At 64.2% G+C, this 115343-nt stretch carries 86 protein-coding genes and 2 pseudogenes (2 of these 88 running past the window's edge); 42 read left to right on the forward strand and 46 right to left on the reverse strand.

Annotation, left to right across the window (positions count from 1 at the left end; translation table 11 throughout):
* The 3 genes in view from E5K00_RS01195 to E5K00_RS01205 are tightly spaced (at most 5 nt apart) and all read right to left on the reverse strand, a layout consistent with a single transcriptional unit that may run on beyond the window.
* Nucleotides 1–1140 carry the 5' portion of a DEAD/DEAH box helicase gene (locus E5K00_RS01195; protein WP_135460862.1) on the reverse strand. 1014 nt of this gene lie to the left of the window's left edge, so only the first 1140 of its 2154 coding nucleotides appear in the window; the start codon lies at nt 1138–1140; its stop codon lies beyond the left edge, outside the window.
* A gap of 5 nt (nt 1141–1145) precedes the next feature.
* Nucleotides 1146–2471: an ATP-binding protein gene (locus E5K00_RS01200; protein WP_135460864.1), complete on the reverse strand. Its 1326-nt coding sequence runs from the start codon at nt 2469–2471 to the stop codon at nt 1146–1148.
* Nucleotides 2465–3952, reverse strand: coding sequence for a tellurite resistance TerB C-terminal domain-containing protein (locus tag E5K00_RS01205; RefSeq protein ID WP_167856698.1), 1488 nt, complete (start codon nt 3950–3952; stop codon nt 2465–2467). Before E5K00_RS01205 ends, E5K00_RS01200 begins: the two co-directional genes overlap by 7 nt.
* 402 nt (nt 3953–4354) lie before the next feature.
* On the opposite strand from E5K00_RS01205, the gene E5K00_RS01210 reads away from it, so the two are divergent.
* The 4 genes from E5K00_RS01210 to E5K00_RS01225 are packed head-to-tail and all read left to right on the forward strand — an operon-like array spanning nt 4355 to nt 10993.
* Nucleotides 4355–5824, forward strand: coding sequence for a DUF3375 family protein (locus E5K00_RS01210; RefSeq protein ID WP_135460868.1), 1470 nt, complete (start codon nt 4355–4357; stop codon nt 5822–5824).
* A 12-nt stretch (nt 5825–5836) separates the two neighbouring features.
* Nucleotides 5837–6421 (forward strand): DUF4194 domain-containing protein, encoded by a 585-nt coding sequence (locus E5K00_RS01215; protein ID WP_135460870.1) that lies wholly within the window; start codon nt 5837–5839, stop codon nt 6419–6421.
* Nucleotides 6405–9818: an ATP-binding protein gene (locus tag E5K00_RS01220; RefSeq protein ID WP_135460872.1), complete on the forward strand. Its 3414-nt coding sequence runs from the start codon at nt 6405–6407 to the stop codon at nt 9816–9818. Before E5K00_RS01215 ends, E5K00_RS01220 begins: the two co-directional genes overlap by 17 nt.
* Nucleotides 9815–10993: a Wadjet anti-phage system protein JetD domain-containing protein gene (locus E5K00_RS01225; protein ID WP_135460874.1), complete on the forward strand. Its 1179-nt coding sequence runs from the start codon at nt 9815–9817 to the stop codon at nt 10991–10993. The genes E5K00_RS01220 and E5K00_RS01225 overlap by 4 nt, the downstream gene beginning before the upstream one ends.
* Before the next feature lie 31 nt (nt 10994–11024).
* Here E5K00_RS01225 and E5K00_RS01230 read toward each other — a convergent pair whose 3' ends face one another.
* Complete coding sequence (locus tag E5K00_RS01230; RefSeq protein WP_135460876.1) at nt 11025–12386, reverse strand: McrC family protein; 1362 nt, start codon at nt 12384–12386, stop codon at nt 11025–11027.
* 10 nt (nt 12387–12396) lie between these two features.
* The gene (locus E5K00_RS01235) at nt 12397–14400 is read right to left on the reverse strand and encodes an AAA family ATPase (RefSeq protein WP_210114265.1); all 2004 of its coding nucleotides are present in this window, start codon (nt 14398–14400) and stop codon (nt 12397–12399) included.
* A gap of 689 nt (nt 14401–15089) precedes the next feature.
* Between E5K00_RS01235 and E5K00_RS01240 the strand changes: the two genes are divergently transcribed.
* The 7 genes from E5K00_RS01240 to E5K00_RS01270 all read left to right on the forward strand — a co-directional run bounded on the left by E5K00_RS01240 (nt 15090) and on the right by E5K00_RS01270 (nt 24169).
* Nucleotides 15090–16862 (forward strand): T9SS type A sorting domain-containing protein, encoded by a 1773-nt coding sequence (locus E5K00_RS01240; RefSeq protein WP_167856699.1) that lies wholly within the window; start codon nt 15090–15092, stop codon nt 16860–16862.
* 231 nt (nt 16863–17093) lie between these two features.
* Nucleotides 17094–19538, forward strand: a complete 2445-nt coding sequence (gene ppsA, locus E5K00_RS01245) for a phosphoenolpyruvate synthase (RefSeq protein WP_135460882.1) — start codon at nt 17094–17096, stop codon at nt 19536–19538.
* A gap of 40 nt (nt 19539–19578) precedes the next feature.
* Entirely contained in the window at nt 19579–20514 is a 936-nt protein-coding gene (locus E5K00_RS01250; RefSeq protein WP_135460884.1) for a universal stress protein, read from the forward strand.
* A 5-nt stretch (nt 20515–20519) separates the two neighbouring features.
* Nucleotides 20520–21287: an MlaE family ABC transporter permease gene (locus E5K00_RS01255; RefSeq protein ID WP_135460886.1), complete on the forward strand. Its 768-nt coding sequence runs from the start codon at nt 20520–20522 to the stop codon at nt 21285–21287.
* Nucleotides 21288–21299: 12 nt separating this feature from the next.
* Nucleotides 21300–22082 carry an ABC transporter ATP-binding protein gene (locus E5K00_RS01260; RefSeq protein ID WP_135460888.1) on the forward strand — a complete coding sequence of 261 codons (783 nt, stop codon included), beginning with the start codon at nt 21300–21302 and terminating at the stop codon, nt 22080–22082.
* 33 nt (nt 22083–22115) lie between these two features.
* Nucleotides 22116–23087, forward strand: coding sequence for an MlaD family protein (locus tag E5K00_RS01265; RefSeq protein ID WP_135460890.1), 972 nt, complete (start codon nt 22116–22118; stop codon nt 23085–23087).
* Nucleotides 23088–23113: 26 nt separating this feature from the next.
* On the forward strand, nt 23114–24169 hold the full coding sequence (locus E5K00_RS01270) for an AI-2E family transporter (RefSeq protein WP_135460892.1): 1056 nt from the start codon (nt 23114–23116) through the stop codon (nt 24167–24169).
* 183 nt (nt 24170–24352) lie between these two features.
* Here E5K00_RS01270 and E5K00_RS01275 read toward each other — a convergent pair whose 3' ends face one another.
* The 8 genes and pseudogenes from E5K00_RS01275 to E5K00_RS01305 all read right to left on the reverse strand — a co-directional run bounded on the left by E5K00_RS01275 (nt 24353) and on the right by E5K00_RS01305 (nt 31842).
* Nucleotides 24353–25177 carry a universal stress protein gene (locus E5K00_RS01275; protein ID WP_135460894.1) on the reverse strand — a complete coding sequence of 275 codons (825 nt, stop codon included), beginning with the start codon at nt 25175–25177 and terminating at the stop codon, nt 24353–24355.
* Nucleotides 25178–25243: 66 nt separating this feature from the next.
* Nucleotides 25244–25957 carry a porin family protein gene (locus E5K00_RS22710; protein ID WP_167856700.1) on the reverse strand — a complete coding sequence of 238 codons (714 nt, stop codon included), beginning with the start codon at nt 25955–25957 and terminating at the stop codon, nt 25244–25246.
* Nucleotides 25958–26123: 166 nt separating this feature from the next.
* A pseudogene (locus tag E5K00_RS23290) lies at nt 26124–26276 on the reverse strand (Hsp20/alpha crystallin family protein); the annotation flags it as partial.
* 170 nt (nt 26277–26446) lie between these two features.
* Nucleotides 26447–26722 (reverse strand): YtxH domain-containing protein, encoded by a 276-nt coding sequence (locus E5K00_RS01285; protein ID WP_135460896.1) that lies wholly within the window; start codon nt 26720–26722, stop codon nt 26447–26449.
* A 70-nt stretch (nt 26723–26792) separates the two neighbouring features.
* On the reverse strand, nt 26793–28229 hold the full coding sequence (locus tag E5K00_RS01290) for a BON domain-containing protein (protein ID WP_135460898.1): 1437 nt from the start codon (nt 28227–28229) through the stop codon (nt 26793–26795).
* A gap of 54 nt (nt 28230–28283) precedes the next feature.
* Nucleotides 28284–28484, reverse strand: coding sequence for a YgaP family membrane protein (locus E5K00_RS22715; protein WP_167856701.1), 201 nt, complete (start codon nt 28482–28484; stop codon nt 28284–28286).
* A gap of 197 nt (nt 28485–28681) precedes the next feature.
* Complete coding sequence (locus E5K00_RS01300; protein WP_135460902.1) at nt 28682–31333, reverse strand: cation-translocating P-type ATPase; 2652 nt, start codon at nt 31331–31333, stop codon at nt 28682–28684.
* Between the two features lie 83 nt (nt 31334–31416).
* Entirely contained in the window at nt 31417–31842 is a 426-nt protein-coding gene (locus tag E5K00_RS01305; RefSeq protein WP_135460904.1) for a globin family protein, read from the reverse strand.
* A gap of 257 nt (nt 31843–32099) precedes the next feature.
* Here E5K00_RS01305 and E5K00_RS01310 point away from each other — a divergent pair, with 257 nt between their 5' ends.
* The gene (locus E5K00_RS01310) at nt 32100–34661 is read left to right on the forward strand and encodes a cation-translocating P-type ATPase (RefSeq protein ID WP_135460906.1); all 2562 of its coding nucleotides are present in this window, start codon (nt 32100–32102) and stop codon (nt 34659–34661) included.
* A gap of 95 nt (nt 34662–34756) precedes the next feature.
* Here the strand turns inward: E5K00_RS01310 and E5K00_RS01315 are convergent, their stop codons facing one another.
* The 9 genes from E5K00_RS01315 to E5K00_RS01355 all read right to left on the reverse strand — a co-directional run bounded on the left by E5K00_RS01315 (nt 34757) and on the right by E5K00_RS01355 (nt 43885).
* On the reverse strand, nt 34757–35497 hold the full coding sequence (locus E5K00_RS01315; RefSeq protein ID WP_135460908.1) for a DUF1003 domain-containing protein: 741 nt from the start codon (nt 35495–35497) through the stop codon (nt 34757–34759).
* 9 nt (nt 35498–35506) lie between these two features.
* A complete protein-coding gene (locus E5K00_RS01320; RefSeq protein WP_245328182.1) occupies nt 35507–37042 on the reverse strand; it encodes an MBL fold metallo-hydrolase RNA specificity domain-containing protein in 1536 nt (511 codons plus the stop codon).
* Nucleotides 37043–37286: 244 nt separating this feature from the next.
* Complete coding sequence (locus tag E5K00_RS01325) at nt 37287–38168, reverse strand: universal stress protein (protein ID WP_135460910.1); 882 nt, start codon at nt 38166–38168, stop codon at nt 37287–37289.
* Nucleotides 38169–38215: 47 nt separating this feature from the next.
* A complete protein-coding gene (locus E5K00_RS01330) occupies nt 38216–39061 on the reverse strand; it encodes a universal stress protein (RefSeq protein ID WP_135460912.1) in 846 nt (281 codons plus the stop codon).
* A gap of 50 nt (nt 39062–39111) precedes the next feature.
* Nucleotides 39112–39978: a universal stress protein gene (locus tag E5K00_RS01335; protein ID WP_135460913.1), complete on the reverse strand. Its 867-nt coding sequence runs from the start codon at nt 39976–39978 to the stop codon at nt 39112–39114.
* Nucleotides 39979–39996: 18 nt separating this feature from the next.
* Entirely contained in the window at nt 39997–40818 is an 822-nt protein-coding gene (locus E5K00_RS01340) for a universal stress protein (protein WP_135460915.1), read from the reverse strand.
* 27 nt (nt 40819–40845) lie between these two features.
* Entirely contained in the window at nt 40846–41058 is a 213-nt protein-coding gene (locus tag E5K00_RS01345) for a hypothetical protein (protein WP_135460917.1), read from the reverse strand.
* Nucleotides 41059–41081: 23 nt separating this feature from the next.
* A complete protein-coding gene (locus E5K00_RS01350; protein WP_135460919.1) occupies nt 41082–42542 on the reverse strand; it encodes a BON domain-containing protein in 1461 nt (486 codons plus the stop codon).
* A gap of 356 nt (nt 42543–42898) precedes the next feature.
* On the reverse strand, nt 42899–43885 hold the full coding sequence (locus E5K00_RS01355) for a 2-hydroxyacid dehydrogenase (protein ID WP_135460921.1): 987 nt from the start codon (nt 43883–43885) through the stop codon (nt 42899–42901).
* 106 nt (nt 43886–43991) lie between these two features.
* On the opposite strand from E5K00_RS01355, the gene E5K00_RS01360 reads away from it, so the two are divergent.
* Nucleotides 43992–44747, forward strand: coding sequence for an LOG family protein (locus tag E5K00_RS01360; protein ID WP_135460923.1), 756 nt, complete (start codon nt 43992–43994; stop codon nt 44745–44747).
* Between the two features lie 10 nt (nt 44748–44757).
* Here the strand turns inward: E5K00_RS01360 and E5K00_RS01365 are convergent, their stop codons facing one another.
* A complete protein-coding gene (locus E5K00_RS01365) occupies nt 44758–45594 on the reverse strand; it encodes a DUF6544 family protein (protein WP_135460925.1) in 837 nt (278 codons plus the stop codon).
* A 36-nt stretch (nt 45595–45630) separates the two neighbouring features.
* A complete protein-coding gene (locus tag E5K00_RS01370) occupies nt 45631–47124 on the reverse strand; it encodes an amidohydrolase family protein (protein ID WP_135460927.1) in 1494 nt (497 codons plus the stop codon).
* Nucleotides 47125–47371: 247 nt separating this feature from the next.
* On the opposite strand from E5K00_RS01370, the gene E5K00_RS01375 reads away from it, so the two are divergent.
* The 3 genes from E5K00_RS01375 (at nt 47372) to asnA (ending at nt 50602) form a co-directional block, all read left to right on the forward strand.
* Complete coding sequence (locus E5K00_RS01375; RefSeq protein WP_135460929.1) at nt 47372–48196, forward strand: universal stress protein; 825 nt, start codon at nt 47372–47374, stop codon at nt 48194–48196.
* 246 nt (nt 48197–48442) lie between these two features.
* Nucleotides 48443–49144, forward strand: coding sequence for a PD-(D/E)XK nuclease-like domain-containing protein (locus E5K00_RS01380; RefSeq protein WP_167856702.1), 702 nt, complete (start codon nt 48443–48445; stop codon nt 49142–49144).
* Nucleotides 49145–49564: 420 nt separating this feature from the next.
* Nucleotides 49565–50602: an aspartate--ammonia ligase gene (gene asnA / locus E5K00_RS01385; protein WP_135460933.1), complete on the forward strand. Its 1038-nt coding sequence runs from the start codon at nt 49565–49567 to the stop codon at nt 50600–50602.
* A gap of 142 nt (nt 50603–50744) precedes the next feature.
* Here the strand turns inward: asnA and E5K00_RS01390 are convergent, their stop codons facing one another.
* The 5 genes and pseudogenes from E5K00_RS01390 to E5K00_RS01410 form a co-directional block, all read right to left on the reverse strand.
* Nucleotides 50745–52592 carry an endo-1,4-beta-xylanase gene (locus E5K00_RS01390; RefSeq protein WP_135460935.1) on the reverse strand — a complete coding sequence of 616 codons (1848 nt, stop codon included), beginning with the start codon at nt 52590–52592 and terminating at the stop codon, nt 50745–50747.
* A 390-nt stretch (nt 52593–52982) separates the two neighbouring features.
* Nucleotides 52983–53999: a zinc dependent phospholipase C family protein gene (locus tag E5K00_RS01395; protein ID WP_135460937.1), complete on the reverse strand. Its 1017-nt coding sequence runs from the start codon at nt 53997–53999 to the stop codon at nt 52983–52985.
* Between the two features lie 132 nt (nt 54000–54131).
* Nucleotides 54132–55013, reverse strand: a complete 882-nt coding sequence (locus E5K00_RS01400; RefSeq protein WP_135460939.1) for a flavin monoamine oxidase family protein — start codon at nt 55011–55013, stop codon at nt 54132–54134.
* A 214-nt stretch (nt 55014–55227) separates the two neighbouring features.
* A pseudogene (locus E5K00_RS23025) lies at nt 55228–55470 on the reverse strand (FAD-dependent oxidoreductase); the annotation flags it as partial.
* A gap of 24 nt (nt 55471–55494) precedes the next feature.
* A complete protein-coding gene (locus tag E5K00_RS01410; protein ID WP_135460943.1) occupies nt 55495–58737 on the reverse strand; it encodes an AsmA family protein in 3243 nt (1080 codons plus the stop codon).
* Nucleotides 58738–58973: 236 nt separating this feature from the next.
* Between E5K00_RS01410 and E5K00_RS01415 the strand changes: the two genes are divergently transcribed.
* The 4 genes from E5K00_RS01415 to E5K00_RS01430 all read left to right on the forward strand — a co-directional run bounded on the left by E5K00_RS01415 (nt 58974) and on the right by E5K00_RS01430 (nt 61254).
* Nucleotides 58974–59222, forward strand: coding sequence for a hypothetical protein (locus E5K00_RS01415; protein WP_135460945.1), 249 nt, complete (start codon nt 58974–58976; stop codon nt 59220–59222).
* Between the two features lie 85 nt (nt 59223–59307).
* Nucleotides 59308–59805 (forward strand): hypothetical protein, encoded by a 498-nt coding sequence (locus tag E5K00_RS01420; protein ID WP_135460947.1) that lies wholly within the window; start codon nt 59308–59310, stop codon nt 59803–59805.
* Nucleotides 59806–59909: 104 nt separating this feature from the next.
* A complete protein-coding gene (locus tag E5K00_RS01425; protein WP_135460949.1) occupies nt 59910–60497 on the forward strand; it encodes a hypothetical protein in 588 nt (195 codons plus the stop codon).
* A gap of 358 nt (nt 60498–60855) precedes the next feature.
* The gene (locus E5K00_RS01430) at nt 60856–61254 is read left to right on the forward strand and encodes a cupin domain-containing protein (RefSeq protein ID WP_167856704.1); all 399 of its coding nucleotides are present in this window, start codon (nt 60856–60858) and stop codon (nt 61252–61254) included.
* A gap of 80 nt (nt 61255–61334) precedes the next feature.
* On the opposite strand, the gene E5K00_RS01435 is transcribed toward E5K00_RS01430, so the two are convergent.
* Both E5K00_RS01435 and E5K00_RS01440 read right to left on the reverse strand, forming a co-directional pair.
* On the reverse strand, nt 61335–61859 hold the full coding sequence (locus E5K00_RS01435) for a DinB family protein (RefSeq protein ID WP_135460951.1): 525 nt from the start codon (nt 61857–61859) through the stop codon (nt 61335–61337).
* Between the two features lie 128 nt (nt 61860–61987).
* Nucleotides 61988–62941 (reverse strand): helix-turn-helix transcriptional regulator, encoded by a 954-nt coding sequence (locus tag E5K00_RS01440; protein WP_135460953.1) that lies wholly within the window; start codon nt 62939–62941, stop codon nt 61988–61990.
* Nucleotides 62942–63244: 303 nt separating this feature from the next.
* On the opposite strand from E5K00_RS01440, the gene E5K00_RS01445 reads away from it, so the two are divergent.
* Complete coding sequence (locus tag E5K00_RS01445) at nt 63245–64846, forward strand: protein adenylyltransferase SelO (RefSeq protein ID WP_135460955.1); 1602 nt, start codon at nt 63245–63247, stop codon at nt 64844–64846.
* 194 nt (nt 64847–65040) lie between these two features.
* On the opposite strand, the gene E5K00_RS01450 is transcribed toward E5K00_RS01445, so the two are convergent.
* Both E5K00_RS01450 and E5K00_RS01455 read right to left on the reverse strand, forming a co-directional pair.
* Nucleotides 65041–65559, reverse strand: a complete 519-nt coding sequence (locus E5K00_RS01450; RefSeq protein ID WP_135460957.1) for a hypothetical protein — start codon at nt 65557–65559, stop codon at nt 65041–65043.
* Between the two features lie 121 nt (nt 65560–65680).
* A complete protein-coding gene (locus E5K00_RS01455) occupies nt 65681–66163 on the reverse strand; it encodes a DinB family protein (protein WP_135460958.1) in 483 nt (160 codons plus the stop codon).
* Nucleotides 66164–66344: 181 nt separating this feature from the next.
* Here E5K00_RS01455 and E5K00_RS01460 point away from each other — a divergent pair, with 181 nt between their 5' ends.
* From E5K00_RS01460 to E5K00_RS01490, 7 genes are all read left to right on the forward strand, one after another.
* Entirely contained in the window at nt 66345–67082 is a 738-nt protein-coding gene (locus E5K00_RS01460) for a hypothetical protein (RefSeq protein WP_135460960.1), read from the forward strand.
* A gap of 134 nt (nt 67083–67216) precedes the next feature.
* Nucleotides 67217–69037 (forward strand): DUF885 domain-containing protein, encoded by a 1821-nt coding sequence (locus tag E5K00_RS01465; protein WP_135460962.1) that lies wholly within the window; start codon nt 67217–67219, stop codon nt 69035–69037.
* A gap of 783 nt (nt 69038–69820) precedes the next feature.
* Nucleotides 69821–70762 (forward strand): hypothetical protein, encoded by a 942-nt coding sequence (locus E5K00_RS01470; RefSeq protein WP_135460964.1) that lies wholly within the window; start codon nt 69821–69823, stop codon nt 70760–70762.
* Between the two features lie 414 nt (nt 70763–71176).
* Nucleotides 71177–72088: a hypothetical protein gene (locus E5K00_RS01475; RefSeq protein ID WP_135460966.1), complete on the forward strand. Its 912-nt coding sequence runs from the start codon at nt 71177–71179 to the stop codon at nt 72086–72088.
* Nucleotides 72075–72653 (forward strand): 3'-5' exonuclease, encoded by a 579-nt coding sequence (locus E5K00_RS01480; protein WP_135460967.1) that lies wholly within the window; start codon nt 72075–72077, stop codon nt 72651–72653. The genes E5K00_RS01475 and E5K00_RS01480 overlap by 14 nt, the downstream gene beginning before the upstream one ends.
* Before the next feature lie 708 nt (nt 72654–73361).
* Nucleotides 73362–74192, forward strand: a complete 831-nt coding sequence (locus E5K00_RS01485; protein WP_135460969.1) for a helix-turn-helix domain-containing protein — start codon at nt 73362–73364, stop codon at nt 74190–74192.
* A 414-nt stretch (nt 74193–74606) separates the two neighbouring features.
* Nucleotides 74607–75176 carry a cupin domain-containing protein gene (locus E5K00_RS01490; RefSeq protein ID WP_135460971.1) on the forward strand — a complete coding sequence of 190 codons (570 nt, stop codon included), beginning with the start codon at nt 74607–74609 and terminating at the stop codon, nt 75174–75176.
* Nucleotides 75177–75517: 341 nt separating this feature from the next.
* Here the strand turns inward: E5K00_RS01490 and E5K00_RS01495 are convergent, their stop codons facing one another.
* The 8 genes from E5K00_RS01495 to E5K00_RS01530 all read right to left on the reverse strand — a co-directional run bounded on the left by E5K00_RS01495 (nt 75518) and on the right by E5K00_RS01530 (nt 85926).
* Nucleotides 75518–75676: a pyridoxamine 5'-phosphate oxidase family protein gene (locus tag E5K00_RS01495; protein ID WP_135460973.1), complete on the reverse strand. Its 159-nt coding sequence runs from the start codon at nt 75674–75676 to the stop codon at nt 75518–75520.
* 84 nt (nt 75677–75760) lie between these two features.
* Nucleotides 75761–76183, reverse strand: coding sequence for a DUF3592 domain-containing protein (locus E5K00_RS01500; RefSeq protein WP_135460975.1), 423 nt, complete (start codon nt 76181–76183; stop codon nt 75761–75763).
* 8 nt (nt 76184–76191) lie between these two features.
* Entirely contained in the window at nt 76192–81216 is a 5025-nt protein-coding gene (locus E5K00_RS01505) for a DNA repair ATPase (protein ID WP_135460976.1), read from the reverse strand.
* Between the two features lie 104 nt (nt 81217–81320).
* Nucleotides 81321–81749, reverse strand: a complete 429-nt coding sequence (locus E5K00_RS01510) for an endonuclease domain-containing protein (RefSeq protein ID WP_245328183.1) — start codon at nt 81747–81749, stop codon at nt 81321–81323.
* Nucleotides 81750–81851: 102 nt separating this feature from the next.
* On the reverse strand, nt 81852–84011 hold the full coding sequence (locus E5K00_RS01515; protein WP_135460978.1) for a flotillin family protein: 2160 nt from the start codon (nt 84009–84011) through the stop codon (nt 81852–81854).
* A 72-nt stretch (nt 84012–84083) separates the two neighbouring features.
* Nucleotides 84084–84728, reverse strand: a complete 645-nt coding sequence (locus E5K00_RS01520; RefSeq protein WP_167856705.1) for an OB-fold-containig protein — start codon at nt 84726–84728, stop codon at nt 84084–84086.
* A 63-nt stretch (nt 84729–84791) separates the two neighbouring features.
* Entirely contained in the window at nt 84792–85508 is a 717-nt protein-coding gene (locus E5K00_RS01525) for a PspA/IM30 family protein (RefSeq protein ID WP_135460982.1), read from the reverse strand.
* A gap of 19 nt (nt 85509–85527) precedes the next feature.
* Nucleotides 85528–85926: a type III secretion system chaperone family protein gene (locus tag E5K00_RS01530; protein ID WP_135460984.1), complete on the reverse strand. Its 399-nt coding sequence runs from the start codon at nt 85924–85926 to the stop codon at nt 85528–85530.
* A 204-nt stretch (nt 85927–86130) separates the two neighbouring features.
* Between E5K00_RS01530 and E5K00_RS01535 the strand changes: the two genes are divergently transcribed.
* The 3 genes from E5K00_RS01535 (at nt 86131) to E5K00_RS01545 (ending at nt 88378) form a co-directional block, all read left to right on the forward strand.
* Nucleotides 86131–86922, forward strand: a complete 792-nt coding sequence (locus E5K00_RS01535; protein ID WP_135460986.1) for an XRE family transcriptional regulator — start codon at nt 86131–86133, stop codon at nt 86920–86922.
* A 48-nt stretch (nt 86923–86970) separates the two neighbouring features.
* Nucleotides 86971–87837 (forward strand): alpha/beta fold hydrolase, encoded by an 867-nt coding sequence (locus E5K00_RS01540; protein ID WP_135460988.1) that lies wholly within the window; start codon nt 86971–86973, stop codon nt 87835–87837.
* Nucleotides 87838–87922: 85 nt separating this feature from the next.
* Entirely contained in the window at nt 87923–88378 is a 456-nt protein-coding gene (locus tag E5K00_RS01545) for a hypothetical protein (protein WP_135460990.1), read from the forward strand.
* Nucleotides 88379–88591: 213 nt separating this feature from the next.
* Here E5K00_RS01545 and E5K00_RS01550 read toward each other — a convergent pair whose 3' ends face one another.
* The 3 genes from E5K00_RS01550 to E5K00_RS01560 form a co-directional block, all read right to left on the reverse strand.
* Nucleotides 88592–89575, reverse strand: a complete 984-nt coding sequence (locus tag E5K00_RS01550) for a J domain-containing protein (RefSeq protein ID WP_135460992.1) — start codon at nt 89573–89575, stop codon at nt 88592–88594.
* A gap of 124 nt (nt 89576–89699) precedes the next feature.
* On the reverse strand, nt 89700–90602 hold the full coding sequence (locus E5K00_RS01555; protein ID WP_135460994.1) for a histone deacetylase family protein: 903 nt from the start codon (nt 90600–90602) through the stop codon (nt 89700–89702).
* 214 nt (nt 90603–90816) lie between these two features.
* Complete coding sequence (locus E5K00_RS01560) at nt 90817–91506, reverse strand: hypothetical protein (RefSeq protein ID WP_135460996.1); 690 nt, start codon at nt 91504–91506, stop codon at nt 90817–90819.
* A 404-nt stretch (nt 91507–91910) separates the two neighbouring features.
* On the opposite strand from E5K00_RS01560, the gene E5K00_RS01565 reads away from it, so the two are divergent.
* The 11 genes from E5K00_RS01565 to E5K00_RS01615 all read left to right on the forward strand — a co-directional run bounded on the left by E5K00_RS01565 (nt 91911) and on the right by E5K00_RS01615 (nt 112851).
* The gene (locus E5K00_RS01565; RefSeq protein WP_135460998.1) at nt 91911–92174 is read left to right on the forward strand and encodes a hypothetical protein; all 264 of its coding nucleotides are present in this window, start codon (nt 91911–91913) and stop codon (nt 92172–92174) included.
* 917 nt (nt 92175–93091) lie between these two features.
* Nucleotides 93092–94330, forward strand: a complete 1239-nt coding sequence (locus E5K00_RS01570; RefSeq protein WP_167856706.1) for a PcfJ domain-containing protein — start codon at nt 93092–93094, stop codon at nt 94328–94330.
* Nucleotides 94331–94400: 70 nt separating this feature from the next.
* Nucleotides 94401–95930, forward strand: a complete 1530-nt coding sequence (locus E5K00_RS01575) for a TROVE domain-containing protein (protein ID WP_135461002.1) — start codon at nt 94401–94403, stop codon at nt 95928–95930.
* A gap of 1357 nt (nt 95931–97287) precedes the next feature.
* Nucleotides 97288–98688, forward strand: a complete 1401-nt coding sequence (locus E5K00_RS01580; RefSeq protein WP_135461004.1) for an RtcB family protein — start codon at nt 97288–97290, stop codon at nt 98686–98688.
* Nucleotides 98689–99555: 867 nt separating this feature from the next.
* Nucleotides 99556–102345 carry a substrate-binding domain-containing protein gene (locus tag E5K00_RS01585; RefSeq protein WP_135461006.1) on the forward strand — a complete coding sequence of 930 codons (2790 nt, stop codon included), beginning with the start codon at nt 99556–99558 and terminating at the stop codon, nt 102343–102345.
* A gap of 487 nt (nt 102346–102832) precedes the next feature.
* Nucleotides 102833–105994 (forward strand): SusC/RagA family TonB-linked outer membrane protein, encoded by a 3162-nt coding sequence (locus E5K00_RS01590; RefSeq protein ID WP_135461008.1) that lies wholly within the window; start codon nt 102833–102835, stop codon nt 105992–105994.
* 109 nt (nt 105995–106103) lie between these two features.
* A complete protein-coding gene (locus E5K00_RS01595) occupies nt 106104–107819 on the forward strand; it encodes a RagB/SusD family nutrient uptake outer membrane protein (RefSeq protein ID WP_135461010.1) in 1716 nt (571 codons plus the stop codon).
* 123 nt (nt 107820–107942) lie between these two features.
* A complete protein-coding gene (locus tag E5K00_RS01600) occupies nt 107943–109277 on the forward strand; it encodes a sugar porter family MFS transporter (RefSeq protein WP_135461012.1) in 1335 nt (444 codons plus the stop codon).
* Nucleotides 109278–109453: 176 nt separating this feature from the next.
* Nucleotides 109454–110365, forward strand: coding sequence for a carbohydrate kinase family protein (locus E5K00_RS01605; protein ID WP_167856707.1), 912 nt, complete (start codon nt 109454–109456; stop codon nt 110363–110365).
* A gap of 133 nt (nt 110366–110498) precedes the next feature.
* The gene (locus E5K00_RS01610; RefSeq protein ID WP_135461014.1) at nt 110499–112019 is read left to right on the forward strand and encodes a glycoside hydrolase family 32 protein; all 1521 of its coding nucleotides are present in this window, start codon (nt 110499–110501) and stop codon (nt 112017–112019) included.
* Nucleotides 112020–112197: 178 nt separating this feature from the next.
* On the forward strand, nt 112198–112851 hold the full coding sequence (locus E5K00_RS01615) for a zinc ribbon domain-containing protein (RefSeq protein ID WP_135461016.1): 654 nt from the start codon (nt 112198–112200) through the stop codon (nt 112849–112851).
* Between the two features lie 195 nt (nt 112852–113046).
* Here the strand turns inward: E5K00_RS01615 and E5K00_RS01620 are convergent, their stop codons facing one another.
* Both E5K00_RS01620 and E5K00_RS01625 read right to left on the reverse strand, forming a co-directional pair.
* Complete coding sequence (locus E5K00_RS01620; protein WP_245328184.1) at nt 113047–113265, reverse strand: PID-CTERM protein-sorting domain-containing protein; 219 nt, start codon at nt 113263–113265, stop codon at nt 113047–113049.
* Between the two features lie 82 nt (nt 113266–113347).
* A protein-coding gene (locus tag E5K00_RS01625; RefSeq protein WP_167856708.1) for a DUF4394 domain-containing protein crosses the window boundary here: on the reverse strand, nt 113348–115343 show its 3' portion. 2444 nt of this gene lie beyond the right edge of the window; only the last 1996 of its 4440 coding nucleotides appear in the window; the start codon falls outside the window, past its right edge — the gene reads right to left on this strand; its stop codon occupies nt 113348–113350.

Raw genomic sequence — 115343 nt, forward strand, 5'->3', positions numbered from 1 at the left:
TTCCTGGTACAGCTGCCAGCACGCCAGCGACTGGAGCAGGCTCCACGGCTCGGTGGCGTAGAGCAGCAGCTGGCTTTGTTCATCGTTGCGGCGGCCGCTACGACCCACTCGCTGAATTAGCGAGGCGATGGAGTGCGCCGCATCCACCTGGACTACTTTGTCGACCGAGCCGATGTCGATGCCCAACTCGAGGGTGGAGGTGCAGGCAATGCAGAAGGGCTGGCGCTGGTTGTTTTTGGCGAAGTGCTCGACGTACTCGCGTACTTCTTTATGCACCGATGAGTGGTGCGAGAAATAGTACGGGTGGCCTCCCACCCGGTCGGCTATCTGGCGCAGCTTTACGGCAATAACTTCGGCCAGGCCACGGCTGTTGGGGAAGATGAGGGCCTTGCTGGTACTGGTTTGCTTGTAAAGATCTTTGAGCAGCGGCAAGGGCACGTCGCCCCCAGTGTCATTGGCCGGGAAGTACCGGAACTGGGCTACTATGTCCTTGCCAGTGCGGTCGAGCAGCACCTTGGTGCGACTTTCGTCGCCGGTAAAGCGCTTGGCCTCCGAGTAATCACCGATGGTAGCTGATAGTCCCACGACGGCAAACGAACTGGTGGTGTTCACCGCCCGCAGGCGGGCCAATAAGGATTGTAGGTGAATGCCTCGGTCAGTACCCAGGAAGGAATGAATTTCATCGATGACCACGTAGCGCAGGCTGGCAAAGAGCGTCTTCACTTGGTACGGAGCGTTGACGAACATGGCTTCCAGCGACTCCGGCGTAATCAACACGATGCCGGCGGGTTGCTGTAAGAGCTTCTGCTTGGCTGTGCGGCTGGCCTCGCCGTGCCATTTGGTTACCGGCACGTCGAGGTAGCGGCAAAGCTGCTCCACGCGCTGAAACTGGTCGTTGATCAGCGCGATGAGCGGGGAGATGTAGAGCACCGGCACGCCGGCCACTCGAAAATCTACCTTCGAGAGAATCGGCAGAAAAGCCGCCTCTGTTTTGCCGGAAGCGGTGCGCGAGGCCAGCAGGTAGTTATCGTCGGTGGCTAGGATATGCTGAATGGCCGCCGCTTGGATAGGGCGCAACGATTCCCACCGCTGGTCGCGGATGTAGCGGCGGACGGGCTCCGCCAGCAGTTCATACGACATCGGAATCAGAGCACTTCGATGCTGTCGAGCAGGGCATCGACGGCAGTTTCGTCGGGGCGCTCGTCGCGGATCTGAATGTCGCCAAACAGCTTCCGCTTGTCCAACTCGGGGTTTTGCCGCAGCAAGCTCAGGATGTTCAGGAAGTCGCGGATGACTTCGCGGGGCGTGAGGAATTCGCTGGCGCCGGGCTTGTTGAATATCTCCTCCATGAAGGCCTGAATATCGGCGTCGGAAATGGCGAGCTGGGTTTTGTAGTTGAAATCGAAGATTTCCTTCAGCTTCTGCAGCAGCACGAACACCTCGTTGTGGGTGAGGGGCCGCAAGCGGATAACCGGCTGGGCAAAGTCGCGCACGGCCGCGGTTTCGAATTTGTTGGTTTCCAGCCGGGACTTTAGCGCCTGGTAGCTGAACAAGCCCCGCCGCTCGTTTTCCAGCACCTCGCGGGTGCCGGCGAAGTTGAGGAAGAAGTGGTTGATTTTGCCCTGAAAGCAGTCGTTGTAAATAGTCAGGATCTTCTCGTAGTTCTTCTCCCGCATCACCGCCGTCGAAATCTTATAGAGGTTGATGGCCTCGTCCAGATTGATAATAAAGCCACTATAACCCATGCTCACGAACAACCGGCAGAAATTCTTGAGCATGTCGTAGTAATTCAGGTCGTTGACGATTTCGCGCACGCCTAGATCCTGCCGCGCCTCGGTCTTGGTGCGGTATTCACCCTTCAGCCACTTCAGGGCATTGCGACGCAGCAGGTCGTTATCAGTGATGTAGCCCTCGTAGTATTTCAGCACCACAGTACCGAAATCGAAGCCCCCTACATCGGTCAGCTCCTGAATGGTTTGCATGATGGCCGCCTGCATGCGCGGCAGGTGCTGCGGCTCCCGGGCCTCGGTCAGCGGAATCTGGTGCTGCTGCGCCGTCTGGCTGACCACCTGCTCGATCCACTTCTCTAGCAGCGTGGCTAGTGCCCCACCCTCGGGCTTGGTTTGAATGGCTATGTTGTCCATGATGGCCGAGTAGAGCGCCACTGCCTTGCCGTCGTTGGCGTACAGCCGATTATCGGGCGTGAAGTCGGCGTTGGCCACCACGAACTTCTGCTTCAGCGCCACGGTGTTGAGCAGGTGCAGCATGAACGACTTGCCGGAGCCGAAGTCGCCGATCCAGAACTTGACCATACTATGGCCATTTTTTACGTCGTCGAGCGTGTGCAGAAACGCTTCGATTTCGGGCGAGCGGCCTACGGTGATGTGCTGTACGCCCAGCTTGGGCACGACGCCGCCCAGCAGCGAGTTGATGATGGCCGTGGCCTCTTTGGGTTTGAGGTTGTCTAGCATGGAGTGGTAAGCTGCTGGAAGTAGGGTTCGTAAATCGTGTAATCGTCGCCGCTTTCCTCGATGAGCACGTCATCGAGTAGCTCATAGCAGCCATCATTAATGCTGTCGATGAGCTGATTGCGCAGGGCACCCCGGTCGCGGGCAAATGCTTCTACCTGGGCCTGGGGCAGCGTCAGAGTCGAGTCGGCAAACAAGAGCAGCAACTCCTGCTGGGTAGCCGTCAGCGCGACGGCGCTGCCGAAGCGGCCGGTTGGGGCCGGGGCTGCCACGGTCAGCTGTATTTCGGCTACGTCGGCACTTGGGAGGCCAACGGGCACTGGGGTGGCCGCAGGTGGCGTAAGCACCTCCGGCTCGTCGCGTAGGTATTCGTTGAGCCGCTCAACGGTGCCGGAGTGTTGTTGCCGTACGGCCTGCACGGCGCCCATGTCCAACTGAATTTTCCGGCGCTGCCGGGCATATACCTGCGGTACCTGCTCCAGGGCGCGGGCGAGGTCCTTGTCCCGCGTGAATTGCTGTACGATGGTCTCGAACCGCTCCAGGTGCTCCGGTTGAGCAAACAGGCTTTTCTGGATGGTTTTGGCCAGCTGCTTATTGTTGACAGTGGCCGATTGGAAATCGTGGTGCAGGTAGTGCAGGTACAACCGAAGTGACTCTTCGGGGTCGTGCCGGGCCAGTGTCCGGGAGGCCTCAAAAAAGATATTCTCAACGGCCGGATTGTGGGCATTCAGCTCGCCCAGCCGGTATACGCCCGCCGCGAAACCCGCTGTGTCGTGCGGAAGCTGTGCCGCCAACTGGTCGAAAGCCGTTTTCCAGCGGGTGGTATTCTGGGCGTTCAGGGCCAGTTCGGTAGCGGCGTCGGGGCCAGGAATTCGGGGTGCCAACTCAGGCAGTAGAGCTTGTACCCGATTGCCAAAACGTTGTTGGTAGGCTTGGTCGAGCGACGTGAGCTGGGCGGAAAATTGGCTGCTGATCTTGCGTTTGTGGCCAAATTGCTCACGCACCGCGTTTTCACATTGCTTGAACATGGTCAGGTACACATCGGCGCCGGCCTGCTCACCGGCCGACGTGTACGACCCGCCGCTGTACCAGGAGTATGCCTGCCGATAGGCTTGCTGTGCTTGCGCGTCTAGGGCCTTCACTTCCTGGGCCAGCGTCGAGCCCTCGGCTTTGAACTGGCGTTCCAGCTCTTTGAGCACGGCCACGTAGAGTAGCACCGTAGCCTGCCGGGCGCTCTCGATGGCGAGAAATACGTTGTCTGGGCACCAGAATTTGTTGAGCCAGCTGATTTGCTGCGCCGTCAGCCCGAGCTGTTGGCCGTAAATCTTGCCCAGCTTGGGCGGCGCGTAATCGTAGACCGGGTACGCCGGCGGGGCAGCAGGCGCAGCTGCCGGGGTAGGAACTACCGGCGCTGCCGATACTTGAATTAGAACCGACGCCTGGCCGGTTATATCGACAATAGATGCATCGGCGGGGGCTGACATACTAACGGGCATAGGCGTAGTAGGGCGCGGAGCCTGGGAGGGCGAGGCTGCCGGCGAGGGAGCCATTGGCTTGGCGACGGCGGGCGTAGCCAGAGCCGGAGTTCGCGAAGTAGGTTTAGGCGCAGGCACCGGTTTGGAGCCGACAAACCAGGTAGCCAAAAAAGCCACCGGGGGCAGCAGCAAGGCGAAAATACCCCAGCCCCAGGCCGAGCGGCCACGTTTTTGGGCGCGGGCTGCGCACAGCCAAATCACGCCGATATAGAGTAGCCAATACATCATAGGCACTACATGAATTATCGAGAAATGACCTTTATGGAAGTTGGGCTAAAGTAACTACTTTGTAGCCAGTAGCAACTGATCAGCTAATTCATACTCGAATTATTATTACGTTCTGCACTGTTCATGCCGACCTATCCCGACTACCAGGCATTTTTTCACCCGGAACGGGGCGCCGCTTCGCTTCGCGTGCTGCGGGCCCGCAATGCCGCGCTGATTTTGTGCTTTTTGCAGCAAAGCTTCAAAGCCGAAACCTATAATCCTGTCATCAGCCACGCGGTGTTGCTGGCGCAGCTGACGGATTTTCTCCAGGACTGGAACATTACGGGCGAGGAAGGCGACGTAGCAGCGCTTAGTGCCGCGCCCGAAGAAAAAGCAGCGAAGTTCCTTCGGGACTGGGTGCAGCAGGGCTACCTGACGCTTTATACCGATGATCAGGGAGAAGACCAGCACTGCCTGACGCCCGCCCTGGAAAGCGTACTCGACTGGGTAACCTCCCAGCTCACCAAGCGTTCCTTCGTGGGCACTGAATCCCGGTTTCTGGATATCCTCCAAAAGCTGCGGGAGTTGGTGCGCGAGTCGCAAAACGACTGGGAAGCCCGCGTGGCCGAGCTGGAAACCCAGCGCGCTGACCTGGACCGGCAGATCCGGGAGCTGAAGCTCACCCGCACGGTGCAGCCCTTCGAGGACTATCAGGTCAAGGAGCGTTTCGAGGCGGTGAATGCACTGGCGCGTAGCCTGCTGAAGGACTTTCGGGAAGTGGAAGGCAACTTCCGGCACATCACGCAGCAGATTTACCAGGAACAGACCACCCGGCCCCACACCAAAGGCAGCCTGCTGACCCTGGCGCTGGATGCGCTGGATGAGCTGCGCCAGACCGACCAGGGGCGCAGCTTCGACGCCTTCTACCAGCACCTGAACGACCCGCGTCAGAAAGCCGAGCTGGACGAGCTGATCCGTCAGGTATTCGACCTGCTACAGGCCCGCGACATCGCGCCCGGCGACGCGCAGCTGCTGCGCAAAATAAAGTCGCACCTGCTGGGGGAGGGGCAGAAGGTCAATACGGCCTTTCAGCTGCTGGCGCGGAAGCTGGAGAAGATAGTGGCGGAGAAGAACCTGCAGGACCGGCGCCAGTCGCTGGCGCTCATGCGTGATATCCGTGGGCTGGCCTTTGAGGTGATGGACCGGCCACCCCCGCCAACCGAGGTGTTTCTGGAGCTGGATGGCCGGGCTGAGTATTGCGCCACCGCCGCGGAAGTGTCGCTGAAACCGCGGCAGGAGACCATTACGGCCCGCGAGCTACGTCTGGCCGCCCCGGAAGACGCGCCCGACCTGACAGCCCTGGTGAACCGGCGGGTTATAGATAAGTCCGTGCTCATCGGCCAGATTCAAGCCCTGCTGCTTCAGCAAAGCCAGGTAAGCTTGCAGCAGGTAGTGCAAACCTTCGGGCTGCGGTATGGGCTGACCGAACTGCTGGCCTACGGGAGCATCGCGGCGGCTTCGGCCAAGCACCTGATTCGGGATGAGCAGAAAGTGCTGTTCGACCTGGGTGAGGGCCGGGCCTGCGAGTTTCCAGAGCTAATCTTTTGTCGTTAATCAGATCATGGTATGGCTAAACCTTACGCCTCCGTTATCATTCGCTTGTTGCAGAGCCACGCACTCTACACCGATGATCATCCTTACTGGGACCTGTTGCAAAAGCACGAGCGGGCCGTACGGGCGCATTTTGAGGACATCGGCGTAGAAGTCGAGCTGAACGCCAACCAAGGGTATGCCCGGCTGGTGCAGCCTGAGCGCGGCCCCGACGATGAGGACGCGCCCCTGAAGCTGCTGCGCCGCATTCCGCTCAACTACGAACAAAGCCTGCTGTGCGTGGTGCTGCGCGAGTGGCTGGAGGAGCACGAAAGCAGCCCCACGGCCGGTAGCCTCCGCCTGTTCGTAACCCGGGCCGACGTGCGGGAGCGGGTGGAGCTGTTCTTTCAGCAGCAGCCCAATCAGAAGGCGCAGCTCAGCCGTCTCGATGAGCTGATCGGCAAGCTGGAAAGCCACGGGTTCCTGAAAACCACCCGGCGCGACGACCTGCAGCCCGACCAGACGCAATACGAAGTGAAGCCTCTGCTCAAGGCTAAAATCAGCCTATCGAAACTCGAAGAATTTCGCCTCCGCTTGCAAGCCTATGTTGAGTCTGTTTGATACCGGAAAAGAGCAGGCCGGCTACCGGCTCAAAACCCTGGAGCTGTTTAACTGGGGCACGTTTCACGAAGGCAGTTCCGGGCAGGACATCTGGAGCGTGGGGCCCGACGCGCAGAATTCCTTGCTGACGGGAGCCAACGGCTCGGGCAAAACCACCCTCGTCGATGGGCTGCTGGCCCTGTTGGTAAGCCCTAAAAAGCGGTTTTTCAATCAGTCGTCGGGGGCACAGAGTACAAAGGAGCGCACGGAAGAATCGTACGTGGAAGGCCATTACGGCCGCACGCAGGGGGAAGAGCAGGCGCACTCGCGGGTGGAAAAGCTGCGCCAGCGCGGCACTACTTACTCCGTCGTGCTGGGCGTGTTCGTCAATGAGCAGGCCAGCCCGGTGACGCTGGCGCAGGTGCGCTGGTTCAGCCAGGGGCAGCTGCAACGGCGGTTTCTGGTGGCCCGGCAGGAGCTGAGCATTGCCGAGCACATTCGCTTCGATTCCGGCGGGCAGTGGTTGCGGCAGCTCAAAAATCAGCCTGTGGGTAAGTCGCTCGAGGTATTCGACGGCTTCTCCCGCTACGCCGAACGGTTCCGGCAGCTGTTTGGCATGCGCAGCGAAAAGGCGCTGACTTTGTTCAACCAGACCGTCGGCATGAAGGTGCTGGGTAATTTGGACGAATTTATTCGGGCCAACATGCTGGAGGATAACACTGCCGAAGCCGCTTTCGACAAGCTGCTGACCAGCTATCAGACCCTGCTGGCGTCGTACCAGGCGCTGGAAAAAGCCCGCACGCAGCTGGACCTGCTGCAGCCCATCCACGACCTCAGTCGCAGCTACGACGACCTAGAGCAGCTGCTGGAGCACACACGATACCAGCAGCAGTGGCTGCCGGCTTGGTGGGCCCGTGAGCAGGTATCCATCTGGACTGCGGAGCTGGCTCGGCAGGACGAGGAGCTGGACCGGCTGCAACGTGAGCTGGCGCAGCACGAAAACGCCTGGGACACCACGGACGCGCAGCGCCTGGACCTGGAACGGCAGTGGGCCGCGAATGATATGCTCCGCCTGATTCAGGACCTGGCGCGTGATATTGATGCCGCTGAAAAAGAAAAGGCAGGCAAGGAGCGGAAGCTGCAAGACTACAATGCCCTGGCGCGGCAGCTGACATTGCCTACCGACCCCGACGACGCCATCTTCCGCCAGAGCCTGGCCCAGCTACGCACCCTAAGCGCCGCCACTGAGCAGCACCTGGAGGACATGAAGGAGCAGCAGATGCACGGGCGCATCCGGCAGCAACAGCTGCAAACGGAATATGACCATCTGCTGGCTGAAATCGAGCAGCTGCGCGGCAGTGCCGGCAAGATTACGGGCCGGGTGGCCGAAATTCGGCAGGAACTATTGCAGGCGGTGCGGGCCACCGAATCTCAGATTCCATTCGCGGCCGAGGTGATGCAGGTGCGCGCCGAAGATAAAGACCGGTGGAACGACGCGGTGGAGAAAAAGCTGCACAGCTTCGGGTTGAGCCTACTGGTGCCGCCCGCGCTGTATTCGGCCGTCAACGCCTACGTGCACGCCCAGCGCAACCTGCGCGGCAAGATCGTCTACCATCAGGTAGACTCCACGGCTTTCCGGCTGCCGCCCGCCGATGAGCGGATGCTGGTAGCCCGGCTGGAATTCAACCCCCAAAGTCCTTACGCCGACTGGGTGGAGCAGCACGTCGCCAGCCGCTTCGATTACGTGTGCGTGACGGAGCAGGCGGCTTTTGAGCGGCTCGGCAAGGCGCTGCTGCCCTCCGGCCTCAGCCGCAACAAGAACCGCCACGAACGGGACGATACCCAGCACCGCCACATTCTGGGCTGGGACAACCGGGAACTGCGGCGCGAGCTGGAAGGCCGCGCCCGCGCCGTCAGTGCCGAAATCGACCAGACCACCCAGCAGCTGGCCCAGCTTGGCAAGCAGCTGAAACAGCTGGAGCAGCGACGGCACCAACTGGAGCGGCTAACCGAATTTCGGGACTTCGCGGAGCTGGACTGGCAAGCCGTGGTATTGCGCGTGGAAAAGCTGCTGACCCGCAGGCGCGAGCTGGAATACGCCAACGCGCCCCTGCGCGTTATGGAGGAGCAGCTAGCCCAAGTGAAAGCCGAACTTAAAAAAATAGATGACCTGCGTACGGCTACCAACAAGAAAATCGGCGAAACCGAAGCCGGTTTGAAACTACTGCGTACGGAGCGCGAAAAGCAGCAGCAGAAGGTGGAACGCTACGACGAGCCGGCGCTGACGGCCGCGCTGGCAGCCTTGCAGGAGCTAACCGCGCCGCTGGCTGGGCAGGTGACTTATCTTACCTTCGACGACCAAAAAAACCAGCTGGAAATAGGCCTAGGTGCCCGCCTGACCGCCTTACAGCAGGAAAGCAGCCAGATGGCCAGGCAGCTGCAGCGGCGTATGGATGCGTTCCTGCGGCCCGGCAAGGCCGTGACGGAGAAGTTCGCGGACTGGAGCAGCGACCTGCACGAGTGGACCAACGAGCTAAACCGCCGGTCTGACTACCTCGCCCTGTACGAGCAACTGCGGGAAGAGCAGCTAGCCACGCTCGAGCTGCGCTTTCGCGAGGAGTTCAAGCGCGGCGTCACCAACGCACTGACCGATTACTGCGGCTCCTTGGAGCAGCAGCACGAACACATCTGCGAAACCATCGAGCAGATCAATCGGTCCTTGCGCGACATCACCTTTAACCTCGCCCCCGATACGTACATCCAGCTGGAGCGCACCAATACCCGCCGGCCCCGCGTCCACGAGTTTCGCTTTATCGATATGCCCAGCTGGCAGCCCGACCGCACGCAGCTGGCCCTGGCTTCCGACCCCAAGCAGGCCGAAATCGACCATTTCGTGCAGCACATCCAGCCCTTCATTCGGCAGCTGCAGGAAAATGAGAAGTGGCGGCAGGAAGTAACCGACGTGCGCAACTGGTCCGACTTCAAAGCCCGTGAGTACTACAAGGCGGAGAACAAGCCGTTTCGGGTGTACGAAAACTCCGGCAGCCTCTCCGGCGGCGAAGCAGCCCAACTGGCCTACACGGTGCTGGGTGCGGCCATTGCCTACCAGTTCGGCATGAATCAGGCCACCAACCCGTGGAAATCGTTCCGCTTTATCGTCGTCGACGAAGCCTTCAGCAAGCTCGACGAAGACAAGTCGAAGTACCTGCTGCAGCTCTGCCGTAGCCTGGGTCTGCAACTGATGGTCGTCACGCCGCTGACCTCTATTCATCTGGTGGAAAAAGATGTATCGGTTATCCACTGGGTTACCAAGGCCAAGCACCACAAAGACTGCTCCGTGGTGCGCGACATTCCCATCCTGGAGTACCACCAGAAAAAAGAAGTACTGCTGGCCGCCGAAGCTGAACTGGAGTCATGATAACTTTGCCCGAGCTGCGGCGCAAAGCTGCGCGCCATTACCCCGCGCTGCTGGAGGCGTATTTCACGGAACAGGAGCTGTTTCCGCTTTCCGTGCGCGTGAGCAAAGCTGTGGACCGCTCCCAGGGCCCCGAACACATTTACGCCCAACAGGCGGAGCTGCTGCTACACTCCAAAGCCCGCACCGGCCGCGGCTATTCGCTGGATTTGAAGCTTAACCGCAAGACCCGGCAAAGCGAAATCAGCCGCATCTATTTTGAAACGGCCCCCGACTTGCTCGACTTCACCGACAAGACCGCCGAGTACGCGGATTTCCGGCGCGACGTGGAGCTGATCCGAACTACGGTGCCGCAGCTGGCAGAATACGTAGCCCGGCGGCCGATGCTGGTGGTCGAACAGGCAGAGTGCTGGCCGGAGCTGCTGCACGTGTGCGCCTATTTTCAGCAGTGCCCGCAGCCCCGGCAGTACGTGCGCAATCTGCCGCTGGCCTTATCCACCAAGTTCATTGAGCGTAATCAGAGCGTACTGCGCGGGTTGCTGGATTTTCTTATTCCGGACTTTGTCCGGGAAGGCGAAGAAGACTTCTTTCGCCGGTTTCACTTGGAAGTCGAAGAGCCCAGCGTGAAGATGCGCTTCCTGGATGCGGCCCTGCGGCTGCACCCGGCCGTGTCGCAGCTGAGCTTGTGGGCAAGTGAGTTTCGCCAGCTCGATTTGCCCGTTGAGCGCGTCTACATCATCGAAAACCTGACCTCTTTCTTGAGCTTCCCGGCCGTGCCGGGCGGCCTAGCTCTGTGGGGCGGCGGCTTCGCCGTCAGCCTGCTGTCCGGCGCCGATTGGCTGCGCGACAAGCAGCTGTTTTACTGGGGCGACATTGACGTACATGGTTTTCAGATTCTCGCACAAGCCAGGGCGCACTACCCAGCCTTGCAATCCATTCTGATGGATGAGCAAGCGTTTCGCCGCTTCCACCAGAACGAAACCGGCGGGGCATTCCAGTCAATGGACCTGCCAGTATTGACTTTTGAAGAAAACCGCCTGTACCAGAGGCTGCTACACGGCAACGGCCGCCTGGAGCAAGAGAAGCTGCCGGCCGAATACGTAGCTGCTGCCGTGGCTGCTACCGCTCCAGCCGATGAGACACAGCCTGGTACATTGGTGGCCGGAACAGTAAGCTGAACGCTCTTCACTCAGCCCCGAGGAATATCATTCAACCGGCATCGGCCCCAGACAAGCCAGCACCACCCGGTAGCCACGTGGCTAAGTCCTGGGTGAGAGAGCAGCGCAGCAGGTTGCTGACCGGGTCAACATCGGTAGCGAGGCCAGCGGCCGGTTCGTGCCCGACGCGGACGTAGGAGATGCCGCAGTGAATCGGGTGGGCACCGGCGCCCTCCACGAACAGCGGCCGCGCAAACAAGCCTTCCACGCCCGATTCGGTACCGGGCTGGGGGTAGAGCAGCCGTACCCGCGTGGCCCCGAACTGGTGGGCGTAGGCAAACAGCTGGCGCAGGTCGTCTTCGGCGTAATAGCCGTCGGGGCGCTTCCACTTGGCATCGAGCACCAGGCAGCCGTGCGCGGGGTGCTCCAGCACGATGTCGGGCTGCATCCGGCTGACCGTGGTACCGGCCGCATCCTGCCAGAACACGCACTTGGGCGGCTTGCCGACGTGCCAGTCCGCCGGGGCCAGGCGCCGGATGGTGCGCAGCAGGTATCTCTCCCAGATGCGGTTCATGTTGAAGAACAGGGCCACTAGGTCCTGTGGGCCGCTGTGCAGGTCGGGGCTGAGGCGCAGTAGCAGCAGGCGGGCGATGCGCAGGGCGGGGCGGTAGGCGGCGGTTTTACGGTCGTAGCGTAGGCGGGCAAATAAGGCGGCGGTGGGGCGCACGGCCGGTAGCTCGGGCCAGGCTAGCAGGGCGCGGGCGGCCCGGCCCCGCAGCCCGGGGTGGGGCGTGAGGGTAGGCAGCAGCGCCAATGCCTGCCGCAGCAGCCGGTGGAGCAGGTGGTCGTGGTCGTAGGTCTGGTGGCGGGTATAGAACCGCTCCCGGTGCACCGCGTTGCGACTCAGGTGCTGCCCAAACAGCAGGGTACCCTTCAGAGCTTTTACCTGGCCCTCGTGGGCACGGTAGCGCTTCACCAGCCCACGCCGCAGCAGGTGCTCGACTTCGGTCAGAAACAGGGCCAGGTACAGGTCGAGCAGGCTGTGGGGCCGCTCGTGCAGCAGGGCCGTGTGCAGCGAATCGACGGGCAGCAGTCCGGCTTCGGCCAGCAGCCGCAGCAGCAGGCGGCGCCACCGGTCGAAGTCCTCGTTGGGCGCGGTGGCCGCGTCGGGCACGGCATCGGCCTTGGGCAGCACCTCGATGGTCAGGTCGCCGGCCTGCACCACGCCCACGTAGTGTTTGAAACGGATGGCACGGTGCCGCACGTCGTAGTAGCGGCGGCCCGGGCCGGTGCGGTGGTAGCGCAGCAGCGCCTCAAAGTGACTTTCCCGAAACTCGGCCCGCTCCTCGCCGGTGCCCTGCTGGTCGCCGATGGTCAGGATGCTGTGCTCCAGCACCCGCATGATGCGCGGCATGGCGGCGGGGCTAGATGGTGGCCGGATATAAGCTGCGGAAAGCTTCCGCGTCCCACTTGTCAGGCTCGATAAGGCGGTACAAGGGCTTGTCGTGCAGGCCCGCGCTGTCGTAGCCCTTGAACGGGGCCAATGGATAGCGGCCAGCCGCGCTACGGGGCAGGGTCGTCACAAACTTCTCGCCCAGTACCAGGCCAATTTTGCCCCAATCGCCGAAGAAATACTCCTGCAGCAGCGGCACGATGTTGCGCGCAAACGCGGTGCGCAGGCTTGCCAGGTCGGGCTCGTCCAGCAGCAGCAGGGCGTGGCCCAGACAATGGTCGTGGTCGAGGAGCTGCTCCAGCCGGCTGTTGAGCACTTCCAAGATGCGGGCCACGTCGATGGCCGCCGCGCCTTCGCCAATCACGCCGTTGGTACCTATCTGCTCGCGGATGACCTGGGCCTTGGGCTGCATTTCGGTGAAGCTGAAGCGGCGGCGCAGGGCCGTATCGAGGGCTTCCACTGAGCGGTCGGCGGTGTTCATGGTGCCGATGAGGTAGAGGTTGGGCGGCACTGTGAAATCGGCTTTGGAGTAGGGCAGGCGGGCCGTCAGCCGCTCGGGCCGACCGGCGCGCTTGCCTTCTTCCAGCAGCGTAATCAGCTCCCCGAAGATGCTGGCCACATTGCCGCGGTTGATTTCATCGATGATGAGCACGAAGCGCGGGGCCTGGGCGAAGTCAGCGGGAGTCAGCTTATCGTAATTGAAGTCTTGCGCTGTTTCCGCTGCTATTGTCGGATCAATCACAGCAAGCTGTAATGCTTCGCCAATGCTTACCTGTGCATTTTGGGTTGGGTTATCTTCCTGTGATTGGGTTCGAAACTTTAAAAATTCCCGGAAGGCTGCCCAATAAACTGTACGGTCTCGCCCGTGATCAACTATAATCTGATTTTCACCAATCTCATTATCCTCAGATAACATGTTACTATCATAAATTTTCCGAAGCCCTTTTCTGGTTACCTGTAAGCGGTTATTTGATTTGCCATTTTCATACTTGAAGTAAGTCGTGCCGTCCTCTTTGATGTGTTGCAGAAATAATGATTTGTTCGTCTTGGTGTGGAAAATAACTTCTTCGCCGACATTATCTTTTGTCCGCAGACTTTCAATAAACCGTTCAAATATGGTGTCAAAATCCAAGGCTGCGGTTTGCGGGATACTGGCGGCTTCTGCCAGCCGTTGCTGCCGTTGCAGGTGTAACGCATATATGCTGCGTTGCGACATCACCTTAAAAATACCATCAGCTATAATGTAACCTATATCCCGGCTGGTTTCCTTGGTGGCATCCACAATATCATCCGTAAGCACCGGCTTAATGCCTTCGACAAAATCCTCGTAGCTGAACGCTTGGTGAAACGTAACGAACTGAATGCGGCCGGCCTGCTGGTACTCGTCGTAACGGGCGCGCAGCCTTTCGTGGGTATCATATTTCGCCTTCGTCTCGTCTTCCGTCAGGCGCTCCAGCAGACTGACGGCGCAGAGGGCCGTGTGGTAGGTTTTGCCGGTGCCGGGCGGGCCGTAGAGAATCTGGTTGAGCGGTTGGCGCATAGAATTGGGAATGGGCAGGTCGTCTTCGTTATCAGGGGTGGCTAGCACAGGCTGCATACCGGCAGCTTGTAGCGACTCGTCGCGTAGCTTTTCGGCAATGACGAAAGCGTGCAGAATCTTTTCGAATACCAGTGTTTTCAGGGCTACGCGGCTGGTGGCATCGGCCTGGGACTTCAGGTCGGCCAGCGGCAGGCGGGCCAGGGTAAGCCATTCGCCGCTGAGCGTGGGATGTTTAAACAGCGGATCGGGAAACGCACCTTGCAGCGCCTGTCGGATGTCGGCGGCCAGTTGGTCGGTCTGGGCTACCGTGCGCAGTTCCTTGGCGGTGCGGCCCCGGCCAAACCAGCGGTTCTTGCCGCCTTCGTTGTTGCCCAGCTTGAAACTCAGGTACACGAAGTCCTTATCCTGTGGCAGTAGATACAGCGGAAAGCCCACAATGCGGAAGTCGGCGCCGGTGCCCAGCGCCAGAAAGGTGCCGGGAAATTTTTTGCTTTCTGCGGTACTCCAGGTGTAAAAGCCGAAAAATAGCGGTTCCGTCTGCCCGCCGTGCGTCCAGCTGAATAGCAGGGGCGTCTTGGCGGCGGCCTCGTTGCGAATCGAGTAGTTCTGGTAGATTACCTGGACCGGCTGCACCGGAATGGTATTATCGGCGAGCAGGCTTTTGAGCTGCTGTAAAGTTGAAGTAGTTATCCGACGGAGAGGGGGCATATCAATCAGCTAATCCGAGGTAAGATATACAGACTATTGGTGGCCCGAAATAAAAAGGGCGTCATGCTGAGCGCAGTCGAAGCATCTGCCGAGAGGTCCGGCCCCGGAACAAGCAAAAATCATGTGTTCTGAGACAGGTGCACAGGGCCGGTAGCGTGATACTTGTCAGGACGCCGCGTGACGTTTATCATGCCCGTTACAAAGCGGGCAGGCTAAGTTGCGGGGGTAGTTTTCAGTCTGCTCCACCGGTTTTCGGTGCCTGCCTGCCGGTGCGGCAACACTTCTGCCCGCGCTGCTACTGGCTGAGAACCCCAATAATCAATGCTTCGCCACCCCATCGGTAGCGGGTAGTTGGCCCCGGCAGGGTGATGCTCCGGCGGAACGTCGTGCTACTCGTCCTTCTCACGCCCTACGCCATGACAACTCTCGCCCATTTCTCCGCCCTTAGCCGCCGCGGGTGGCTGCGCGGCTTGCTGATACTGCTTGGGGCACTAATAGCTGCCCCCAGCCTAGCCCAGACGCCGGCCTGGCAAATGGCCCAGCTGCTGAGCACCCGGACCATAGCCGGCGCTACGGCCACCGATGCCGCCGGCAACGTGTACTTGGCCGGTTCTTTCGTGGGCTCCGCCACCTTCGGTACCACCACCCTGAATGCCCAGAATGCCGCCGATACCGACGTGTTTGTGGCGAAGTGGAGCCCGGCCACCGGCTGCTTCGTTTGGGCCCGCCGCGCCGGTGGGAGTAGCTCAGAGCGGGCCACCGCCCTGGCCGTAAACGGCAACCAGGTGTACGTGCTGGGTACCTTCAGCAGCGCTACGGCGGCTTTTGGCAACACCACGCTGACCAATAGCAGCGCCGACGGCAACCAGGCCGACATATTCGTGGCCAAGCTCACGGACGCGGGAGCCACGGCTGACTTCACCTGGGCCCAGGCCGGCGGCGGCCCCGGCCTGGACTATGCCACGGGCCTGGCCCTGACGGGTAACAGCGTATATATAGCGGGGTATTTCGAGGGCAGCACGGTGCGCTTTGGCTCCACCGCCCTGTTCAATAGTAATCCTATGCCCAGCGGCCCGGCTACCTCCGAGGTGTACGTGGCCAAGCTGGCGGATGCCGGCAGCACGGCCAGCTTCAACTGGGCCGTCCGGATAGGAGGGCAGGGCAGTGAACAGGCCTTTGGGCTGGCCGCCAGCGGCTCCAACCTGTACGTCGTGGGATACTTTGACAGCCAATCCGTGCGGTACGGCTGCACGCTTTGCATCAGCAACCTGATCAGTGCCGGCGGGGCAGATGCCTTCGTGGGCAAGCTCACGGATGCGGGCACCGGGGCCACGTTTGGGTGGGTGCAGGGCATTGGCGGCAGCGGCAGCGAAGTTGCCCTGGCCGTGGCCGCGCAGCAGGACGAGGTGTACGTAACGGGCGCTTTTAGTAGCCCGACGCTAGGTTTGGGAGCTACCACCCTGGCCAATTCCGGCTTGTCTAACGCGTTTATAACCAAACTCACCGACAACGGGGCGACCATGAGCTTCCGGTGGGCCGAGGCAATAGGCAGCGTTGGCCTGGGTATAACGCTGCCCCAGACCCTGCGCGTGCAGGGCCCGGCCGTGTACGTGGCGGGCTCCTTTACGGGCGCTACGGCCCGCTTCGGCGGTTATTCTCTGGCAAATTCGGGCTCCATTGGTACCGACGACGTGTTCGTCGCCGGCTGGACCGACACGGGAGCCAGCAGCAGCGTGGCCTGGGTGGCGCAGGCCGGGGGCGTCGGCAACGACCAGGTGTTTGATCTGGCGCTGCACAATACCAGCCTCTTTCTGACGGGCGTAGCCATTCTGCCCGCGCGGTTTGGTCCGCTGGTACCGGCGGGCCCGGCGGGCAGCCAGTTTGGCTTTTTTGCCCAGCTGGCCGCCCCGGTGCTGGCCCTGGCGCCCCCGCTGCCGCTGCCGGGCCTGGAGCTGTATCCCAACCCGGCCCAGCACAGCCTAACGATAGAGGTAGTGGCCCCGGCGGGACCCGTTCGCCTGACGCTGGGCGACGCGCAAGGCCGCGTGGTGCGCCCTGCGGCCGTGCTGCTACCCGACGCCTCGGGCCAGCGGTACCGGATTTCTTTGGCGGGCCTGGCTCCCGGACTGTATCTGGCTACGGTGCAGTCTGGCTCACGCCAGATCGTGCGCCGGCTGCTCGTTCAGTAGGACCGGGCCCCGCCGCGCGTGCTCCGCGTGACTGGGCACCCTGCGGGCTGCCATAGATCAGGCGGGCAGATGACGTTGGTCATACCGCGCGGCCGCGCCGGCGGCGAAATTGGACCTGGTATTTCGCCCGGCTGGTAGCAAGTAAGGAACGGATGCCAATCGGGCAGCTGGCCGTAGGGCCGGCCGCCTGACGCGCTGCCGTCGGTTGTCCCACCTCTTTCCTTCGTACTCATGAGCCAACTGCCTTTTACCTTGTCTTTTAGCGAGCTTGACAACCGGCAGGTAGCGCTGGTGGGCGGCAAAAATGCTTCGCTCGGGGAGCTGTTTACCCAGCTGGCAACGCAGGGAATCCGGGTGCCGGACGGGTTTGCCACCACGGCCGCGGCCTACCGGTTGTTTCTAAACGAAAACCACCTGCGCGAGCCGCTGGCAGCGCTTATGGCGCAGGTCGACGGGCAGGAATTCTCCAACATCCAATCTGTGGGGATGCAGGCCCGGGCCCTGGTGCAGGCGGCCCCGCTGCCGGCCCAGGTTGCGGAGGCCATTGGCCGGGCCTATCAGGCCCTGAGCGCCGGGCAGGCCGAGCCGCTGGCGGTGGCCGTGCGCAGCAGCGCCACGGCCGAAGACCTGCCCACGGCCAGCTTTGCCGGGCAGCACGACTCGTTTCTGAACGTGCGCGGCGAGGCCGCGCTGCTGCAGGCCTGCCGGCAGTGCTACGTGTCATTGTTCAACGACCGGGCCATCAAGTACCGGCTGCAGCACGGCTTCGACCATTTGCAGGTAGCTCTGTCGGTGGGCGTGCAGCGCATGGTGCGCTCCGACCTGGCCTCGGCTGGGGTGGCCTTCACCATCGAGCCCGAAACCGGCCACGAGCAGCTGCTGTACCTGACTGGCAGCTGGGGCCTGGGCGAAAACGTGGTGCAAGGCGCCGTTAACCCCGACGAGTTTTACCTGTTTAAGCCCGCCCTGCGGCAGGGCAACCGGGGGCTCGTCACCAAAAAGCTGGGCGACAAGGCCAAAACCATGCGCTACGCCCAGGATGCCCGCGCCGGCACCACCGGCATCGAAAACACCGACACCCCGCCCGAGAAGCGGTCTGAGTTTGTCCTGACCGACGCGGAAGCCGGGCAGCTGGGGCGCTGGCTGCTGCTGATTGAGGACCACTACGGCATGCCCATGGACGTGGAGTGGGCCAAGGACGGGCTGACGGGCGAGCTGTTTATCGTGCAGGCCCGCCCCGAAACCGTGCACCACGGCCGTCAGGCCCTGCGCCTGCACGAGTACCACCTGCGCGGCACCGGCCCGCTGCTGGCTACCGGCAAGGCCGTGGGCTCCCAGATTGTGGCCGGCGTGGCCCGCCTGATTGCCTCGCCCGCCGAGGGCCACCGCCTGCAGCCGGGCGAAATCCTGGTGACGGACAGCACCAGCCCCGATTGGAACGTCATTCTGAAAAAGGCCTCGGTCATCGTCACCAACAAGGGTGGGCGCACCAGCCACGCGGCCATCGTGGCCCGGGAGCTGGGCCTGTCGGCCGTGGTGGGCACGCTGCATGCCACCGAGCACATCCGGGACGGGCAGCTCATCACCGTGTCCTGCGCCGAGGGCGACGAGGGAAAGATATTTGCCGGGCAGCTGCCCTGGGATGAAACCGACCTGGATTTGGAGCACGTGGCCCAGCCCCGCACCCAGGCCATGCTCATCCTGGCCGACCCCGACCGCGCCCTGCAATTGGCCCGCTACCCCAGCCAGGGCGTGGGCCTGATGCGGATGGAGTTCGTCATCAACAACGCCATCCGCATTCACCCCATGGCCCTGGTCGAATTTGATAAGCTGCGGGATGCGGCGGCCCGGGCCGAAATCGAGCAGCTCACGGCCCACTACGCCAGCAAGCCCGAGTACTTCGTCGATAAGCTCAGCCAGGCCATCGGGCTGGTGGCGGCGGCTTTCTACCCGCGCCCGGTCATTGTGCGCATGAGCGACTTCAAAACCAACGAGTACGCGGGCCTGGTGGGTGGGCGGCAGTTTGAGCCCGAGGAGGAAAACCCGATGCTGGGCTTCCGCGGGGCCGCGCGCTACGACAGCCCGCAGTACCGTGAAGGGTTCCGGCTGGAGTGCCAGGCCCTGCACCGGGTGCGCCACGAGATGGGCCTGACCAACGTGAAGGCCATGATTCCGTTTTGCCGCACCGTGGCCGAGGGCTGCCGGGTGGTGAAGCTCATGGAAGAGTTTGGCCTGCCGCGCGGGCCGGAAGGAGTGGAAATCTACGTGATGGCCGAAATTCCGAGCAACGTGATTCTGGCCGAGGACTTTGCCCGGGTGTTCGACGGCTTCAGCATCGGCTCCAACGACCTGACCCAGCTCACCCTGGGCCTCGACCGGGACTCGGCCATCGTCAGCCCGCTGTTTGATGAGCGCAACCCGGCCGTGCTGCGGCTGCTCAGCCAGGTGATCCGGGCGGCCAAAGCCTATGGCCGGCCCATCGGCCTGTGCGGGCAGGCCCCCAGCGACTACCCCGATTTTGCCCGCTTCCTGGTCGAGCAGGGCATCGACAGCATTTCCTTCACCCCCGATGCGCTGCTCCCGGGCATGGCCAACATGGTGCAGGCCGAACAGCAGCTGGCCCGCAGCGCCTCACCGCAGCCAATAGCTCATCCCGTGGGTGCCCTGCCAGCCTGAGCTATTGACACCCTTACCTCATCCTCAACCCCTGTCTGCTATGAAACCTTCCTTTCTGGTGTTTACGGACCTGTCGCCCCGGTCGCGGCGGGCGGCCTGGTACGCGGCCCTGCTGGCCCAGGCCGCCGGGGGCCAGGTCGTGCTGGTGCACATGGAAGCCATTCCGCCCGCCGAGCCTGAAGTGGGATTATTCACGCTTTCGGCCGAGTATTATCAGCAGGAGCAGGATGCGCAGGCGGCCCTGCACGCGCTGGCCGGGCAGCTACCTGCCCCGGCCGTCGTCGAACCGGCCGTGAGTAGCGTGACGCAGGTGCTGACCGATTTCGTGGACCGCTGGCAGCCGGTGGTGCTGGTGCTGGGCACCGTGCCCGAGCAGGATATGCTGGATGCCATCTGGTACAACCAGATGCTGCCGGCCCTGCGCGACGCGGGCCTGCCGGTGCTGCTCGTGCCTGATGAGGCAGCCCTGGACCCCGTGCTGCCCCGGCTCGTAGCCGTTGCCGCCGATGGCCGGGAGTTCCGGCTTGCTGCCAGCGCGGCGGTAGGCCCGGCCGTGCTCAGCAGCTGGCCCGCCGCCTTCAGCGTGGTGCACGTAGCCCCACCCGGCGGCACCGGCATCAACCGGGCCGTGGCGGCCGTACACCACAGCGGCCTGCTGCCCCCTGCCGCGGCTTGCCTGCCCTACGAGGCACGGCAGCAGCCCTGCAGCGCCGGCATTGTGCAGGCCGTGCTGGATGTGCAGGCTGATCTGTTGGTGCTCCTAACCCGGCCGCGCAGTCTGGTCAGCAGCATGTTTGGCGGCGGCGTGGCGGCCCACGTGGTGCGCAATTGTCCGGTACCCACCTTGCTGCTGCCCACTGCGGAAGTGCCGCAGCCCGAGCCCGAACCTAAGACTATCGACGGGATGAGCTATAGCTACCCGGCCACCCTGGGCGCGGCATTGACCAGCCTGCTTGCTAGGCCAGCCCGCGCGTAAACATCATGCTGACGTCCCTGAAAAGTCCGCTGCTGGCCGAAACCGGTGCCCTGACGCGCTTTGCCATCCGCTTTTTCCGCCAAGGATTCCGCCCCCGCTACGAGGCGCAGGAGCTGCTGTACCAGTGCTACGTCATCGGCTACCAGTCCTTGCCCTTGGTCGGCGTCACGGGCTTTATCATGGGCATCGTGCTGACGCTGCAAAGCCGGCCGACGATGGCGCAGTTCGGGGCCGAGTCCTGGATTCCGGCTATGGTGGGGCTGACCATCATCCGGGAAATGGGGCCCATCATCACGGCCCTGATTTTCGCCGGCAAAATCGGCTCCAGCATCGGGGCCGAGCTGGGCTCGATGCGCGTCACGGAGCAGATCGACGCCATGGAGGTGTCGGGCACCAACCCGTTTAAGTACCTGGTGGCCACGCGGGTGGTGGCCACCACGCTCATGCTGCCCATCCTGACTATTCTGGCCGATGCCATTGCCCTCTACGCCTCCTATTTGGGCATCAACATGAAGGGCGTGACCACGCTGGCTTTGTTCACCAACAACGTCCTCTCGCGCCTGACCTTCGGCGACGTGGTACCGGCCGTGCTCAAAACCTTCTTTTTCGGCTTTGCCGTCGGCCTGATCGGGTGCTACAAGGGCTACTACTCCAGCAAGGGCACCGAGGGCGTGGGGCAGGCCGCCAACTCGGCCGTAGTCGTCTCGTCCCTGGTCATTTTTATCCTGGATTTGCTGGCCGTGCAGATTACCGGCCTGCTGGGCCTTAACTAACCTGCGCCGCCGATGCTGCCCGATACCCTGCCTCCGCCGTTGCCCGCGCCCGTGGCCGCTCCCGCCCCGGCGGCGGTGCTCACCGTCAGCCACGTGGAGAAGTCCTTTGGCGACAACCACGTGCTGCGCGACTTTTCCCTGACCGTGGAGCCGGGCCAGAACGTGGTGGTGCTGGGCAAGTCGGGCTCGGGCAAATCGGTGCTGGCCAAGTGCATCATCGGCCTGCTGTGCGTGGATGCGGGCAGCATTACGGTGCTGGGGCAGGACGTAGGCCGCCTCGACCACGAAGCCCTGGACCAGCTGCGGGCCCGGGTGGGGTTTCTGTTCCAGAGCAACGCCCTCTACGACTCGATGACGGTGCGCGAAAACCTGCTGTTTCCGCTGCGCCGCCACTGGCTGGCCGACCGCCGCCACCAGGAAAGCGCGCTGGTGCAGCAGGCCCTGGAAGACGTGGGCCTGGCCCACACGGCCGGGATGATGCCCGCCGAGCTGTCGGGCGGCATGCGCAAGCGCATTGCCCTGGCCCGCACCCTGATTCTGCGGCCCGACATCATTCTCTACGACGAGCCCACCACTGGCCTCGACCCGGTGACGGCCCGCGAAATCGACCACCTGATCCGGGCGGTGCAGCGCAAGTACGGCACCTCGGCCCTGATTATCTCCCACGACATGAACTGCGTGCGCCTGACCGCCGACCGGGTCGTTCTGCTCGTGGACGGCCGCTGCTACGCCGAGGGCACCTTCGCCGAGCTACAGCACAGCCCCGACCCGGTGGTGCACGAGTTTTTCGCCTGAAGGCGCCCTTTCTCCTTTTTCTTCTGACTTGTCATGCCCCAGCGCTCCGCCAGTAATCATATCCGCCTTGGCCTGTTCGTGCTCGTGGGCCTGGGCTGCCTGCTGGCCACCCTGTTTTTGCTGGGGCGGCAGCAGAACCTGTTCAGCCGCCGCCTGGTGGTGCAGGCCGACTTCCGGAACGTCTCGGGGCTGCTCGCCGGCAACAACGTGCGGCTGGGCGGCATTCCGGTGGGCACCGTCAAGCAGATTCAGATTCTGAACGACACCACCGTGCGGGTGCTCCTGAGCTTGAGCCGCGACGTGCAGCCCTTCGTGCGCAAAAACGCGGTGGCTACCATCGGCACCGACGGGCTGGTGGGCAACACCATCATCAACCTCAGTGCCCGCCCCGGCCCGGCCGCGCCCGTCGAGGCCGGCGACCGGCTGGCCACCAGCACCCCGCTGGGCATTGACGAGATGCTGACCACGCTCAACGTGTCGAACAAAAACCTGGTGGGCATCACCCAGGATCTGCGCCAGATTACCAGCAAGCTCAACGGCAGCGCGGCCCTCTGGAGCCTGCTCAACGACCAGCAGCTGCCCGCTGACGTGCGCCGCAGTCTGCACCAGGTAGCCGCCGCCACCGGCAGCCTGCAAGCGGCCTCGCAGGACGTGGCGCAGCTGACCAGCGGCCTGCGGCGGGGGCGGGGGGCGGCCGGCTACCTGCTGACGGACACCGCCTTTGCTGGCCAGGTACGCCACACCACCCGGCAACTGGCCCGCACTGCCGACTCGCTGCAAACCACGGTGGGCGCCTTGCAGCGGCAGCTGCGCACCAGCCGGGGGCCCTTGCCCACGCTGCTCACCGACACCACCCTGAGCCGGCAGCTACGCCAGAGCATGGAGCACGTGGAGCGGGGCACGGCTGGGTTCAGCCAGAGCATGGAGGCCTTGCAGCACAACTTTCTGGTGCGGGGCTACCTGCGCCGCCAGCAGAAAAAACAGGCCCGCGCCGCCTATCAGTAGGCGGCGGTATTCTTACGCACCCTCCGATGTCAACTGCCCAGCCCCCGCAGCCTTTTCCCGCCTACGTAAAGGCGGTTATTCTGCTTTTGGGCCTGGTGCTGCTGGTACTCGTGCTGCAGTGGGCCTGGGTGATGCTGGCCCCGCTGTTTCTGGCCACGCTGCTCGCCATTCTGCTCTTGCCGGTACACCAGCGGCTGCGGCGCTGGCACCTGCCCCAGGTGCTGGCTATTTCGCTCACGGTGCTGCTGACCACGGCCGTGCTGGCCGGCCTGCTCTATTTTCTGTACACTGAATTGGTGCAGCTCACCCGCGAGCTGCCGGGCCTGCAAGCCAAGCTCACCCTGCTCATCAGCCAGCTGCAGGCCTGGATAGACCACACCCTGGGCCTGAGCAACGAGCAGCAGCTTTCCTGGCTCAGCCAGCTGGGGCGGGAAGCCGGCAGCTGGGCGGCCCGGGCCGTGGCGTCGGTGTCGGGCTGGGCCCTGGGCTTCGGCCTGATTCCAATTTACGTGTTTCTGCTGCTGTATTACCGGCCCCTGCTGGTGACGTTTCTGGTGCGGGTATTTGGCCGGGGCCACTCGGCCGCCCACGTCACCGGCATTCTGACCGACACCAAAGCCCTGATGCTGCGCTATGTGCAGGGCCTGCTCATGGAGGCCCTGCTGGTGGCCGGGCTCGACGCGGCGGGCCTGTTCATTATTGGGCTGGAGCATGCGCTGCTGCTGGGCGTGCTGCTCAACTTTATTCCCTACGTGGGCAGCATCATTGCCACCATCGTGCCCATGCTGCTGGCCCTGGCCACCACCGATAGTCTGCTGTATCCGGCGGCCGTGCTGGGGCTGTTCATCGTGGTGCAGCTCATCGACAACGAAATTCTGGTGCCCCGGGTGGTGGCGTCCCAGGTGAAAATCAACGCCCTGGCGGCCGTGCTGGCCGTGCTGCTGGGCAATGCCATTGGCGGGGTTATCGGCATGTTTCTGGCCCTGCCCACGCTGGCCGTGCTCAAAACCATCTTCGACCGGATTGAGCCGCTCAAGCCCTACGGCATGCTGCTCGGCGACCAGCCCAAAGAGCTGCGCTGAAGAGTTGGCTACTATGCCTACTGTTCAATAGAAAGGGCTTGTCCGGAGCGTATCCGGCTTGCCGTCGGCCTGGCCGCTAAAAACAAAAGCCGCTACCCGGCTACCAGCGGGTAACGGCTTTTTCTTTGTTGTTGGTAATTATAATGAACTGGCAATCAATCAAAAAAAGCCACTGCTACTTGCTCAGGCGGAAGTGGGCAGCACCAGCACGGGTACCTTGCTGCGGCGCAGCACCTGGGCCGTGACGCTGCGGTGAAACAAGCGCCCGAGCACGGAGTGGGGCCGGGCCAGCAGCACGATCAGCTGGGCCTGCAACTCGGTGGCCGCGTGCAGAATTCCGTCGGCGGGCGCTTCGTCGCACACTTCGTAGAGGCTATTGCCCGTGAGCGGGCCAAACAGCCCGGTGCGCTGCACCGAGGCCAGGGCCACGTCGGCGCGGCTGGGGCCGGCGTGGGGCGCTACGTGCACCACCGTCGTCGTGGCGTGGCACTGTTCCAGCAGCGGGGCCAGGGTTAGCGCGGGGGTGGTCAGCCAGAAGGGCTGCTCATCGGCGGCCACCACCAGGCGTTGCGGCAGCGCGGGGTCGGTCCAGGTTTCGGGCACCAGCAGCAGCGGGTAGTGGGCAGCCCGCAGCACCGGCGCGGCCTGGTGACGAATCAGCCGGTCGAGCAGCGTGTCTTCCTTGTCCCGGCCCAGCACCAGCAGCAGCGGGTGGTGGCGCTCAATGACCTCGGCCACCGTGGCGCCCAGCGTTTCCACCGACAGCTCGGCCTCGGCCGGAACCGGGAGCTGGCGCACGCGCTGGATCATGTCGGCCAGCATTTCCTGGCGGCTGGCAATCACCAGCGGCACCGTAACCATCGCCGCTTCGGGTTCGAGCAGCGGGTCCTGGTAGACGTGCACCAGCACCAGGCGGCCGCCGAGCTGCCGGGCCAGGTGAGTGGTGTAGGTCAGGGCCGTTTCGGCGGCGGCCGTGAAATCGGTGAACACGACAAAGCAGGGTTGCATACGCGTCGGGAGGATGATGCCGGCTTGGCACCGGCGGTGAGAGAAAGCCACTTGTGGCCGGGGAAGCTATTTGCCCAGCGGCAGCAGGTAGCCCACTTGCAGCAGAAAGGCGTCGTTGAAGGCTTTCAGGTCGTTGTCCGTGTCTTTGCTGTCAATCAGCGAGTTGAAGCCCCGGTTGTAGCGCAGGCTCAGGCTCAGGCCGCCCGGGGTTTGGTAGCCGATGCCGGCCACGCCCCCGAGGTCGGCGCTGGCCAGATCCGACTTCCCGTCGCCGGTGCTGTCTTCCACCTTGTCCTTGTCGCCGTTGGCGTATTTGGTGGTGGTCTGGGTTTCGGAGCTGGCCCGCACCAGGTAGCCAAACTGCGGCCCCAGTTCGAAAAACAGGCCGCCGGCATACACCCGGGCCAGCACCGGCACGTCGAGGTAGGTCAGCACCCGGGTTTGCTCAAAGGAATACTTCGAAACGCCGGCGGGCAGGCCGCTTTTCTGGTCCACGTCGATGGTGTAGCCCCGGCGGTTGAGCAGCACTTCGGGCTGCACGCAGAAGGAACCGTCGCTGGAAACCGGGATTTGCACCGAGAGGCCGACATTGAAGCCAAGGTAGCGCTTGTCCAGGGCCGCGTCGTAGTTGGGCCCGGTGATTCTTTGCACGTCGTCGCCGACTAGGTTGGCGTAGGTGCCGCCGGCTTTCACGCCGATGCGCACGCCGCCCGGGCTTTGGGCAAGCGCCGGAGCCGCGGCCAGGCAAAGAGGCAGGAGCAGAGGTAAGAGCTTTTTCATAGCTGGGAAAGAGAAAGGAAAAGGAGAGCGGAATAATAGGGCGTGGGCTGTCGGCCGGAGCCGCGGCGGTGGGGCCGCCAACTGGCGTTGGCGGCCCCGGGGCGGGCGTAGCGTCGGCGGGCCGGTCGGGTGGCACGGGCGTGCTACCCGCCCGGTCCGCCGGCGGCTAGTTGCTGCGCGGTCCGGCGTGGATGGGAATCTGGTGCTGGGTGGGCTGGTGGCCGTTTTTGGGCACGTGCACATGCAGCACGCCGTTGGCGAAAGACGCATCAATTTCGCCCGGGTCGGCGGCGTTGGGCAGCTGGAAGGAGCGCTGAAACGAGCCGTAGGAGCTCTACTGGCCCCGCGTGGCGACGGTGTCGTTGAAGAAGCGGTCCAGCAGGGTGCTAAAGCTGCCGGGCATCACGTCAAAAAACGGGTCCTGATACTTCTGGATAGCCATGGCTTGAAAAGGGAAAAAGGTGAGAGAAAAGGGGATTGAAAGGCTGCTTACCGGTTGGCCAGCAAATGGTCGGGCCGGGTGGCTAAGTCGGCGGGGGGCGCCGGCTGGGGGGCCAGGGCCGCCGTGGGAGCCGGCGTCGGCGGGGTAGGGCGGCGCGCTGCTACCGGCCGGGGCCAGGTGCGCAGCCACTGCCGCACCGTGCGGCGCGTGGCCCGGCCCGAAGCCGGCGTCCACAGCACCAGGGCCAGCAGGCCGGCCACCGCGCCCAGGCCGAACGCGGGCAGCCACCGCCGCCGGATTCGCAAGGGAGAGAAGGTTTTCATGGAGGAAAGGAATAGAGGCGTAGAGTGAGGCAGCGCAGGATAGCCCGGCGCTATTTGCCGGGGCCGGGGCCTACAGCGGCAGCTCGGTTTTGACGGCGAGGGAGTTGCTCACCCGCGTGGCCCCCGCGGCAAAGGCGCAGTGCACGGCCATCTGGCCCTGGTGCCACGACTCGACGGTGCCGTGCAGCGTGGCCCGGCCATTCTTAACCGTCACGCGCACGTCCTGGTCGTGCAAAAACGCATTCCAGGCCAGCTGGTGCGCAATGGTTTCGGCCACGGCCTCGTCGCTGCCCGCCTGCGGGGCCGGCTGGGCCTCGGTAGCCGGGCCGGGTATGGGGGCGGGCGGGGGCACCCGCAGCTGGTTGTCGAGCTGCACCACGCCCTCGACGCCGGCGGCGACCTGCTCGGCATGGTCGCGCAGGAAGTGGGTCCGCACGCAGCCCGTGAGCGTCACCGCGCCCTGCCGCGACTGGGCGCTCAGGGCCAGCCGGCCCACGAACGGGTCACGGCCCAGGGCCGCCTGCACCCGCAGCTGGATGAACGGGTCTTCGGTGGGGTAGGGCGGGCGCACGTGCAGCTCGTTGCGCACCAGCCGGACGCCCACCACCGCGCGGGCGTCCTGCTCGGCGGCGCGTTTGGCGGCCAGGTTGCCCACGGTGCCGCTCAGACCTACCACGCCGTTTTGCACCGTGATGGTAGGCTCGAAAGAAACGACGCGCGGGTCGTAGAGAAACGCGTCGTGGATGGCCTGGGCAATGGCCGCGTCGGGGTGGTAGGTGTATTTGTCCTGCCGGATGTCTTCGCCCGGCACCCAGGGCTCGACGCGCAGCTCCTGGCTGTCGACCTGCGTGACGCCCACCGTCCAGGCGGTGGCCACCACCTCGCTGCGCTCGGCCGCGCTGCCGACGATGCCGCTCAGCCGGGCCACGCCCCGCCGGACCGCCACGCGCACCAGCCCGGCGTGCACGCGCACGTTCCAGCGCAGCAGCTCCCGGATCTGGGTGGTCAGCTCGGCGTCGGGGCGCGGGGCCAGGGTCGGGAGGGCGTGCAGGTGGTCGGTGAGGCGGCGGATGCCGCGCACGCCCTTCACGACGCGCAGGGCCAGCTGGCGCTCGGCCCAGGTGCGGATGCCGCCCCGCAGCTCTACTTCGCCGGCGTGGGCCCGGCACACCAGACCCAGAGCAGCCGTGGCCGGATCGGCGGCCAGGGCCTCCTGCACCTCGCTGATGAGCTGGGCGTCGGGCATTTCAGAGGTCCGGATTTCCAGCTTGTTGACCACGCCCCGCACGCCCCGCACCGTTTGGGCAATGGCCTCGGCCCGGTCGAGCGACAACAGGTTGTCGGTGAAGCCGGCCAGCGTGACGATGCCTTGCACCGTGCTTACCTCCAGCCAGGCCGTGGCCACGCCCCGCTTCAGAGCAAACAGGCGCTCAATGGCCGCGGTAATGGCCTCGTCGGGAAGCTCCCGCGGCGGGGCTGCGACAGTATAGGTTGCGGAGAAGTTCATGGCCAGGAAAGCAAAAACGGGGTGCGAAAGCCGGAAAGGAGGAAGCAGCCGGGCCTAGCCCGGGCGGCGGGTGCTGATGCCCAGCCAGGCGTACAAGGGGCAAAAGCCCACGGCGCTGGTCCAGACCAGCAGCAGAACCAGCAGCCCGCCCACCAGCCAGGACCACGTCAGGCTGGGTGTCAGCAGCGAGCTGAGCAGGTAAAACGCCAGCGCCGCGCGCAGCAGCCGGTCGGTGAAACTCATATTTGGTTCCATGCGTGACACGCGGGGTAAAAGGGTCGATGGAGAGCCGGCGGGAAAAACGTTCCGGCGGGCGGCGGCCCCGGGCCGGCGGGGTAGGGCACGAGGCAAAGCCGACAGCCGGTAGTAAATTTCGGCAACCCAGCTACCGCCGGACATGATGGGCGTCAACCGGCCAGGATGACTTCTGTCAGTTGGTAAGTATCTGTCTGTTAATGCTTTGATTTCTTTGTCAAAGCAAAGCTCAGCACCTGTGCCAGCAGCAGCGTGGCGGCGGCGGGGGCCAGAATCAGGGCCAGTACCACCGGGCTCAGGGGCTGCACCCCGAGCAGGGCCCGCAGTGGGGCTACCAGGTAGGTGAGCAGCAGCAGGCCGGTGCACAGGGCCAGGGCCAGCCAGACGTAGCCGTTGCGCAGCACGTCGTTGTGGCGCAGCGGCGTGCCCACGCTGGCCATGTTGAACACGTGCAGCAGTTGGGTGCCGGCCAGCCCGTAGAACAGAACGTTGTTGCTCTCGGCCAAGGTCGTCAGGCCGTAGTGCCGGCCCACGTAGTAGCTGGCCAGCAGCAGCAGGGTCATCAGGGTGGCGTAGGTGGCGGCCAGGCGCCAGTCGCCGGGGCGCATGATGGGGGCCTGCGGGTTGCGCGGTGGGTGGTGCATCACCTTGGGGCTGCCTTTGCCCAAGCCCAGGGCCAGGGCCGGAAACACGTCGGTGAGCAGGTTCAGAAACAGAATCTGCAGGGGCAGCAGCCCCGCGCCGTGGCCGGCCAGGCCGGCGGCCGTCACCACCAGGATTTCGCTCAGGTTGCACGACACCAGGTAGAGCACGAAGCGGCGGATGTTGGTGAAGATAATGCGTCCCTGCTCCACGGCCGTCACGATGGAGGCGAAGGAATCGTCGCGCAAAACCAGCGCCGCCGCCTCGGCCGCTACCTGGGTGCCCCGCAGCCCCATAGCCACCCCGATATCGGCTTTTTTCAGGGCGGGCGCGTCGTTCACCCCGTCGCCGGTCATGGCTACCACGTGGCCCTGCTGCTGGTAGTAGCGCACCATTTCCAGCTTCTGGGCCGGACTCACGCGGGCAAATACGGCCGTGTGCCGGAGCCGGCGGCGGCCCGCGCCGTTGGGGTGCAGCAGCAGGCTGGCCAGCTCGGGGCCGGTAATCACGGGCTGCCCTTCCTCCAGCGGCAAGTGCACCTGCCGGGCCACCGTCAGGGCCGTGGCGGGATGGTCGCCGGTAATCATCACCACCCGGATACCGGCCCGGTGGCAGCTTTCCAGGGCGGGAATTACCTCGGGCCGGGGCGGGTCCAGAAAGGCCACCAGGCCCAGCCAGCTCAGCTCGTGGGCCCAGTCGGGCTGGCCGGCGCAGGGCACGATGCGGTAGGCCAGCGCCAGCGTCCGCAGGCCGGCCCGGGCCAGCTCGTCCACGCGTTGCAGCCAGCGGGTGTGCTCTTCCGGGGTGAGGAGCTGGGGGCCGTCGGCGGTGTGCACGCTGGTGCAGCTGCGCAATACTTCTTCGGCCGCGCCTTTCACCGCTACCCAGCCCTGCCCGTCGGCGTGGCGGTGCAGGGTGGCCATCAGGCGGGTGTCGGAGTTGAAGGGCTGCTCGGCCAGGCGGCCCACGGCCAGGGCCCCATCCACGTCGAACTGGCTGCGGTGGGCCAACGACAGCAGGGCCACTTCCAGCGGGTCGCCGAGGGCAGCATCCGCGTCGGCCGGCGAATAGGTGGCGTTGTTGCAGAGCACGGCCACGCGCAGCAGGTGGTCGTAGCCCAGGCCCCGCAGGCGCGGGTCGGGCACTATGCTGGGGGCGCCGGCGGCCAGCTCCACCCGGCCCTCGGGCAGCCAGACGGTGTGCACGGCCATGCGGTTCTGGGTCAGCGTGCCGGTTTTGTCGGTGAAAATAATGTCGGTGCTGCCCAGCGTCTCGACGGCGGCCAGGCGCTTGACCAGCACGTGGTGGCGGGCCAGGCGCAGCATCCCGTTGGCCAGGGCCAGGGTGGCCACGATGGACATGCCCTCCGGAATGGCGGCCACGGCCAGCACAATGGCAGTTTGGAGCAGCCCCCCCACCGACGCGCCCCGCAGCAGGCCCACCACGACAAAGAGCAGGGCCAGGCCCACTGTAATGTAAATCAGCTGGCGGGCCAGGGCTTCCAGCTTTACTTCCAGCGGGGTGGCCGCGTGCCTGGCCTGCTGCACCAGGTGCGTAATGGCCCCGAGCTGGGTGGCGCTGCCCACCCCCGTAACGACGGCCCGCGCGGTGCCGTTGACGACGGCCGTACCCTTGAAAAGGCGGTTGACCTGCTCGGCCAGGGGCGCGTCGGGCTCAGTGGGGGTGAGCTGCTTGCTGACCGGCATCGACTCGCCCGTCAGCGCCGACTCGTTGACCTGCAGCTGCTGGGCTTCGAACAGCTCCGCGTCGGCGGCTACTACTTCGCCGGCTTCCAGCAGCAGCACGTCGCCCACCACCACCGCGTCGGCCGGCACGGCCCTGATCTGCCCGTCGCGCAGCACCCGGGCCACGCTCAGGCCCAGGCGGCGCAGGGCGGCCATCGAGGTTTGGGCATTCCATTCCAGCCAGAAGCCAATCAGCGCATTCACCAGAATAACGGCCAGGATGGCGTAGCCCTCGGCCCGCTCGTGGAAGGCAAATGAAAACCCGGCCGCCCCGCCCAGCACGGCCACCGTCAGGCTGCGGAACTGGCGCAGCAGCACGCGCGCCCAGCTGTCGTCGGCGGTGGTTTCCGTGGCGTTGGGGCCGTCGGCCAGCAGGCGGCGCTGCGCTTCGGCTTCGGTGAGGCCAAGGGCGCGGGGCGCGGGCGGGGCCTGGGTTTCGACGAAAGCAGGGGCGACGAGCATAAGACAAACGGGTTAGAAATCAGCGGCGTAAGCCCCGCCGAAACGCGGATTGCCCGGCCCGTAAAGCCGGCGGCAGGGAAGTATCAGGCGGCCATTCGGGTGCTGCCGCTGCGGGTGGCCGGCGCTTGCGGGGCCGCCGACTGGCGCTGGTGCGTCAGCAGCCAGTGGGTGCGCATGGTGGCCAGGTTGCGCAGGCCGGCGCGGGCCGCCTGGGCGCGGGGGCCGGCAAAGTTTTCGGTCATGGTGTCGTCCAGCAGCTGGCACCAGCGGGCCAGCAGGGCGGGCATGAGCGGGGCGTCGGGCAGCGACGGGCGGCTCGGGCGGCCGCAGTAGCTGTTGCCGGTCAGGGCCAGCTCCCACCACGCGGCCTCCGCGCCGGCTGCCGCGGGGGCGACGGGGCCAAACCAGGAACCCAGCAGCGCGTCGGCGGCCAGGCGGGCCCCGAACAGGCGCGTAAAGCGGCGGCGCTGGGCCGTTGAGGACAGATCGGGGAAAAGCGGAGTAGGCATGGCAGGGAAATGAAAAACAGCCGGCAGTCTGGGGCGGATGCGGGTATAAAGGTGGGGGAATTGCCCCGCCGGAACCGTGACGACAATCAGCCTCCAACCTGATTTTAGTCACCCTGCTGGCGCGCTTATTTAGGTGGTAGCGTGTTGATATTGAGGCGGTAAATATTCGGCGCGGCTGACGTGGCTCCTGCGGCTCAGTCAGGCCCCTTCACGGGGGCTTTCCACCCGTCGGGCCGCTTCATTTTTCCTGACTTGCCATGACTGATTCTCTTCCCGATTCCCGGCTGCCGGGGCTTAGCGCGGCCGAGGTGGCGCAGCAGCAGCGGCGCTACGGCCGCAACATTCTGAGCGCCGCGCCGCGCTCGTCCCTGTGGCGCAGTCTGCGTCAGGCCGCCACCGAGCCGATGTTCGTGCTGCTGGTGGTGACGGCTGGCCTGTATCTGGTGATGGGCAGCCGCGCCGAGGCCCTGACGCTGCTGGCGGCCACCGGGCTGGTGGCCGGCATCTCGCTCTACCAGGAAGTGCGCAGCGACCGGGCCTTGCAAGCCCTGCAGGCCCTGACCCAGCCCCGGGCCCAGGTGCGCCGCGCCGGTCAGCTCCTGGATATTGCCGCCGCCGACGTGGTGGTGGATGACGTGCTGCTGGTGGCCGAGGGCGAGCAGGTGGTAGCCGACGCCCTGCTGCTGCAAGCCCACGACGCGCTGGCCGACGAATCGTTTCTGACCGGGGAGTCGTTGCCGGTGGCGAAGGCCGCCGACGGGCAGCAGCAGATCTTTGCCGGCTCCGGCCTCACGCGCGGCGCGGTGGTGGCCCGGGTGACGGCCGTGGGCGCCACCACCCGGCTGGGGCGCATCGGCGGCCTGATTGAGCAGGTGCAGGCCCCGCCCACGCCCTTGCAGCGCCAGATAGCCGACTTCGTGCGCCGCATGGCCGTGGTGGGCGCCGGCGCTTTTGTGCTGGTGTGGGGCTACAACTGGTGGGAGTCGGGCAGTTTGTCGCACGGCCTGCTGCACGGCCTGACCCTGGCTATGGCCGTGCTGCCCGAGGAAATACCGGTGGCCCTGACGGCCTTTATGGCCCTGGGCGCCTGGCGTCTGATGCGCCTGGGTATTCTGGTCAAGCAGCCGCGCACGGTCGAAACCCTGGGCTCGGCCACGGTCATCGGCGTCGACAAAACCGGCACCCTGACCCAGAACCGGATGACGCTCACCCAGCTGTACTGCCCCGGCGAGGCCGGCGTCCGGGAAGTTGGCGGCCCGGGCGCGGCTACCAGCGCGCAACAGCAGCTTATTGCCACCGCCATGTGGGCCAGTGAGCCCCAGCCCTTCGACCCCATGGAGCAGGCCCTGCACCAGGCCTACGCCGCCAGCAGCCCCACCGACCTGCGCCCCGCCTACCGCCTCGTGCACGAGTACCCGCTGGGCGGGCAGCCCCCGATGATGACCCACGTGTTTCAGGACGACGCCGGCACGCGGCTCGTGGCGGCCAAAGGAGCCCCGGAAGGCATCGTGGCCCGCTGCGGGCTGCCGCCGACTGAGCAAGCGGCGGTGCTGGCCGCGCTGCAGACGATGGCCGCCGCCGGCCTGCGCGTGCTGGGCGTGGCCCGCAGCGCCAGCCCGGCCGCTTACCCGGCCACCCAGGAAGAGTTTGCCTGGGAGTTCGTGGGGCTGGTGGGCTTCAGCGACCCGCCCAAGGCCAGCTCGGCGGCCGTGCTGCAGCAGTTTTACGCCGCCGGCATTCAGGTCAAGATGATTACCGGCGACAATGCCCTGACCGCGGCGGCCATTGCCCGGCAGGTCGGGCTGCGCCGCGCCGCGCCGGTGCTCACCGGGGCCGAGGTCATGGCCCTGGCTGCCCCGGAGCTGCGGCGGCGCGTGGGCCTGGTCAACCTGTACGCCCGCATGTTTCCCGAGGCCAAGCTGCGCGTGATGGAAGCCCTGAAAGCCAACGGGGAAGTGGTAGCCATGACCGGCGACGGGGTAAACGACGCGCCCGCCCTGAAGGCGGCCCACATTGGGGTGGCTATGGGCCGGCGCGGCACCGAGCTGGCCCGGCAGGCGGCCTCCCTGGTGCTGCTCGACGATGAGCTGACCGGCATGGTAACGGCCATTGCCTACGGGCGCACCATTTATCGTAACCTGAAAAAGGCCGTGCAGTACATCCTGGCCATCCACGTCCCCCTGATTTTGACGGTGCTGGTGCCTTCACTGCTGGCCTGGCGGTTTCCGGTGCTGCTGGGCCCGGTGCACGTCATCTTTCTGGAGCTGCTGATGGGCCCCACCTGCTCCATCGTCTTCGAGAACGAGCCCCCGGAAGCCGGCACCATGCAGGAGCCCCCGCGCCCGGTGAATGCCACGTTTTTGTCCTTGCCCGATCTGAGCGGCAGCCTCGGGCAAGGGGCCGTAGTGGCCGCGGGCGTGCTCGGCCTGGCGTATTATGCCCAGCAGCAGGGCGGGAGCGAAACCCTGGTGCGCACCCTGGCTTTTACCACCCTGGTGTTGGCCAACGCGGCCCTGACGATAGTTAGTCGGTCGCGGCGGCACACGCTGGCCACCACCTGGCGCTACCCCAACCCGCTCGTGCCCGTGGCACTGCTCCTGACGCTGGCCCTGCTGGCGCTCTGCCTGGGGCTGCCGGCCCTGCGGCAGCTGTTTCAGCTCCAGGTTCTAACTGGGTCCCAACTGGCTTTCAGCGCGGCCGTGGCCCTGGTTAGCACTTTCTGGTTTGAAGGCTACAAAGCCTGGAAAAATGCCGTCGGCCCCCGGCCGCCGGCCCGTAGCACTGCCCCGCGCGCGGCACCGGCCAACCGGGCGGGCTGAGCGGGCCAACGCGCCACGCTCCGGGAAACGGCAGCGCACGCATTGCTCCCAGCGCGTGGTGGCCTGCACATTCTGCTGCTTGCGCAGCAGCGCCGCTACGAGGCGTCGGCGTCGGCTGCTTGGGCAATGCGGGCCAGAATGTCGTTCATCATGTCGACCTGAATGCGTTGCAGCTCCAGCAGATCCTGCTGCTGGTGCAGAATCAGGTGGTCGAGCTTCTCGTGCAGCATCCGGATTTCCAGCTCCGACTTCAGATTAATCATGTAGTCTTTGCGGGCCCGCTGCCGGTCCTTGTCTTCCTGCCGGTTCTGGCTCATCATAATCACGGGGGCCTGCAACGCCGCCACGCACGACAGCACCAGGTTCAGCAGAATGAAGGGGTAGGGGTCGAAGCCGGCGCGGCCCAGCCCCCAGGTATTCAGCCCGATCCAGGCCAGCATGGTGCCGAAAAACAGCAGGATAAACCGCCAGCTGCCCCCGAAAGCGGCAATCTGGTCGGCCAGGCGCTGGCCCAGCGTGAGCGGGGGCACGTCGTCTTCCAGCTTGTCGCTCAGGGTGCTGTCGGCCTGCAGGTGGTCGAGCACGGTTTGCTCCAGGGCCGACAGCTCGCCGACTTCGCGCAGCAGGTATTGCTGCATGTACTGGCGGCGGTAGCCGTTCAGCTCGCTTTGGGCCAGCACGTCGTCGGCCGTAAAGTTGGGGTGGGTCTGCCGGATCAGGGCCAGCAGGGCCGGTTGCAGCAGCTGGCCGCTTACCTGCTCCGTGAGCGGAAACTCGCGGCCCGAGCAAGCGCTGACAAAGGTGCGGGGCAGCGTGGGCGGTTGGGCGGGCGTCATGGGCGGGGCTTACAGGCCGGTAAAAAGCACGGCGGAATCCTGGTACTCGGGCACGACGACGTTGGGCCAGCCCCGGTCCTGGCGCAGGGCCAGGGCCAGGCTGGTCGCCGCCGCCGGCTCGCCGTGCACCACGAAGGTGACTTTGGGCGCCTGCTCAAAATTCTGCAGCCAGCGCAGCAGCTCGGTGCGGTCGGCGTGGGCCGAGAAGCCGTCGAGCTCGGCTACGTGGCAGCGCACCGGCACCCATTCCCCGAACATCTTGAGCTGCTGCTCCCCGTTCTGCAGGCTGCGGCCCCGGGTGCCCTCGGCCTGGTAGCCCACCAGCACCACCGTATCCTGGGGGCGGGGCAGGCGGTGGTAGAGGTGGTGCAAAATGCGCCCTCCGGTGCACATGCCGCTGGCCGAGATGATAATAGCCGGCCCGGCCAGCCGGTTCAGGGCCTTGGACTGCTGCTGGTCGCTGACGAACTGCAGCCCCTCGAAGGCAAAGGGGCTGCCCGTGCCCAGGCGGTGGGCCGTGGGGTGGTGCCCAAACAGCTGGGTCACCCGAATGCCCATCGGGCTGTCGACGTAGATGGGCACCCGGGGCACGCGGCCTTCCCGGCGCAGCTTGCGCAGGTAATACAGCAGGGTCTGGGTGCGGCCCACGGCAAAGGCGGCCAGCAGCAGCACGCCGCCCCGGCCCAGGGCCTCATTGACCAACGCGGCCAGCTCGGCTTCCGGGTCCTGGGGCCGGGTGTTCCGGTCGCCGTAGGTCGATTCGACCAGCAGCACGTCGGCGTCCCGGATGGGGGTGGGGTCGAACAGCACCGGGTTGTCGTAGCGGCCCAGGTCGCCGGAAAAAACCAGCTTTTTGTGCTGCCGGGCGCCCTGCACCGTCATTTCCACGATGGCCGAGCCCAGAATGTGCCCCGCGTCGCGAAACACGACCTGCACCTCCGCGTTGATGCTGACCGGCTGATTATACGCCACCGGCTCGAGGTGAAGCAGCACCCGCTCGGCGTCGGCGGTGGTGTAGAGCGGCTCGGCGGGATGGTGCCTGGAGTAGCCCCGCTCGTTGGCAAAGCCCGCTTCCTCCTCCTGTAGCCGGGCCGAGTCGAGCAGCAGGATGCGCAGCAGGTCGGCGGTGGCCTCGGTGCAGTAGATGGGCCCTTGGAAGCCGTCCTTCACCAGCCGGGGCAGGTAGCCGCTGTGGTCGATGTGGGCGTGGGTGAGCACCACGGCGTCCAGGTCGGCGGGTTCCAGCGGCAGGGGCTCCCGGTTGCGCAGGCGCAGCTCCTTCAGGCCCTGAAACAGTCCGCAGTCAATCAGCAGCCGCTGCTGGCCCAGGCGGTGTTGCAGGGTAAGCAGGTACTTGGAGCCCGTCACGCAGTGGGCCGCCCCCAGAAACGTCAGGCTGACGTTCAGCGCGGGCCGGGCCGGGAAGTCGGCCGCGCGCGGCCCGTCGGCCGCCGCCGAGTGGCTGCCTGGGGCCTGAGCCGGGGCGGAGGCCGTTAGGAAAGCGGGAAACTGCGGCAGGGCGGAAAAGGCTGGGGTTGGGTTCATGACTTTCGGAAAGGAGAATAAGGCGCTGGGCAACACCCCGCGGCCGGCCCGCGCGGGGCCGGCGGGAGGCATTGCATTGCGCCAGGATAGAGCAGAGCCCCGCGCCGGAACACGAGCTAGGGCCTGCTCTTCTAGTATATGGCCGGACAAGCCGGCCCTCTTTCGGTTGGGAAAAGCAGCCTGATTGCCGCTGCCCCGGGTGCCGGGCTCGTGGGCACGGGCCCGGCATCCGGAAAGGTGGGCGTTAGTGGACCGCGGCCGTTTTGCGGCTGCCCGGCCCGCCCGGCTTCACTTCGGTGGCCGTGGGCAGCACCAGCACCGGCACCGGGCTTTGGGCCAGCAGCCGGGCCGTGACGCTGCGGTGAAACAGCTCGCCGAGGTAGCTCCGCTCCCGGGCCAGCACGATGACCATGTCGGCCTGGGTATCCTGCGCGGCCCTGAGCAGGCCCGCGTCGGAGTGGTGGTGCACGTAGCCCCGCAGCTCGGGCGTGGTTATTCCTTCCACCAGGCCACTGGTTTGCACCGCGCGCAGGGCCGCCCCGCACCCGGCATCGTCGGCGGTGGTGCCCGATACGTGGGCTACCACCACGGCCGTGCCCAGCGTGGCCAGCAGCTGGCGCAGGGGCCGGGCGTTGGGGCCGAGCAGGAATGGCTCCCGGTCGGCGGCAATCAGGAAGCGGCGGGGTGGCTCCTGCACCGCCGCGCCGCGCGGCACGACCAGCACGGGATACTGCAGGGTGCGCAGCAAATCGGCGCAGTCGGCCTCCACGCTGGCCCCGGCCCCGCCGGGCTCGGGCTGGCCCAGCACAAACAGCACCGGGTGGTGGCGCTTGGCCAAATCCTGCGCCACCACCGGCAGCAGGTCGGTGGTGATTTCCACCGTGGCCGGCGTGGTCAGGCCCTCGGCCTGCCGGTAGAGGGCGGCGGCCGTTTCGGTTTGCCGGCGCAGCTCATCCTGCCGAAATTCCTCGCCCAGCATCTCGTAGGGGTCAAACATGGAGGCGCGGTTGACGTGCAGCAGCACCAGGGAGGTTTGCAGCGCCTGGGCTAGCGTATCGGCGTAGCGGACGGCCTGGCGGGCTCCCTCGTAGAAACCGGCGAAGGCAATGATGGTCAGTGACGACATGGCAGCAGCAGCTAAGGAATGAGTGAAAAAACCGGGTTTGGGGCAACTTAGGCCGGGGTGTCGGCGCGCTGCGCGGGCAGCAGCAGGAGCGGCACCGGCGTGTGGCGGGCCACGTAGCCAGTCACGCTGCCGGTGAAGAGTTTGTGCAGCCAGCCGTGGCCCTGGTCAAGCAGGGCCAGCACATCGGCCTCCAGCTCATCCACGCCCTGCAGAATGCCCGAGCCCGCCTGCTGCCCGAGGACCTTGTGGAGTCCGCACCGGGGCATGGCCGCCGCCAGCCCGCTGGTCTGCGCGGCCCGCAGCCCGTCCCAGCCGCCCGCCCGCTCGTGCGCGTCCAGCACCGTTACGGCCACGATATCCGGGCCCAGGGCATCGAGCAGCGGCGCCAGCGCCGTTGCGCCCGGGGTCAGCCGGAAAGGCCGGTCTTCCAGGGCCAGCGCCAGCTGCCGGGGTGGGCGCAGGCCGCTGGCCGGCAGGTGCTCGGGCACCAGCAGCACGGGGCAGTCCACGCGTTGGGGCACGGCCAGGACGCGGTTGCTTAGCCAGTCGTCGAGCAGGCCGTCGGTGGTGGTGAGGCCGGCCACGAGCAGCTGGGGCCGGTATTTCTCCACGGCCTGGCTGACGGCCAGGTCCCAGGAAGTGTCGAAAACCTCGGCCGTGGCCGGCACCGGCAGGGCGGCGGCCAGCTGGTCGAGCCGTTGGCTGGTGCGCTGCCGGTACTGCGTGTCGGGCACGGGCAGGGTCAGGCCAAAATCCAGGGGCACGGGCTCCGGGGAATACACGTGTACCAGGTGCAGCTCGGCCGGCAGGGCGGCGGCCAGGGTGGCGGCATACCGGCGGGCCCGCTCCGCGGCGGCGGAGAAGTCGGTCAGAACAACAAGGCTGGAGTTCATCGGAATACGGCAGCTTAAGGGTGGCGGAGGGAACAGTAACCGAGCTTTCTTCAGCTCAGATTCGGCATCCAGTCGGGCACCTCGGGCGCGGCGGCCGGCAGCAGCAGCACGGGCACCGTGGCGTGGCGCAGCACCTGGGCCGTGACGCTCTGGTGAAACAGCCGGCCCAGAAAGCTGCGGGGGCGGGCAATGAGCACCAGCACCTCGGCCTGGGTATCGACGACGGCCTGTAGAATCCCGGCCGCGGGCGTCACTCCCGACTCCTCGTAGAGCTCCAGCGGCTGGTCGGGCAGCAGCCGGCTCAGATGCACGTTGGCCAGGGCCCGCTGGCCCGGAAAGGCCTGTTGCTCGCCGGGCACTACCACGTGCACCACCGTAGTGGCCGCCTGCCAGGCCTGCAGCAGCGCAGCCGCCTCGCGGGTGGTGGCGTTGGGCGTGAACTCCTCGGCATCGACGGCAATGGCAATGCGGCGCGGCAGCTTGGTTAGCGGCGCCGGCTGCTCGGGCACCAGCAGCAGCGGCCGGTGGGTAGTGCGCAGCAGGGCCTGGGCCTGGGTGTGCGGCAAGTGGCCGAACGGGTGGTGCTCCTGGCTCAGGCCCAGCACCAGCAGCAGCGGCTGGTAGCGCCGCACGGCATTGGCCACGGCTTCCGGCAGGGCTTCCACGGCCGCTACCACGGTGGTATCGACGGGAAACGGCAGGTGATGCACCATAGCTTCCAGCGCCACGGCGGCCTGGGCCTGGTCCGTGGCCTGATTCACCAGTACTTCGGCCAGCTCCGGGGCCAGTACTGGCGTGGCGCACTGGTGCAGCAGCGTGAGGTGGGGGCGCAGTGGGGCCGTCAGCAGGGCGGCCGTGCGCACCACGTGCTCAGCGGGGCCCGCAAGGCTGGTCAGGACAAGAATGGAGGGAGGCATAACGAGCGGGTGTGGCGGTTAATCTTCGGCGGGCAGCACCAGCACCGGAATTGGGCTTTCCTGGAGCACCTGGGCCGTAATGCTGCGGTGAAACAGGCTGCCCAGCAAGCTGTGGCGCCGGGCCACCACCACCACGACATCGGCTTCCAGACGGCCGGCTTCCTGCAGAATGCCGCCCACGGCGGTGCGCTGCGACACGTCGTGCACCTGGCTTTCCGTCAGCTCGTCGGCCAGCTCATTGGCGCGAATTTCCTCCAGCACCTCGGCGGCTCCCGGGCGGGCGTGCTCCTCGTCGGTGACGTGCACGATGTCCAGGGTGCCTTGCGTGGCTTCCAGCAGGCGGCGTATCACATCCTGGTGGGAACACAGGCGGAAGGGCTGCCCATCGACGGCCAACAGGAAGCGCCGGGGCGGAAACGAGTCCCACCCCACGGTGGGCACTACCAGCAGCGGGTAGGGCGCGTTGCGCAGCAAATCCATGGCCGTGCTGGTAATGACCTCCTGGGGCGTGGTGGCCGAGCCGGGCCTGCCCAGCACCAGCAGCAGCGGGTGGTGGTGGCGCACGGCCTGCTGCACGGCGTCGGGCAGAAAGCTGTCCGAAATATCAACTTCGGTCGGTACGGGCTGCTCGGCGGCCAGGTGCTGCAGGGCGTGGGTGGTCTGGCTTTCTCCCTGCCGGGTATGGCGGGCGTGGTATTCTTCCGGGGCCAGCAGCCCGTCGCGGCGCACGTGCAGCAGCACCAGCGGGGCCCCCAGCGGCACGGCCAGCTGCGCGGCGTAGGAAAGGGCCCGGTTGGAGACGGCGAAAAAATCGGTCAAAACGACAAGTGAGGGAGCCATAACAGTCAGGTGAGAAGATGCGGAAAATCAGGCGTTCGGGGCTGCCGCGCCCGGGGTGGGCGGTGGCGGCGCGGCCGGGTTGTTGGCACTCAGTTCCGGCGCGGGCTGCCAGTCGGCCACTACCAAAAGCGAGTCGGCCTGCTGGGCCAGGTGCAGCGTGGCCGGGCTCGTAGGCCCCGGCCCGGGCCGCATTCCCGGCCGGTGGGTGCGGGAAGAGGAGAAGCGGGCGGAGAATCTCATGGCGCGTCCTGCAAAGCCGCCGCTCACAAGGAGGGCTTGTCCATCAGCACGCGCAGGTGGTTGTTCACGTCGCGGGCGCCCACTTCGTAGGCTTCGCGGGCCGCCAGCCGCCGCTCCAGCCAGGTATCGACGGTGCCGGTCAGCGTGGCCCGGCCGTTTTCCACCCGCACTTCCACGTCCTGGTCGTGCAGGCTGGCCGACCAGAAAAAGCGGGTGCGGATGCTTTCGGCCAGGGCGTGGTCGGGGTCGGGGCTGGCGGCGTGCCGGGCGGGGGCCGCGCGCAGAAAGTCGGGCCACGCGGCGTCGGGGCTTTCCTGGCCGGCCACCAGCACGCGGTTTTCCACGTCCAGCACGCCATTCACGCTGGCGGCTACCAGGCTGGCCTGCTCCTGCTCAAAATGGTTGTCGACGCGGCCGTAGAGGTACACTTTGCCATTGTGCACGTTTACCGTGAAGCTGAAGCGGTGCACGTAAGGGTCCCGGGCCAGGGCGTCGACGATGGTCTGCTGGATGTCGCCGTCGGGGGAAACCCGCTCGGTGCGCACCTTCAGCAGGTTGTGCACGTCCCACACGCCCACCACGTTGCGGGTATCCAACTCGGCGGCCTGCTTGGCCCGCAGGTTGCTCACGGGTCCGCTCAACGTCACCACGCCGTCGCGCACGCGCACCATCGGGTGGTAGGCCCGCACGCGGGGGTCGAGGCGGAGCACGTCGCGCACGGCCTGGGCAATGGCCTCGTCGGGCTTGGGGGCAAACTTCTCCTGGCGCAGCTCCCGGCCCAGGGCCCAGTACGCCACGAACAGGTCGCGGGCATCTACGCGGGTCGCGCCGGCCTGGTAGGCGGTGGCCACGATGCGGGTTTTTTCCGCCGCCGTGCCCACCGTGCCGGCCAGGTGCACTACCCGCTCGTTGGTGCGCACCTCCACCAGGGCGCTGTTCACCTGAATGTCCCAGTCGAGCTGCTCCCGGATCTGGGTGGTGATTTCCGCGTCGGAGTTCTGGATTTCGCCGCCCCGGATGCGGAGCTGCTCCTCCCGGATCTGCCGCACGCCTTTCACGCCGCGCAACACGCGCAGCACCAGCTGCTTTTCGGCCCAGGTCTGCACCGTGCCGGCCAGCGTCACTACCCCGTCGTGCACGGTGCAGCGCACGTCGTAGTCGTTGGTGGCCGCATCGTCGGTCAGGGCCTGCTCCACGTCGGTCAGCAGCCGGGCGTCGGGCACGTCTGAGGTCTTGATAACCAGCTCGTTGATGACTCCGCGCACCCCGCGCACGGCCAGGGCTATTTCCTCGGCGCGCTCCCGGGCCAGCAGGTTGTCGGCCGAGCCGGTCAGCTCCACGATGCCCTCCCGGGTGGCGACGTCAATCAGGTGGGAGTTCACGCCCTTCTTGGTCAGAAAGAACATGTCGATGGCCGCGGTAATGTCCGCGTCGGCCACCTGCTCGGCCGGGGCCGAGGGCGTTAAGGTTTCAGAAACCAGCATGGGTACAGTAGGTTAGGAGGCAAAAGGAGCACAACATGGCCGGCCCGCGCGCGGCCCCGGGAGCCGGAGCCCGTTAGGCGGCGGTGCGCTGGTGGGTGCCGCGCAGATACATGCTGGCCAGGGCCAGGGCGGCAATCAACAGGGCCGAAAGCAGGAAGGAGGGCGTTATCATAGCGGTAGTCGGTTAGGGGCCGGGTGGCCGAAGGGAAGAAAAGAACTACTCCAAATGACGCCAATCGGGCGGGGTAACGCCCTGACTAACATTATTTTGCTGACTGACTTTCGTCATGTATACTTTCCGGTCGCCTCCGGCCCGGCGCCCACCGGTTGCCGCGCGGCTGGTGCCGCCGGGGGCGCTACAGCTCGTGGGCGGCCGGCTGGTTTTGCTCCCAGGCATCCAGGCTGGCGGCCGTGGTGGCGGCAATGTTGCCCAGCGCCTCCCGGGTCAGAAAGCCCTGGTGGCCGGTCACCAGCACGTTGGGGTGGGCCAGCAGCTCGGCCAGCAGCGGGTCGGCGGGCGGCTCGTGCGAGTGGTCGGCGAAAAACAGGCCCTTCTCATGCTCATACACGTCCAGCCCCAGGTAGCCCAGCTGCCCGGCTTGCAGGGCCGCCAGGGCCGCGCGGGTGTCGAGCAGAGCGCCCCGGCCGGTGTTGATGAGCATGGCTCCCGGCTTGAGGCGGGCCAGCAGCTCGGTAGAAAACAGGTGGTGGGAAGCCGGCGTCAGGGGCGCGTGCAGGCTCACGATGTCGGCGGCCGCGCACAGCTCCGGCAGCGGCACGTACCGCAGGTCGTAGCGCCGGGTAAGCTCCGGGGTCGGGGCCACGTCGTAGCCCAGCAGCCGGCAGCCAAAGCCGTGCAGAATCTTGGCCAGTACCCCACCGATCCGGCCGCAGCCCACGATGCCCACCGTTTTGCCGTGCAGGTCGAAACCCAGCAGCTGGTCGAGGCGGAAGTCGGCGCGGCGCACCTGCGCGTCGGCTTGCCGCAGCTGGCGGTTCAAGGCCAGCATCAGGGCCACGGCGTACTCGGCTACGGCGTAGGGCGAATATTCGGGCACGTTGCTGACCCGCAGCCCCAGCCGGTGGGCCGCCTCGGCATCCACCTGGTCGTGGCCGGCGGCCCGCACGGCCAGGTAGCGCACCCCCAGCGCGGCCAGGCGCTCCAGCACGGGGGCCGCCGCCGTGTCGTTGGTGAAAATCACGACGGCCTCGCTGCCCCGGGCCAGTTCGGCCGTGGTCAGACTCAGCGCTTCCGGCCGCCAGTGCACCGTGTGGCGGTTTGCCAGGGCCGGTTCCAGAAAGGGCCGCTCGTAGTCCCGGGCGCTGAAGATGGTAACGTGCATAGAAAAAGGGAATAAGAGAAAAAAGAAAAGGAACTGCCCGGGGGAAGATGATTACGCTTCCCCCCGGAATTATCGATTATTGCGGCGCGTCTCACACTGCTTTGTAATGGCCCCGACGACTTCTCCACCACCCGGCCCGGCGGCTGGCCGCGCCGAGCGCCGCTTTCTGGCCGGCCCCCGCAGCCGCCGCACCGAGCTACGCTTTCTCTGGACGGTGCTGCGCGAGTTTGTGCGCGGCTTTCGGGCCCTGCACTTCGTGGGGCCCTGCGTGTCGGTGTTCGGCTCGGCGCGGGTGGCCGAAAACTCGCCGTATTATGCCCTGGCCCGGCAGCTGGGCGCGGGCCTGAGCCGCATGGGCTTCACCGTGCTGACCGGCGGCGGACCCGGTATCATGGAGGCCGCCAACCGCGGGGCCCGCGAGGCGGGCGGCCCTTCCGTGGGCTGCAACATCATCCTGCCCCACGAGCAGCAGCCCAACGCCTACCTCGACCGGTGGCTGGCCTGTCGCTATTTCTTCGTGCGCAAAGTGTTGCTGGTCAAGTATTCCTATGCCTTCGTGATTATGCCCGGCGGCATTGGTACCCTCGATGAGCTGTTTGAGGCCCTGACCCTGATTCAAACCAAGAAGATTCTGGATTTCCCGGTGGTGGTGGTGGGCCGGGCTTACTGGCAGCCGCTCACCCTGCTGCTCGCCCAGATGGAGCAGCAGGGCATGGTAGCGCCCCTGGACCTGCGGCTGCTCACCTACACCGACTCGGTGGAGGAGGCCCTGGCCCATATCGAGCAGCACGCCGTGGTCAAGTTCAAGCTGGTAGCCCGGCACCGGCCCCGGCCGCGGCGCTGGTGGTGGCTGGGCGAATGAGCCTATATAATTAGGGAAAAGGCTGGAGCGGGTCGTAGTCCAGCCTTTGCACCACGAAACGGGCGTAGGGCTGGCGCTGCCCGTCGTTTTGCACCCAGCTGCCTTCCAGCACCGTGGGCACCCACTGGCCGTGCCAGTCGCGGTAGTGGGTGGCGCGGCCCTGCCAGGTCAGCAGGCCGGCGTCGCCCTGGTAGCGCTGGGTTTCGAACTCCGTCAGCTCGTCCTGCTCGTTGAAGCGCACCCGGTACGATACGGTCAGGCCCTGGTGCTGCAAGGTGAGGCGGGCCGAGTGCTCGTCCAGGCTGGTCCAGCGCAGGTGGGCGGAAGGCAGCAGGGCGGTGGGCAGCCACACACACTCGCCCAGCCAGCGCAGCAGCTCCCCCTGGTCGTAGTGGGGGCCCTGGCCGTGGAGCAGCGGCACGGCCCCGAGCAGCAGCACGCGCAGGTGGCCGCGGCCGTCCACGTATTCGTCGCGGGCCGTAAACTGCCGGGTGCGGCCCTGCCAGATAAAGCCGGGCGGGTCGGCCCGCAGGTATTGCTCCCCCTCAATAGCAACCCAATCCTTCCCCAAATCGGTTTTGAACTGGCCGGTATGGCGCAGCCGCACGCCGCGCCGGTAGGGCTGGCCCGGCCGCAGCACGCGCCGAAAATAGCGCTGCACGGGGGCCGGCAGCCCCCGCAGCTGTGCTTCCTCATACACCGGGGGCGCGGGGTCGGGGGCCGGGGCAAACAGCCGGGTTACATCCTGCCGCAGCTGCCGCGCCGCCCACGCCCGGCCCAGCCACACGGCCGCCACCGGCAGCGCCAGGGCCGCCGGGACGAGCAGGGCAATGGTTTTCTTTTTCATCTGGCCAGACGCAGTGAGCAGGCGGCGGGAAAACTGTTAACGCGTGGCGGCAGTAGAAACGGCCGGACTTTGCTGGGCCGCCCGCTCGGCATCGGCCGCCAGCGCGGCCAGCGCCGCGCGGTCGTACAGGCGGCCGCGCAGCACCACGGCCCGCACCTGGCGCAGGTTGCGGATGTCGTCGAGCGGGTTGTCGTCGAGCAGCACTAAGTCGCCGTGGAAGTCAACGTCGATCTGGCCCTGCTCGTAGCGGTGCCCCGTGGCGGCGGCCGGCACCACCGTAGCGGCTCGCAGGGCTTGCGCGGGCGTCAGGCCGGCGGCTACTAAGTGCTCCAGCTCGTTGAGTAGGCCGCTGCCGTACCCCTGGAAAGGGTGGGCCCCGCCGGCATCCGACCCGGCTAGTAGCGGCACGCCCTGCCGCTGCAACGTGGCTATCAGGTGGTTCTGCAAGGAATCCAGGGTCCGAAGCTGGGCCTCCTGCTCCGGTCCGCGCGCTGTGCGTCGGTCGGGGCGGGCCTGCTCCCGGTGGCGGCGGACGCCGGCGGGCAGGTAGCGCAACCGGGCCGCGTTGGCCGCCGCTGCGGGAAGTGCGCTGGCAGTGGCTTGCAGCAAGGGCACCACAAATGCTTTTTCCTGCACCAGCGCCTGCGCCAGGTGAGCCGCGCGGCTGGTGCTGAAGGTAGTAGCCAGGGCCGCCTGCCGCAGGCGGGCCAGCTCGGCCAGCGTGGCGCCGGATTGTGCCTTGGCCAGGTAGTGAATCTGGGCGGCTACCAGTTCCTCTTCGCGGCCAGAGCAGCCAAGCAGCAGCTTATCGGCCGGCTCGATGATCTGGTGGCCGGCGGCTACGGCCTGCAGGGCCGTCACCGATTCGGGAATGGGGCCCACCAGCGGGACGTGCCACGTCTGGGCGGCGTCGGCAATGCCCATATAGGCGTCCCGGGAAAGCTGCGGCGACGACTGCAGGGCCCGCCAACCCTGTTGCAGGCGGGCGGTGGCCCATTCTTCGCCCTGCGCGTAGGTGGTCGGAAACGCCCCGGCTTCCTCGCCGAGGGGAGCGTCGAAGGAGGCGCCGGCCAGCTCAATGCGCGGCCCCACGCGCTGCCCGGTTTCCACGGCCTGCACGGTGGCCTGCAAATCGGCCCGCGTGCGGCCCGTGTTCAGCACCCGGATGCTGGTAATGCCGGCGGCCACGCACCGGGGCAGGGCTACCTGCTCTTCGGCGGCTGATGCCAGGGCGTGGGTGTGCCCGTCCCACAGGCCCGGAATCAGGTATTTGCCCCGGCCATCAACGCGCTGCACGGCCCGGCCCGCCGGGGCCCGGTGGCCCACCGACACGATGCAGCCGTCCAGAATCACGACCGTCTGATTCGGCAGCACCCGCTCACTCACCACGTCCACCACGTTCACGTTGGTAATGACCAGGGAGCCGGCCGGCGGCAAGGTAGGGGCCGATTGCACGGGGCGCTGGCAGGCCGCCGGCTGCGCGGTCAGAAAGAGAACCGCCAGGAGCAGAGACGTAATAAGCTGGTTCATGATGCGGTCAGATCAAAGGGTGGATGCGCGGGTAAGCCGCCGAAAACAGCCCGGCCGGCAGCGGGTGACTATTGGTCCGTGCGCGAAAAACAGGCTTGGTAACCAATAGAATACCAGGGCAAAAATACCGCTAAGCCGACGCCGGGAGCATGATGAAAATCAGGTTAAGCCCTAACCTTCGGCATGTTCCGGCCCGGGCAAAGCCCGGTTCTTTGTCCTGCACTTCTTTCCCTATACTTGCTGCGCTATGGCTGTTTCGCTGCTGATTCTGACCGACTTCTTCCAGGCCGCCAACCGGGCCCTGGATTACGCCAGCAACCTGGCCGGGGCCATTGGGGCCCGCCTGGTGCTGCTGCACGTGCGCCGCGACTCGGTGCTGGACCCGGAAATGTTTACCGGGCAGCTGTCCAACCTGAGCAAGGAAGCCATTGACCTGGCCCTGAGCAGCGTGGCTCACAACCTGGCGGTGCCCGTGGTGGCCGAAATCGGGCACGGGCGGGTGGCCTACGCCGTAGCCGACGCCGTGAGCCGGCACCACCCGGCCCTGGTCGTGCTGGGCCGCCCCGACTACTCCGACATGCCCGATGAGCTGGTGCAAAGCACCTCGCTCGACATTCTGCGCACCTCGCCCTATCCCATGCTGGTCGTGCCGCATACCCTGGCCTCGACCAAGCCGCCGCGCCGCCTGCTGCTGGCCGTCGATGGGGAGGATTTTTCGCTGGGCGAACACGCCGGCGCCGCCCGCCGCCTGCTCGCGGCCCTGGATGCCGAGCTGACCGTGCTGCACGTGGCCACCAGGCCCACGCCGGCCGAGCCCGACCCGGCCGTGTGGGACTCGGTGCTGCAAACGGGCCTGGCCGTCGACCTGCCCACGCAAGTGCACACGCGCACGGTGCGCTACCGCAGCGCGGCCGAGGGTATTCTGCAGGTCGCCCGGCCCGAGGAGTTCGACCTGGTCGTGCTGATTGCCCGGCCCCGCAGCTTTTTGGGCCAGCTGTTTCACCAGAGCGTCACGGCCCAGGTGCTGCTGCGCAGCCCCATTCCGGTGCTCGTGCTGCCGGCGGCCGAGTAACGCCCCGCAGTGTTGCCCGTCGCGCTTCTTGCGGTCGAAGCACAAGCGTAAGGCGGAACTGGCGCTGGGCCTAGCGCGCCCCGGCGGGCGTTTTTTCGGGCTGCTGAGCAAGAGCAACGTAGCGCCCCGGCCGGGCCCAATATGGGCCTGCCGGGGCGCTGCCGCGCCTGGGCAAGCTACCGCAGTGGCGAAAATATCGTAGACTTCCGGGACAATGACCCGGTTCTGGTTGTTGCCTTATTCGCTATGCCTACAAACGACTCCTTTCGTCGGCCCGACCTGCTCCGGCTGCCCTACGACGACTACCGCGCCCTGCCCGCCATTGCCAACTCCGACCTGTCGCGCCTGCGCGATGCCCTGAACGGCCGCTACCAGAAATCCTCCTCCCTGACCGGGGCGCTGGGCCTGGGTACGGCCTTCCACACCGCGCTGCTGGAGCCCGAACTCTACCAGGCCGGCCAGCCGGGCATCAACGACACGCTGATCTGGTGGATGGTGGAAGGCGTCAAGCTCAACCCCTACCTGCTGAACCTGCTGGAAAACGGCGTGCCCGAGCCCAGTTGCATCTTCACCGAGCCCACCACCAACACCGTCTGCAAGCTGCGCGCCGACCTGGTAGCGCCCACCACCGACCGGGGCTACACCATCGTGGACTTCAAAACCACCATGGCCCGCGACTACAACCACTTTCTGGCCCAGTGCAGCGGCTACGACTACGACCGGCAGGCCGCTTTTTACCTCGATGCCCTGCAGGCCGACCGATTCCTGCTCGTGGGCGTGCAGAAAGTGGAGCCCTTCAGCGTATTCACGGTAGAAGTGCCGGCGCACATGCTCGACGAAGGCCGGGCCAAATACCTGCGGCTGCTGCGTATGCTGCTGCCCGAAGCCGAACTGCCCGGCTACGTGACCGAGGCCGTGCGGGAAGTGCGCGACGGGCTGATGGGCTAGGCCCGGGTAGGACTGTACCCGCTTCTGACGGTATTATGGCCGCTATTTTGAAAAAAAATAATTAAAAACTGAGGCAATATTTGGTTGTCTTAATTATTGTTTCTTTATTAGCAACGCAAACGACAATAGGCACCCATCATGCAAGTTTTCAGCAGCAGCTTTTTCGCCAATAACTCGAATAATAATCTATTCCGGGAATGGAAGGCTGTTGTTCATATAAAAGAAAAAAGAGCAATGATCCAGTTATAAGCCTTCCATCGTTTTGGAAGGCTTTTTTTTTACCTAACTATTTAATTATTCATTAAACACTATGCTGGAAAAAATAAAAACTGCCTTGTAGGCGGACGGCATTTTATTGCCTTTTCCGTCCCGATTTTCACTGACATCTACATTCAAACAAAACCAAAAACTTTTTTACGCATGGAAACTACCTTCACCCCCGGCGTCCTGACGACGCCCGCCGACTTGCTGAAAACCGAAGAGGCTATCAGCTTCGTCAAAGACAGCTTCGCCAAGGAGCTGAGCCGCCAGCTGAGCCTGGTAAAAGTATCCTCGCCCATTGCCGTGCTCGACGGCACCGGCATCAACGACGACCTGAACGGCATTGAGCGCCCCGTGCACTTCCCCATCAAGGCCCTCGACGAGCGCCGCGCCGTGGTGGTGCACTCCCTGGCCAAGTGGAAGCGCGTGCGCCTGCAGGAGCTGGGCATCGAAGCCGGCAAAGGCCTGCTGACCGACATGCGCGCCCTGCGCCCCGACGAAGACTATTCGCCCATTCACTCCATCTACGTGGATCAGTGGGACTGGGAAAAGCACATTAGCCCCGAGCAGCGCACCATTCCCTTCCTCAAGGCTACGGTGGAGAAAATCTACTCGGCCCTGAAAACCACGGAGTTGATGGTGTGCGAGCAGTATCCTGAAATTGAGCCGGTGCTGCCCGAAGCCATTACCTTCATCTACGCCGAGGACCTGCTCCGGCAGTACCCCGACCTGACGCCCAAGCAGCGCGAGCACGAGGCCGCCAAGGAGTTTGGCGCCATCTTCCTGATCGGCATCGGCGGCGAGCTGAGCCACGGTGAGGCCCACGACGGCCGCGCCCCCGACTACGACGACTGGAGCACCCAGAACGAAGCCGGCCACTACGGACTGAACGGCGACATCGTGCTGTGGCACCCCGTGCTGGAAACGGCTTTCGAAGTATCCTCGATGGGTATCCGGGTCGATAAAACGGCCCTGACGCGCCAGCTGGAGCTGCGCGGCTGCCCCGAGCGCAAAGACCTGCACTTCCACAGCCTGCTGCTCGCCGACGGCCTGCCCCAGAGCATTGGCGGCGGTATTGGTCAGTCGCGCGTGGTAATGTTTATGCTGCGCAAAGGCCACATCGGCGAAGTGCAGGTAAGCATCTGGCCCGAGGCCGTGCGGCAGGAATTGGCCGCTAGCGGAATCGAGCTGCTGTAATTTAGTAAGCCGCAAAAAAGAATAGCCGTGTAAAGAAATTTACACGGCTATTCCTGTTGCTAATCAGTACGAAAGTTAATTTAAAATCGACTGCAACGCAGCTGCGTTTATCGTAATAGCTCCGCCTGATTTCGGGCTTATTTTATTGTATGGTCAGCTTTTTAGAGGAAATAGTCGTGCCGCTGAGCAGCTGTACTATGTATAAGCCCGGCCGCAGATTTAATTTAATAGCTACAGAAGATTGATTGCGCGGCGCTATTTCCCGCAGCAGCTGCCCCCGCATATCCACCACCCGAATGGTATGTACATTCTCGGTGCCTCGCAGCGTGAAATAGCCGTTGGTAACCGGGTTGGGATACAGGCTGACGGCCGAGTTGTCGGCGGGAGTGGTGGCCAGGGTAGTGGTGCGCACGTAGCTGCGGAGCCAGACCAGGGCCGTACGCTCGGTGTTGTCGTCGTTGACGAGCTGCGCACCCTGGGCCGTGCGCCAGTGGCCGGGGCGGTAGCCCCACATCGTGACGCCCTTCACGGCCGGGTGCTCCCAGAAAACCGGGAATACGCGCTGGTACTCGGCCAGCTGCACCTGGTCGTCGAGCTGCCCGGCGGTGTTCACGCCGTCGATATCCAGCTCGGTGATGTAGAGCGGCAGGCCCGCCGAGGCCAGCAGGTTCAGGTTGGCGGTGAGCGTGGCGGCGGGCGTGGGGCGGGTAGAAAAGGCGTGGCCCTGAATGCCGACCACGTCAAGCAGGTTGCGGGCCTTGAGCAGGTTCACGATGTCGAGGTAACGCTGGGCGCTGGCGCTGGTGTTTTCCACGCTGTAGTCGTTCATCATCAGCTTGGTGGAAACCGGGAAATACTGGCGGGCCAGCTGGAAGGATTTGATAATCCAGTCCCAGCCCGTGGCGCCGCTGCCGCCCAGCGCGTTGAGGTAGTTGCCGCCGCCCCCAGTGGTGTTCGGGGGCTGGTGGGTGGGCTCGTTCACTACTTCCAGGAAGTCGATGGCGGGGTAGCGCTGGGCCACGGCCGCAAACCACTGGTTGATTTCGGTGAGCTGCTCGGCGGCGGACAGCGTCTCCATCCAGGTGGGCTGCTGACTGCCCCACACCAGCACGTGCATGCGGAAGGGGTAGCCATTGTCCTTGGCCAGCTTGTAGGCCGCGTCCAGCTCGGTCCAGTTCATCACGTCGCGGGTGCCTTCCACGCTGCCCCACTTGCCGGCGTTTTCGGGCACTACCTGGTTCCAGTAGGCCGTGAAGTTGGGCAGCTGCGGGGTGCTGTACACGCCGCCCAGAAATTTGGGCTTGCCCGTCGCCAGCGGCGGACCCACCGGCGTAAACGGCGGCGGGGGCGGATTGACGGAGCCCTGCTGCCCATTGTCGAGGTTGGTGACGGTGAAGTACAGGCCCGTTTGCCCAAAGACGACTTTGTCGATGTCGAAGCCGTCTTCGCGGGCCCCGAGCTGGAAAATCTGCGTGAGGTTGCCGGCCGTGACGGTAAAGGAAATCGGCGTTTCCGCGCCCCCGATTTTCGACATGTTCACCCATTTCCAGACGTTGCTCTGGGCTGAGCCGGCCCCGTCCACCACCTGGGAGCCGGTGGTGTAGCCCACGCCCGCCACCTGATTGATGGTAATCCAGTCGTTGTCGTTGGTGGGCGACTTGAGGCCGAAGCCGTTGCCGTAGTAGAAGCTGTCGTCGTTGGCCCCGGCGCTGCCCACCCGCACGCGGGCGTAGAGGTCGTAGGTGCCGGGGCCGGGGAAGGTGACGCTGTAGGTGGCCACGCGGGCCGCGGTGCCCGGGTTTTGGGCGGCAATGGTGGCCGTGGGCACCACCGAAATGTACTGCACGCCGGCCTGGATGGGCGAGGTCCAGTCGGTGCCCAGGGTGCCGGTTTCGGCCTGCTGCACCACGGGCGCATTCTGGGCCTGCGCGGCCGTAAGACCGGCAAAGAGCAGTGCCGGGGTAAGAAATAGGAGTCGAGGTTTACGCATGTGGGAGGAAGGATGGAGGTTGAGGTAAAGTATGCGGCGGCGACTTGGCCGGAGGGCCGTTCAAACCGCCGTAGAGACTAAAAATACGGTCCGGAGCTTTCGGTGGAATGGCCTGTAAAGCAGATAATTAGCAGAAAAACTATGCAACCGTTTGTGATAGGGAGTTGCAAACGGTTGTGATAGGCAGGCGGGAGAAAATAATTGTTACTCAGCGTTAGTAAGCGCGCACTCACCCAGTAAGACCCTCAGTAATTACCGACTTGTTGTGGTAGTGCAGTCTGGTGTTCCGGCCACCGGAATCAAAACCGGCCGGACGCAAAAAAAGCCTGTTTACGCGCACCGTACTGGCGCGTAAACAGGCTGAGAAAATGCGTCGGCTTCAGCCGCGGCTTAGAACTCCATAAACGAGGAGAAATCGACCAGCTTGCCGGTTTGAAGCAGCTTGAGCTCCTCTTTCAGGTTGGCCTGGCTGCTGCGGGTCGTGTACTCGGTGTCGAGCTTGGTCAGGTCGGGCTTACCGGCGTTGACCCAGGCCGTGTACCAGTAGTTGGCCGCGGCCTGGGCGGCGGTGCGCAGCTGCCGCTCTTCCATGCGCTTGAGGGCCTTGTGGAAGCTTTCGGTGTAGGCCGCCGTGCGAATGTTGCTGTTGAACACGTTCTTTTTGGGCTGGCCCTGGGCATCAACCTCCAGCACGCCAGCGGCCGGCGTTTCGGTTTGCAGCTTTTTCTCAATGGCCAGCAGCGTATCGGCCGAGGCGTGGCTCTGGGCAATCAGGCGCCAGGTTTCGGCCACCGGGTCCTGAATCAGCTGGGGCTCCTTGAGCTTGAAGTTGTAGGTCTTGCCGAACTTTTCCACCATCTGCGACTCGTAAAAGGCGTGAATACCCTTCTGGCCCGTGAGCTGCCCGTCGTGGTTCTGGGAGGTGTGCAGGGGCTGGGTGGCGTCGCCGAGGTAGTGGCCCAGGTCGGCGGCAATGAAGAGAATGTCTTCCTTGCGGCCGTTTTTCATGGCGGTGGTCAGCTTGCCCAGCATGTCCTGAATAAACCAGGGCAGGCGGCCGTTTTTATCCAGGAAAGCCGGCTCGTACTGGGCGTAGGCCTCCTGCGAGGTCTGGGGCAGCTGGCTGATGGGCTGGTCGCCGTAGTCTTCCAGGTCGATGAAGTGGCGCGGCCCCTCGGCGCGGTCGTTGAGCGTGTACTTGCGCAGGTCGGGCACCACCGACTCCTGCACTATGAAATCGACGTGGTTGTAGAAGAAGGTGCGTAGGGCTGGCGGCAAGGCCAGCACCGCCGCGCGGTTGATTCGCTCGTGGCCCCAGGTGCCCCAGGCAAACAGGATGGAAGGTGCGGTCAGCAGCAGCGCCGTAACGGCCAGCGCGCGGCGGGCCCGGCGGGTGAAATGTTGCATAGTGGGTGGATGTTGAGAACAGACAAGAAGGCAAATGTCCGGGCTTTAGGGCCAGAAAAAAAGCCTTCCGCCCGAAAAGCGCCGCCCGCCGTTTCGGATGCCTTAAGCATCCAATTTCGTGTGGGTTGACTACTATTTTTTGCCTTCTTCCAACGCTTCATCTGCCGGCCCCAGCAGCTGCCGGGCCACTGCGTCGGCGCTGGCCAGGGCGGCTTCCACGGTGCCCATAGCGGGGCCTTCGTACAGCCCTTCGCCGGCAAAAAACACGGTGTCGGCCAGCGGCTCACTCAGCACCCGGCGCGCCCCGGCCGAGCCGACGGTGGCGTAGGCGTAGGCCCCGCGGGCAAATGGGTCGGCGCCCCAGTTCACGACGCGGTGCGCCACCAGCTGGGGCCGGAGCCAGGCGGTAGAGGTGCCGAATAAGTACGCCAACGATTCGAGGGCCTGGGTGAGGACGTCCTCGTCGGGAGTGGCGCGCAGCCGGGCGGCGGCGGGGCCCGCCACCCAGCCCGTGAGCAGGGCGCGCGGGTCGGGCAGCTGGCTCCACCAGGTGGGCACGGCGGCATCCGAAAACAAAAAGCCCAGGGCCGGCATGGCATGATGTAACTCCTTCGACTCCTGCTCCCAGAACGGCCACTCAAATTCCAGCAGCACCTTGACCACCGGCCCAAACCCCAGCGCTTGAGCCGCCGCCCGCCGCTCGGGAATCTCGGGGACGAAGGCGACGTAGCCCAGCGTGCCAGCTTCGGCCTGCAATACGCCCAGCGGCACCGTAACCAGGGCCTGCGGGGCGGAGTAGCGGCGGTTGTGGTCGCACCGGATTTCCACCTGCCCGCGTTGCCACCGGATAGTTTCCACCACGGTCGAGAGCTGAATCCGGCCGCCCGCGTCCTGCACCTGCCGGGCCAGATATGCCAGCAGCGGCCCGTAGCCGCCCACCGGCCGGGGCGAATCCTCGGCCCCGCCCCCCCGACCACTCCGCGCGCAGGGCAAACGAGCTGGCCCGGCGGGCATCGGCCGCGTCGTAGCCCTCGGCGAAGCGCGTCACGGTGAGGCGCAGCTGCTGGTAGTCGTCGCCGGGGAAGTGCGTAGCCAGGAACTCGGCCAGCGGCACGTCGTGGGACAGGGCGTGGAGCTTTTCCAGCAGCAGGGGCATTTCCTCCAGGAAAGTTTCGGTGGTCTGGACCCGGCCGGCCAGCACCTCGTAGGTGTCGCCGCCCATGTCGTGGCAGTCGGTATGCAGGTCGGCCAGCAGCTCGCGGGTCAGGGGTACGTCGCCGTGCAGAAACTCGGCCCCGGCCTCGGTGGGGCCCGAAAAGCCGGCGTCGGTGAAGGTGTGGACCCGCCCGCCGATGCGGCTGCGGGCTTCCAGCACCAGCACGCGCCGGCCGGCCTGGGCCAGGCGGCGGGCCGCCAGCAAACCGGCCGCCCCCGCGCCGATAATCAGAATGTCAGCGTCAAATTCAGTCATAAAAAGAATAGAGAGAAAAAAGCCTCAGCGCAGCAGCCGCAGGGTGGTGTCGAGGCGCTGGGTGAGCAGAATCTGGCGGAGCTGCTGCTGCAACAGGGCCTGCTGCTGGCGCTGCTCGTTGCCCTTGAACAGGCGCACGGAGTAGCGGGTGCCGGCCGCCGGCCGCTGCAGGTTGATGTAGGTGAGCTTGTGGTTGGGGCGGCGCAGTGGCTCACTCTGCTGAATCCGCTCGATGCGCTTGTCGTTGTCGCCGAACAGGGCCTGCATCGGGTTCAGGCCAATGTAGAGGTTGGCGCGGCCGTCCAGGAAGTAGTTGCCGCTGACCTGCATGTTGCTCAGGTTGCTGTTCAGGTTCAGGTTGGGAATCAGCAGCTCGCCCCGGTTGAGGACGAACTCACTGCTGAAGGGCTCGAAGAACAGGTGGCGGGTGCGCTCCTCGCGCATGAATTTCAGGGCCTGCGACAGGGCTTCCACGTTGAGCAGCTCCAGGTCGCGCAGGTCGGCCTTGAGGTAGCAGCGGGTTTGGTCGAGGCGGGGCAGGAAGGCCGAATCCAGGTCGGTGTGCAGGTCGGTGGCGCAGCGCATGCTGCCCCGCACGTTGTCCTGCTCGGGCACGCTGAGGCCAATGGCGGTGCCGGCGGCCAGCAGGTCGGGCAGCTCCACGTCTTGCAGGCGCATCTGCACGTGCAGCGGGTGGTGGTGGCGGTCCACGTTGAGCAGCATGCGGCCCCGCAGCTCAATCGTGCCCTGAAATGCCTGCAACGAGCAGTTATCAACCCGGGCCACCCCGTCGCGCAGGTGTGACTCCAGCGCGAAGCCGCGGCCCCGCACGGCCCCGTAGTTTACCCGGTCGGCCTGCACCCGCACCACGGCCCGCAGAATGCCGTTGGTGAGAATGGAGCCCGGCGCCTGCTGCTGCCGCCGGGCGCGCCGCTCGGCCCGCCGCTCGACCAGCGCGGCCGGCAGCGGCACCGACTTATCCTCCGGATTCAGGCTGGCCAGCAGCAGCAGCAGGCGCTGCACGTCGAGGGTGGCGTAGCGCAGGTCCAGGTTTACGTGGGCGGCCCGCAGGCGGGTGCCGTCCAGCCGGATCAGGGCCGACGCCTGGCCGGTGCCGCCCCGGCTGGTGGCGAAGCTCAGGGCGGGCAGGTTGATTTCGGAGCCGTTTTTACGCATCTGCACCCGCAGCCGGCGGATGTTTTCACTGCCTTCCAGCTGCAGGGTCTGGATGTTCCAGGTCAGCTCGCCGTTGGCGGCCAGCAGCAGCTCGCGCAGGGCCGGGCTGGCCGGGGCGGCGGCCGAGCGGCGCGGCGGGCGGGCCAGGCGGGCCACGAGGCGGCGGTAGTTCATCGTGTCGAAGTCGACGGCCAGGTGAAACTGGATGGGCGCCACCTGTTGCAGCGTATCGGTGGGCCACGACACCCGGCCGTGCACCGTCGCGCCCCAGATGCGGGCCGCCAGCTTATCGAGCTGCACCTGCTGGCCGTCGTGGTGCACCGTGGCGGCTACCTGCTCGAGCGTGTCGGTGGGCAGCACGAGGCGGGTGCAGCGCAAATCCACGTTCAGGCGCACGCCCGGCGGAATCAGGCTGCCGCCCAGGGTGGCCAGCTGGTTGGAGGCCGTGGCGGCCCGCTGCCGGGCCACCTGCCGCGTGCTGGCCGAGGGAGGGCGTAGCAGCTCGCGCAGGCGCTGCACGCGCAGCTCTTCCACGGCAAAGCGGCCGACCACGGCCATGTTGAGCGCCTGGCCGGTCACGTAATCCAGCAGGCCCGTGGTGGTAGCTGAGGCCCGAAACCGCATCTGGTCCAGCACGCCCGAGGCGTGGGAAAGCGTCCAGATACTGTCGCGCAGGCCGACGCGCACGTTCAGGGCGGAGAAGTCGGCCCGGCGGCTCAGCACCACGAACGACGCGTCGCGCAGGGTCACGAAGCCGCGCACCGACAGGCTTTTCTGGGCGACTGCCAGGTCGGTGCCGTCGTCGGTGGGGGGTAGCAGGCCGTGCAGGCGCACGTCCATTTCGGCGGTGCCGTGGCGGGCCTGCCACCGGCCGGGAGCCAGCACGGCGGCCAGCTGGGGCAGCTCGGTTTTGCCCCGGAAGCGCCCACTGACGAAGGGCCGGGAAAAGTCGCGCAGCGTGAGGGCCACGTTCAGCTGGCCGGCCGAGGAGTAGAGGCGGCAGTGCTGCACGGTCAGCACGGTGGTGGTCAGGTTGTGGGCCGGGCCGTTGTCGTAGGTAGCCAGCAAATCCCAGTGGTTGATGCGCCGGGCCGAGCCGGGCCACAGCAGCTGGGCCCGCCGCAGCGAGAAGGTGAGAATGTTGCGCGGGCGGCGGGTGGGGCCGGTCAGCCCCGAAATCTGGTAGCGGATGCGGGCTTTGCTGGGGCTGGTGGCCTCGGCGAAATAGGCCGTCTGGCTGGGCGGCAGCGCGGCCCGCAGCACTTCCATCAGGGGCTGCTGCCCGTCGAACCGGAAGTTGAGGCGGGTGCCGGGCTGGTTGGCAATGGTGCGGTGGGAGCCCCGAATCCGGATGGTGTCGCCGTTGAGCGTGGCCCGAGTGTGGTGGAGCGTGCCCTCGTGCTTTTTAAACTCCAGCGCGTAATTGACCGAGGCCCACACCGGCTTGCGCCGGAACAGCGTGCCCCGGTTGTTGCGCAGATAACTCAGCTCGCCGTGCAAGGTGCCGTGGGCCCGCAATACTCCTTTGGCAATGGTGGCCGACAGGTGAGCCCGCCGCACTTCGGCCCCGAAGGCGCTGTGGGCGTAGTCGTTGCGGGTTTGGATGCGGAAGTGGTGCACCAGCAGGGAGTCCAGGGCAATATCGAGGGGCGGGCCGGTGCCGGCGCTGGTGTGGCGGCGCTTGCCGTGCAGGCCCCAGCTGCGGCCCAGCGAATCGACCCGCTCCCGGAAATCCACGTTCCAGACCACCAGGCGGGTGATGCGCACCTGTTTGCGCACCAGGCTGGCCAGCTCCAGACGCAGGTCGGCGCGGCCCACGGCCAATACCGGGTGCTGCTGGCCAAACGAAGTATCGGTGAGGCTGACGTGGTGAATGGAGGCCGTCAGGTGGGGAAAGTCGCGCCAGGGCGAGAGGGTAACTTCGAACGGGGCCAGCACCAGCTCCGAGTTGCGCCTCACCTGCTGGCGCACCCAGTGCTCCAGCTGCCGCTGACCCCAGCGCGTGCCCAGCAGCCAGCCACCCAGGCCCAGCGCAACAAGCATCAGCAGGAATCCGGCCAGCAGGAAGCGCCGGAAAAGCAACAATTTCATACAGCAGGCCGCTACTTCCGGGTGCGGCACCGCCGCCGCTTTGGTTCAGGCAGGAATTACCTGACATACGGGAAAAGTAAGGCCGTAGCTGCTTCCGGGCAAGGGCCCGGCGGCCGGATCAGGAACAGAAAACGCCGGGCCGGGGGCAACGGGCTTGAAAATCAACCCGGAATAGCCGGCCTACGTTGTAAGCGCAACGTTTGTCGTACCCAACCGCCCGCCGGGCACCCTTCCTGATGACGCTTCCCGCCCCAACCCCCGCACCCGCCGCGCCCACCGACCCGAAAGACAAGTCCCAGCAGCAGGGCCCCACCCCCGATACGGCGCCCACGCCGGCCCCCGCGGCCCCGGAACCGGCCGAGCCCATCGAGCCAGCTTCATCCGATACCGCCGCCGCCGACCCCGCGCCCGATACGGCCGCCGCCAGCGCCGACGAGTTGACCGACCCCGGCGCCAGCTCCACCGACGACGCGCACCCGCTGTAGCCCGCCCCGCCCGATGGAATGCTTTGGCCGGAGCCGGGGTTTTGCCGGAGTTCGCGCATCTTTGCCGCTCTACCTACTCTGCTGAATGAACTACCTGCTGCTTTCCCTGGCTGGCCTGCTGGCGCTGCCGGCCCTGGGTCAGAAAAAACACGTGCCCGCCCGCAAGCCGGTGCACGCCACGCCGGTGCGGCCCGTGCCCGTTGCGGGGCCCCAGCCCATCCTGGTTTCCCTGGCCATGCTGCAGGGCAAATGGCAGTCGGTGGACGACAAGCGCGAGTTCTGGATTGTGAAAGGCACCGAGCTGACGATGCGCTACGTGACCAGCGGCACCAGCACCGACGACGACGTGCTGCGCCTGCAGGTGACGGATACCTGCGCGGCCACCTGCGCAACGCTGGCCGCCCACACCGTGGCCAAGGGCGACTACCTGGCCGTCGTCGACGTGGCCTGTAGCGCCCCGCTGTGCTACAGCGTGGTCGACGTTTCGGCGGCCGCCCTGACCCTGAGCTACACGGCCCGGGGCAACACCCTGCGGTTTCGGCGGGTGAAAGAGGCCGTTGAGCCAAAGCTGCGGCTGCCGTAAAACGAAAAAACGCAATTTTGCCGGGCCGCAGCCGAGGTGCGCCTAAAGTGCGTAGGTTGGCCGGCGCAACTCCCGTGTTTTCTCCCGCCTATTTTTTTACCCCGATGAAGTTTTCCTCCCTGACCCTGGCGGCTGCCAGCGCCCTGCTGCTGGCCAGCTGCAACCAGACGCCTCCCGCCGCCGAGCAAACCAGCCCCGACGCCACCACCGCCACCGCGCCCGCCGCCGATACCGCGGCGGCCCCCGCCGCTGCCGCCGCCGACACGGCCACCGCTGCCGCGACTCCGGCCGCGGCCCCCGCCGCCAGCACCACCGAAAACCTGAAAATCAGCTTCAGCTTCAAGCCCGGCCCCAGCTCCGAAGAGCGCAAAACCAGCGCCCACCTGCTGCTCAAAGGCTCCAAAGACCAGGACATCGACCTGGGCCAGTTCAGCGGCAAGCCCGACGTGGTCGACAAGGCGAAAGCCAAGCTGGCCGGCTTCCCTGGCGACATGCTCATGGGCTTCCGCAGCTACGACCCCGGCTCGGGCACCAGCTACGATCTGGCCGTGATGAACGTGGGCGGCCGTACGCTGCGCATTGTGCAGCGCAAGGTGGAGGAGACGGCCGACAAGGCTCCCGAATTCCAGACCTCGCGCGAAATTCCGCTGCCCGCCAATGCCGTAGTGGCCGTGGCGCCCAGCAAGAAGTAGTTTTTGCGCCGGCCCGGCGCCGCGCCTCCAGCCCGGACGGGGTGAAGCGCTGCGTAAAAAAAGCCCCGCTGACCTAGGTCAGCGGGGCTTTTTGGCGGGGCAGGAGCAGCTACCGTTCCGCTTCGAGCACAGCATATGAATACCTGCTGGTTGGCGTCTTCCAGGGAGTTGCTGCCGCCGGTGGCCCGGGTCAGTCTTGTTTTGTTCCCGGGTGGCGGGTAAGGATTCATCCCGTATTTTTTCTATATTTAGCTGAGGGCTAGCTGCTACAATGGCCTTGCAAAGGTGATTTCGCCGGAAGCTAGCCTTGTTGATCTGGTAAATTGTCCTATTTCATGGTTTACTTTAACTGCGCGGTATGAATCAGAATAACACATTGCTCGGCCCGATGAAAGATGCCGACCACCGGGAAGTAGGCGGGGTGCAGGTCGACGTGGTGCGCACCGGGGCGGCCCGCGTCAAGCGCATCGTGTATCCGGTTGGGTTTCGGTGGTCCCAGAACCTGAAGGCCATTGTGGGCACGCCCTTGTGCATGCACGCCCACGTGGGCTTTCTGGCCCAGGGCCAAATCAATATTCAGTATGCCGATGGGGTGGTGGAAACGTTCGTGGCGCCCCAGGCCGTGGCCATCGAGCCGGGCCACGACGGCTGGGTAGTGGGCGAGGAGCCCGCCATCCTGATTGAGTTTGACTTTGAGCGCGACACCGTGGAGCGGCTCGAATTGCCCCTCACCCACAGCCCCAGCGCCATTTCCTGACCTGCCGCCCGCCGCCCCAACGCCACGCAACCCCGACCAGCACGTCTGGTCGGGGTTGCGGAACGGCGGCCCGGTAGGCGCTACGCTACCCAAGTAAATTCGTCGGCCGAGGGGCCGTAGATATAGGGCAGGGGCACGTCGAGCAGGCGCAGGTACACGGTCAGCTGGCCGCGGTGGTGAATCATGTGGCTGATCAGGTGGCGCACGATTTCGGCCCGGGTCTGCTCCAGCAGTACTTCCTCGCCCCGGCGCAGCGTCCAGAGCACGTCGAAGGCTTCGGCCGGCGCGGCGGTCAGGGCCGCGGTGGCGGAGGCGCCGTTGGTGGCCAGGCGCTCCAGCAGCTCAGCGACGCTGGCCGCTTTGGCGGGGTTTCCCGTCTCAAACTGGTTCAGGTCCAACTCCGTCGCCTGCATGGTCATGTCGATGCCGCCCAGCAAGTCGGCAATGTGGGTGGCCAGCACCGTCAGCGTCATGGATTTGGGGTGGGGCTGCCAGCCGAGCTGGTCTGCCGGAATCCGGGTCAGTAGGCGGCGGGTCAGCTCCAGTTCGTGGTCAATTTCGGAAACCAGGGCCTGGGCAAGGGGAGTGAGGGTGGCAGTCAGCATCTGCGGAAGTAGGTTTGGGGTGAATGATGGCTCAAACCTAGCGGCCCCCAGTGACAGCCCTATGTCAGCAGGCGGCGGGTATGTTGAAAAAAATATCCGCGGCCTACTGCCGGCGGCTGGCGTCGGGCTTAGCCAAAGCACGCATACGCCCTGTGGGCCAGCTCGCGCACCCGCTCCCGCAGCTCCACCGGCGCGACGATGGTGACCTGCCCGGCGAAGAGCAGCAGCCAGCGGGCCAGGTACTCGGGCTGGCCGGTGAGAAAGGTGATTTCCAGCTCGCCCGCGGCCGTGGTTTGCTCCTGCACCGCGCCGAAATGGTGCTTGTTTTCCTGCACCCGGGCCGCCGCTTCCGGGGCGAAGCGCACCAGCATGGGCTGGGCCTGCCGCCCGGCGGCCTGCTGCGCCCAGTACGACTGCAGCGTCTCGGGCCGGGGGGCAAACTGCTCGTCGCGCAGGTGCAGGTTCACGATTCGGTCGAGGCGGAAGTCACGGAACTCCTGGCGCAGCCGGCAAAAGCCCACCACGTGCCAGTAGTGGCCGAAGTAGATGCCGATGGGCTCCAGCTCGCGCTGGGAAGCCGTGCCCTGGTAGCCGGCCCGGTAGTCGAGGCCCACCACGCGCTGGTCGGCAATGGCCGTGAGCAGGCGCTGATGGATGTTGGCGGGCGGCGCGTGCGGCGTGCCGCCGGGCCGCCCGGTGGGCAGAATCGTGATGCGCGGACCCAGATCTTCGAGGTAGTCCCGGTCGGTGCGGCGCAGCACGGCCCGCAGCTTGTCCATGGCCGCGCTGCTGAGCTGGGCCGAGTGCGCATCGGTAAGCCGGCTCACCAGCTTTTCGGCCGTGAGCAGGGCCGTGGCTTCCTCGCGCGAGAACATGACCGGCGGCAGCCGGTAGCCATCGGCCAGGCAGTAGCCCACGCCCGCCTCCCCGCTCAGGGGCACCCCGGCTTCTTCCAGGGTGCGCAGGTCGCGGTAGATGGTGCGCAAACTCACGCCGTAGCGCTGGGCCAGCTCGGGGCCCTTCACCACGCGCTTGGCCTGCAATTGAATCAGAATGGCGGTGATACGGTCGAAGCGGTTCATAGCGGCCGGAAAATTACCGATTCTGCCCGAAGCCCACCGAGTGTACCTTGCGGCGGGGTAGCCGGGCCGCCGGCTTCCGGCAGCTTTCCGGGAGTATGGAGTTGTACCTTATGCGGCCGGCTTTTCTAGAATAAGGTACACATCTGTACCCTATTCCGGCAAAGCTGTTCGGATAAGGTACAGCTACGGGCCCGGCCCGGCCGCCCAAACAAGCCCACCGAAACCTTGTTGGCGAACTTGCGGCCTCGTCCCTGCTGTTGCCAGGTGCTGCGCTGCTTCCAGCTTACTTTCTTTTCTCTACTGATGCCCACTTTGCCAACGATAGATCAGGCCGCTTTTCAGAACTCCTTCGTGGAGGAAATGCGCGGCGACGACTCCCTGCACAACGTGCCCCGGCAGGTGCCGGGCTACCACTACTCCCGGGTGCGGCCCACGCCGGTGGCGGCTCCCCGGCTGCTGGCCTGGGCCGATGAGCTGGCCGATTTTCTGGGCTTGCGCAAGCCCGCCGAGCGGGGCCCGGCCGTGGAAGCCCTGGCCGGCAACCGCGTCACCGACACCATGAAGCCCTTTGCCGCCCGCTACGGGGGCCACCAGTTTGGCTCCTGGGCTGGGCAGCTCGGCGACGGGCGGGCCATTTCCCTGGGCGAAATCGTGGCCTCCGATGGCCGGCCCTGGGAAATTCAGCTCAAGGGCGCGGGCCCCACGCCCTACTCGCGCCGCGCCGACGGCCGGGCCGTGCTGCGCTCCTCGGTGCGGGAGTTTCTGTGCAGCGAGGCCATGCACTACCTGGGCGTGCCCACCACCCGCGCCCTGAGCCTGGTCAGTACCGGCGACGCGGTGGTGCGCGACATGTTCTACAACGGCAACCCCCAGGCCGAGCCCGGCGCCATCGTGGCCCGGGTGGCGCCCACGTTTGTGCGGTTTGGCAACTTTCAGCTGCTGGCCGCCAGTGGGGAGCTCGACAACCTGCGGGCCCTGGCCGACTACGTTATCCGGCGCTACTACCCCGAGCTGGGCGCGCCGACGGAGCCGACGGTGTACGTGCGCTGGTTTGAGGAAATCTGCCGCCGCACGGCCGTCATGATTGCGCACTGGATGTCGGTGGGCTTCGTGCACGGGGTGATGAACACCGACAACATGAGCATTCTGGGCCTGACCATCGACTACGGCCCCTACGGCTGGCTGGAGCCCTACGACCCCGACTGGACGCCCAACACCACCGACTTCGGCACCCGCCGCTACGCCTACGGGCAGCAGCCCAACGTGGGCCTCTGGAACCTGTGGCAGCTGGCCCGGGCCCTGGCCCACCTGGTGCCCAACCCCGAGCTGCTGCGCCCCGCCCTGGATTTGTACTCGGCCACGTTTGCCGCCACCCGCCACGAAATGCTGCTGGGCAAGCTGGGCCTCACCGACCAGGCCGACGCCGCCGACCAGGCGCTGTTTGAGGACCTGAACGAAGCCCTGGCCGCAGCGGAAGCCGACCTGACGCTGTTTTTCCGCCGCCTGTCGCACGCCGCCCCGGCCGTGCTGGCAACGCCCGAGGCAGAAGCGGCAACCTGGCAGGAGCTGCTGGCCGCCGCGTGCTACACCGACCAGCCCGAAGCCCAGCAGAAGCTGCGCCAATGGCTGCCGCGCTACCTGCGGCGGCTCCGGCAGGAAACGGCCGCGCCGGCCGCCATCCGGGCCCAGATGCTGGCCGCCAACCCCAAGTACGTGCTGCGCAACTACCTGGCCCAGCAGGCCATCGAAGCCGCCGAGGCCGGCGACCTGTCGGTGCTGAACCGCCTGATGCAGGTGCTCAAAACGCCCTTCGCCGAGCAGCCCGAACACGACGAGCTGGCCGCCAAGCGCCCCGAATGGGCCCGCGAAAAGCCCGGCTGCGCCACGCTTTCGTGCAGCTCGTAGGCCGTCAAGGATAAGGCGGCTTTCTGCCGCTGACTCTAAAGCTTACCGCGCCCTGAACGCGCAAACGCTCCTTACCGCCGCAGTGGTAAGGAGCGTTTGTATGTTCAAGACTAACCGGGAAAAGCCTGCTGCGCGGCTAAGGGCAGCGCGGGGCGGAGTTGGCCTGCAAGATGCCGCCGGCTAGGCAAGTGGGGTTAGCGGTAGTCCTTGTCCTTGAGCTTGCCCATAATGGCCCCGGGAAAGGCGTGGCTGAGGTCGTAGTCGACCAGGGCCGCGTAGAGCTTCTCGTTGTTGAAGCGGGCCAGCTTACCAATGCCCACGCCCCCGAATACGCCAAATAAAAGGCCCCAGCCCAGCGGCGTCACCTCGACGGTGGTCGTGCCCGAGTCGGTGGTTTTGGTGCCGGTTTGGCTGGCTACGGCCCCGATAACGCCGGCCCCGGTGAGCAGCCATACCACGCCGCCCGTATGCTTGCGGCTGAACAGGTGCACCACGGCGCGGGCTTCTTTGTCGTCGGCGTAGCGCTGGTAGAGGTAGTCCTTGTACTTCTGGCCTTTCACCTGGGCCGGCCGCAGCAGCGGGGTGGCGCGCGTGGCCACGGAGGGAGCTGCGGGCCCGGTTTCGGCGGCCGGGGTAGTGGTTTGGGCGAAGCTGCCCACGCTCAGGCTGCCGACAAAAGCAGCGGTAATGATGCTGCGACGTAAAAATGACATCAACTAAGGGAGTAAAGAGAGGAAAAATCGGGAAGGCAATGCCGCTAATATACCGGGTTTTGGCCCAGGCTTCAGGACTCTTTTCCAGTTTGGTGCCCCGGTCGCGGCGGCGGGCCCGGCGTCAGGACCAGTTGCCGAGCAGGCGGCGCAGCAGCACCAGCTGGCCCATGTGGTAGGAGGTGTGGTCGGCGATGAGCATGGCCTCGCGCAGCAGGTTCTGGCCCGTGCCGTGGGGCAGGGGCGCCAGCAGGTCGCGGGCCGGGTCCTGGAGCAGGGCCAGAAACTGGTTCCGGTCGTGCCGGATACTGCGGAGCGTGGCCTGGAAGGTGGCTTCGTCGGCTTCGTTAGCGGCGGCGGGCCAGTAGCCGGCGGGCCACTCCGGGGAGCCGTGGGTGGCGTCGCGGCAGAACTCCAGGATATCCCACTGGGCAATGCGGATGTGCTCGACCAGCTCCCAAAGCGTGTAGGGCACCTGGGGCACGCGGCGGTTGAGGTCGGCGGCGGGAATGTCGGCGCAGGCTTCTTCGAGCGAGGCGTGGGCAAAGCCTTTTTCGAGCAGGCTTTTCAGCTCGGCCACGATGGTGGCGCGGGTGGATGATTCCATAAGGAGAAGAGCGGGGAAGCAGGATAAAACTACTGGGCCAGCGGCGGCATTCAGCCGCCAAGCCAGCTCAAAGATGCGCACAAGCAAGCGGCCGGAATATACAGGTGCCGGCAATTAATTCTGTACTTTTCAACCCTATCTGTTGCAACGACTCTTTACTACAGCCATTTTTTACCAGCCCATGAAACCGACTTATCTACTCCTGATGACCGGTCTGGTGGCCGCTTCCTGCCAAAAGCAGGCCGCAGTCGAGCCCGCTGAAGTGCCGGACCCGAACTGGGTGAAGCTGGAAATTTCCACTGAATTTTCCAGTGACGCGGCCTATTCCGTTGCGGGCGACCTGGACCGGACGCTGCTGGTGGCCACCAAGCAGAAAGTGTATGCCTCCAGCGACCAAGGGAAAACCTGGCGGGAAAGCCACGACTTTAATGGCCCCGTCCCCGGCCTGCTGCAGCGCCACGACACGGTATTTGCCCTGACGTTCACCCAGACCAATGCGCTGGGCCAGACGGTAGCCTCCTTCGCCGACATATATACCGCCGACTTTGGCACCACCTGGCACTACACCGCCGAGAACTACGCCTACGACGAGTATCGCACCATGAGCCGGCCCATCGGACTGGTAACCACGGCGGCTACTACCACCTACCGGATCCGGGAAAACTCCAAGCCTATGCCCAACTCCACCTCCCGGCTAAATACGGCTTCTGATCTGCTGCGGCTGGCGGGTGCGGTCCAGAAGGAGCTGGGCTTACCCGCCCGGCACTACCTCAACAACCTGCACCTCGATGCCCAAAACCGCCTGTACGTGGCCGCTTCAGGGCTGCGCTTCGATGCCACGACCGGCGAGGCTATTCCGCCGGAAAAAGGCAAAAAGCAGCCGGCTATCCTCTACGTGTCGCGCCAGCCGCACCCCTAGCGGTAGGCATCCGCCCTTGGGCTTTTACCCCCGCGAAGCCCCCGGCATGTGCCGGGGGCTTTGTCGTTATTGCCGGCCTCGGCCACTGCCCCGGCTGAAAGCAGACTGCCGGCTTGCTGCAACCCCGGAGCATAATGGCGTTACATTTAGCCTGCACCACCAACTCTACTTCCGTGAAGCACCTGTTTTTGTCGGCTACGCTGGCGGCGGCCCTGCTGGGCCCCCTAATGAGCCACACCGCCGCCCCCGCCGCGGCCGATTCGCCCCAGCTGGCGGCCCTGTTCGATTCGTACTGGGACGAGCGCGCCCGCCTCTACCCGGTGGAAGCCACCGGGCAGGGCGACAACCGCTACAACGACCAGCTGCCCAACGACGGCACCGTGGCCCACCGGGCGGCCCAGCGGCAGTTTTTTGAGCAGTACCTGGCTAAGCTCAAGCAGTTTGACCGCTCGAAGCTCTCCGACAACGACCGGGTCAGCTACGACATCTTTCTCTACGAGATGCAGATGCGCCTGGAAGGCCTCCGGCAGAACAGCTGGATGATGCCCTTCACCCAGTTCAGCGGCCTGCCCATTGGGCTGGCGCAGCTGGGCGCGGGCTCCGGCAACCAGCCCTTCAAAACTACCCAGGACTACGACAACTGGCTGAGCCGGGTGCGGGTCTACCCCGTGTGGGCCGATACGGCCATCAGCAACTTCCGGCGCGGCATGCGGGCCGGCGTGGTGCTGCCCCGGCCCCTGGTGGAAAAGATGCTGCCCCAGCTCCAGGCCCTGGTCACGCCGGACCCCACCAAGAGCATTTTCTACGGGCCGGTAGCCAAGTTTCCGGCCGGGGTGCCGGCCGCCGAGCAGCAGCGCCTCACGGCCGCCTACCAGCAGGCCATCCGGGAGCAGGTGGCGCCCACCTACCAGAAGCTGCACGACTTTCTGCAGAACGAGTACCTGCCCAAGGCCCGCACCAGCACCGGCATTTCGGCCGTGCCCGGCGGGGCCGACATGTACCGCTACGCCGTGCGCTACTGGACCACCACCGACAAAAAGCCGGAGGAAATCTACCAGACGGGCCTGGCGGAGGTGAAGCGCATTCGGCAGGAGATGGAGAAAATCAAGGCGGAGACGGGCTTCAAGGGCGACCTGAACGCCTTTTTCGCTTACCTCAACACCGACCCCAAGTTCATGCCCTTCAAAACGGCCGACGAGGTGCTCGGCGTGTACCGGGGCATTCAGGCCAAGATTGACCCCAACCTGAAAAAGATGTTTGGCCGGGTGCCCAAAACCGGCTTCGAGGTGCGGCAGACGGAGGCTTTCCGGGCCGCCTCGGCCTCGGCCCAGTACAACCGCGGCCTGGCCGACGGCTCCCGTCCCGGCATTTTCTACGTGCCCATCGTCGATGCCACTAAGTACAACGTGACGCGGGGCATGGAGTCGTTGTTTTTGCACGAGGCCATTCCGGGCCACCACTACCAGATTGCCTTGCAGCAGGAAAACGAGCAGCTGCCCAAGTTCCGGCGCTTCGCCTTCTACAGCGCCTTTAGCGAGGGGTGGGCCTTGTATACCGAGAGTCTGGGCCGGGAGCTGGGCCTCTACACCGACCCCTACCAGCGCATGGGCGCCCTGAACGGGGAGATGCACCGCGCTATCCGGCTGGTGGTCGACGTGGGCATGCACACCAAGAACATGACCCGGGAGCAGGCCATCCGGTACATGATGGACAACCGCGCCATCGACGAGCAGGCCGCCACGGCCGAAATCGAGCGGTACATGGCCTGGCCGGGGCAGGCGCTGGCCTACAAAACCGGGCAGATGAAGATCATCAGCCTGCGCGGCAAGTACCAGAAGCAGCTCGGCTCCAAGTTCAAGCTCAGCGCCTTCCACGACCAGCTGCTGCAAAACGCGGCCATGCCCCTGGACCTGGCCGAAAAGTCGATGGACGCCTGGGCCGCCACGCAGAAGTAGGTAGCGCGGAGGGCCGGGAGTCGTTGTTTACCCTGTCATCCTGAGCCCCGCGAAGGACCTTCCTCGCCTCAGTGACAAACACGAATCAATGTGCAAAGCCCTTTACCGCTGGCGTGGTAAAGGGCTTTTGTGCGTTGGCAACAAACGGTAGTGGGGTAGGCGAGGAAGGTCCTTCGCGGGGCCGTAGGGGGGAGACGGGCGGGCGGGCGGGCGCCTCACCCCGCGCGGACGGGCGCCTCACCCCCCCGGCCCCCTCTCCGAAAAAGGAGAGGGGGAGCCAGGCGAAACGTCTTACAGGAGTGGGACTCTAAGCCCCTCTCCTTTTTCGGACTCTGCGCATCAAGCAGATGCGGGTTGGGGTGAGGCGCAACGGCAGCACGCGAGATGCTTCGGCTGCGCTCAGCATGACGGGCTAAATACTACTGCTTGGCAGATCAATACCTGTGTAGAAACGCCTCGTGACGTGAGTTGCGGGGCGTTTTGGTGGGTGGGTGGCGGGGGAAGGGTGGCGACGTGCGGGAGGCAAGTGGCGGGTTGCGGGAGAGGTCTGGCGGTGTGCGGGTGATAAGTGGCGGGCTGCGGGAGATAGGTGGCGGTGTGCGGGTGACAAGTGGCGACGTGCGGGAGACAAGTGGCGGTGTGCGGGAGACAAGTGGCGGGCTGCGGGGAATAGGTGGCGGCGTGCGGCGGATGGGGTGGAGGTTAGAGAGAAAATGGGTAGCTTTTGCAGCCGGTCGTGATGAGCCGGATCTAGTTCACCCTTATTTATTTACCAGTTGCTTTATGAATACCAAACAGCAGAATCAGGTCACGATGTATGGAGCGGTGCTGCGCTTCCTGGAGGAGGCGGGCAGCCCGCTGATGACCATTAAGCGGATTGCGACGGGGCGGGCGGCGCTGGCCGGGCTGGTGGCCCGTATCGGGCAGACTATCGCCGCGCAGGACCACACCACGACGGAGGTGACGCGGGACCGGCAGGCGGTGAAGGCGGAGGCGGCCCAGAAGGCCGAGATACTACGGTTGCTGACGGTGGCCCTGACCTCGGACGCGGCGCTGCGCGGGGAGCTGCGGGAGCCCCTCAGCCGGGTGGTGAAAGCCAAGGATGCCGACCTGCTGGCCTACCTGACCAAGATTGACGCGGCCCTCGACACGCTGGCCCCGGCCGACCTGGCCGACGCGGGCTACGACGCGCGGGTGCGGCAGACATTGCGCGCCGACCTGACGGAGCTGACGACCACGCAGGGCGCGGCCCGGCAGATTGAGACGGGCACGAGCACGGCCACGGCTACGCTGCCGGAGCTGCTGGCGGCGGCCAAGGAAACCCTGGAAACGGCCCTGGACCCCTTCGTGAGGGCCCAGGAGCTGGCCCAGCCGGAGCTGGTGCGCCAGTATGAGGCCGTGCGGATGCTGGTGAAAACGGCGGCCCGGCGCAAGGCCGAGTACTGGGGCACGGCCCAGTACGGCAAGCCGGTGCTGGTGTACGACCGGCGCGAGGCGGGCGTGGTGGCGCCCACGCTGGGCAACCGCAGCGGCAAGGGCCTGACACTGCGCTTCTACACGGCGGTATCGGCGGGGGCGGCCCCGGCCCCGGGGCAGGGCGTGGTGGTGAAGCACAAGACGGACGCGCACCTGTCGGACTACAGCAAGCTGGGCGCGGCGGATGCGCCGTATCTGCTGGTGGTGCTGGAGCAGGTGGATGGGGAGGGGCGGTGGGTGGTGCGGTAACCCCACCCCCCGGCCCCGGGACCCCACCCCCCGGCCCCGCATCTGCTTTATGCGCAGAGTCCTCCGGGAGAGGGGGAGCCTAACGATTTTTGGGTATGAGAAAGGCCCCGGCGCGGTTGCGGCGGGGCCTTTTTTGGTTGGAGGCTGCACGCTTGAGTAGCTGTGCTGCGAATTGGAGTGGCCGCTTGTGTTGTTTGCCCGGCTGTCGGAGGACGTTAGCGGTACAGCTGCTCTGGCGTGGTGGTCACTCAGGGGAAGTATGGTAAAGATAGATAACTGTATGACGACTTAAGGTTAGCTGAATGTAGTGATATAGTTAAACTATTAATTGCGAATATAATGAGGGTAATGTGTCATTTATGTTAGATTTGTATTGCGTATTAATATAGATACGTGTCAATAAATATAATTACGATGGGAGACTTTCTTGCAAAATTCGAGAATTTTATATTTGATATATTGGGCTTGGCTTTGCCTGGTCTAATATTGCTTGTTTTTATTGTTTTTCCAGCTTATTTGTTTGACTTTGATTCAATATATTGTCCGGAAATTAAATCTTCAGGATTTATTTCTTCTCTGTACTATCTGTCTATATTATTTAAAGATGAAATTAAATTTGATAATATGAATCACATTGTTTTATTCATACTTGCATGTTACATGATAGGGCATGTTGTGAAGGTGTTGTCTATAATTTTATATGAATTAATGGTTGCTTTGTTTGATAAAGGTATAAATATTGTTTTCAATAATATTTATTACCGAGTGAGATATGAGTTTTATATGGATTGGTGGTTTGTAACAGGTAGAAATTTTAGAACAACAATATTTTATATTATTATAAAGAATTTTATACGATTTATAAAGAATACTATAAAGAAAATATTTTCTTTTAAAGGTGAAAAATATGATTTGAATAATGAGATTATGAACAAAAAATCCATTGAAATTATCAATAGAAAGTTAAACATGTCTTTTCCTCGAAACTGGTATTCAACGTACAAACTATCGGTAATAATTAGCAATCAAGAAAATCTTAAGTCTCTGGCTGGTAACTATTTGTCTAAATATAACTTATATCGCTCACTGTCGTTCATAAATTTGGTTATATTTGTATATGCATGCTTGTTCTTTTCCTACTTTTCGCCTTATCTAGATAAAGGGATTTTGAACATCAAAAACTATATTTACACTATTATTCTTGTATTGTGGTTTGTGTTTAATTATAAGTACAAAAGATATTGGACCCTTTGTGGTAATGAATCCCTCGTTTCGTTATTTTATTTTTTAAACAAGGAAAAACTCAAAGCGAATGAAATCCAATAAAATTTTATTCTTGGACACTGAAACTGGTGGTTTGGATCCTGAGATAAATAGCTTGCTATCTGTTGGTTTTATAGTGTGGCAAGAAGGTAAAATCTTGGATGGTATAGAAATTTTGATTAATGATGAAGTGTTGAATGTGAGTGAGTATGCCTTAAAAATAAACAAAATTAATATTGCTGATCACAGAAAAAATGCTTTTAAGTCTGTTGATGCTATAAATAAAATAAATGAATTTATTTCTAAACACTTTAGTAAGACGCATCATGTTACATTAGCTGGTCATAACGTTGGTTTTGATGTTTCTTTTTTAAGAAAATTTTATGAAATAAATAAAATATCTTTTAAAGATAGATTTTCTCATAGATACATCGATACGTCATCTATTATTAAATTTCTGTATTTATCTGGTGTGCTTGATATAGATGTTAGCTCGTCAGATGCAGCATTTAAATATTATTCAATTAATGTAGAGGGTAGGCATTCAGCGCTGGGAGATGCTACTGCTACTGCTCTTTTGTTTAATAATCTAATGCGTGAAGTGGATAAAAGCAGGAAATATATTTAATCGATTTTCGATGTATTTATATTTGATATGTTTGTAAGTAAACTGCAAAAAATATAATAACCAGCTTGCGTGTAATATTTGCAATGATAAATATATTACGTATGAATTTAATATGAAATTAACGCTTGGATTAATTGTAGTTGGTCTTTTTGGTATCAGTAATACATTTGCCGTAGTCACTATTAATGAATGAAAATAGAAGGGGAGTTGAAGATGGAATCAATAGATAGTATTTTTTTGATTTAAGCGAATTTAAAATGATTCAATAGTGCAGTAATTCATAGTATATTTTATCGTTGTCTGAACTTTCCAAATACGATTATTATCTGATGTTTAGGATATTATCTGCCGTTGAGACTGTTGCCCAAACTAATCGGAAATAGTTCAGACCCGTTTAGTAGGGCTCAAGAACTGGCTTGCTTAGCCGAAGTTAGTACCTCGTACCTCTTACTTCTGGTTTCGAACTGCTTTATGTATAGCGGCCGCTGGGCACGAATGCCTCCGGGCAGGGCTAGGATAAGTCGCCATTGATTCCCGGTCCCGGACGTGGTATATTTAAGAGTTGCCGCTGACCCGGGACGGACCTGTGCCGCATCGGCGGGAGGCGGGAGGCGGCTGGGGTTTTGGTCGTTGCCGGGGTGCCGGGGTGCGCCGACCCACGGCCCGCGCCCGGGGCGGCGGGGGCCTCTCACGCTACTGCCGCTGGTTATGATGCTCCAGGATTTTTTGCCCAGCCCGCCGCTGCGTGACTACGTCCGGGTTATCCAGGTGATTCACTTCGTGTTTCCGGCCGGGGCCGTGCTGCCCTTCAAGGCCTACCCGCCCCGGCCCGAGCAGTGCCTCGCGTTTTACCCGCGCGATGCCGAGGCGGTGGCCTACGCCGGCGGGGCGGCCCGGCAGCAGCGGCCCCGCGCGGCCCTGATCGGGCAGCACGCGGTGGTGAGCAACCGCTACGTGGGGCGCGAGTTTCTGGCCTTGCAGGTGGTGTTGCAGCCGGGGGCGCTGCACCGGCTCACGGGCATTCCGCAGCCGGAGCTGACCAACACCTTTGTGGATGCCGAGGCCGTGTGGCCCACCGAGCTGCGCTGCCTCAACGAGCGGCTGAGCAGCACCGAGTCGCCGGCCGAGATGCTCACGCACATTGAGGCGTTTCTGCTGGAGCGGGCGCGGCGGGTGCGACGGGCGGCCCACCCGGCCGATGCCGTGGCCCGGCTGCTGCTGCAACCCCAGGCCCCGGCCTCCCTCGACGCGCTGGCCGACCAGGCCTGCCTGAGCGCCCGCCAACTCGACCGTAAGTTCACGGAGCACATGGGCGTGGGGCCCCGGCTCTACGCCCGCATTGCCCGCTTCGACCGCGCCTTCCGCCTGAAAAACAGCCACCCCCAGCTCGACTGGCTCAGCATTGCCCTGGCCTGCGGCTACTACGACCACCAGCACCTGGCCAAAGACTACCGGGCCTTCACGGGCCAGTCGCCGGGCGACTTCTACCGCCAGGATACCCAGGCCCCGGAGCGGCATTTCGGCCTGCTGGAGCGGTAGGGTAGTGGGGGGGCACTGCGGCCCGATAGCCCGTCATGTCGAGCAGAGCGAGACATCTCGCGTGCTGACGTCGCAGGAGTAATCAAGAGGCTGTTTAGAAAGTCGCCTAAAACTCGCTGGAACGTCATGCTGAGCATGTGGCGCATCAAGCCAGGAACGAAGCATCTCGCGGGCAATGGTACTCAGAGAAGTTTCCAGTGGGGTACATCATGTAGAGACGCAAGATGTTGCGTCTCTACCTCCTCTGCCAGCCCGGGAAGTGCTCTGATTACCATTGCCCGTGAGATGCTTCGGCTTTCGCCTCGGCATGACGTTCTGTTTGGGCGTCGGCGGAAAAACGTCTATTTCTTACCAATACGCCGGGGCGCGGCGGGTGCATGTTTGCGGGGTATGTATCACCTAACCCTGCTGACTATGAAACGCCGTCAATTTCTGGTTACCGCTCTGGCCGCTACCCCGGCCGTGGCCCTGGCTGCCTTGCCCGGCCTGCCGCCGCTGCCCGACGAGGCCGCCGCGCCTGGTCCTGCCTTTGTGGTGGGGGCGGGGGTGGGGCGCTTTCGGGAGAAAACCCTGGTGGGGCCCAATCCCAACGACATCAAAATCTCCACCCGGGATACGGGCGGGGCCTTGTCGGTTTTCGAGTACACGGGCGTGGCCAAGGGCGGGCCGTCGTTGCACGTGCACCTGCGGCAGGATGAGATTTTCTACGTGCTGGCCGGGGAATACCTGTTTGTGGTGGGCGAGGAAACGCACCAGCTCCGGCCCGGCGACACGATTTTCCTGCCCCGGCAGGTGCCCCACACCTGGACCCAGCTCACCGACGCCGGCAAGCTGCTCTACTGGCTGCAACCCGCCGGCCAGATGGAGGACTTTTTCCGGACCATGCCCACCGGTCCCACGCCCCCGACCCTGGAGCAGCGGCAGCAGCACTCGTTGCGCTACGGCATGAAATACCTCGGGCCGCCCCTGCCCATCAAGGCCTAGGCCGCGGGCGGGCAACCTGCCGGGGTGGGCACTGGACTACACCGCCCCGACAGGCTTCGTCGGCCGTTGTGCGGGGGGCTGACGATTTTGGGCATGGGAAAGGCCCCGGCGCGGTGGCGGCGGGGCCTTGTTTGTAGTGGCCCCGCCGAGCAACTGTGGAGCCTGCGGGGGATGAGCAGGCTTCGTTTTCTATAGCTGCACGGATAGTTGCCAGCTGGAGGACTTGGCCCGGCTGATGATTTCCGGCACTGTGGTCATGTAAGTTTCACCCGTGAGGTTATTGCGCAGCGCTACCCGATGACGGGAACCGAGTGCGTCGGCGGCGGCTATTTCGCTTTCGGTCAGGCCACCCGGTTGGCATCGAACACGCGCAGGGTGTCCTGGCCCTTGGGCGAGATATTGACGCGCCCATCCGCGGCGGCCGTGCCAACGAAGAAGATGTGCTGTTGTTCGATGAAGGTCTGAATGTCGGCGTTGATGCCGGGGTATTGCTTGCCCATGCGGAAGAAGCGTTTAGCAGTAGGTCAAGGTAGAATAGGTGGGCGCGGGGCGCAAGAGAAGAACAGGTAATGAGTGTTTTTGTACTAGGGGAGCAAATAAGCCAGCCAGAAAGAGTAACCTATGCATCCTAGGCCTCCAAGCATAAGAACTATAGGACTGTAACTGTTAGCATAAGAGCCAACAGTAAACTCTTCGGGATTGGTCTGATTGTAAACTATGTCAATAGATTCACCTTCGCGGTAGCGGCTATCAAATTTATCAACGAAAGTCGTAAAGCTTTTAGAAATCCAACGTTGATCGGCAGTCACGAAACGGATAGAGTAGTGGAATAGACCTTGATCATCAAATAGCTTTAGCCAAGAATTATCAATGACACTAGTGACGATGCCAGTGGTTTTCTGACCGCACCGGGCTAAGTTCTCATGTTTATTGCGCAGTATATTGCCCCGCAGTAAGCACATTGCACCTACAGAAAACCACAGGAAGAGTTGAATTTCAGGGGCCATTTTGCAAGTTACTCGCGTTTTAGCGCTTCCCGGATGCCGCTTAGGCCGCCGGCAATGTTTTCCAGTTTCTCGAGCATTTGGAGGAGCTGGGCGGGGCCGGAGTGGCGGAGGTTGTCGAGGTAGGTTTGCTTGATTTGCTGCCAGCGGGCGGCTTGCTCGGGGGTGAGCCAGCCGAGCAGCTCGCGCAGCTTGAGCAGGTTGGCTTCGGTGGCGCTGGTCAGGGTTTGGGCTTCGCTTTCGTAGTGGGCGGCCAGCAGGTCCGTTATTTCCTGGTCATTCATCACGGGGCGGACTTTCTCGGCCAGCTTGTTCATGTTGCGGTAGGAGCCCTGCAGCTTGAACGGTGGCTCGGTGCGGTAGGCGTCGGCCTGGGCGGCGCTGGCAATGTAGGCGGCATTTACCTGGGCCACCACGTCGCGCAGGCGCAGCAGCTGGCCGAGCACCGCTACGTACTCGTTGAGCTCCTCGGGGGAGTGGTTTCCCTCGAAGCTGAGGCCGTCCTGCTGGCCGGTTTCGGCGAGGCGGATGAGGGCGGGCACGTCCTGGGGGCTTTGGGTGGCGAGGCGAGCCAGGGCCGTGTTGCTGGTAAGGGCGTTTTCGAGGTAGGAGAGGCGGAATGCGTCTTCGGAGCCGGCCGTGAGGATGTCGCCGAGGTTGTAGATGTCGGCGCGGTTGGCCAGCATGTCGGGCAGCTGGAACACGTCGCCGCTTTCGGTGTAGGGGTTGCCGGCCATTACCACGGCCACTTTGCGGCCCCGGAAGTCGTAGGTGCGGGGGCGGCCCTGGTACACGCCCTCAATCTTGCGCTGGGCGTCGCAGAGCGAGATGAACTTCTGCAGAAACTCGGGGTGGCAGTGCTGGATGTCGTCGACGTAAATCATCACGTTGTCGCCCATCTCGAAGGCCAGATTCAGCTTCTCCAGCTCCTGCCGCGCCCCGGCGTTGGGGGCCTGGGCGGGGTCTACGCTGGTCACGGCGTGGCCGATGGCCGGGCCGTTGATTTTCATAAAGATGAGGCCCAGGCGATTGGCCACGTACTCCATGAGGGTGGTTTTGCCGTAGCCGGGCGGCGAAATCAGCAGCAGCAGCCCCATCAGGTCGGTGCGCTTGCCCTCGCCGGCCGTCCCGATCTGCTTGGCTAGGTTGGCCCCGATGATGGGCAGGTACACTTTATCAATCAGCTGATTGCGCACGAAGGACGTGAGCACGCGGGGCCGGAAGTCTTCCAGGCGCATTTCCTCGGCGGCCCGAGCCAGCAGCTGCTTTTTCGTCTCCTGAAACTGCTCGAACTGGGCCACGGTGGCGCGGTCGTAGTGCAGCAGGCGGCGGCGGAAATCGGGGAAGTTGAGGTGGTATTCGTTTTTCGTTGTTTGGTTTTCGTTGTTCGTGGTGATGCGCGGGTGGGTGCCCTGGAAACCTTCGAGGGTTTCGGTGGTGGGCGTGTGGACTACGCGGGCGGGGTCGAAGGTGTGGGTGAGGAGTAGGACGGCGGTTTCGAGGACCCCACCCCCCGGCCCCCTCCCCTCCGGGAGAGGGGGAGCCTGATGATTATCGTTGGTGGGATTTTGTAGTTGGGTTAGTGTTAAACCAGAGCCGTCTGCTGACGCGAGGCTCCCCCTCCCCACCGGGGAGGGGGTTGGGGGGTGGGGTCTGGCCGCCTGCACCCACTGGCGCACCAACTGGAACTGGGCTACGGGCTGGTCCTGGAGCTGGGTGATGGACTGTTGGAACAGGTCGGTGGCGTGGCGGGCGTGGAGCTGCTGCTCGAACTTCTGGTAGAGGTCGGCGGCTTCGTGGGAGATGATGAAGGAGCCGGTGTGGGTGAGCTCGTGAAACAGGTAGTCTCCGGCTTCCTGCACCTGTTCTGGCGTGAAGAGGCCGGTTTGGGCGGCAAAGGTTTCGACCGCGGCTTGCAGCTCGGCTTTAAGCTGGTCGAACTCCTGCGAATCGGGGAAGACCTGCAGTAGCACGCCGATGCCCTGCAGCTGCCGCTCCCAGTGGGCGCGCTGGTCGGGGTCGGCGAAGCGCAGCCAGTAGAGGGCGGCTGCGGCGCGGGTATCTGCCGGGTAGCGGAGCAGGTCGGCGGTGCGGGTGAGGCGCACCAGGGCCATGAGCAGCAGGGCGGCGTCGTGGTCGTGCACGCCTTTGAGGTAGCCTTCCTGGTAGCGCGCAGCCATAAACTGCTGCACGTAGGTGAGCAGCTCGGCGGCGCTCAGATGAGTTAGCTCGGGCACCGACAACACGGCGGTGCGGCCGGCCTCGGGGTTGGCGGGGGCGGGATGGTGGGCGGCCTGCAGGATGCGCCAGGCCAGAAATTCGGCCCGGTACACGTCCTGGTTTTCTGATACCACGGTTTGCTCCCACACGGGCCGGGAGGCCAGCAGGGCCGGGTCGGTTATCTTCTGGAAGAAGTTGGTGCCGGTGAGGTGGTAGTGCAGGTCGCCGTCGCGCAGCACCACGGTCAGCTCCAGGGGCTGGGTGTTCACGGTAAAGGCGTGGGAGCCGAAGCGCAGGGTCTGGCCGCCGTCGGCGAACAGGTCGGCCCGGTCGCGGAGCTGGCGCACGGCGTTTTCGCGCAGGGTTTTCAGGCGGCTCTGCACGTCGTCGGCCTTCACCGAGTCGCCGAGGCTGAGCAGGTCCTGGGCGGTCTGGCGCACCTTTTTCACCATCACGTCGGCGGCAAAGTAGCCGTTGATGTTGGCCACCGATTCCAGCCGGCTGACGCGGCTCTGCACTGCCTTCAGCAGCCGCTCCGCGCTTTGCAGCAGGGCGGTGGCGCGCTGGTTGCGGGCGGCCACCAAGGCGGTTTTCTTCGACTCGAAGGCTTCCACCACCTGCTCGCGGCGGGTGGTCAGCTGCTCAATGAACTGGTCGAAGTCGGGAAACTTGCCTTCCAGCTCTTCCAGCTGCACCATGAGCTTGGTCAGGTACTCGTCGCACTTGGCGGGGGTGTCGGCCAGGTCGAGGTAGTTGGTGAGGGCCTGTTCCAGCAGCTTGAGCTGGGCCGTAAATTCGGCCTGGGCCTCGGTGCCGGCCAGCGCCTGCCGCCGCCGCTTCAGGGCCGCCCGAATCTGGTTGAAGCGGGCGTACACCGTCGAGATGTTGTCGATGATGGCCGTGGTCTGGGTGGGGTCGGGGATGGGTAGGTTGCTCACCACCTCAATCAGCAGCTCCAGCTCCTGGGCCACGGCGGCGGTTTCCTGCTCGCGCTGGTCGGCTTCGATGGTTTTCTGCACCTGCTCTACGCCGTCGGCAATGGCCTGCACGCGCTGGGAATAGGGCAGAAGGGCATCGGGCCGGAGCAGGAACTCCACGGTTTGCAGCGCCACCTCCTTGCTCAGCGCCTCCAGGTCCTGGGCGTGCTTTTCCACGGCCGGTAGCTCCACGTAGCGCAGCTCCTTCAGCGAAATAACCTCGCCCCGCACCCCGCGCAGCTCGCCCAGCAGCTGCACAAACTCCGTGACGGTATCGGGAGCCGAGCGGCGGATGCGGCCGGTCAGCTCGTCGGCTTTCTGAAACACGGTGGCCGTTTGCTGGGCCGTGTTCTTGCGCAAGCTCTGCACCTTCTCGAACTCCTCCACGGCCGCCGTGGCCGTCTGGCGGATTTCGGCCAGGGGCTCGGCCAGGGCCTGGGCCGCGGGCTCGCGCAGCCAGTGGTAGGCGTCGGTGAGGGCGGTGGTCTGGCGGATCAGGTCGAGGTAGAGGCCGGCGTAGGAGTCGTCCTTGCCGGCCAGGGTCAGGACTTCCTGCACCTCGCTCATGGCCCGCACGATTTCCTTGTTGCCCAGCTTGTAGAGGTAGGAGTCGGAGGTGACGGGCAGTTGGAAATCGGGGGCGGTGTAGGGCGTCTGCCAGATCTGCACGGCGTGGTGCTTCTTGGGCTCGTCGTCGGCGCGGAAGTAGCACAACTCGCCGTTCTCAAACAGCGCGTAGCCGTGGCACACAATGGGGTTATCCACGCGCTGGGCAATGCGGTTGTAGCTCAGCAGCAGGTAGGTGCCGTGGTCCTTGTTGAAGAACACGTACAGGAAATCCTCCCCGTTCGGCGACACCACGCGCTTCTCAAACAGCATCTCGCGTAGGCCGTTGTCGAACAGCTTGTTGTCGCCGGTTTGCAGGTAGAAGCCGTGCGGGAAAATCAGGCCCTGGCCATCAGGCAGCAGCACGCAGGCATCGGCCAGGGCGTCGAGGCGCTGGGCGGTTTTGAGCCGGTGATTGAAGATGAAGTAGCGGTACTGCTGCTCCTGGTAGGGCCGGATCTTGAGCAGAATCAGGTTGCCGACCACGGCGAAGTAGATTTCCGAGTCGTCGAGGGTCTGGTCCTTGTCGTCCACCGGCTCGCTCAGAATGCCCTGCCCGGTGCTGGTGTTGTCCTCGATTTTGATGGTCAGGTCGCCGCCCACGGTTTCGACGAACACCTTATCCTCGATGCTGATGTGGGGGTGCCGGCCGCCGCGCTGCATGTCGCGGGTGGCGCGCTTCCACTGGAACTCGTGCTGGGGCGGGAAAGTGTACTCGTGGTCGGAGCGGTTGTCGAGGTAGCTCAGCGTATCGCCCTGCACCAGCCACTTAAACGTCTTCACATCCGACGCACTCTTGCCCACCCGAAACACCATGAACAAGTGCACGCCAATGACGGCGAACTTCACGAACTGGGTGTTCTTGTAGTAGCGGTACAGGTTGCGGAACTCCTCCAGAAACTGCGGGTGCTGCAGCAGCTCCAGCCCCAACGGCCGGAAATCGTGCCCGGCGTACTCGTACACCCCAAACACGTCGGCCAGATCCGGCTCGGCCTTCAGCCCCAGCACCACGTTGTAGCCAAAGATGAACCGCTGGCCTACCGGCACCATATCCCAGGCCACGCAGTTGTTTTCGGTGCTGATGCGGCCGGTGCCAATTAGGCGCGTATCCACGGCCCCGAACACCTGCTTGCGCTCCGCATTGAGCGTATCGAGGCGCTGGCGCAGGTCGGTGCTGCTCTTGAGCAGGCGGTTGCGCAGGATTTCGTAGGTGCCGGTTTCGAGTTGGTTCATAGCGGGACCCCACCCCCCGGCCCCCTCCCCTCCGGGAGAGGGGGAGCCACGGCGGCGCGGATGATTTAAGTTGTTGGTTGGTGGGGAGCGGCTGTAGTGTTGGGTTAGCCTTGGGAGGTTGGGAGCAGTAGTTGTAGATGCTCCCGGATGGTTTGGAGCACTTGGGGCGTGTTGTGCAGTACTTCCTCGTTGGTGAACCGCAGCACTAGAAATCCGGCTTCCTGTAAGTTGTGAGTGCGGCCGCCATCGTATTCGGCCTGGTCGATGTCGGCATGAATGCTGCCATCAACTTCAATAATTAGCCAGGCCTGCAAGCAAACGAAGTCAACGATAAATTGCTGAATAGCGTGCTGGCGGCGGAACTGCACACCTAGCTTGTGGGCGCGCAGTTCTTGCCAAAGGTGGTTTTCAGCCGGAGTTGGGTTCTTGCGATTAGCACGAGCATATTCCTTTAAGCTCTTAACCCACCGCTTCGCATCCGTCGTGTACATGCCAAACGGGTAAGGCGACTGCTCATCAGAATCCTGATCCATAATCAATAGCTTTTATCACTACAATCTCAAATCAAGATATCAAAATCACCCGCGCCGCCGTGGCTCCCCCTCTCCCGGAGGGGAGGGGGCCGGGGGGTGGGGTTACAGCATCCGCGCCGGCTTATCCCCGATGCCCAGCGCCACAGCCGTGCCGGCCAGCTGCGTGATGGTGGCGCGGGTGGCGTCGTCGCCGGCCTGGTTCATCATTTTGAGCAGCAGGGCCGAGACGCTCAGGTTCTTGATTTCCTCCGAGCTGAGGCCGAACTGGTCCACGAAGCGGCGCAGGTTGGTTTTGAAGTCGCCGCCGCCGTCGGGGCTGAAGAAGGCGTCCTTCACGGTGCCCAGCACTTCGGAGTTGTGCACCGTGCGGTCAATCATCTTGCCCTTGGTGATGGAGCCGATGATCTGGTCGAAGAACATCGTCTCGCCGCCCACAATGTCGATTTTGGCGGCCTTGAGGGCCTCGCCGATAACACCGGCTTGGGAGGCGGCAATGTCCTTCTGAATGTTGATCTGGGCCAGCTCCACCGATTTGTCCTTGTCGAGGCGCAGCTTGAACTCCTCGTGGTCTTTGCCCACACCGTCGAGCTTCTTCATGGCGTCGGCCTTGGCTTCGATGCCCTTGGCTTCCACCGCGAATTTCTGCTCCGATACGGCCGCTTCGGCCAAGCCTTTTTTCTGGTCGGCGTCGGCGCGGAACTGGATGATGTCGGCGTCGGCCTGGCCTTTCTCGCGGTTCACTTTGGCGGCAACCAAGCCCAGCTTCTCGTCGGCTTCGGCCTGGGCGCCGGCTTTGGCCTGGATGGCCTGGGCCTCGGCGGCGGCGGTGAGCTGGAGCACGGCGGCTTCGGTTTCGCCTTCCTTCTGGCGGGCGGTGGCTTTGGCCTGCATCACCTGCGCTTCGGCCAGACCCACGGCCGTGGCTTTGCTGGCCTCAGCTTCGGCCAGCGTGCGGATGGCCTGGCCCTTGAACTCGGCGGCGGCCTTCTCGGCTTCGGCATCAATGAGGGCCTGCTTGGCGCGGAACTCGGCGGCCTGGCGCTCCATATCGGCATTGCCTACCAGCGTGACGGTCGCGGCTTCGGCCTGCTGCTTGGCGGCCGTCAGGGCCACCAGCTTTTCGCGCTCGGCCAGGGCCTGGGCGCGGGTATCCTTGATTTTTTCTTCTTCCTGCACCGTGGCCTTTTCCACCGTGATTCGCTCCCGGATAATGGTCTGGATGTTCTTTTTCTCTTCTTCCAGGGCCTTCTCCTTTTCAATCTGGGCCAGGGCCACAATCCGCTCCCGCTCGTTTATTTCCAGGGCTTTGGCCTGGGCTACGCGCTCGGTTTCCACGGCGTCGGTGCGCTGTTTGTTGCGCTCGGCCACCAGCACCTGCCGGTCGCGGTTCTGCTCGGCAATGCGGACTTCCTCCTCGGTGGCAATGCGCGCCTTCTCCGATTTCAGGGTTTCTTCCTGCTGCACCTTGGCCGCCTCGGCCACTTCCCGGGCCTTGATGTTGGCAATTTCGCGCTTCTGCTTTTCCTGGTTTTCAATCAGCTGCTTTTCCAGCTGCAGAATGGTTTCCTGGGCTTCCACATCCTGCTTCTTGATGGTTTTCTGCTGCTCGCGCTGGATGGAGTTGGCCTGGATTTTCTGCTCCGAAGTCAAAGCAATAATCTTCTTGATACCCTCGGCGTCCAGAATGTTGTCCTGGTTGAGGGCCGTGAGCGGGGTTTGCTCCAGGTAGTCGATGGCGCAGTCGTCGAGCACGTAGCCGTTGAGGTCGGTGCCGATGATGCGCAGGATTTCCTGCTTGAACTGCTCGCGGGAGTTGTAGAGCTCAATGAAATCGAAGTGCTTGCCCACGGTTTTGAGGGCTTCGGAGAACTTGGCGTCGAAGAGGTTTTCCAGCGCGGCCGGGTCGGAGGCGCGGTGTGCCCCGATGCTCTGGGCCACATTCAGCACGTCGTCGTGGGTTTTGTTGACGCGCACGAAGAAGTTCACCTTCACGTCGGCCCGCAGGTTGTCTTTGCACACCAGCCCCTCGGAGCCGGCCCGCTGGATGATGATGGTTTTGAGCTTGATGTCCATCACCTCCAGCTTGTGCAGCACCGGCACAATGAAGATACCAGTAAACGACACCTTCGTGTCGCCCATGCCGGTGCGCACCAGGGCCTCGCCCTGCACGGCCTTTTTATACATGCGCGCCACCACGGCAATAATGCCGAGCAGGAATACGCCGAGCAACACCAGCACGGCGAGGGAAAGTTGACCAATCATACGGGGGAGGAGTAAAGTAGAATCAGAAGAAGAGGTATTGGAGGAAGAAACTTCGGCCCGCGCTACCGGTGGTTAGCGGGCATCGTCGTAGGGCTCAATTAAATAGCAGCGGCTGCGGGCACTGTAGTCGATAATCAGGGCGGTGTCGCCCTTGTGCAGCTCGGTGGCGGCCGAGGCGGCCTTCACGTTCAGCATCAGCGTGTCGCCGTTGGCCTTCACCACGGCCTGGCCCAGGTGCTCGTGGGAGGCGGGCAGCAGCACCGTGCAGATTTTACCGATGGGGTTGGTACCCGCCTGGTCTTTTTCCAGCGTGGCGAAAAGCTTCACAAACGGGGTGGTCAGCACCTTGGCCACCAGCAGGCTGCCGACCAGCAGCGGCAGGCAAAAGACTAAGCCGAGCAGCCAGGAAGTGTTGTGGGTGTAATAGTTGGTCAGGATGCTACCCACCCAGAGCGGCAGGGCCACGAAGCTCACGAACACCATCAGCGGCACCCGGCCCAGGTTGAAAAAGGCCAGGGCGCCGTTCAGCCAGGCTACGCTCAGGTGCGGGTCGTGGGGCGCTTCGGTCAGGCCGCCGTCGGCGTCTAGGTGCAGGTCCAGGGTTTTAAAGTCGAGCAGCCCGAGGATAACCGTGAGCCAGTAGAGCAGCACGAAAATCAGCAAGCCCGAAGCCACCAGATTAGGCGGGGAAAGCGCGGCTTGGGCTAATTCGGTCATGGGCATATACGGGGCAGCTTAAAGGTAGAGAAAATGCTGCGCGGGCCAACCATGCGGGGGGGCTTAATGCGGCGGCGAGTTCAGGCCCAGCTTGTCCTTCAGCGCCTGCAAGTCGGTGGCGGCCTGCCCGGCCCCGCTCCGTTGCAAAGCCTGGTCGATTTCCTGGTCGACGGAGCGGCTTTCCTGGGCAATCTGCCCGTAGGATTCGGCCAGGGCTTCCTCGGCGGCCACGCGCTCCTTCATCCGCTCCAGCAAGCTCACCGTGCCCGAGGAGTCGATCTGGGCCAGCTGCTGGTTGATTGTCTTGGTGGCGGTGCTCACCGTGACGCGGGCCTTGAGCGTTTTCAGCTCGTTGTCCCACTGGCTGATGGTGGTTTTGAGCTGCTGCACGTTCTGGTCGAGCTGGGCGGCCGAGGCGGCAAACTTCTCCTGGTCGGCGGCCGCGCGGGCGGCGTGGGCTTCGTTTTCGGCCTTTTTCAGCAGGGCCTCGCCGGCCAGCCGGTCGGCCTCGGCCGCGGGCAGGTCGCCCTTGTGGGCGCGCTGGAGCAAAAGCACGGCCTTGTTTTCGTAGTCCAGGGCCTTGGCCCGGAAGTCGGCGCCCTCGTTGCGGGCCCGAATCACCATGGCCTTCACCTCGGCCAGGGCGTGCAGACTCTTGTCCAGGTCCTGGCGCAGGTCGCGCAGGCCCTGCTCGGTCATCTTGATGGGGTCTTCCAGTTGGTCGACGGCGGAATGGGCTTCCGACTGCCCGATTTTGAAGAGGCGGCTGAAAATGTTCATGGCGAAGTGGGCTACGGGGTTAGGCTTTCGAAAAGGCAATCAGCTCGTCGCTGAATTCGCTCAGCAGCAGGGCCAAAGAGTTGAACACCGCTTCCAGCTCGGGCAAATCGAGGTGTTCGAGCTGCAGCGTGTCGCGGAAAATGACCTTGCGGCCCGAGTCGTCGAGCACGAAGGCGCCGTGGATGATGTCGCGGTTTTTCTGGAGCAGGCGCTGGTACACCTCGCAGCTCGGGCCGGGCAAATCCAGCAGGTGCTGCTCCAGAATGAGCAGCGGCTCGCCGCAGCCCAGCACCAGATGCTCAATGCCCAGCTCGGGCCGGCTCACGACCAGAATGTTGACGGCTGGGTCCTGGTGGTGAATGTCGAAGCCGAGCTCCAGTAAGTAGCGGTGGATTTTGGTGAAGTAGGCGTCGGCCATAAAGAGCAATAAGGTGAGAGAATCAGCAGAAGGTAGGAAAGATGGAGCGGGTGGCCGGCGGGACAGAGCAGCGCTTATTGGCTGGGTGCTCAAAAAAATAGCGGACTACTAAAGCGGGTTGGGCGTAATGTGGTAGCTTTACGGTGCAAGTGTACTCAAAGTTTGAGAGGTGCTCAAGCTTTGAGCGAAATATTTTTCCCCGCTATGTCCTACGTTGGTAAGAACATCCGCAAGATCAGAACGGTCAAGAAGCTGAGTCAGGCCGCTTTTGCCGAATTATTCGGCCTGGCCCGGCCCAGCGTGGGCGCTTACGAAGAAGGCCGCTCCGAGCCGAAAATGGAGACGCTGATTCAGATTGCTCAGCATTTTGGCTTATCCGTCGACTTGCTACTAACGAAAGAGCTGACGGTAAATGAGCTCTACCACTTCGATATTTACCAGAAGGAAGCCGCGCCCGCGCCGGCCGCTCAGCCCGCCGCCCGGGCCGACCAGCAGGCCCACGTAACGCCCTTCGTGCCGGCCGCCCGCCTGCTCGAATACATCGTGCAGCACCACGACTCAGCCTTTCTGGATGCACTGCCCCCGCTCACGTTTCCGCACACGCTGGGGCCGGCCACCCGCGCCTTCGAGATAGTAGGGGCCGAAATGCAGCACCAGCAGCAGGGCCTGCGCCACCAGGACGTCATCCTGTGCCGCCGCGTCGATTTGGCCGCGCCCAACCTGCGGGTGCAGCGCGTCTACGCCTTCGTAACCCAGAGCAAGCTGCTGGTACGCCGCCTGGCCGAGCGAATTTCGCCCACCCACCTGCGGCTGCGGGCCGATAACCCCGACTACGGTACCGAGGAGTTTGCCCTCGACCAGGCCCTGGAAATCTGGGAGGTGAAGGCCGTGTTTACCACCCACTTGCGGCCCCCGTCCACGCTGGAGGAGCGCCTCACGCGCCTGGAGCGGCAGGTAGAGGAGCTGCTGGCCCGCCTCAGCGAGCAGGACGACTAAGCCCGCCAATGGGGCTCTGAGTCGGCGGGAGTGCGGATATTTGCCCCCATGACTACTGCTACCACCCCCGCGCCGCCCCCGGCCCTGAAGCTGCTGCGCCTGAAGTTTCGGCTGCTGGCGGCCGTATCGACGACGCTGGCGTTTCGCTCGGCGTGGCGGCTGTTTACCACCCCGCGCCGGCTGCCGCTGAAAGCCTGGGAAACCGCGGCCCTGGCCGGGGCGCGCCGCTTCGAGGTGGCGTTTGGCAGCGGGCAGCTGGTGGCCTACGAGTGGAACCCGGCCGGGGCCCGCACCGTGCTGCTGGTGCACGGCTGGGAGCACCGGGCCAGCTTCTGGGGCGCCATGGCCGCCGGGCTGGCCGCCACCGGCTACCGGGTCGTGGCCTTCGACGGGCCCGCCCACGGGGCCTCCTCGGGGCGGCGCACCACGCTGCCCCAGTTCGGGGCCGCCATTCAGGCCGTGGCCGACGCGGTAGGACCCATCTGGGGCGTGGTGGCGCACTCGTTTGGGGCGGCGGCCACGGCGGGGCTGCCGGTGCAGTTCAACGGCGAGGGGCAACTGCTGCCGCGCCTGGTGCTGCTGAGCGTGCCGGGCAGCACCCCGGCCGTATTCGGGCGCTTTGCCGAGCTGTTGCGGCTGCCGGCCCAGGTAGCGGCCCGCATGGTGCGGTTTGCCGAAGCCCGCCACGGCCGCACCTCCGAAAGCTACAGCCTCACGGAAGTGGGCCACCAGGTGCCGGCCGCGCGGGCTCTGCTGCTCCACGACCAGGCCGACGAAACTATTCCGTTCGAGGAAGCCGAGGCCATTGCCCGCAGCTGGCCGGGGCTGGACTTCCGGGCCACCACGGGCCTGGGCCACAACCGTATTATGCGCGACCCGGGCGTGTTGGGGCAGATTGAGGCATTTTTGCGGTAGCGCGCCCCGGCAACGCGGGTCATTCGCGCCGCGTAGGCACTTTTCTCTTTTTCAATCATTTTTTACCACACCTAGCATTCATTTCATGCCCCATTCGTATCCGCCGCCGCGCGGCACCGTTTTGCTGCTGAGCTGCATGGATCTGCGCCTGCTCGACGAAACCGTGCAGTTTATGGCCAGCGACAACCTGATTAACCGCTACGACCAGTTTATCCTGGCCGGCTGCGCGTTGGGCGCCGACGTGAATCAGCACTGGGAAGAGGCCTTCTTCGACCACCTCGACGTGGCCTGCAAGCTCCACAACGTGGAAGACGTGTACCTGCTGGAACACCGCAACTGCGGGGCCTACCGCGTATTTCTGGGCGAAAATGGCGACTTCGACGACTCGGACGAGGCCCAGGCCCGGGAGCAGGTCCTGCACACGCAGTACGCGCGCAAGCTGACCGAAAAAATCCACGCCTGGGGCCAGGAGCACGGCCGCGCCCTGCGCGTGCGCAGCTTCCTGATGGACCTGCGCGGCCACGTCGAGCTGCTTTCGTAAGGTGAGAGTAAGGTGCTAATGTGAGGAATGTGCTGAGGGGAGAATAATGTGCTAATGTGAGGAATGTGCTGAGGTGCTAATTTCCTCGTGTCATTGCGAGCTGTGCATCAGCACATTTCTCACATTTCCCACATTCCCCACATTCCCCACATTCCCCACATTCCTCACATTCCCCACATTAGCACTTCAGCACATTCAAAACACATTAGCACCTTAAATATTGTTTCCCTCGGCGGCGAGCTGGCGGAGCAGGTCGCGCAGGTTTTCGGGGTCCTGAATGAGTTGTTCGATGTGCTGGAGGTACTCGGCTTCGGCCCGCAGGTGGCGCTTCACCTGGCGCAGCTCGGCTTCCTGTTTTTTGCCGGTGGCGGCGAAGGCGCTGCTGGTGCCGTACTTGAGCTCGTTCATGCGCTGCTTGAGCTCGTCCTGCTGCTTGCGCAGGGCCTGGGTGTAGCGGGCCAGCAGGTCTTCTGACTCGGTATCGGTGCGGCCGGGGGCGTGTTCGGAGAGCAGCTGGAGCAGGGTGTACAGGTCGTTGGCCTCGTAGGCTTCCGTGATGCGCTGCATCCGGGCCGTTTTTTCCTGGGCCCGGGCCGGGTCGCGCTCCAGGTCGGGGTGGTTGGCGCGGGCCAGCTGCCGGTACAGGTTTTTGGTGTTGCCCAGCAGTTTCTGCTGCTCCTCCTGGGCCGCCTTTTCGGCTTCCCGGGCCTTTTTGCCCTTGGTTTTGCGCGTAGGCTGGCTGGGCTCCGGGCGGCCATCGTCGGGACCCGGAGCCTGCTGGGCGGCTGGCTGTTCCCGCGGCGGGGCGGCGGCCGGGGCGTGGCGCTGCAGGATGTCGGCCACGTCTTCCCCGAACCGGTCGTGCAAGGACCGGGCGTTGTGTAGAATTACTTCCTCCAGCTGGCGCTGCTCGGCCCGGTTGAAATAGGGCAGGAGCAGGGCTTCTTCCAGGGGCGCAAACAGCCCGCGGCGGGCCGCTACCACCGTTTGGGCCAAGGGGCCCACTTGCTGCCAGTAGCGCCGCCGGGCTTCGGCCTGGCCTTCTTCCAGCTCCCGCAGCCGCTCGCGCAGGTTTTCCACGTCCTGAATGGCCTGGCGGAAAGCCTGCTGCGCGGGCGTGCCGGGGCTGGCCTCCGGCGCGGGCGTAGGCAGGGAGTTGGCGGCGGGCAGGTCGGTGGCAGGGTTGTGCAGATTCATGGGGCAAAGGTAGGCCGTAACCAATTTCCCTTCTCAAAATCGGGTTGCCAGCCGTGTACCTAAACCCCAAAGCAGCCCGACCAGAACCGCAACTCACCATTTCACCACCTCACCACCTCACCGTTTAGCCAAACAGCTCGTAGGCCACCCGAAACGTATTGCAGTGGGCATCCACGATGTCGCCGATCCGCTCGGAGTAGCCGCCGCCCATGCTCACGGCCACCGGCCGGCCCTGCTGCCGGCAGAGGCCCAGCACGAATTCGTCCCGGGCGCGGCAGCCGGCCTGGGTCAGGGCCAGCTTGCCGAGCTTGTCGGTGCCCAGTACATCGACGCCGGCCTGGAAGAAGACAAAATCGGGCTGCACTTGGTCCAGTAAGTCGGGCAGTACGGCCTTGAGCTGCTGCAGATAGCCCGCGTCGTCGAGGCCCAGGGGCAGGGCCACGTCCAGGTCCGACTGCTCCTTGCGCAGCGGATAGTTGGCCCCGGCGTGCATACTGAAGGTAAAGACGCGCGGCTCCTCCCGGAAAATGCTGGCCGTGCCGTCGCCCTGGTGCACGTCCAGGTCCACGACCAGCACCTGGCGCACCAGGCCGTGGTGGAGTAGGTGAGCGGCGGCAATGGCAATGTCGTTGAGCACGCAGAATCCTTCGCCCCGGTCGGCAAAGGCGTGGTGGGTGCCCCCGGCCAGGTTCAGGGCCACCCCATCGCGCAGGGCCCGCCGGGCCGACTGCACCGTGCCGGCCGAGCTGCTCAGGGAGCGAAGCACCAGCCGCTCGCTCTGGGGCAAACCCAGGCGGCGCACCTCGGCGGCCGAGAGCTGCTGGTCGCGCACTTTGTGCCAGTAAGCGGCCGTGTGCACCCGCAGCACGTCCTGCTCAGTGCACAGGCCGGGGTCGTAGAAGTCGTGGGGCGGCGCGATGCCCTGCCAGAGCAGCTGTTCCCGGATCAGCTCGTACTTGGCAATGGGGAAGCGGTGGCCGGCGGGCAAATCGAGGGTGTAGCGTTCGGAAGTGGCAAGGCAGGGCATGAAACGGGGCAACGGCGGAGCAGTGAGCGGGTAAGCAGGCTGTACGGGAAGTAGCCCCCGAAAGTCGTGCTCCGCCGCTGTCAGCCGGTTTCCCGTAGCCCCGCCTCAAGTGGCCCTAAAGCAGCTACGCGGGCCCAACTCACCAGTGAGTCGGGCCCGCGTAGGCAAAGAGCGTGGGCCGCGCCTAGCCGGGCGCGGCCCGAAGTCGAACGGGCTAGGTGTTGGCCGTTTGCATGACTTCGCTGTACTCGATGACTTTCACGTCGTAGAAGGTGCTGAATTGGACGGGCTCGATGGTGAAGTGCGTTGTCACAACGACCTGCGTGGTGCCGCTGCGCAGGGGCCTGAGCGTCCAGACGATGTTCAGGTTCTCGATGCGGGAGTGCAGCAGCTCCAGCACCGTGGTATCGAACTTGATGGTGACGGCGCCGAACGGGGGCGTGCTGGTCGACGCCTTGATGTTGAAATTCTCCCCGAGCATCACCGTCACGTGCTCATCCAGGGCCGTGGCGGGCGTGGGGCTTGGGCTGGCGGCCCCGGCCGCCCCGGTGTCCTGGTCGGCCGTGGCCGGGGGCAAGCCGCCCGTATAGCGGATGTCGACCGCCACTCCCTCCCGATGATTTTCATCCACGATCAGCACCGAGTCGGAAGGAAAAACCGGGGAGGGAAGCTGGATGGCAAAGGCCTGCTCGTGGACGTAGGGCGAATACGAAGCGGGGTCTTTCAGCGGGCCCGTCCAGCCCAGCAGCTCAAATTTGAGTCCGCCCAGGCTTGGAACCCGGTCGAAGGTGAAGCCATACGTGAAGTCCCGCGCCTCGCCTTTGGCGAAAAGCGTGAGCTGACGCGTCCGTACGTTGTAGGAAGCCGCTAGGTCGGTGGCGGGAATAAGTCCAAGGAAGCCCATGGTAATCAGGGAAAGAAGGTGGAAAATGAGGCCCGGGCAGCACCCGGTTGCGGCAGCTTGGCTACCGGCCCAGGTGCCGGCGGTAGCGGAGTAGGGGAGTGGCACGCCCGGAAAACGGGAAAGCTGCCCGGGCCCGTAGGCGCGGCAAAGGCAAGCGGCGCGCAGTAGCAACTGGCCCCGGCACATCCTTCAGCGGCTTAACGATGCGAAGTAACGGCCCGGCGGAGCGGGCTTTCAGCGTAAAACCACGGGATTTAAAAACCACGTATTTCTACCTGGTTCGGGTCTGCCGGGGCCGCGCGCTGCACCTGGGCCATAACCAAAGTCGCCCGACTCAGTACATACCAGGGGGCGGCCACGTTGCCAGCCCACACCCGCGCCCACCCACCTTCACTCCATTCACCATGCCTACTTCCTTCTCCGACCCTTCCGCCAACAATACCCAGCTGGTCCGCTACTGCGTGGAGGTGCCCGCCATGACCACCCCGGACAGCCTGGTAACGGTGCGGAAAATTCTGCAGGACCACCAGCTGCTGGTCGACCAGCTCACCGAGGGGCAGGCCCAGGTAGCCTCGGCCACCGGCGCCGAGCCCGACTGGCCCGCCATTAAAGATGCCCTGCAAGCCGCCGGCTACCCCGCCACCTATACTACCACCAGCGACGACTAACACCGGCTAACCACCCGCCACTGAACGAATGAGCCACTACCGCAGCAGATGCCCGATGCTTATTTAGCGAGTACGCCAAATAAAAAGCAGGTGCGTGCTTCAACGTATAATTTGACTGGGGGTTCAAACGCTGAAATTGCGCTTTGGAATAGCAGGCGGTGGTTTTGTATTGCTATTAATTAGGCCAGCTTGCCGGTTGCTAATTACGGTTCGAAAAAATATTTAAATTATTTTTTCGAACTAATTTGGTGGATACAAAAAGTCCCTTCATATTTGCATCACTCAACCACAGAAAAACAACTGAAACCATGTCCCGCCACTTTAACTACACCAGCAAACAAGAAGGTATGAAGCCACTGGCTTCGGCCCCGGTTCGGTATAGCTAAGTAGCAGCAGGTTTCGCCTCATACTTCCGCCACCCGAACCCCAGAAGGTTCGGGTGGTTTGTTTTTCACCCCTTTCCATCCTTCGGCCATGCACCCTGCCCAGGACTGCTACTTCTATCAACCACAGCCCAAACGGACTCTGCGCCGGGAATGGAATGGTTGCGGCCGGTATTTTTCGTTGAACATTTCTCGTAGGTAAATACTACGTGACTGATTCGTGAAAAAGGCCCGGCTTCTCCCAGAAACCGGGCCTTTTTCATAGTATTTATTCGCCGAAAAATAATTTCCGGCGACGTGAAAGAGGTATGTCTTTTCGATAGAAAATAAATTAACTGTTAAGACGAATTCGCGGTAACGTGAATTTATTTCTCACACTGATTAACTAAAAAACACCATGTACGAAAGCTTCAGAATCTTACTTGCTTCGCCTGCTTCTCAGGCCCTGCCGCCATCTGATTTTTCCACCGGTAACTACCCTCGCGCAGGGAATCCACCCGGATGTCTAACCGTAACAAACCCGTATCCCGCCACGTGCGGGACACTCAACAAGCCCTCGTAGCCCTGGCCCGGCACGCCGACCGCCGCAAGTGGTCGGCCGGGCAACAAATTGACTTTCTTTTTTCCTGCGCCGGTATTCAGGAGCTACCTGCTGACGACCCGATATCGACCCTGCGCTACCGGCACTGGGTAGGAAACCGGACCGTGCTGGAAAAACAGCGCGTTCGACAGACGCTCCTGACCCTGGCCGCCAAGCGCACCGCCCTGCTGGACCGCCCCGAGATGGTGCCCGCTTTGGGCCTGATCGGAAAGCACTACTGGAGCCGGCAGCGCGAGCTGGCCGACTGGCACCCCCGCACCCGCAACGTGTATGGGCAATTGGCAAGCCTGGTGCGCCACCTCTTCGATGCCTACGGCGACGTGCCCGGCTGGGTACTCGAAGCCTGGGCCAGCGGCGAAATGGTTTGTGCCGGCGTGCAGCTGGCCGAGCTGACCATTCATCTGGGCCAGGGCCACTCGTTGCGCAGCTTTCCGGGCCTGCCCCGGGCCCTGACCAAAAAGCAGGAGCACGCCATGCGGCAGGCCCCGGCCGGCTGCACCTTCATCGAAGCCCTGCGCTACGGGCAGCTGGCCGCCCGCGGGGCGCTCAGCTGGCTCGGGCCGGTGCTGCAAACCGAGTGGAGCCGCACCGTGGGGCCCGATGACGACTTCTGGCTGGGCGTGGTCGACTTCTTTGCCGCCGCGCCCCTGGTCGACCCGCAGCACTTCGGGCCGGTCTGCGACTGGATTCAGCAGAAGCGTACCGTGGGCATCGGCGATGAGCCGCCCCAGCCGGGCTTTTCGCTGAAAGGCCGCAGCATGAACAGCGTGCTGGCGCGCACCGAGCAATGGCACCGGCAGCTGGCCCGCGGGCCCCGCCACGCCGGCCAGCTGCTTTCGACCACCTGGAGCCCGTTGCTGGTCAGTGACTTTGCCAGCGGCGAAGACCAGCGGGTGTTGATCCGCCAGCTGCGCACCTACGAGGAGCTGCTGGACGAGGGTCGGGCCCTGCACCACTGCGTGGCGTCGTACCTGCACTCCTGCCAGCGGGGGCGTTGCGGCATCTTCTCCCTGAAGATGGACGGCGCCCGCAGCATTACGCTGGAAGTACTCGGCAACCGCACCGTGGTGCAGGCCCGGGGCCGCTACAACCGCCCCATGCTGGCGCACGAGCGGTATTGGGTAGCGCGCTGGGCCACCGAAGCCCAGCTCAGCCTCTCCAAGCACATCTGACCAAGTCTGAGTGCTTCGTCCTACCGGATTCACCACCTACCTCTCATCCTGATTCCAAAATTCCCCCACCATGCGCTTCAATCTACCCTTTCGTAAAGCCGCTACCACCCTCAACCACGAAGGCGCGGTAGCTTACACCCTGACGCCCCAGCTGGAGCTGTACGCGGCCGTGGCCACGACGGCCCTGAGCGACCAGTTCTACGAAAAAGCCGATACCCGCCTGCGGCGCCTGCGCGAGCTGGTGGCCCGCAACGACCCCGAGTTCGTAGCCCGGCTGGCAGTATACGCCCGCGAGCAGCTTTACCTGCGCACCGTGCCCCTGGTCTTGACCGTGGAGCTGGCCCGCCAGCACCGCGGCGACAGCCTGGTAAGCCGCCTGGTGGCCCGGGTGGTGCAGCGCGCCGACGAAATAACTGAGCTGCTGGCCTACTACGCCCAGGCCAACGAGCGGGAAGGGGTGAAAACCCTTAACCGCCTCTCCAAGCAGGTGCAGAAAGGCCTGGCCCACAGCTTCAACCGGTTCGACGGCTACCAGCTGGCCAAGTACGACCGGGCCGGGCAGGTGCGCCTGCGCGACGCGCTGTTTCTGGTGCACCCCACGGCCCGCAATTCCGAGCAGCAAGCCTTGTTCGACCAGCTCGTGCAGGGCACCCTGCCCACGCCCTACACCTGGGAAACCGAGCTGTCGGCTTTGGGGCAGCAAGCCTTTGCCTCGGCTGAGGAGCGCACGGCGGCTTTCCGCGCCACCTGGGAAACTCTCATTGGTAGCGGTAAGCTGGGCTACATGGCCTTGCTGCGCAACCTGCGCAACATCCTCGAAGCCGGCGTGTCGGCCGGGGCCGTGGAGCGGGTGTGTGCCACGCTGAGCAACGAGCAGGCCGTGAGCCGTGCCAAGCAGCTGCCCTTCCGTTTTTTGGCCGCTTACCGCGAGGTCTTGGCCTTGCAGTCGGGCTACGTGCCGCTGGTGCTGGAAGCGTTGGAAACGGCCATTGCCCACAGCGTGGTTAACCTGCGCGGCTTCGCGGCCGATACCCGGGTGGTAGTGGCCTGCGACGTGTCGGGCTCGATGCAGCAACCGGTTTCGGCGCGCAGCAAGGTGCTGCTCTACGACGTGGGCCTGGTGCTGGGCATGCTCCTGCAAGGCCGCTGCGGGCACGTGGTGACCGGCATGTTCGGCGACACCTGGAAGCGCATCAGCCTGCCCCGGGGCCGGACCCTGCAAAACGTGCAGGAGTTCTACCGCCGCGAAGGCGAGGTGGGCTACAGCACCAACGGCCACCTGGTTATCCAGGACCTGTTGCAGCGCCGGGAGGTGGTCGATAAGGTGATGATCTTCACCGACTGCCAGCTCTGGAACAGCACCAACGACGGCGGTACCCTGGCCCAGGCCTGGATTGACTACCGCCGCACCGTGGCACCCCGGGCCCGGCTCTACCTCTTCGATCTGGCCGGCCACGGTTCGGCCCCGCTCGAAGTGCGCGAAGGCCACGGCGTGGCCCTGATTGCCGGCTGGTCGGATAAAGTGTTCGACGTGCTGCAGGCCCTGGAAAACGGGAACTCGGCGCTGAGCGAAATCGAAAAAATTGACTTGTCGATCTGAGGTACTGAGAGGGGAGAAGTGCGTTGGCTTCGGCCGCGTAGCGCACGTCTGACATCTCCCTTCTCCACCCGGGTCTTTCACCAGATGTCATCCGAATACGTCGGGGGCCTAAATGCACGGCCAAACGGGCCGGGCCCGCCTCCGACTACTTCGGTGACCAACTCTCTGGTCAGGTGCCGTAGCCGGGCGATACTTCGTGGTTAGTTTTCAGGCTGTCCGGCAACGGACGGTTACGGGTTCGAATCCCGCTGAGGCAGCTTCGGCCGCCGCAGGAAAACATTCGCCGGGTGCCCGTTGCCCTGACCTTACTCAATCCATTTGCCGTTGCATCCGGTGTCGTGGCGAGTGTTACTTCGTTCGCCGAATAGGGACCAGGACCCGCCTGCTTAGGGCGCAGGAAATCGTACACAGCCGGTTATTGCCCGGACGCCGGCAATGGTTGAGTAAAAAATCCCGCCGGGTGTCGTCGGGAAGCGTTCCATCGGGTAACAGGTTCGAATCCTGACTTTCGGCGCCAGCACTGGCCGCCGAAAGTCGCTCAGTCTGGTAGAGCACGCGCTTCTCATTCTTTACCCCGGTTGGGCTGGCTTGATCCATTCTTTTTTCGGGTGCCGTAGGGGCGCAATCCTTCGTCGTTACCTGGTGCCCGCAAGGGCGTGCGGGTTCAACTCCCGCCGGCTCACCACCCGGTGAGCCGTGGCGAAACGTAGCCGCGCCAGTTGGTAGGGCGCCCCGCTTGTCGCCCCGGAATCAGAATGGAAGAATACCTCGTTGGGTGCCGTAGCCTAGCCTTACTTCGCACTTTTAATGCCCGGGTCGGGGGTTCGAATCCTCCTCGTCAGTTCACGAATTGGCGGTAGCTCAGCTGGTTAGAGCAGGATAACGGGCTGGGCGCCCAGTTGCCCCAACGAGTTTTGTATAGCGTTGTCAGTTGTCAGTTGCTGGTTGTTTGTTGTCAGGTTTTTGCCCGCACTAACAACTGACAACGAACAACTGACAACCAAAATCCTGCTAGTGGTGCCGTCGGGTAGCCTTACTTCGCTTGGGGCGCTGGGGTCGGAGGTTCGAGTCCTTCCTGCCGCGAGGCAGTAGCCCAGCTGGTTAGAGCACAGCATACTGGCTGCCCACCCAGGTTGCCCACTGGCAGGAGCCGGGCCGGCAACGGTGTCGTCGGGTAGTATTCCTTCGTCCTGAAAATACGCTCCGGACTACCCACCTTATCACCCGTTGCCTTAGCCCGGCAACCATTTTCTCTTCTTAAAAAAAACGCGGCCCGGCGGCGGCACCGAACTGTGGGTGCCGCCGCCCCATTGCCGGCCGTTTTTCCTTCTACCTCACGTCTGCGGACTCCCTTTTTATGGCCCAACAACTACGCGGCAACGACCTTCGGCAGCTTGGCTTCCCCGAAGGCCGCGCCATCGGCCTTGCCTTAGCTCAGCTCCAGCGCAAGCACCTCAAGAAAATTTCCCTTACCGACCAGTTGGCTTTGCTTCAGCACCTGCTGGCCGCGCCTCACGACTTCGCCACTCACCTCGACTGGAGCCACGTGGCCGCCGCCCTGCTGCCGCCTCCGTCCCGCCACCTCGAGCTGGTGGCCCGCAAGCCCTACGCCCTCTACGGGGCCGAGCACATCGAGCCCGGCGCCCTGCACCAGATGGACACGGCCATGAAGCTGCCCGTTACCGTCGCCGGGGCCCTGATGCCCGACGCCCACCACGGCTACGGCCTGCCCATCGGGGGCGTACTGGCTACCGATAACGCGGTGATTCCCTACGCCGTGGGCGTCGACATCGGGTGCCGCATGGCGCTGTCGGTGTTTGCTTTGCCGCCCAAATTTATCAGTCAGCGGGTCCAGGAATTGCAGAAGCTACTGCTCGACAACACCCGCTTCGGTAACCGCACCGGCTTCGACCGGGGCAAAAAGCTCGGCCACGCCGTGCTGGACAGCGCCACCTTCCGCGACGTACCCTTCCTGCGCAACAAGCAGGCAACGGCCGCCGAGCAAATCGGCACCTCGGGCTCGGGCAACCACTTCGTCGAGTTCGGCGTGGTCGACATCACCGACCCGACCAACGAAATGGGCCTGCCCGTGGGTCAGTACGTGGGCCTGCTCTCGCACTCGGGCTCCCGCGGGCTGGGCGCCAGCGTGGCCAACCACTACACCAAGCTGGCCATGGAAAACTGCCAGTTGCCCAACGAGGCTAAGCACCTGGCCTGGCTGGGCCTCGACGGGGAGCTGGGCCAGGAGTACTGGGCGGCCATGACCCTGGCCGGCGACTACGCCTCGGCCTGCCACGACCAGATTCACCACCGCCTGGCCAAGGCCCTGGGCGAGCGGCCCCTGGCCAAAGTGGAAAACCACCATAACTTCGCCTGGCAGGAGCGCATGCAGGATGGCCGCGAGGTTATCGTGCACCGCAAGGGCGCCACGCCGGCCGGGGCGGGCGTGCTGGGCATCATTCCCGGCTCGATGACGGCCCCCGGCTTTATCGTGCGCGGCCGGGGCGTGGCCGAGTCGCTGGGCTCGGCTTCCCACGGCGCGGGTCGGCTGATGTCGCGCACCCGGGCCAAGCAGGAGCTCAGCGAGGCCCAGGTGCGCCAGCACCTGAAAGCCCACGACGTGGTGTTGCAGGGTGGGGGCGTCGACGAAGCGCCGATGGCCTACAAGGACATCCACCAGGTGATGCAAAGCCAACAGGAGCTGGTGGACGTGCTGGGCTCGTTCACGCCCAAAATCGTGCGCATGGACGGGGCCTAACGACTAGTCAGTGAGAAGAAGAGGCGTCGGTTGGCACCTCTTCTTTTTTGTCCAAAACGCCAAAGCCCGGTCACGATGTTCCAAAGCGTGGTCACGATGTTCCAAAGCTCGGACCCAATCGTCCAAAGCCCGGGCGCAGTTGTCCAAAGCACGGCCCCAATCATCCAAAGTTCGGGCGCAGTTGTCCAAAGCACGGCCCCGGTCATCCAAAGCCCGGACCCGATTGTCCAAAGCCTCGCCTCAACCATCCAAAGCCCGGCCGCACTGCTCCAAAACTGGGTCTTGACGCTTCAAAGCCCGGCCGCAACCTCCTAAAGCGAATACGCAAACGGTGTAGAGACGCGTATTCGCGTCTCCTCGTTGAACGACTGGTAGCGCGCCGTAGCAACCTCAGCAACGACTGAGACGCGAATACGCGTCTCTACATTTCTTCTCCTGCACCTAAAGCAATTCCCCGGTGAGTGTACAGGCCGGGTAGCGGCGGTAGAGACGCAACATCTTGCGTCTCGTCGTTGAACGACTCGCACCAACGCCCGGCCCGGCTATTGTTCAACGAGGAGACGCAAGATGTTGCGTCTCTACAGCGTGGACACCCACTTGGAAACTGCACCGATCTACTCCCGTGCAATACACCCAGCTCACCGACTCCATCTTCCTGCTCGAGGACTTCCTCACCCGCCCGGAGTGCCTGGGCTACACCAGGGCGTCAAGTACGTGCTGCGCTCCGACGTGATGTACCGCACCCTCACCAGCCACTGGTAAGGCCCCGCGCCCAAAGCGGCAAACAGCCCTGGCCGGCGGGGGCAGGCAGACGTTGGATTAGGGGAACTCCGTACCTTGGACCTGCTTCTCTCCCCGGCCGGTTTCATGTCGCAATTCACTCCCTCTGCTTCCTTTCTGCTCCGGTCCGCGCTGCGGGGCGGGCTGGGGCTGGTCTGCCTGGTGCTGGTGCTGCTTGCTGGCTGCACCCACTCGGCCCCGCCGCCCAAGTACCGCATCGGCTTTTCGCAGTGCACCAACGGCGACGCCTGGCGGCAGGCCATGCTGGCGGGCATGAAAAAGGAGCTGAGCTTCTACCCCGAGGTCAGCTTTACCATCAAGGATGCCCGCTACAACAGCGCCCTCCAGGAGCAGCAGATCAAGGAGCTGCTCCGCCAGGGCATCGACCTGCTCATCGTGTCGGCCAACGAGGCCGAGCCCGTGACGCCCATCGTGGAGGAAGTCTACAACCGCGGCATTCCGGTCGTGATTCTGGACCGCCGCACCACCTCCAAGCTCTACACGGCCTACGTGGGCGGCAACAACGTGGAAGTGGGCCGCACCGCCGGCAACTACGCCGCTTCCCTGCTCAAGCAGCGCGGGCAGGTGCTGGAAGTGCTGGGCGCGCCCGGCTCCTCCCCGGCCGTCGACCGGCACCGGGGCTTCGGGCAGGCCCTGGCCGCGTATCCTGGCGTGCAGCTCGTGGCCCAGGTCAACAGCAACTGGGAGCGGCCCTCGGTGCTGGCGCGCCTGCCCGCCGTGCTGCGCGCCCACCCCGAAGTCGACCTGATCTTTGCCCACAACGACCGGCTGGCCCTGGGGGCCTACCAGGTCTGCAAGCAGCTGGGCCGGCAGAACCAGGTGAAAATCGTGGGCGTGGACGGCCTGCCCGGCATGCGCGGCGGGATTCAGCTGGTGCAGGATGGCGTCATTACGGCCACGCTGCTCTACTCGCCGGGCGGGGAGGAGGCCATCCGCACGGCCCTGAAAATCCTGCGCCGCCAGCCCTACGACAAGGAAAACATCCTCGGCACGATGGTCATCGACTCGACCAACGCGCTGACCATGAAGCTGCAAACCGAGAAGCTGGGCAGCCAGCAGCAGGACATTCAGCGCCAGCAGCAGCTCTTGCAGCAGCAGCGCGACACCTACGCCAGCCAGCAAACGGTGCTCTACGTGCTGGCCGCCGCTTTGCTCGGGGCCGCCGTGCTCGGGGCGGTGGCGTTTCGGGCCTTCCGGGTGAACCGGCGCATCAATCAGCAGCTCGAAGGGCAGAACGAGGAAATCCGCCAGCAGCGCAACCAGATTCAGGACTTCGCCGAGCAGGCCAAGGTGGAAACCGAGGCCAAGCTGCGCTTCTTCACCAACTTCTCGCACGAGCTGCGCACCCCGCTCACCCTGATTCTGGGCCCGGTGGAGGAAATGCTGACCAGCGCCCCCGACTTGCCCGCCGCCCACCGCCACGACCTGAGCCTGGTGCGCCGCAACGCCCAGCGCCTCTTGCAGCTCGTGAATCAGCTCATGGATTTCCGCAAAATCGACGTGGGCAAAATGCCGGTGCGGGCCACCGAGGGCAACCTGGTGGCTTTCGTGCGCGAAATCATGGACGTGTTTGAAAAGCCCGCCCGGCAGCGCGGCGTCAGCCTCCGGTTTCTGCCCGCCGAGCCCGTCGTCCGCCTCTGGTTCGACGTCAACATCCTCGACAAGGTCTTTTTCAACCTGCTCTCCAACGCCCTGAAATTCACGCCCGAGCGGGGCCAGATCAGCGTCAGCATCCAGCCCGTGCCCGCCGACCACGTGGTGCGCATCAGCGTGGAAGACACTGGCCGGGGCATTTCCGAGCAGGACCGCGCCCACATCTTCGAGTGGTTTTACCAGGGCAACCAGTCCACGGCCAAGGGCTCGGGTATGGGCCTGGCCCTGGCCCTGGGCCTCACGCGCCTGCACCTGGGCCAGCTTACCTTCAGCAGCCAGCCCGGCCAGGGCAGCACCTTCGTCGTGACCCTGCCGCTGGAGCTGCCCCCGGAGCTGCGGTCAGCGGAGGCGGCCCTGCCCGCGCCGGCCCTGGCCATCGACGAAGGCCTGACCCTGCCCAAGGCCGAGGACGCCCCGCTGCCCACCGGCGCCACCCGCGAGGCGCTGATCCTGGTCATCGAAGACAACCCCGACGTCAACGCCTTCCTGACCCAGAAGCTGCAGCCCCACTTCCAGGTCGATACGGCCCTGGATGGCGCTACCGGCCTGCGCCTGGCCGCCGACACCATCCCCGACCTGATTGTGTGCGACGTGATGCTGCCCGAGCTCAGCGGCCTGGAAGTGGTGGCCCAACTCAAGGGCGACTGGCGCACGAGCCACATTCCAATAGTGCTGCTCACGGCGCGCAACGCCCCCGAGCAGCAGGTGGAAGGCGTGCAGGCCGGCGCCGACCTCTACCTGACCAAGCCCTTCAACCCCACGTTTCTGCTCGAAAGCCTGCGCACCCTGCTGGCCAACCGCGACCGGCAGCGCGAGCATTTCCGCCGCGAGCTGAGCACCGACACCGTCACGGTAGCCCCCCAGCGCGTCGACCAGAAGTTCCTGGCCGACCTCACCGCCATTGTCGAAGCCAACGTGTCGCGCTCCGACCTCTCGGTGGAAGATGTGGCCCGCAGCCTGGGCATTTCGCGGGTGCAGCTCTACCGCAAAGTCAAGGCCGTGCTGGGCACCGGCGTCACCGACTTCATCCAGGGCGTGCGCCTGACCAAGGCCCGCCAGCTCCTGCTCACCGACGACCTGACCATCGCCGAAGTGGCCTACCAACTGGGCTTCTCCTCGCCCTCGTATTTCTCCACCAGCTTCAAGGCCCGCTACCAGGTGTCGCCCTCCGAGTTCCGCGCCCTGCACACCACCGCCGGGTAGGAGGGAAGCTAAAACTAAAAAGCTAGTTCCCCTCCTCAGATGAGGAGGGGCTAGGGGTGGTTGATTACGTCAGAATATCTTTTTAGAGCTAGTTCTAAAAGTCGTTCTGCGGTTTCAACCACCCCTAGCCCCTCCTTATCTAAGGAGGGGAACTAGCTTTTTAGTTTATAGCTCAAAAGCTGCTTTCGGGCATGTATCAATTTTTGAAAACAGGTATCAATTCTGATAGCCGGGCTTTCGATGAGGAGTCTTGGTGATTGTTAAGTTGTTGATTGTTAAGAATAATTGGGGATTTGCGGCAATGAATCAATTCTGCAATTCTTTGAACGAATAGAGGAAGCTCCCGCAACCGTTTGCACCCCACCTTTGAGTCGAAGCCCGGTGGCCACGCCGGCTGTGGCTTGCTCCCAGCAAACGTTTGCAGCAAGCCCCGCCGCCCGGCCGGCTGCCGCTTCCCGACTCGCCTGTTCCTTCATTCCCAATTCCCATGACACAACGACTACTCACCCTGCGCCGGGCCGTGGCTGCGACGCTGCTGACCGCCCTGCCGCTGGCCGCCGCGGTGCCCGCCCAGGCCGCCGCCCCCGGCCCCGCCCCCCGGGCCGCCCAGCCCGCCGATACCAAAATCAGTGGCCGCGTTACCGACGATAAAGGCGAGGGCCTGCCCGGCGTCACGGTCGTGGTGAAGGGCACCACCAACGGCGTCTCCACCGACCCCGACGGCCGCTTCACCCTCACCGTACCCGACAACGCCACGCTGGTCGTGTCGTCCGTGGGCTTCCTCACCCAGGAAATAGCCGTGGGCACGAGCACCGACCTGAGCATCCGCCTGGCCCCCGACACCAAGGCCCTCGACGAGGTGGTGGTGACCGGCTACCAGGTGCAGCGCAAGGCCGACCTGACCGGGGCCGTGGCCGTCATCAAGACCGACGACATCAAGGACATGGCCTCCAACGACGTGACCCGCAACCTGCAGGGCCGGGTGCCGGGCGTGCAAATCACGACCGACGGGGCCCCGGGCAGCCCGGCCACGGTGCGCATCCGCGGCATCGGCACGCTGGGCAACAACGACCCGCTCTACGTCATCGACGGCATCCCGACCAAGGAGGGCATCAACCAGATCAACCAGAACGACATCGAAAGTATCCAGGTGCTGAAGGATGCCTCGGCGGCCAGCATCTACGGCTCCCGGGCCGGCAACGGCGTGATTATCATCACCACCAAGAAGGCCAAGAAAGGCGCCACCCGGGTCAACTTCTCGACCTTCTTCACCGTGCAGACGCCGGGTCCTAACATCGACCTGCTCAATACCCTGGACTACGGCCGGGTGTACTGGCAGGCCAAAACCAACGACGGGGGCACGCCCAGTTTGCCCTACTACACCTTCCAGACCCACCAGGGGCCCAACGGGCAGCCGGTGCTGGACGGCGTGGGCACCACCGAGTTTATCGACGCCGACAAAACCATGCGGGCCGCCGATACCGACTGGTTCAAGGAAACTCAGCAGAACGCCCTGATTCAGAGCTACAACCTGGACGTGAGCAGCGGCGGGGAGCGGGGCGGGGCGTTGTTCTCGGTGAACTACTACACCAACAACGGCACGCTCAAGTACTCGGGCCTGGACCGCTTCACGGCCCGCCTGAACTCGGACTACAACTTCCTGGAGGGCAAGCTCAAAATCGGGGAAAACCTGACCATCGTGAAGGCCGACCGGGCCGAGTTTGACCTGAACCTGGTGCGCGACCGGACCACCCAGCTGCCCAGCATCGTGCCGGTGCGCACCGTGGACGGCGTGGGCTGGGGCGGGCCCGTGGCCGGCATGAGCGACCGGGACAACCCCGTGCGCCTGCTCACCGACAACCAGCAGAACCGCTCCCACACGGGCCGGGCCTTCGGCAACGTGTTTGCCGACGCCGAAATCATCAAGGGCCTGCACCTGCGCTCCAGCTTCGGCATCGACTACAGCCTGTACCGCTTCCGCCAGATCTACAAAACCTACAAGGCTGGCTACCTTTCCGAGCAGAACAATCGGGTGACCAACAACGAGCGGTTCTGGGGTAACTGGGTGTGGCAGAACACGCTGAACTACAGCGTGCTGCTGGCCGACCGGCACCAGCTCGACCTGCTGGCCGGGGCCGAGCGCATCAGCGCCTACGACGAGAGCAGCTACGCCTCGCGCACCAACTTCGCCAGCGAAGACCCCGACTACGCCTACCTCGACGCGGGGGCGGCCAACAAGGACAACGGCGGCGGGGCCACGGCCTACCGCTTGGCCTCTACTTTCGCCAAGGTCAACTATTCCTTTGCCGACCGGTATCTGCTCTCGGCCACGCTGCGCCGCGACGGGTCGTCACGCTTCGGGCAGGACAACCGCTTCGGGGTGTTCCCGGCCGTGTCGGCGGGCTGGCGCCTGAGCGAGGAAAGTTTCGTGCGCGACAAGGCCCCGTACTTCTCCGACCTGAAGCTGCGCGCCGGCTGGGGCCAGACCGGCAACCAGGACATTGCCAACTTTGCCTCCCGCGGCCTCTACCAGTCGCTGCTGGGCTCTATCGACCCTAACTTCGAGTACGACCGGGGTACGGCCTACGACATTTACGGCAACGACACCAACCTGCCCTCGGGCTACCGCCGCTTTCAGCGCCCCAACCCCGGCCTGAAGTGGGAAACGACCACCCAAACCAACCTCGGTCTGGACTTCGGGCTGCTGGAAAACAAGCTTTCGGGCTCGGTCGACTACTTCGTCAAGAACAGCCGGGACATCCTGGTGAACCTGCCGTATCTGGCCGTGGTGGGCGAGGGCGGCGACCAGTTCGTGAACGGGGCCTCCATCCAGAACCGGGGCTGGGAGTTTCTGCTCAGCTACCAGAACGAGCTGCCCGTGGGCGTGACCTACAGCATCAGCGCCAACCTCTCGACTTACCGCAACGAGCTGACTTCGCTGCCGGCCGAAGTGGTAAATGCCTACGGCGGCAACGGGCAGGACGTCACTCGCCTGGGCCACAGCATCAACGCCGTGTACGGCTACGTGGCCGACGGGCTGTACCAGAACAGCGCCGAAGTAAGCGGCGGGCCCACGCAGGTGGGGGCCGCGCCCGGCCGCATCCGCTACAAGGACCTGAACAACGACGGCAAAGTCGACAACTTTGACCAGACCTGGATTACCGAGGGCGTGCCCGATTTCAGCTACGGCCTCAACCTGGGCGCGGGCTTCAAGGGCTTCGACGTGCAGCTTTTCTTGCAGGGCGTGCAGGGGCTGGAGGCGTTCAACAACGCCAAGTTCCGCACCGACTTCGCCTCCCTGGCCTCCAACGAAAACTGGGGCAGCCGCCTGCTCGACGCCTGGACGCCTTCGAACCCGGGCTCCACGATTCCGGCCGCCACGCTGCTGAACACCAACAACGAAGGCCGCGCCTCGACCTACTTCATCGAAAATGCCTCCTACCTGAAGCTGCGCAACGTGCAGCTGGGCTACACGCTGCCCACGGCGCTGGCCGGCAAAATCAAGCTGCAGGGCGTGCGGGTGTACGTGCAGGGTCAGAACTTCTTCACCCTCAAGAGCAAGGAGTACACCGGGGCCGACCCGGAAGTGACCAACTACCAGTACCCGATTCCCCGCATTTTCACCACCGGCCTGAACGTATCATTTTAGTGCTTAGTGCTTAGTGCTTAGTGCCTGGTGCTTAGGTCGTTCAACGAAACTCTAAGTACCAAGCTCCAAGCACCAAAAACCAGGCACCAAAAACCAAGCTTCAATTCCCATGAAACTCTTCAAAACCAGCCTTCTGGCGCTTTCCCTGCTCGGGCTTTCGGTGAGCTGCTCCGATAAAGACTTTCTCGACGTGGAGCCCATCGGGGCCCTGAGCGACGAGCAGCTCAATACGCCCGCCAACATCGACAAGCAGGTTATTGCGGCCTATTCCCAGCTCGGCAACGACGTGTACCGCGCCCCCTACACCAGTATGTGGCCCTACGGCAACGTGCGCGCCGGCGACGCCTACAAGGGCGGCAACGGCACGGCCGACGTGGACGCGTTTCACTTCTACGAAACCTTCACCTTCAACCGCGTCGACGTGGGCAACACCGACGAGCTGTGGTTTCTGCTCTACGTGGGCGTGTCGCGCTGCAACGACGCGCTGCGCCGCCTCAACGCCATCGACGCGGCGGCCATGCCCACCAAGGCCGTGCGCCAGGGCGAGGTGCGCTTCCTGCGCGGGCACTTCTACTTCCTGCTCAAGGAGCTCTTTAAGCGCGTGCCCTACATCGACGAGTCGGTGCCGACCGAGCAGTACGCCACCGTCTCGAACGTGGCCCTGACCGACGACCAGCTCTGGGGTAGAATTGCCGCCGACTTCCGCTTTGCCACCGCCAACCTGCCCGACAACCAGCCCGAAATCGGGCGGGCCAATAAGTCGGCGGCCCAGGCTTACCTGGCCAAAACCCTGCTGTTTCAGGCCTACGTGCAGAACGACGCCCACGCCGTGACCAGCATCGACCAAACCAAGCTCCAGGAAGTCGTGACCCTGGCCGACGAGGTCGGCAAGCGGTATTCCCTGCACCCCGACTACGCCAGCAACTTCCTGACCAGCGGCGACAACGGGGTGGAATCGGTGTTTGCCATCCAGTTTTCGCGCAACGACGGCACGCCCAAGGGCCGCACCGACCGGGGCAACCAGCTCAACTACCCCATGAACCCGGACTACGGCTGCTGCGGCTTTCACCAGCCCAGCCAGAACCTGGTGAATGCCTACAAAACCGACGCCAACGGCCTGCCCTTGTTCACCAGCTTCAACAGCTCGGACCTGAGCACGCCCGCCGACTTCCAGAACAACAGCGTGGACCCGCGCCTCGACCACACCGTGGCCGTGCCGAGCCACCCCTACAAGTACGCGCCCACCTTCGTGTTTGAAACCTCCTGGCTGCGCGACCAGAACACCTACGGCGTGTACATGTCGATGAAGGAAAGCGTGCTGCCCTCGGACCCCAGCTTCCAGAAAACGCCGCCGTTTATGAGCTCCTCGAAGAACTGGGCCATCATCCGCTTCGCCGACGTGCTGCTCTGGAAAGCCGAGGCCCTGATTGAGCTGGGCCGGCAGGGCGAGGCCCTGCCCATTATCAACCGGATTCGGGAGCGGGCCGCGGCCAGCACTGCCCGCCTGAAAAACGCCGCCGGCGGGGCCACGTCCAAGTACCGCATCGGGCAGTACCCGGCCGCCGGCTGGAGCCAGGACTACGCCCGCCAGGCCCTGCGCTACGAGCGGCGGCTGGAGTTTGCCCTGGAAGGCCAGCGCTTCTTCGATTTGGTGCGCTGGGGCATTGCCGCCGACTACCTGAACACCTACTTCACCCAGGAAAAAACCAAGCGCCAGTACCTGCGCGACGCCCGCTTCACCAAGGGCCGCGACGAGTACCTGCCCATCCCGCTCAACCAGATCAACTTCAGCAAGGGCCTCTACAAGCAAAACAGCGGCTGGTAGGAGTGAAATGGTGAAGTGGTGAAATGGTGAGTTGTCGTTCAAACCGCGCAGACTGCGCAACACGCGCCACCAAAACATCAAACTCACCATTTCACCATCTCACCATCTCACCATTTTTTTCCAATGAAAAACAGCAACGTCTTTTTCTGGTCCCTGGTCGTGGCGCTGGGGGGCTTCCTCTTCGGCTTCGATACGGCCGTAATTTCCGGGGCCGAGAAGGCCATTCAGCAGCTCTGGCACCTGAGCCCGGTCGCGCACGGCTTCACCATTGCCGTGGCCCTCATCGGTACCGTGTTCGGGGCCATTTTCGGCGGCATTCCCTCCGATAAGTTCGGCCGCCGCCAGACCCTCATTGGCATTGCGGTGCTGTACCTGGTGTCGGCGGTGGGCGCGGCCGTGACCAGCAGCTGGGTGCTGTTTATGGCGTTCCGCTTTCTGGGCGGGCTGGGCGTGGGCGCGTCGTCGGTGACGGCCCCGCTCTACATTTCGGAGGTGTCGCCGGCCGCCAAGCGGGGGCGCATGGTGGCCATGTTCCAGTTCAACATCGTGTTCGGCATTCTGATGGCCTACCTCTCCAACTACCTGCTGACCGGCGTGGGCGAAAACGACTGGCGCTGGATGCTGGGCGTGCAGGCCTTCCCGGCCCTGGCCTTTTTCCTGCTCTTGTTCCGCGTGCCCGAAAGCCCCCGCTGGCTGCTGGGCCAGGGCCGGGTCGAGGAAGGCCGGGCCGTGATGCACCGCATCAGCCCCGAAACGGCCGACGCGGAAGTCACCACTATCCTGACCACCAACGCCGCCGACGAAGCGGCCGGCGGCGAGTCGCTCTTCGCCCGCCAATACCGCGGGCCGGTGCTGCTGGCCGTGTTCTTTGCCGTGTTCAACCAGGTGTCGGGCATCAACGCCATTATCTACTACGCCCCGCGCATCTTCGAAATGACGGGGTTGGGCAAGGGCTCGGCCCTGCTCTCGTCGGCCGGTATCGGGCTGGTCAACTTCCTGTTTACGCTGCTGGCCATGAACTTCATCGACCGGTTTGGCCGCCGCAAGCTCATGCTGATCGGCTCCTTCGGCCTGATTGCCACCTTGGGCCTGGTGGCCCGCTCGTTCTACAGCCAGGATTTCAGCGAGCTGAACGGCATGCTGGTACCAGTGCTGCTGTTCGTCTACATTGCCTTTTTCGCCTTCTCGCAGGGGGCCGTCATCTGGGTGTTCATCTCCGAAATCTTCCCCAACACGGTGCGGGCCAAAGGCCAGGCCCTGGGCTCGAGCACGCACTGGGTGCTGGCGGCCGTCATTGCCTTTGCCTTCCCGTATTTCGCCGAGAAGCTGGGCGGCGGCCACACCTTCCTGTTCTTCAGCTCGATGATGGTGCTACAGCTCATCTTCGTGTGGCGCTTCATGCCCGAAACCAAAGGCACCAGCCTGGAGCAGCTCGAAAAAACGCTGGTTATTCATTAAGTAGAACGTCATTCCGAGCGCAGCGTAGCGAAGTCGAGGAATCTCGCGGGCAATGGTAAATATTGGCATTGCAACGTCAGCACGCGAGATTCCTCGGACTCTGCTTCATGCGCAGAATGCTCGGAATGACGTTCTTTTCTAAGCACTAAGCACTAAGCACTAAGCACCAAAAACTCATGTCTGAAAACATAGTCTGCTTCGGCGAAATCCTGTGGGACGTGCTGCCCACCGGCAAGCAGCCCGGCGGGGCACCCTTCAACGTGGCCGTGCACCTGCACCAGCTGGGCGTGCCCGCCGCGCTGATCAGCCGCGTCGGCGACGACGAGCTGGGCACCGAGCTGCTCGACTTCATCACCAGCAAAGGCCTCAGCCCCGCCTACGTGCAGGAGGGCAAAACCCACCTGACCGGCGTAGTGAAAGCCAACGTGGACGATGCCAACGAGGTGACTTACAAGATTGTGCACCCCGTGGCCTGGGACTACGTGCAGCACGAAGCCCGCCTCGATGCCCTGGTGGAGCAGGCCGATATGTTCGTGTTTGGCAGCCTGGCCGCCCGCAGCCCCGCCACCCGCGAAACGCTCTACCGCCTGCTGCCCCACGCCCGGTTCCGGGTGTTCGACGTGAATATGCGCCCGCCGCACTACACCAAAGAGGTGGTGAAATACCTGCTGGGCAAGGCCGACCTGGTAAAGATGAACCACCACGAGCTCCAGGAAATCATGGGCTGGTTTGGGGCCGAAACCGACCCGGGCGCGGCCATGCAGTGGCTGGCCGAGCGGTTTGGGCTGCAAGCCGTGTGCGTCACCTGCGGGGCCGATGGAGCCCTGCTCTGGACCGGCAACCACCTCTACCGCGCCCCCGGCGTGCGGGTTGAGGTGAAAGACACCATCGGCAGCGGCGACTCGTTTCTGGCCGCCCTGCTCAAGGGCTGGCTGCGCGGGCAGGAGCCGGGCGAGTGCCTGCGCTTCGCCTGCGCCACCGGGGCACTGGTGGCCACTCACCTCGGGGCCACGCCCGCCTTCACCGAGGCCGACGTATACGCGCTGACCTCACCCCCGGCCCCTCTCCTTGAAGAGAGGGGAGCCTGACGCAAGCGCACAGCAAGCCGCAACGGCACAAGAAATTATGGCCATTTTCTTTAATTAATCCACCCCCAAACACCTGCGCCGCCGTGGCTCCCCTCTCCCGTGGAGAGGGGCCGGGGGTGAGGTTGCCCACCCCATGAAAAAGTCTTTCCTGCTGGCCTTGTCCCTGGCTTCGCTGACCCACCTCACCCAGGCCCAGACGGCTGCCCCGTTGCCGCCGGCCACGCCCCAGTACCGCCCGGCCTACCACTTCTCGCCGGCCCGGATGTGGATGAACGACCCCAACGGCATGGTCTACTCCCAGGGCGTGTACCACCTGTTTTTCCAGCACTACCCCGAAGCCATGGTGTGGGGCCCGATGCACTGGGGCCACGCCACCAGCAAAGACCTAGTGCACTGGCAGGAGCAGCCCATTGCCCTGTTTCCGGACAAGCTGGGCTGGATTTTCTCGGGCAGCGCCGTCATCGACGAAAACAACACGGCGGGCTTCGGCAAGAATGCCCTGGTGGCCATCTTCACCCACCACAACGACCCGGAGGAAAAGAAAAAAACCAACCGCCACCAGTACCAGAGCCTGGCCTATAGCCTCGACCAGGGCCAGACCTGGACCAAGTACGCGGGCAACCCCGTGCTGCCCAACCCCGGCATTCAGGACTTCCGCGACCCGAAAGTGAGCTGGAACACCGCCGCCGGCAAGTGGATCATGACCCTGGCCACCAAGGACCGGATTACGTTTTATTCGTCGCCCGATCTGAAAGCCTGGACCAAGGAAAGTGAGTTTGGCGAGAAGCTCGGGGCCCACGGCGGCGTGTGGGAGTGCCCCGACCTGTTTCCACTGACCCTGGACGGCAAGCAGCAGTGGGTGCTGCTGGTCAGCATCAACCCCGGCGGGCCCAACAGCGGCTCGGCCACCCAGTACTTCATCGGGCAGTTCGACGGCAAAAAGTTTACGCCCGCCAGCACCGCCACCCGGTGGGTCGACTACGGCAAGGACAACTACGCCGGCGTGACTTACGCCAATACCGGGGCGCGCCGCATTTTCCAGGGCTGGATGAGCAACTGGGAATACGCCAACCAGGTGCCCACCTCGCCCTGGCGCAACGCCATGACCGTGCCCCGGGAGCTGGCCCTGCGCAAAGTCGGCGCCGACGTGTTTCTGACTTCCCAGCCGGTACCGGAAATCGGGCGGGCCCTGACGGCTGGCAGCGTGAAGCTCCAGAACCTGACCGTGAAGCCCACCCTGGATTTGACCGGCAAGCTGCCCGGCCTGGGCGACAAGTTTCAGCTGAAAATGAGCACCCGGCAGCTCACCGATTTTGCCCTGGTGCTGGCCAACGGCCGCGGCGAGGAACTGGTCATCGGCTACGACAAAAAGGCCAATGAATATTACGTCGACCGGAGCAAGTCGGGCCTGGTGGCGTTCAGTGACAAGTTTCCCGGCCGCCACGCCGGTCCGCGCCGGGCCACCACGCCCGCCGCCGACCTCACCCTGCTCGTCGATGCCAGCTCGGTGGAAGTGTTTGCCGACCAGGGCCTGACGGCCCTCTCGGAGCTGTTTTTTCCCTCCGAGCCGTTTACAACCCTCACGGTAAAATCGGCGGCCGGCCTGAGCATCAGCGAGCTGAGCTACAGCCGGCTGGCCACGGAGGCAAAATAGGCCTTGCTCAATCTTCGGGAGGTAGTGACGCAGAACGAAGCTGCCGAAGAAATAAAAAGCTGCTCTGGCCGGGTGCCGGGGCAGCTTTTTGCTTTTACAACCCGCTCTGGCAGCGGCATATTCCGATATCGATATATCCGCTACTTTTAAGGCGCAAACCACACCTTACGACCCCGCTATGAGCAACCTGATTCAGTTTGTCGCCAACCACGACGACCTGTCCACCGACAAGGGATTCCAGTTCAAATTTTATTGTGATAAATGCCGTAACGGCCACATGTCGCGCTTCAGCCCCAACAGCATCGGCATTGCCGGGGAGCTGATGCGGGCCGCGGGCAGCCTCTTCGGTGGCCACTTCTCCGACGCCGGCAACGCGGCCTACCACGTGCAGCGCGCCATCGGGGGCAAGGCCCACGACGAAGCCCTGGAAAAAGCCGTGCAGGAAGGCAAGCAGTACTTCAAGCAGTGCACCCGCTGCGGCCACTGGGTGTGCCCCGACGTGTGCTGGAACCACAAGGCCGGCCTCTGCGAAGACTGCGCCCCCGACGAGCACGAGGAGCTGGCCTCCCAGCAGCGCCAGGCCGCCAAAGAGCAGATCTACACCAAAACCCGGGAGCAGAACTACACCGGCAACCTCGACTTCCTCAACCAAGGCGCCGTGGTGCAGTGCTCCAACTGCCAGGCCACCCTCGACGCGGGCAAGAAGTTCTGCCCCGAGTGCGGCACGCCCAACGTGGCAGCCCAAACCAAGGAAAAGTTCTGCGCCGACTGCGGGGCCAGCGTCAAGCCCGGCCAGCGCTTCTGCGCCGAGTGCGGCAAGCCGCAGGGGTAGGTGAAGTGGTGAAGTGGTGAATGAGTGAATGAGTGAATGAGTGAAGTTTACGTTGGTGACGCCTGGCATTGCGCGGGGAATGGCCCGTTATTAACCTGTCCGGCGTCCCGTTATTTTCGCAACGTATTGCCAGTACACAAGAAGAGGGAGCTGCGGCTCCCTCTTCTTGTGTACTGGCTACAACCAAATGGCGACCTACTGGCTCGGTGCCCGTTTGGCCAGCCGGCGCAGGCCGTAGCCGGCTCCGGCGGCCAGTAGCAGGCTGATGCCGCCATCAATGGGGGCATTGGTCGCGCCGGGCTGCGGGCCGCCGTTGCCGGGGCCCTGGGCCCGGGCTTGCTGAAACCGGCTGCCGAAAGTTACTAGCAGCAGGGTCACGAGGAAAAAGCGAAAAGAAGAAACGATATAGCGCATGGGAAAAAGCAAAGACGATGTGAAAGAAAAAGTATCCGGTGCGCGGCGTCAGGCAGAAGCGCCGCGCACCGGATAGCCTGGTTTACTCAACCACCAAGCGCTTCGTAACGAGGCCCTCAGCGGTGGTCAGGCGCAGCGTGTACACGCCTTTGCTCACCCCGGTCAGCGGCAGTTGCGCGTCCTGCTGGGCGGCGCGGCCGGCGGCCAGCGTCTGGCGCCGCACCGTCTGGCCCAGGCTATTAACCAGCTCCACCGCTACCGTCTGCTGACGCAGGGCGGCGGGCAGGCTGATAAATACAGCCTGCTGCGCCGGGTTGGGGTAGAGGCTCACTTGCTGGGCTAGCGCGGCCGGGGCCGTGGTCAGCACCTTGCTCTGGGTCAGCAGCAGCGAGAAGCGCGGGGCCTGCGAACCTGCCACGGCCGAGAACGTGTAGCTGGGCTGCTGCGCCAGGTCGACGACGGTGCCGGTCTGGGCGTCGCGCAGGTAGGCGAAGGTGGTAGCCGGCAGGTCGAGCAGGGCCGCGGCGCGCAGGGTATAACTACCGCTCTGGGCTACTTCCACCCGCAGCGGCACCAGCACGTCGGTGGTCGTCAGCGCGGGCAGGGCATTGATGGACAGACGCAGGGCGTTGCTGGTTTCGGTGGCCAGCAGCGGGGCCGCGCCGGCCGTCAGCTTGTAGGCGTCCAGGGCCGAATCGAAGCCGGGGGTGGCGGCGGCAGTAAAGTAGAGCAGCGTCTCATCGGCCGGGCCGGCGGTGCCGCGCAACTCCAGGCGCACCGAGGGATTAGTGCTGGTGCCCCGCTGGAAGATGGGCGTACGGCCGTCGGTGATGCGGGCCGCGTTGGTGAAGCTCACCTGCCCGGTGGTCGTGCCCGGGGTGCTGACGCGCACGAAGAAGCCCTGACCCAGGGCAATGGCGTCGGTGCCGCCGTTGGTGCCCACGCCGCCCGAGCCGGCTACGTAGCTGGAATAGGTGCCCGCGTACTGGCCCGTCGAGCGGTACACGTACACGGCGCCGTCCACGTTGGAGAGGCCCACCAAATCCCAGTCGATGGGCGAGGGGTAGGGGTTGCCCAGCAGCTGCCAGCCGGTAGCATCCTGGGCCGCGGGCGTGCCGTTGGGCACCGTGCCGCGCGCCAGGCCGCCCTTCGTAATCGGGCCGTTGTTGAGCGTGCCCACGAAGTCGACGGTCTGGGAAGCGGGAATGTTGACGGTGTAGCCCCGGCCGGTTTCCAGCCCGTCGCTCAGGTCTGCCGGCGACTGGTAGCCCTTGTCGAAGTCCTTAAGGTAGTCGCCGCTGAAGCTCAGGCGGCTCTGGTCGTAGCTGAACACGGTGGGGAAGGGCGTCACCAGGCTGGGGTCGGCCGCCGAGTTGTAGGCCGGGTTCACCACGGGCGTAAAGCCGCCGGTGGTCAGGTCGGCCACGGTGCTGCCCGCCACCGGGGTGGCGTAGTGGCGGTAGCCCGCCCCACTATTTACCGAGCCGTCGATGTAACGCTGCACGGTGGCCGTGCCCAGCACCACGCTGTTGCCCACGGGCAGCACGTTGGCCGTGCCGGCCGCGCCCGACAGCAGCGTCAGGTTGCCGTTGGTGAGCACGCTGCCCCCCAGCACCAGTACCCGCTGCACCTGCACCGGCGCATTCAGCACCACCCCGCCGGTGTTCACGGTGAGGGTGTTAAACAGCGAAGTCGTGCCGTTGATGAGCTGCGTCGCGCTGTTGGTCAGCAGCAGCTCGCCCCGGTCGTCGGCGGCGGTAGTGCCCCCGTTGTTGGTGAAGTTGCCGTTCAGCGACAGCACGCTGTTAGTGGCAATGGTAAAGCGGGCCCCGCTGCCCAGCGTCAGATTGTTGGCAAACTGCGGCCCGGTTACTACCGGGTCGTTGGCGGTATCCGGAATGGTCACGTCGTCGGTGGCGGTGGGTACCTGGGCCGGGCTCCAGTTGGCGGCTCTGCCCCAGTTGGTATCCACGGCGCCGGTCCAGGTGAGGCCGCTTACGGCGGGCGTGAGCAGGGCGGCCAGGCCCGTCAGGTTCGAGCCGCTGCCGATGACGCCCAGCTGGTTGAACGCGCCCGTG

Source organism: Hymenobacter aquaticus (assembly GCF_004765605.1).
Classification (GTDB): domain Bacteria; phylum Bacteroidota; class Bacteroidia; order Cytophagales; family Hymenobacteraceae; genus Hymenobacter; species Hymenobacter aquaticus.

What these genes read in the sequence shown, in the direction of transcription:
- E5K00_RS01200 (WP_135460864.1), bottom strand. Translation starts at nt 2,471, where the DNA reads ATGCTAGACAACCTCAAACCCAAAGAGGCCACGGCCATCATCAACTCG.
- E5K00_RS01205 (WP_167856698.1), bottom strand. Translation starts at nt 3,952, where the DNA reads ATGTCAGCCCCCGCCGATGCATCTATTGTCGATATAACCGGCCAGGCG.
- E5K00_RS01210 (WP_135460868.1), top strand. Translation starts at nt 4,355, where the DNA reads ATGCCGACCTATCCCGACTACCAGGCATTTTTTCACCCGGAACGGGGC.
- E5K00_RS01215 (WP_135460870.1), top strand. Translation starts at nt 5,837, where the DNA reads ATGGCTAAACCTTACGCCTCCGTTATCATTCGCTTGTTGCAGAGCCAC.
- E5K00_RS01220 (WP_135460872.1), top strand. Translation starts at nt 6,405, where the DNA reads ATGTTGAGTCTGTTTGATACCGGAAAAGAGCAGGCCGGCTACCGGCTC.
- E5K00_RS01225 (WP_135460874.1), top strand. Translation starts at nt 9,815, where the DNA reads ATGATAACTTTGCCCGAGCTGCGGCGCAAAGCTGCGCGCCATTACCCC.
- E5K00_RS01230 (WP_135460876.1), bottom strand. Translation starts at nt 12,386, where the DNA reads ATGCCGCGCATCATGCGGGTGCTGGAGCACAGCATCCTGACCATCGGC.
- E5K00_RS01240 (WP_167856699.1), top strand. Translation starts at nt 15,090, where the DNA reads ATGACAACTCTCGCCCATTTCTCCGCCCTTAGCCGCCGCGGGTGGCTG.
- ppsA (WP_135460882.1), top strand. Translation starts at nt 17,094, where the DNA reads ATGAGCCAACTGCCTTTTACCTTGTCTTTTAGCGAGCTTGACAACCGG.
- E5K00_RS01250 (WP_135460884.1), top strand. Translation starts at nt 19,579, where the DNA reads ATGAAACCTTCCTTTCTGGTGTTTACGGACCTGTCGCCCCGGTCGCGG.
- E5K00_RS01255 (WP_135460886.1), top strand. Translation starts at nt 20,520, where the DNA reads ATGCTGACGTCCCTGAAAAGTCCGCTGCTGGCCGAAACCGGTGCCCTG.
- E5K00_RS01260 (WP_135460888.1), top strand. Translation starts at nt 21,300, where the DNA reads ATGCTGCCCGATACCCTGCCTCCGCCGTTGCCCGCGCCCGTGGCCGCT.
- E5K00_RS01265 (WP_135460890.1), top strand. Translation starts at nt 22,116, where the DNA reads ATGCCCCAGCGCTCCGCCAGTAATCATATCCGCCTTGGCCTGTTCGTG.
- E5K00_RS01270 (WP_135460892.1), top strand. Translation starts at nt 23,114, where the DNA reads ATGTCAACTGCCCAGCCCCCGCAGCCTTTTCCCGCCTACGTAAAGGCG.
- E5K00_RS01275 (WP_135460894.1), bottom strand. Translation starts at nt 25,177, where the DNA reads ATGCAACCCTGCTTTGTCGTGTTCACCGATTTCACGGCCGCCGCCGAA.
- E5K00_RS22710 (WP_167856700.1), bottom strand. Translation starts at nt 25,957, where the DNA reads ATGAAAAAGCTCTTACCTCTGCTCCTGCCTCTTTGCCTGGCCGCGGCT.
- E5K00_RS01285 (WP_135460896.1), bottom strand. Translation starts at nt 26,722, where the DNA reads ATGAAAACCTTCTCTCCCTTGCGAATCCGGCGGCGGTGGCTGCCCGCG.
- E5K00_RS01290 (WP_135460898.1), bottom strand. Translation starts at nt 28,229, where the DNA reads ATGAACTTCTCCGCAACCTATACTGTCGCAGCCCCGCCGCGGGAGCTT.
- E5K00_RS22715 (WP_167856701.1), bottom strand. Translation starts at nt 28,484, where the DNA reads ATGGAACCAAATATGAGTTTCACCGACCGGCTGCTGCGCGCGGCGCTG.
- E5K00_RS01300 (WP_135460902.1), bottom strand. Translation starts at nt 31,333, where the DNA reads ATGCTCGTCGCCCCTGCTTTCGTCGAAACCCAGGCCCCGCCCGCGCCC.
- E5K00_RS01305 (WP_135460904.1), bottom strand. Translation starts at nt 31,842, where the DNA reads ATGCCTACTCCGCTTTTCCCCGATCTGTCCTCAACGGCCCAGCGCCGC.
- E5K00_RS01310 (WP_135460906.1), top strand. Translation starts at nt 32,100, where the DNA reads ATGACTGATTCTCTTCCCGATTCCCGGCTGCCGGGGCTTAGCGCGGCC.
- E5K00_RS01315 (WP_135460908.1), bottom strand. Translation starts at nt 35,497, where the DNA reads ATGACGCCCGCCCAACCGCCCACGCTGCCCCGCACCTTTGTCAGCGCT.
- E5K00_RS01320 (WP_245328182.1), bottom strand. Translation starts at nt 37,042, where the DNA reads ATGAACCCAACCCCAGCCTTTTCCGCCCTGCCGCAGTTTCCCGCTTTC.
- E5K00_RS01325 (WP_135460910.1), bottom strand. Translation starts at nt 38,168, where the DNA reads ATGTCGTCACTGACCATCATTGCCTTCGCCGGTTTCTACGAGGGAGCC.
- E5K00_RS01330 (WP_135460912.1), bottom strand. Translation starts at nt 39,061, where the DNA reads ATGAACTCCAGCCTTGTTGTTCTGACCGACTTCTCCGCCGCCGCGGAG.
- E5K00_RS01335 (WP_135460913.1), bottom strand. Translation starts at nt 39,978, where the DNA reads ATGCCTCCCTCCATTCTTGTCCTGACCAGCCTTGCGGGCCCCGCTGAG.
- E5K00_RS01340 (WP_135460915.1), bottom strand. Translation starts at nt 40,818, where the DNA reads ATGGCTCCCTCACTTGTCGTTTTGACCGATTTTTTCGCCGTCTCCAAC.
- E5K00_RS01345 (WP_135460917.1), bottom strand. Translation starts at nt 41,058, where the DNA reads ATGAGATTCTCCGCCCGCTTCTCCTCTTCCCGCACCCACCGGCCGGGA.
- E5K00_RS01350 (WP_135460919.1), bottom strand. Translation starts at nt 42,542, where the DNA reads ATGCTGGTTTCTGAAACCTTAACGCCCTCGGCCCCGGCCGAGCAGGTG.
- E5K00_RS01355 (WP_135460921.1), bottom strand. Translation starts at nt 43,885, where the DNA reads ATGCACGTTACCATCTTCAGCGCCCGGGACTACGAGCGGCCCTTTCTG.
- E5K00_RS01360 (WP_135460923.1), top strand. Translation starts at nt 43,992, where the DNA reads ATGGCCCCGACGACTTCTCCACCACCCGGCCCGGCGGCTGGCCGCGCC.
- E5K00_RS01365 (WP_135460925.1), bottom strand. Translation starts at nt 45,594, where the DNA reads ATGAAAAAGAAAACCATTGCCCTGCTCGTCCCGGCGGCCCTGGCGCTG.
- E5K00_RS01370 (WP_135460927.1), bottom strand. Translation starts at nt 47,124, where the DNA reads ATGAACCAGCTTATTACGTCTCTGCTCCTGGCGGTTCTCTTTCTGACC.
- E5K00_RS01375 (WP_135460929.1), top strand. Translation starts at nt 47,372, where the DNA reads ATGGCTGTTTCGCTGCTGATTCTGACCGACTTCTTCCAGGCCGCCAAC.
- E5K00_RS01380 (WP_167856702.1), top strand. Translation starts at nt 48,443, where the DNA reads ATGCCTACAAACGACTCCTTTCGTCGGCCCGACCTGCTCCGGCTGCCC.
- asnA (WP_135460933.1), top strand. Translation starts at nt 49,565, where the DNA reads ATGGAAACTACCTTCACCCCCGGCGTCCTGACGACGCCCGCCGACTTG.
- E5K00_RS01390 (WP_135460935.1), bottom strand. Translation starts at nt 52,592, where the DNA reads ATGCGTAAACCTCGACTCCTATTTCTTACCCCGGCACTGCTCTTTGCC.
- E5K00_RS01395 (WP_135460937.1), bottom strand. Translation starts at nt 53,999, where the DNA reads ATGCAACATTTCACCCGCCGGGCCCGCCGCGCGCTGGCCGTTACGGCG.
- E5K00_RS01400 (WP_135460939.1), bottom strand. Translation starts at nt 55,013, where the DNA reads ATGCCCGCCGGGCCAGCTCGTTTGCCCTGCGCGCGGAGTGGTCGGGGG.
- E5K00_RS01410 (WP_135460943.1), bottom strand. Translation starts at nt 58,737, where the DNA reads ATGAAATTGTTGCTTTTCCGGCGCTTCCTGCTGGCCGGATTCCTGCTG.
- E5K00_RS01415 (WP_135460945.1), top strand. Translation starts at nt 58,974, where the DNA reads ATGACGCTTCCCGCCCCAACCCCCGCACCCGCCGCGCCCACCGACCCG.
- E5K00_RS01420 (WP_135460947.1), top strand. Translation starts at nt 59,308, where the DNA reads ATGAACTACCTGCTGCTTTCCCTGGCTGGCCTGCTGGCGCTGCCGGCC.
- E5K00_RS01425 (WP_135460949.1), top strand. Translation starts at nt 59,910, where the DNA reads ATGAAGTTTTCCTCCCTGACCCTGGCGGCTGCCAGCGCCCTGCTGCTG.
- E5K00_RS01430 (WP_167856704.1), top strand. Translation starts at nt 60,856, where the DNA reads ATGAATCAGAATAACACATTGCTCGGCCCGATGAAAGATGCCGACCAC.
- E5K00_RS01435 (WP_135460951.1), bottom strand. Translation starts at nt 61,859, where the DNA reads ATGCTGACTGCCACCCTCACTCCCCTTGCCCAGGCCCTGGTTTCCGAA.
- E5K00_RS01440 (WP_135460953.1), bottom strand. Translation starts at nt 62,941, where the DNA reads ATGAACCGCTTCGACCGTATCACCGCCATTCTGATTCAATTGCAGGCC.
- E5K00_RS01445 (WP_135460955.1), top strand. Translation starts at nt 63,245, where the DNA reads ATGCCCACTTTGCCAACGATAGATCAGGCCGCTTTTCAGAACTCCTTC.
- E5K00_RS01450 (WP_135460957.1), bottom strand. Translation starts at nt 65,559, where the DNA reads ATGTCATTTTTACGTCGCAGCATCATTACCGCTGCTTTTGTCGGCAGC.
- E5K00_RS01455 (WP_135460958.1), bottom strand. Translation starts at nt 66,163, where the DNA reads ATGGAATCATCCACCCGCGCCACCATCGTGGCCGAGCTGAAAAGCCTG.
- E5K00_RS01460 (WP_135460960.1), top strand. Translation starts at nt 66,345, where the DNA reads ATGAAACCGACTTATCTACTCCTGATGACCGGTCTGGTGGCCGCTTCC.
- E5K00_RS01465 (WP_135460962.1), top strand. Translation starts at nt 67,217, where the DNA reads ATGGCGTTACATTTAGCCTGCACCACCAACTCTACTTCCGTGAAGCAC.
- E5K00_RS01470 (WP_135460964.1), top strand. Translation starts at nt 69,821, where the DNA reads ATGAATACCAAACAGCAGAATCAGGTCACGATGTATGGAGCGGTGCTG.
- E5K00_RS01475 (WP_135460966.1), top strand. Translation starts at nt 71,177, where the DNA reads ATGGGAGACTTTCTTGCAAAATTCGAGAATTTTATATTTGATATATTG.
- E5K00_RS01480 (WP_135460967.1), top strand. Translation starts at nt 72,075, where the DNA reads ATGAAATCCAATAAAATTTTATTCTTGGACACTGAAACTGGTGGTTTG.
- E5K00_RS01485 (WP_135460969.1), top strand. Translation starts at nt 73,362, where the DNA reads ATGATGCTCCAGGATTTTTTGCCCAGCCCGCCGCTGCGTGACTACGTC.
- E5K00_RS01490 (WP_135460971.1), top strand. Translation starts at nt 74,607, where the DNA reads ATGAAACGCCGTCAATTTCTGGTTACCGCTCTGGCCGCTACCCCGGCC.
- E5K00_RS01495 (WP_135460973.1), bottom strand. Translation starts at nt 75,676, where the DNA reads ATGGGCAAGCAATACCCCGGCATCAACGCCGACATTCAGACCTTCATC.
- E5K00_RS01500 (WP_135460975.1), bottom strand. Translation starts at nt 76,183, where the DNA reads ATGGCCCCTGAAATTCAACTCTTCCTGTGGTTTTCTGTAGGTGCAATG.
- E5K00_RS01505 (WP_135460976.1), bottom strand. Translation starts at nt 81,216, where the DNA reads ATGAACCAACTCGAAACCGGCACCTACGAAATCCTGCGCAACCGCCTG.
- E5K00_RS01510 (WP_245328183.1), bottom strand. Translation starts at nt 81,749, where the DNA reads ATGGATCAGGATTCTGATGAGCAGTCGCCTTACCCGTTTGGCATGTAC.
- E5K00_RS01515 (WP_135460978.1), bottom strand. Translation starts at nt 84,011, where the DNA reads ATGATTGGTCAACTTTCCCTCGCCGTGCTGGTGTTGCTCGGCGTATTC.
- E5K00_RS01520 (WP_167856705.1), bottom strand. Translation starts at nt 84,728, where the DNA reads ATGACCGAATTAGCCCAAGCCGCGCTTTCCCCGCCTAATCTGGTGGCT.
- E5K00_RS01525 (WP_135460982.1), bottom strand. Translation starts at nt 85,508, where the DNA reads ATGAACATTTTCAGCCGCCTCTTCAAAATCGGGCAGTCGGAAGCCCAT.
- E5K00_RS01530 (WP_135460984.1), bottom strand. Translation starts at nt 85,926, where the DNA reads ATGGCCGACGCCTACTTCACCAAAATCCACCGCTACTTACTGGAGCTC.
- E5K00_RS01535 (WP_135460986.1), top strand. Translation starts at nt 86,131, where the DNA reads ATGTCCTACGTTGGTAAGAACATCCGCAAGATCAGAACGGTCAAGAAG.
- E5K00_RS01540 (WP_135460988.1), top strand. Translation starts at nt 86,971, where the DNA reads ATGACTACTGCTACCACCCCCGCGCCGCCCCCGGCCCTGAAGCTGCTG.
- E5K00_RS01545 (WP_135460990.1), top strand. Translation starts at nt 87,923, where the DNA reads ATGCCCCATTCGTATCCGCCGCCGCGCGGCACCGTTTTGCTGCTGAGC.
- E5K00_RS01550 (WP_135460992.1), bottom strand. Translation starts at nt 89,575, where the DNA reads ATGAATCTGCACAACCCTGCCACCGACCTGCCCGCCGCCAACTCCCTG.
- E5K00_RS01555 (WP_135460994.1), bottom strand. Translation starts at nt 90,602, where the DNA reads ATGCCCTGCCTTGCCACTTCCGAACGCTACACCCTCGATTTGCCCGCC.
- E5K00_RS01560 (WP_135460996.1), bottom strand. Translation starts at nt 91,506, where the DNA reads ATGGGCTTCCTTGGACTTATTCCCGCCACCGACCTAGCGGCTTCCTAC.
- E5K00_RS01565 (WP_135460998.1), top strand. Translation starts at nt 91,911, where the DNA reads ATGCCTACTTCCTTCTCCGACCCTTCCGCCAACAATACCCAGCTGGTC.
- E5K00_RS01575 (WP_135461002.1), top strand. Translation starts at nt 94,401, where the DNA reads ATGCGCTTCAATCTACCCTTTCGTAAAGCCGCTACCACCCTCAACCAC.
- E5K00_RS01580 (WP_135461004.1), top strand. Translation starts at nt 97,288, where the DNA reads ATGGCCCAACAACTACGCGGCAACGACCTTCGGCAGCTTGGCTTCCCC.
- E5K00_RS01585 (WP_135461006.1), top strand. Translation starts at nt 99,556, where the DNA reads ATGTCGCAATTCACTCCCTCTGCTTCCTTTCTGCTCCGGTCCGCGCTG.
- E5K00_RS01590 (WP_135461008.1), top strand. Translation starts at nt 102,833, where the DNA reads ATGACACAACGACTACTCACCCTGCGCCGGGCCGTGGCTGCGACGCTG.
- E5K00_RS01595 (WP_135461010.1), top strand. Translation starts at nt 106,104, where the DNA reads ATGAAACTCTTCAAAACCAGCCTTCTGGCGCTTTCCCTGCTCGGGCTT.
- E5K00_RS01600 (WP_135461012.1), top strand. Translation starts at nt 107,943, where the DNA reads ATGAAAAACAGCAACGTCTTTTTCTGGTCCCTGGTCGTGGCGCTGGGG.
- E5K00_RS01605 (WP_167856707.1), top strand. Translation starts at nt 109,454, where the DNA reads ATGTCTGAAAACATAGTCTGCTTCGGCGAAATCCTGTGGGACGTGCTG.
- E5K00_RS01610 (WP_135461014.1), top strand. Translation starts at nt 110,499, where the DNA reads ATGAAAAAGTCTTTCCTGCTGGCCTTGTCCCTGGCTTCGCTGACCCAC.
- E5K00_RS01615 (WP_135461016.1), top strand. Translation starts at nt 112,198, where the DNA reads ATGAGCAACCTGATTCAGTTTGTCGCCAACCACGACGACCTGTCCACC.
- E5K00_RS01620 (WP_245328184.1), bottom strand. Translation starts at nt 113,265, where the DNA reads ATGCGCTATATCGTTTCTTCTTTTCGCTTTTTCCTCGTGACCCTGCTG.